Origin of the sequence: Burkholderia sp. ABCPW 111 (assembly GCF_000773065.1) — a bacterium.
Taxonomy (GTDB): Bacteria; Pseudomonadota; Gammaproteobacteria; order Burkholderiales; family Burkholderiaceae; genus Burkholderia; species Burkholderia savannae.
Genome location: NZ_JPWT01000088.1, coordinates 57,672 through 173,014, shown reverse-complemented (window position 1 = coordinate 173,014; position 115,343 = coordinate 57,672). Strand labels below are relative to the sequence as shown.

Here is a 115,343-nt window from a genome sequence, read left to right as displayed (position 1 = left end):
CATAGGCAATAGCGCGCGCCGAGCATGTGGTCGCGCCGGATGTTCGCCTGCTCGCAAAGCCGCTGGAACTGGCGCACTTCCTGCTCGAGCAGCAGGCGCAGCTGCTGGGCGCCTTCGCGCTCGAGCCTGTCCGGCATGTCCGACAACGCCCGCAGCAGCGGGCGCGCCGCTTCGAGCAGCGGATTCGCGGCGGCCTTGACCGCCGCGAGGCGGGCGGCGGGCGATTCCGCGGCCGGAGGCATCGCGGGGGACGGCGCGCGCGCGTGCTCGGCGAACGCCGTCAAGGCGGGATCGGTCGGTGGCGGACCGGGCGGGTCCGGACGTTGGACGGCTTCTGAGCTCACGGGCGTTCTCCCGGTTCGTTCGATTGATCAACGCGACCTGCATGCGCGGCGGCCCGGTCGCTTCCTGCACGCGCCGCTATCCCCGGATTCCCCACAGTTCGAGCCGCAACGACGGGAATTCGCCCGCGATGTGCAGCGCGAGCCCGCCGTGCCGCGAGACTTCGTCCCACAGCGGCCCCGTTCGCGACAGTTCGTAGTAGACGTAGCCCGCGTTGAACGGAATCTGCCGGGGCGGCACCGGCAGCGCCTGCAGCGCGATGCCGGACAGGTGGCTGCGCACCAGATCGGGCAGCCGTTCGGAAGGCCCCACCTTCGCCTGCGCGGCGAATTGCTGTTGCAGCAGATCGGGCGGCATCTGCGCGTGCACCGCGAGCACGACCGCCGTGAAGCCCTGCACGTCGGCCGGGTCCACCACGGCGTTGAGGATGCCGTGCCCCTGATCCGACAGCGCGATGCTCTGCGCGCTGCGCACGAGCACCGCGTTGAGCAGCCGGTGCGCATCGTCGACGACGGGCTTCAGGCACAGGTGCGGCGCGACGTGCTGATACGGCGGATGCGAATCGAGCGGGCGGCGCGTGTCGGTGCGCACGTAGGTCGACAACTCGCCCGCCATGCCGACGAGAAGCGCGTACAGCTCGGCGGGCGATGTGGTCGGCACCCGCTGCAGATGCTGGAGCAGCGGCTCGTAGCGGTTGAGCGTCTGCAGCAGCAGGTAATCGGATACTTCGGCTGTCGAGCCGGTCTTGCCGTCAGCGCCCGTCAGGCGCTCGGCGAGCGCGTTCGCGCGCAGGCGCGTGAGGTCGTGGATCTTCGCGAGCCAGCTCGCGAGCGTGTCGCTCGCGCCGTAACCGGTGACGGGCGGAATCAGCGTGTCGTCGAGCTCGATGCTGGCGTCGGCGCGAATCGTCTTCACGCGCGTGAGCGCAAGGCCGATCCACGCGTCCGTCAGTTCCTTCTCGGGAATCAGCCGCAGCCGCAGGTTCGACAACTGGACTGTCTTCGGCCCTTGCCCGATCGAATTGGTGTCGCGCAGGTCGGTCTCGAACACGACGTAGCGGGCGAGCGATTCGGCCGCATGGTCGAACGCGGTTTCCTCGCCGTTCGGCACGCGGATCGGCACGGCCAGATAGATCACCTGGTCCAGGTGCTCGGGCCGGATCGTGAGCGGCGCGGGCGGCGGCGTGCTGCCGGGCGCGTCGAACGGCGTGCCGTCGGCGAATACGCCGCTCGCCGACTTGACGACGATCTTGCCGAGCGCGGGCGCCTCGGTGTCGAGGCTGTAGTGGCTGAAACCGAAGAAGAACGGGGAGAGCGGCGCCGTGCGCCGGTGCGCGTAGTGCTCGAGGTAGCGCTCCTGCTGCTGGAACAGCTGCGGGCGCATGAACAGTCCCTCGCTCCAGACGACCTTGTTATGCCAGCTCATGGTGTCATTCCGACGTTCGTGTCATTTTCCGGTTTCGGTGATCCTCACCGCGTGCGTGTCGAGATCGATCGTGAGTCTCAGCTTCGGCGACGAGAAGCGATACCAGGCCGCCTCGCGCGCGGGCGGCAGCGGATACGCGGCGCGCCAGACCGAGTTCGGCAAATCGCGGTAGGCCGCGACGACGCCGAGCGCGGTCGCGGCCGGATCGATCTTGCGGCGCAGCGTCATGCGCTCGCCCGGGCGCAGCAGCAAGCGTTCGCGCGACACGAGATCGTCGGCGAGCACGGTCTTGTCCTGGTCGTCGAGCGTGAAGAAATCGGCGGCGTTGAACGCGCCGTCGGTCTTCAGCTCATAGACGCTCACCGCGATCGGCGCCGCGCGTTTCAGGTCGTCCGGATTGACCGTGGGCGCGGCGCGCACGGTCAACTCGAGACGCGTCGGTTCCTTCGGCGTCGGCGGGCCGCCCGCGCATGCGGCGAGCGCGAGCGGGAGCGCGAAGAAGGCGGCGAGCGTGGTCGGGCGCATGCGGATTCACCGTGCTGAGGGTGAGGCGATCGAAGGCGGGTGCGTGCGGCGGACGCGGGCCGCGCCCGCCGCACGCGCGCTCACGCCGCTCAGGCTTCCTTGTTGCCCTTGATGTCGAAGCTGGTCGTGACGGCGCCGCCGCTGCCGCCTTGCGCGTTCTGCACGACATACTCCTGCTTGACCTTCGCGAACGACAGCGACACGGTCTCGCGGCTGCGCTCGGTATCGGTGCGGCTGCCCGACGGCTTCACCCGCGTGACGATCACGTCGCTCATCGTGAGCTTCAGGTACTCGAGCGGATTGCCGCCCGCCTTGCGCATCACGAGCACGGCCTGATCGACGTGCTTGCCGGTCAGCGCGTACTTCATCAGATTCGGGCTCGCGCGGTCGATCGCATGCTCGAACGTGAGATCCCGGACGGTCGCCTTGCCCGCGCCGCCGCCGCTGCCGGTGTGCATCGTCGACGCCTGCTCGATCTCCCAGTCCCAGTTCAGCACTTCGATTTCGTCCTTGTGACTGTCGTCGAGCGACTCGCCGTTGATCCCGTCGATCTTCAAAAAAATATCTTGAGCCATGAACTTGCTCTCTTGCGTTGATGACAAAAAACGGCCGGTGTCGCGGTGAAGGCGCGATGCCGGCCAGCCGAGGACGCCGGCCCGCAATGGGTCAGGCGGCTTCCTTGATCGACGGCAGCTTCGCGACGAGCCGCAGCGACACGGTCAGGCCTTCGAGCTGGAAATGCGGCCGCAGGAAGAACTTCGCCTGGTAATAGCCCGGGTTGCCTTCCACTTCCTCGACGAGCACTTCGGCGGCGGCGAGCGGCCGGCGGGCCTTGGTGTCCTGCGAGGAGTTGGCGGGGTCCGCGTCGACGTAGTTCATGATCCATTCGTTCAGCCAGCGCTGCATGTCCTCGCGCTCCTTGAACGCGCCCACCTTGTCGCGCACGATGCACTTCAGGTAGTGCGCGAAGCGCGAGCACGCGAACAGGTACGGCAGGCGCGCCGACAGGTTCGCGTTGGCGGTCGCGTCGACGTCGTCGTATTCGGCCGGCTTGTGCAGCGACTGCGCGCCGATGAAGGTCGCGTGATCGGTGTTCTTGCGGTGAACGAGCGGGATGAAGCCGTTCTTCGAGAGCTCCGCCTCGCGCCTGTCGGAGATCGCGATTTCGGTCGGGCACTTCATGTCGATGCCGCCGTCGTCGGTCGGGAACGTGTGGCACGGCAGGCTCTCGACCGTGCCGCCCGATTCGACGCCGCGGATCAGCGAGCACCAGCCGTAGAGCCGGAACGAGCGGTTGATGTTCACGCCCATCGCGTACGCCGCGTTCGCCCACGCGTAATGGCGGTGATCGGCGCCGTTCGTGTTTTCCTCGAAATCGAACTCGTCGACCGGGTTGGTATGCACGCCGTACGGCAGGCGCGCGAGGAAGCGCGGCATCGCGAGGCCGATGTAGCGCGCGTCGTCCGCGCTGCGCAGCGCGTTCCACGACGCGTATTCGAGGTTCTGCGTGAAGATCTTCGTCAGGTCGCGCGGGTTGGCCAGCTCCTGCCACGATTCCATCTGCAGCACCGACGGCGACGCGCCGGAGATGAACGGCGTGTGCGCCGCCGCGGCCACTTTCGAGATCGAGCCGAGCAGGTCGACGTCGGGCGGCGTGTGGTCGAAGTAGTAATCGGCGACGAGGCAGCCGTACGGCTCGCCGCCGAGCTGGCCGTATTCCTCTTCGTAGATCTGCTTGAAGAGCGGGCTCTGATCCCACGACTGGCCCTTGTAGCGCCGCAGCGTGCGGCGCAGCTCTTCCTTCGAGATGTCCATGAAGCGGATCTTCAGGCGCTCGTCGGTTTCGGTGTTCGACACCATGTGATGCAGCCCGCGCCACGCCGACTCGAGCTTCTGGAAATCCTCGTGATGCAGGATCAGGTTGATCTGCTCGGAAAGCTTGTGATCGATCTGCGCGATGATCGCGGCGATGCTCTTGTACGCGTCGTCGCTGATCGTCGCGGCTTGCGCGAGCGCCTGCTCGGCGAGCGTGCGGACCGCGTACTCGACGGCCTCGCGGGCCTGCTCGGTCTTCGGCCGGAACTCGTGCGCGAGCAACTGCGCGAAATCCGATTGCGGTTGGGCCTGCGATTGGGCCTGCGGTTGGGTTTGCTGTTGCGTCTCGGCGCCGGCCGCCTGCGGTTGCTGTTTTTTCATGATGGTTTCCTCGGGTTGCCCTGTTCGGCCGGTCAGTCGGCGTCGCGCTCGCGCGCCGCGGCGTCGGCGCCGTTCGCCTCGCCCGCGAGCCGCGGCTTCGGCGCGGCCGCGAGCGAGCGCAGCAGCGCGTCGTCCTGCAGCAACTGGTTGACGAGCGATTCCGCGCCCGACTTGCCGTCCATGTAGGTCTGCAGGTTCGCGAGCTGCGTGCGCGCCTCGAGCAGTTGCCGCAGCGGATCGACCATCCGCGCGATCGCGGCGGGCGAGAAGTCCTCGATGCTCTCGAACGTCATGTCGACCATCAGCTGGCCGTCGCCCGTCAACGTGTTCGGCACGGCGAACGCGACGCGCGGCTTGACGGCCTTCATGCGCTCGTCGAAATTGTCGATGTCGATGTCGAGGAAGCGCCGGTCGGTGACGGACGGCAGCGGCGCGACGGGCTTGCCGGACAAGTCGGCGAGCACGCCCATGACGAACGGCAGCTCGACCTTCTTTTCCGACCCGTAGACCTCGACGTCGTACTCGATCTGCACGCGTGGCGCGCGATTGCGCGCGATGAATTTCTGGGAACTGCTGATTGCGGACATGCCTGGCTCCATGAAAGAGAGAAGAGGGCAGGGTCAGTGAGCCTGCGCGGCGGGACGCGGCGTCGCGGAGGACGTCGCAGGGTCCGCGCCGACCGGACGAAACACGAGCGCTTCCGGGGGCGGCGCGGCCGGATCTGCGACGTCGATGTCGATGCGCGCGAGGACTGCCTTCGAGGCGAACGCGTCGAGCCACAGAGCGGAGAGGCGCGGCAGCACGTGCTGCTCGATGAAGCCGATCAGCAGCCGGGCGCCGGTTTCCTGCACGAGACATCGCCCGACGATGTAGTCGACGAGCGCGTCGCGATAGGCGACGGCGATCCGATGGTGGCCGGCCATGCGCGCGGCCACGTGATCCAGGTGCAGGCGCACGATGCGCGCGAGCGCGCCGTGCTCGAGCGGCCGGTACGGCACGACGGCGACGCGGCCGAGGAACGCGGCCGGGAACGCCTTCAGGAGCTCGGGCGCGAGCGCGTCGCGCAGGCGCGCGGCGTCGGGCGCGAGCGCCGCGTCGGCGCACAGGCTCGCGCTCAGCTCGGCGCCGACGTTGCTCGTGAGCAGGATCGTCGTGTTGCGGAAATCGATGTAGCGGCCGTCGCCGTCTTCCATGTAGCCCTTGTCGAACACCTGGAAGAACACTTCGTGCACGTCGCGATGCGCTTTCTCGATCTCGTCGAGCAACACGACCGAGTAGGGGCGGCGGCGCACGGCCTCCGTCAGCACGCCGCCCTCGCCGTAGCCGACGTAGCCGGGCGGGGCGCCCTTCAGGCCCGACACGGTATGGGCTTCCTGGTACTCGCTCATGTTGATCGTGATCAGGTTCTGCTCGCCGCCGTACAGCGCCTCGGCCAGCGCGAGCGCGGTCTCGGTCTTGCCGACGCCGGACGGGCCCGCGAGCAGGAACACGCCGAGCGGCTTGTGCGGATCGCTCAGGCCCGCGCGCGCGGTCTGCACGCGTTCGCCGATCTGGCGCAGCGCGTCGGCCTGGCCGATCACGCGCGCTTCCAGCGTGGCGGGCAGCGCGCGCACGGCGGCGACTTCGTCGGTCACCATCCGGCCGACCGGAATGCCGGTCCAGTCGGCGACGATCTGCGCGACGATCGCCTCGTCGACTTCGGGGAACACGAGCGGCGCGTCGCCTTGCGCCGCCGCGAAGCCGCGCTCGAGCGCGCCGAGCGCGCTCGGCATCGCGCCGCCTTCGGGGGCCGCGTCTTCGGCGAGCGCCGCCTCGCGCGCGGCGAGCAGCGCCCGCGCCGCTTCGATCTGCGCCTGCCAGCGGGCGTCGAGCGCCGCCTCTTCGGCCGACAGCGCCGCGATCCGGCCGACGCAAGCCGCGACGGACTGCTCGGCCGCGAGACCGATGCGCGCCTCTTGCCCGAGCAGGTCGAGCTCGGTGCGCGCTGCCCGCAGGCGCCGGCGCGCGTCCTGCAGTTCGCGCGGCGCCGCGTGCTGCGAAAGCGCGACGCGCGCGCACGCGGTGTCGAGCAGGCTGATCGCCTTGTCCGGCAACTGGCGCGACGGGATGTAGCGATGCGACAGCGTCACCGCGGCGCGGATCGCCTCGTCGCGCACGAGGACGCCGTGATGCCGCGAGAACGTCCGCGCGAGGCCGCGCACCATGTCGACCGCGGCCTGCTCGTCCGGCTCCTGCACTTGCAGCACCTGGAACCGGCGGGTCAACGCGGGATCTTTCTCGATGTGCCGCTTGTATTCGGACCACGTGGTCGCGCCGATCATGCGGATCGTGCCGCGCGCGAGCGCCGGCTTGAGCAGGTTCGCCGCGTCTCCCGTGCCTGCCTGGCCGCCCGCGCCGATCAGCGTGTGCGCTTCGTCGACGAACAGGATGACCGGAGCGGGCGATTTCGCGGCGGCCTCGAGCACGCTTTTCAGGCGCGATTCGAATTCGCCCTTCACGCTCGCGCCGGCGAGCAGCGCGCCGACGTCGAGGCTCATCAGACGTGCGCCGGCGAGCTTCGGCGGCACGTCGCCCGCCGCGATCGCGAGCGCCAGGCCTTCGACGACGGCCGTCTTGCCCACGCCCGCCTCGCCCGTGAGGAGGGGATTGTTTTGCCGGCGGCGCAGCAGCACGTCGATCATCGTGCGGATTTCCAGCTCCCGACCCACGACGGGATCGATTCCACCGTCTTTCGCGCGCGCGGTGAGATCCGCGCAGTACGGCTCGATCGGCGCGCCGGTCGGCGCCGACGGGATCGCATCGGATGCGGCGCCCGCCGGGACGGGCGCGAAATCGCGGCTGTCGTAGGGCGCGTCGGCGGCTTCCGGGGAGCCGTCGATCCACGCGGGCAGCGCGTCGTCGATGCCGTCCGCGCCGAGCTTGCCGAACGCCGGAGAAATGGAGAGCAGCACGCGCCGCAACTCCGGCGTGCCCACGAGCGCCGCCACGAGCCACGCGCCGCGGATGCGCCGATCGTCGAAGCGCAGCGTCGCGAGCACCCATGCGCGCTCGATGGCCGTTTCGACGTGATGCGAGAAATCGCTGATCGAGCTGGCGCCCGCGGGCAGCGCGGCGAGCGCGCGCGCCATGTCGCGATCCAGCGCGTCGCGCTCGATGCCCGCGTGCCGGAGGATGCGGTGCAGATCCGAGTCGGTCTGCTGCAACAACTGGTGCAGCCAATGAACCAGCTCGACATACGGGTTGCCGCGCAGCTTGCAGAAGACCGTCGCCGACTCGATCCCTCTGAAGAGCGTGCCCCCGAGCTTGCCGAACAGCGCCTGACGCGAAATCGTCATGGACAGGTCCTTCCTTTTGCTTGTCTTGTTTTATTGCGGAGCCGAGCTAATCGCTCCGCACATCGTTCGATCGTCAAGGCGCGCGACTTGTTTTAGGATTTTTCTTATTCGCATTAATGCGTTCTGCTTTCGTTGGCTCGAATATTCTTTTTGAATTAAGGCTTGGTCAACTACCATAAATGGTAAGTCGGTCGAAAAATGGAGGATCGAACTTTTTTGTCAATCGAATCGGCAAATTGTCAAAAATTGCAAAGCTGTTATATTCCGTTATGGACAACGGCGAATTCCATGGCGCACACTGATTTAAAGCACGTGCCGCGTGAAATGCGGCGCGCCGGAAAATAGCGTCGCATCGAATAATTGATGTCGCCGAGGCCGATTGAATTACCGCCGGATTTCGTGTGGAATCTGTTTCCGGGTGCGAAAATCGGTGTCGAATGAAATTCTTTTTATTGAGATAACGAGAGCGGTTCGATTTAAGAACGATTTTCATCGATTTTTAAGTCAGTCGGATTTGCCATGCGAACTTTTAAACTGTTTCGCCGCAACGGGCAGGGCGCGCAATATGCCGAATCGGCATCGCGGGACGCCGGCGCTGCGTCTCGGGCCGCCGGCCGCCGCAGCGAATCGATCGTCGAGACGCTGCTGATCGGGCCGTCGGATACGGGCCAGGATGATTCGACGCATGACGGCGGCGCGGTGTTCGGCCTGATCGGGACGACGATCGCGGCGGAGGCGTTCGCATCCCGTCCGGAGCGCGCTGCAACGGATGTTGCGACGGCGGCCGGCGCGCCCGCGCCTGCCGGGGATCTCGTGCATTCGCTGTACGAGCAGTACTGCAGGGCGCTCGAGGACCCGCAGGCGCCGCTGACGAGCGATTGGGCGGCCCGGCTGGCGGTCGTGCACGCGCCGTCGCCGGAGCCGGCCGTCGCGCGGATCGAGGAAGCCGACGGCACAGGCGCGATCGACGCGCTTCTGTCCGGCGCGCGCGTCCTCGACGACGCGTTCGGCTCGCTCGGCTCGGACGGCGCGCCCGATCCGGCGGACGCGGATTCGACGCCGGAGGTCCTGCGGCTTTTCGCTCCGGCCGAATACCGCGCGGCGGCGGCGCGGCGGCCGGGCGGCCTGCCGCCCGCCCTGGCCCGGCGAGAGCACCATGCGCTCGCCATCGACAGCCCGCTGCCCGCGCCGGGCGCGGCCTCGAATCAGGACGCGCGATGACGACGCCGAACGCATCGGATGCGCGCGCCGCGGCGAAAGCCGATCTGCACGATCTGCCGATCGCGGCGCGGCTCGCTGAGATGGAACGGCGCGTCCGGGAGCAGCCCGCGAGCGCGGAGCACCGCTGGCCGCTGTTTCAGCTGCTGTGCGTGACGGAGCAGTGGGCGCGCGCGCTCGTGCAGTTGCAGGTGCATGCGCAGCTCGCGCCGCAGGATGCGCAGGCCGCGCAGGCATACCGCGATCTGATTCGCGCCGAGCACTTGCGCGCCGAGGTGGTCGCCGGCCGCGCGCGGCCCGGATTCGTGTTCGATGCGCCGCGGTGGGCCGACGATCTGCTGGAGGCGCTGCGCGCCGCGTCGATCGGCCGGCGCGACGAGGCCGACCGCGTGCGCGAGCGGGCGCTCGATCAGGCGCCGCTCGTCGCGGGGCGCGCGCCGCATTCGGCGTTCGACTGGATCGCCGACAGCGATTCGCGGTTCGGCCCCGTGTGCGAGATCGTGACTGCCGGCCATTATCGGTGGCTGCCGTTTTCGGACATTGCCGCGTGGCACGTTCCGCGTCCGGCCCGGCTGATCGATCTCGTATGGGCGCCGTGCGCGGTGACGCTCGTCGACGGCGGCGCGGTGCGGGGCTTCATGCCGGCGCGCTATCCGGCGGCGGATGACGCGAACCAAGCGAACCAAGCGAACGAGACGAACGAGACGAACGATGCGCACGAAACGAATGCGCACGCCGATCGAGGCGCGGCCGACGCGGCGCGCGAGATCGACGCGTTGCGCGTCGGCCACAGGACGACATGGCGCGAGGCCGGCCGTACCGGCGTGATCGCGCGAGGCCGGAAGACCTGGTCGACGAGCGCGGGCGACTACGGCCTGTTCGAGCTCGAGCGCTGCGCGTTCGGCGCGGCGGCGCGCGCGGCCGGGGCGGCGGATGGCGCGACGCACGATGCGGCGCACGGCGCGCCGCGCGAAGGGGACGGCGATGGACGAGCATGAGAAACGCGCGCCGGGGCCGGGCAAAGGCGGCGCGCGCCCGGGCGGCGCAGGCGTCGCGGCGCCGCGACGCGCGAACACGCATCTGCTGCCCACGCTGATCGACCGGCTGCGCGACGACGCGCCGCAGCGCCAGACCGAGGCGCCAGGCGAATACGCGGTGACGCGCATGCAGATGCGCGGCATCGTCCAGCGCGATCTCGCGTTCCTGCTCAACACGATGAACATCGACGATCGCATCGACCGCGAGCGGTATCCCGCCGCGGCCGCGTCGACCGTCAACTTCGGCGTGCCGCCGCTCGCGGGCGCGTTCATGGCGGCGTGCAAATGGGCCGACATCGAGCGGATCATCCGCCGGGCGATCGCCGATTTCGAGCCGAGGCTGATCGCGGAAACGCTCGTCGTCGCGCCGTCGAAGGACGTCGAGGCGGGCGAGCGATCGAACGTGCTGTCGTTCGAGGTGCGGGGCATGATCCGCATGGACCCTTATCCGATCGAATTCATGGTCCAGAGCGCGCTCGATCTGGAAACGAGCCAGGTGAGCATTACCGGCATGCGCGCGGTCTGACGCGCGCGCCGACGACAAGGGGGACATCCGGTGGACCCGCGACTGCTCGACTACTACAACCAGGAACTGATCTACATGCGCGAGCTCGGGGCCGAGTTCGCACACGCGCACCCGAAGATCGCGCGGCGCCTCGGCATGCAGGCGGGCGAGGTGGCCGATCCGTACGTCGAGCGGCTGATCGAGGCGTTCTGCTTCATGGCCGCGCGCATGCAGATCAAGCTCGACGCGGAGTTTCCGCGCTTCACGGGCCGGCTGCTGGAAGTGCTGTATCCGAACTACGTCGCGCCCACGCCGTCGATGGCGGTCGCGCGCCTGTATCCGAGCCGCACCGAAGGCAATCTCGCCGAAGGGTTTCGCATCGCGCGCGGCACCGCGTTTACCGCGCGCGTGCCGGCCGGCGAGAAGACCGCCTGCCAGTTCCGCAGCGGGCAGGACGTGACGCTCTATCCGCTGGAGATCGCGGAAGCGACGCTGACGGGCATCCCGCCCGACATCCCGGCGCTCGACCGCTACGTTGCGTCCGGCACGCAGGTGCGCGGCGCGTTGCGCCTGCGGCTGCGCACGACGGGCAACGTCCGCATCGCGGACCTGAAGGGGCTGGACCGGCTGCCGGTGTATCTGGCGGGCGACGAGCAGGTGGCCTCGCACCTGTTCGAACTGCTGCACGTGGCGGGCGTCGCGACGATCATCGCGGCGCCGGGCGAATTCGCGGCGCCGGGCCGGCCGCTTTACGCCGTGACGGCCGATGCGCTCGCCCACGAAGGGCTCGGCGCCGACGAAGGCCTGCTGCCGCTCACGTGGTCGAAGTTTCACGGGCACAACCTGCTGCACGAATACTTCGCGTGTCCGCAGCGGTTCTACTTCTTCGCGTTGACGGGCCTCGCCGACGGATTGCGCCGCGTGAGCGGCCGCGAGGTCGAGATCGTCGTGCTGCTCGACCAGTCGCCCGAGCGGCTCGAGAGCGTCGTCGACGCATCGCGCTTCGCGCTGTTCTGCACGCCCGTCGTCAACCTGTTCGCGCGCCACACGGACCGGATCGAGCTGTCGACGGGGCAGAGCGAATTTCACCTGGTGCCGGCGCGCCTCGCGCCGCTCGACTACGAGGTGTTTTCCGTCGAGGCGATGCACGGGCAGGTCGCGGCCACGTCCGCCGAGCTCGAGTTCCGGCCGCTTTACCAGACGCTCAACGACGACGAGCACAATCATGGACGCTATTTCTCGACACGGCGCGAGCGTCGGCTCGCATCGGACTCGGCGCGCCGCTACGGCACGCGCACGCCTTATGTCGGCACGGAGATGTTCGTATCCCTCGTCGATCAGAACGAGGCGCCTTATAGCGAGGAAATCCGCTACCTGTCGGTCGACGCGCTGCTGACGAACCGCGACCTGCCGACCCTCGTGCCGCGCGACGGCGTGCGCGACCTCACGATCGTCGAATCCGCGCCGCTCGAAAGCGTTGGCCTGATCCGCGCGCCGACCGCGCCGAAGGCGCCGTATGCGGAGCGCGAGACCGCGTGGCGGCTGATACGCCAGCTCAATTTCAACTATCTGCCGCTCGACGAGCTCGATCACCGCGCGGGCGGCCAGGGAATGCGCGATCTGCTGCGTCTGTTCGTGACGGGCGACGAGGCCGACAATCGCCGGCAGATCGAGAGCCTGATCGGCGTGAAGACGCGGCCCGTGACGAGAAAGCTGCCGGGCGCGGGCCCGCTCGTCTTCGGGCGCGGCATCGAATGCTCGCTCACCGTCGACGAGCCGGGTTTTTCCGGCGTGAGCCCGTACCTGTTCGGGCTGGTGCTCGAACACTATCTGGCGCGGCACGTGTCGATCAACGTTTTCACGCAGACCGAGCTGCATTCGGTCCAGCGCGGCCGCATCGCGCGCTGGCCGGTGCGCATGGGCGCGCGGGGAGGCGCTTGATGGAACACGCATCGCACGACGCCGCGCTCCCGCCGCGGATGCTCGAACGCCTGAAGGCCGAGCCTTGGCGCTACGGCTTTCTGACGCTGCTGCGGCGCGTCGGCGCGAATCCTCGCCTCGATCCGATCGGCACCGCGAAGCGTCCGCGCGCCGAGCCGTTCAGGCTCGGCCAGCAGCCGAGCCTCGCGTTCGCGCCGCGCGAGATCGCGAGCGTCGGCGGCGCGAACGGCCGGCTCCGGGTGCGGCTGTTCGGCCTCGGCATGCTGGGGCCGAACGGGCCGCTGCCGATCCACGTGACGGAGATCGCGCGCGATCGCGAAGAGAGCCGGCGCGACACGACGCTCGGCGATTTCCTCGACCTCTTTCACCACCGCTATCTGACGCTGCTGTATCGCGCGTGGGCGTCGGCGCAGGCGGCGGCGGGGCTCGACAGGCCGGGCGACGAACGTTTTTCCTTTTATGTCGCGAGCCTCACCGGGCAGGACGCGGCCGACATCGCCGCGCGCCCGCTGCCCGCGCACGCGCGCCTGTCGGCGTCGCCGCACCTGGTGCGCGAGGCGCGCAATCCGGATGGCCTGCGCATGACGCTCCAGCGTTACTTCGGCGTGCCGGTGACGATCGAGGAGAACGTGTTCCACTGGATTCGGGTGGACCCGGCCGAGCACAGCCGTCTCGGCCGGCCGGGCAGCGCGTCGGTCATGGCCGAAGGCGCGATGCTCGGCGAGCTGGTGCCGGACCGGCAGCACAAATTCCGCATCGTCGTCGGACCGCTCGACATCGACGCCTATCTGCGCTTCACGCCGCAGGGCGAGGATTTGCCGCGGCTCGTCGAATGGGTGCGGGCGTTCGTCGGCTACGAGTTCGAATGGGAGCTCGAGCTGCGCATCAAGCCGAACGGCGCGCCCCCCGCGGTGATGAACGGCCCGCAGCAGCTCGGCTGGTCGGGGTGGCTCGGGCGCTCGCCAGCCGAGGCGCCCGTCACCGGCATGCGTTTCGAACCCGAGCGGTATGCGGACCGGTTCCGGCGCGATGGCGGCCCGACGCCCGCCGATCGCCCGATTTGAGAGGTGAGCGATGAGCAGCAGAAAACCGGCCGGTCAATCCGCGCCCGCGCGAACGCCGAAGGCTCCGGACTGGATGGCGAGCGTCGATGCGGACGCGCCTTGCGGAGCGGACCTTGAATACGATCCCGAATTCGTCGTGCTGTCGGCGAAGGTCGCGCCCCGCTCGGACGCGCAGTACGGCGACTTCGTCGGGATGCCCGAACCCGTGAACTGGAGCGACGTCGACCGCGACTGCCGTCGGCTGATGACGCGCAGCAAGGACATGCGCGTCGCGGTTCTGTTCGCCCGGTGCCGCACCCGGCTCGCCGGCGCGGCCGGGCTGGCCGAAGGCGTCGGCCTGCTCGCCGCGTGGCTCGCCGCGTTCCCCGATGCGATTCATCCGCGGGCCGACGTCGACGCGGATCGCGACGCGGCGCTCGAGATCCGGATGAATGCGCTGCAGGCGCTGACCGATTCCGACGGCCTGCTCGCGGACGTGCGCGAGATCGTGCTGATCGGCGCGACCGCGACGCGCCTGCAGGTGCGCGACGTGGAGCGCGCGTTTGCGCAACCGCGCCCGGGCGACGCGCTCGCGCCCGAATCCGTCGCGCGCCAGCTCGCGGATCTGCGCGCGCAGCAGCCGGCCGCGCTCGCGGGCTTCGACGAAGCGCTCGCGAGCGCGGCCGCGATTCGCGCATGGAGCCGCGCGCATCTCGGCGCGTATGTGCCCGATCTGTCGGCGCTCGAAGGGCTGCTTCGACATGTCGCGGGGCGAGGCGCGCGCACGGACCACGCGGCCCCGGCGCCGGCCCCCGCCGATGCGCCGCCGGCGCAGGAGGCGGACTGCGTGCGAGCGGACCGCCCCGCGCGGGCTCAGGCGCAGGCTCACGCTCAGGTTCAGACGTCCGTCGAACGCGAGGCGGCGCCGACGGTCGAGTCGAACGAACGCGGCGCGGTCGCGACGCCGCTCGATCGCTACGCCGCGCGCGCGTTGATCCGGGAGGCGCGCGAGTGGTTCGAGCAGCACGAGCCGAGCAGTCCGATTCCGGTGCTGCTCAGGCGCGCCGAGTATTTCGTCGGCAAGCGCTATGCGGAAGTGGCGCGGGCGATTCCGGTCGAGCTGCTCGCGCAGTGGGGCGACGGCGAATCCTGATCGCGCATGGGCGCGAAGCGCGCCGATTGGCGTCGCTCGCCGATAGACGACGTTCCTGAAGGAGGGCAGTCATGCCGAATTTACCCGCCGCTCGCACCGTCGAGATCAGCGGCCCCGCGTTGCCGACGTTGCCGTCGGGCGAGCCCGCCCTTCGGCTGAGCGCGATCCGCGGCAGCGAAAAGCTGTCGGAGATCTACGCGTACGCGCTGGATTGCCTGACGCCGCCGGATTCGACGCTCGCCGACGAGCAGGCCGCGAACCTCGACTTGAAGGCGATGATCGGCAAGGCGCTGACGGTGACGGTCCAGCTCGAAGGCATGGGCTCGTTCGTGGCGGGCATGCCGGGCATGTCCGGCACCGCCCACATCGGGCAGGGCAAGCGCGAGATCAGCGGCATCGTGACCCGGGCGAGCTTCGCGGGCCCGTTGAACCGGCAGTGCCGATACCGGCTGACGATGCAGCCGTGGATCTATCTGGCCGACCAGCGTTCGGACTACCGGATCTTCCAGAACCGGAGCGTGGACGAGATCATCGACGAAGTGCTGAACGCGTACTCATATTCGTACGACAAGCGGTTGAGCGGCCGGTATCCGAAGCTCGCGTTTCAGGTGCAGTACGGCGAGACGGATTTCGCGTTCATTCAGCGGCTGATGCAGGAGCACGGCATCTACTGGTTCTTCGAGCACTCGAACAAGGTGCATCGGATGGTGCTCGTCGATCACCTCGGCGCGCACGAGCCGGTGGCGAGCGCCGCGTACCGCACGCTGAAGTATTACCCGCCCGGGCACAAGATCGATCGCGAATACATCGACGCGTTCGATACGGCGGAGTGCCTTCAGCCCGGCCGCTGGACCACGAGCGATTTCGATTTCGAGAAGCCGAACGCGCGTCTTCGCGTCGAGAACGCGCTGCCGCAGGAGACGGCGCACAACGGGCTCGAACGGTACGAATGGCCGGGCGATTTTGCGAACCCCGAGCACGGCGAGCATGTCGCGCGGGTGCGCATGGAGGAACTGCGCGCGCAGGGCGAGCGCGCGTCGGGCGGCGGCAACGTGCGCGACGTCGTGTGCGGCACCACGTTCTCGCTCGAGGGCTATCCGTGCGCGAGCGCGAATCGCGAGTATCTGGTGCTCGGCGCGTCGTTCGAGGCCGAGGAAACGGGCGGGGCGACGGGAACGGGCGACCATCGGATCAGCGCGTCGTTCGTCGTGCAGCCGGCGACCACCGTGTTCCGGCCGCCGCGCACCGTGCCCAAGCCGCGCACGCGCGGGCCGCAGACCGCGGTCGTGACCGGGCCGCCAGGGCAGGACATCTGGACCGATCAATACGGCCGGGTCAAATTGAAATTCCACTGGGATCGCTCGGCTGCGCGTGACCAGAATTCGTCGTGCTGGGTGCGCGTGTCGTATGCGTGGACGGGGAACAACTACGGGGGCGTCCACATTCCGCGGATCGGCTCGGAAGTGATCGTCGATTTCGAGAACGGCGATCCGGACCGGCCCATCGTGACGGGGCAGGTCTACAACGCGCTGCACATGCCGCCGTGGCCGCTGCCGGACCACGCGACGCAAAGCGGGATGCTGAGCCGCACGCCGGCCGGCAGCGGCGAGAACGCGAACATGCTGCGCTTCGAGGACAAGGCGGGCGAGGAGCAGGTCAAGCTGCACGCGGAGCGCAACTACGACGTATCCGTCGAGCGGGATTCGACGATCGCCGTCGGGCGCAAGCACTTGACGCTGGTGGGGCTGGAGCTGCCGCCCGTGTCGTCCACGCGCTCGCCGCTGGATCGGCTGATCGAGGTGCTGCGGCTCGGGGGCGCGCCGCGTCCCGCCGCGCCGGCGCAGCAGCCTGCGCCGCAGCAGCAACACCAACAGCAGCAACATCAGCAACATCAGCAACAGCGGCAACCACAGCCGTATCAGCAATTGAAACGGCAGCGGCAGTTCCAACGCGCGGGCGCGTTTCAGGCGCTCGCCGCGAATGTCGCGAGCGCGCTGCAGGGCATCGTGGCCGTGCTCTCGGACCCGTCGATGACCGCATCGGCGCGCACCGTGCAAGGCGCGTCGACGTCGGTCGTGTTCGGCGACACGCAGGGCGTGAACGTCGGCAACAAAGTGACGGTCACGAGCGGAGACACGCACGCGGAAGTCAATGGAACGGCTTCCGCGAAGAACGCGAACAGCGTCTCGCTGAACGGCACGAGCACGAGCGTCACCGGCTATTCCACGGGCGTGACCGGAGCGAGCGTCACCACGCTGGGATTCGGCGTCTCGACGAACGGAACAACGGTCACGACGAATGGCGCGACCATCGGTTCGACGAGGGTGGCGATCGCAACTAAAGCGAACGATTACACCTTGATCGAAGGAATCAAGATCTCCTTCTGACCGAAGCCGCCCACAAGCCTCAGGCCGTCAAATGAAAATCATCAAACCCTTCAGGATCAGCCCGCTGACCCGTCTCTACCGGATGCACGGACAAGAGCATCTCGGCGTCGCCGCGCTGATGGCCGCGACCTTGGGCGAGCATCCGCAACTGCTGACGGACTCGGCACTCTGGAATCTGGCCGGCGAAGCGCTGCGCGGCTACACGCTCGACATGGCGCTGCCGAAGCCGTGCCCGGAATTCCTCGTCTGCGGATATGCGTACGGGAAATATGCGGGCGAGCGCAGCGGCGGCGCATGCGAGGTCGGGATCGGCGTCGCCGGCGTGGAAAAGCGGCTGCGGATATCCGGCGACCGGCAATGGGCCGGCGGGCGCGTCACGCCCGCGCGGCCGTTCGAGCAGTTGCCGCTCGACTGGGAATTCGCGTACGGCGGCGCGGGCTTCGCTGACAATCCGCGAGGCCGCGGCGCGGAACCGTCGCAAGACGGCGTCCGCCCTCTGCCCAACATCGAATACGCGCACAGCCCGATGCGTTTTCCCGACGAGCTTCCCGCGCCCGCCGGCTTCTGTCCGATCGACGCGACGTGGCCGCAGCGCGCGAGCCTGTCCGGCGAATACGACCGGCAATGGCTCGAAACGGATTTTCCCGGCTTTCCGCGCACGCTCGATCCGCGCTGCTTCAACATCGCGCCCGCGGATCAGCAATTGACGGGGCTCGCCGAATTTCCGGACGGCGTCGCCTACGAACTGACGCATCTGCATCCCGATCACGCGGTATTGACGGGGCGCGTGCCGGCGCTGCGCGCGCGGTCGTTCGTCGTGCGCGCCGGCCGCGAGACGCCGGAGGAAATTCCGATGCGCTTGACGACCCTATGGTTCATTCCGCACCGCGAGCGCGTCGTGATGATCTATCACGGCGCGACGGCCGTCGCGCAGTTCGACGCGAGCGACGTGCAGGCATTGCTGCTCGGCGCCGACGCGAGCGGGCAGCCGAGGCCGCCCGAATGGTATCGGCAGGTGATCGAGTGGCGCACGCGACACGACAAGGCCGTGCTGTACGCGCTGCGCGATCGGGATCTGCTGCCCGAGCGCTATCTGCCGGCGGATTCGCCGGCTGAGCCCGCGGCCGCGACGCAGGGTGCGAGGCAGCGGCTCATGCGGGACCGGCTGAGCGCGTTTGCGGACGCGCGTCCGGTCGAGGAGCCCCGCCTCGATCAACTGGTCGAGTTCGTCGAGCGTCAGGAAGCGGCGGCCGACGAAGCGCGCGCGCGGCTCGAGGCGATGCGGCGCGATCTGCCGTCCGGGCGCGAAGCGCCGGCCGCGAAGCGGCGCGGCCCGCCGGCGCCGGCCGTTTTTCATGGCGACGGAGACGAGGCCGGGCAGGCGGCCGCCACCGACTGGTCGGGCATGCAGAAAATGCAACGCGATGCGCACGAGAGCCTTCGCAAGCTCTACCTGCAATCGGCCCAGCATCAGGACGCGCCGGACCGGCTGAGCGAGGCGGCGTCGGAATCGCGGCGCGCGTTCGTCGCCGCCGCCGTCGCGGCGGGGCGCTCGCTCGAGGGCGTCGACCTGACGGGCGCGGATCTTTCCGGCATGGATCTGCGCGGCGCGCGGCTTGCCGGCGCGATGTTCGAGAGCGCCGATCTGAGCGACGCCGATCTGTCGGGCGCGATCGTCGATCACGCCGTGCTGGTGCGCGCCGGTCTGAACCGGACGCGGTTCGTCAACGCCGATTTGACGGGCGCCAATCTCTCGCTCGCGGCGTGCGACGAGACGGACTTCTCGGGCGCGAACCTGAGCGATTGCATCGTCGAGCGCGTGCGGTTGCGAAAGTGTCGATTCGAAGGCGGCATCTTGTCGGACACCCGGTTCGGCGATTGCCGCTTCCATGAAGTCGATTTCAGCCGCGCCACGCTGCGCAATCTGATCGTCGTCGATCAATCGTTCGAGAGCGTGAACTTCTCGAACGCGACGATCCGCAAGATGCTGCTGATGAACTGCTCGCTCGCCGACGTTCGGTTTTCGGCGGCCGACATCGACGGATTCGGAATCGTCGACGCGCGCACGCAAGCGCAGCTTCGCTTCGACGCGGCGAATCTCGTGAAGGCGTGCTTCGTCCCGCGCTGCGACGTCGCGCGCGCCGATTTCTCGTTCGCGACGCTCAGTGAGGTCAATTTTCGCGAAGCGGATCTCGACGCGGCGGATTTTCACGGGGCGCGCATCGGCAACTGCGACTTCACCGACGCGCGCCTGCGGGCCGCCAATCTGCGCGGCGCGAAAAGCGAAGGCAGCCACTTCGTGCGAACCGACTTCACCGGGGCCGATCTGCGGGACACCGATCTGATCGCCGCGTACCTGCGCGGCGCGACGCTGGACGGCGCCGATCTGCGCGGGGCCAATCTGTTTCGCGCGAATCTCTCGGAAGTCCTGTCCGACGGCGATACGCAATGGGCGGGCGCGTATCTCGACCACGCGATGCGGTTCCCGGCAGCGCGAGCGCGCCAATGAGAGCGAGCCTCGAGCAATTGCGCGACGCCGTCGCCCAAGGCCATGTAATCAAGGGCGTCGTGATCGATTCGGCGAACCTCGACGGGCAGGATTGGTCGGCAGGCGTGTTCGAGCAGGTGCGGTTCGCCGGCGTCGCGATGCGGGGCGCGCGGCTCGGCGAAGCCGTCTTCAACGAATGCGAATTCCGCAGCGTCGACATGCAATGCGCGGATTTGTCGAAGTGCACGTTCCACGCGTGCCGGCTCGACGATGTGAACCTCTCGGAAAGCCGCCTCCACGGGTTCACGATGAGCTCGACGGTTGCCGCCGGCGTGGATTTTCGCCTCGCGCACGCGCACGGCTTCAACTGCCTGCAAAGCGATATCGGCGATTGCAGCTTTCAACGCGGGCGCATCGAATCGTCGGTGTTCAGCGAGACGCGGCTGGGGCGCGCCGATTTCACGGCGGCCGTCGTCCGCAAGGCGGTCTTCTTCCAGCTCGATCTGACGCAGGCGATCTTGCGCGACGCGACCTTCAGCGACGCCGTCTTCGTCGAAGCCGATCTTGCCGGCCAGTGCTTGCGCGGCCAGCGGATGCATCGCTGCCAGTTCGCCGGCGCGAATCTGACGAACGTCGATTTCACCGCCGCCAATCTCGCTTACTGCAATTTCCAGCGCGCCAGGCTGAGCGGCGCGCGGCTGGACGAAATCGACGCACCGTACGCGGTGTTCGTCGAGGCCGACGCGCAGGGCGCCGTGTGCCGTCATGCCGCGCTGGAGGGCAGCCTCTGGGTGCGGGCCGACATTCGGCAAGCCGACTTCACCGGCTCGACGCTGGAGCGGGCCGTGCTCCAGCACGCGCGATGCGGCGCGTCGCGCTTTTCGCGGGCGCGCCTCGCGGGCGCGGATTTTTCCGGCGCGGATCTGACCGGCGCCGAATTCGACGGCGCGGGTTTCGCGCGAACCCTGTTTCACGACGCGGTCGCGCCCGACATCGCATGGCACGCGCATCCCGGCGCGCTGGCGCGCGATTCGGCGTTGTCGGAGGCGCAAGCGTGGTCGCGGCGACGAGACGAAGCGCTGCGTCGCGAGCGTGAGTGAGAACGGCGCGGGCGCGATCGATCCGTTTCGAACCGAGGAGGAAACATGAATCCGACCGTGATGGAAGCACCGCGCAGCCGCGCCGCGCCTGCGATGCAAGAGAAAGCGGCGACGGTCGCGGATGCGCTGTCCGACGGCTCGTTCGTCGTCGAATGCGAAGGCGCGAGCGTTCGCTGCCGGCGCGCGTTCAGCTGTCTCGTCGAGCCGCGAGCGGGCGACCGCGTCGCGATTTGCACGGCCGATGCGCGATGCGTCTACGTGACGGCGATCCTGGAGCGCCCGAACGCGGACGCCGTGCACGTGTGCGTTCGGGGCGACCTCGTGCTGGAGGCGACGCAAAACGTCTATCTGAAGAGCGACGGCGCCCTGTGCCTGACGGGGCGGGAGCGCGTATCGGTCAGCGCGGAGCGGCTGGCCTTGTCGGCCCTCGACGCGTCGCTGTCCGCCGACAAGACGACGCTCGCCAGCGCGGAAGTTCACGGCCGGCTCGGGACGATTCGTCTGATCGGCCGGATGCTGGAGACGGTGATCGACCACGTTGCGCAATCGTGCCGAAGCAGTTTCCGCTCGGTGGAGACGGTCGAGCACTTGCGGGCGGCGCAGATCGATCACGCGGCGAGCGGCAACCTGCGCCTGCATGCGAAGAACGCGCTGCTCACGGCCGAGCGGCTGTCGAAGATCGATGCCGGGCAAATACATCTGGGTTAGGAGGGTGCTGAGATGGTGATGGTGAATTCGAGCGCGGGCGGCGAAAACATGGCGACGAGCGTCAACCTCACGCCGCCGGCGGGTGCGCCCGCTCCTTATCCGAACAGGGCTTCGCGCGCGAGCGCGATACCGAATGTCACGAACATCTTCGTGGGCGGCGGTCCCGTCCACAACGTCGCGACGATCATTCCGATGTCGAGCGGCGACAGCGCGGGGGCGATGGGCGGGGCCGCGTCCGGCACCGTGTCGAGCGTCTCGCGCAACGCCCGGGGCGCGAGCAAGACCCTGATCGCCGGCATGCCGGCCACGCGCATGACCGACCCGACGCAGCAGAACAGCGGCAATACCATCGGTGCGGGTAGTTCGCCCAGTCAGACCATCGTGTTGAATCTGAGCGGTTGAAGGATTCGCGCGCCGCTTGGAACACGGCTCGGAGACGCCGCGCGAGGCGATTTCCGGTCGATGTCGCCGGGCTTCGAACTCGGACTTCGAACCGGCACGAAAGCCGCGCTGGCGATCGGGACGCGCCATTGCCACACTGCGAGCGCATCGCCGCGCTTGCGCCGAGCCCGAGTGCATGCGAGCGGGCCGGCATCTTCCCGTTTGAAACCGGCATGCCCGGGCGTCGCGACAACGATCGAAGCCGGGGGCGCGCATGCGGTGAAATGCGAGCGGGCATATCGAAGAGCGGATCGCGTTCGGGTTGAAACAGCGCGAGCATGCGGCAGTCGACTTGAAAGGCCGACACGATGCGTTTTGAAGCGTCGCTCACGGGCGGCGCGAGCCACGAATTTCATGAGCGCTTCGTCCATGGCCGCGAGGCGTTCGCACCGGATGCGCAGGCATTCGAAGTGATGCGGCCGCGCACGGATGCGCCTGACGGCGCAGCGGGTTTCGCCGCGACCGCTTCCGGGCGGCTCGCGGCGGCGGGCGGACTGCGCGGCGATGCGGGCGGCGTGCAGTAGCCGTGCAGTGGCTGTGCAACGGACATGCGGCGGACATGCGGCGGACATGCAATGGCCGGCGATGACGGGACGTAAAAGGCGGACAGCGCCGCATCGAATCGGCGCACTTTCCGGATAGACGGCGCCGGTGGGCGCCGCCACAATCGGATGCCATGCGTTTTCCCACATTCCGAATATCGGCGGATCGATGATGGAACGACTGTATCGCGGCATGGGCCGCGCGGCGCTCGACAGGGCGTACAACAACACTCGGGCGATTGCGAATTTCCCGGCGGTATTGGCCGATTTCCGCACGCGCAGCGCCGCGCTGTACGAGCGCGTTCGCGGCCGGCGCGACTTGCGCTACGGCGATCGGCCGCGCGAGCGTTTCGACTGGCTTCCCGGCGGCCGCGCGAACGCGCCGACCTTCGTGTTCATTCACGGCGGATATTGGCAGAACTGCGCGAAAGAGGATTTCGCGTTCGTGGCGCACGGGCCGCTCGCACGCGGATTCAACGTCGTGCTGGCCGAGTACACGCTTGCGCCCGACGCGTCGATGACGCAGATCGTCGACGAAATCGGCCGCTTGATCGATCATCTGCGCGCCGATCGGGACGGCCTCGGCACCGCGGGACGGCCGCTTTGCCTGAGCGGGCATTCGGCGGGCGGACATCTGAGCGCGTTGCATCGCGGCCATGCGTTCGTGACGAGCGCGCTCGCGATCAGCCCGCTCGTCGATCTCGAACCGATCAGCCTGTCGTGGCTCAACGAGAAACTGCAGTTGAGCGAGCGCGAAATCGCGGCCTACAGCCCGTTGTGGCACGTCGGAAAGGGCGCGCCGACGGTCGTCGCGGTCGGCGCCGACGAACTGCCTGAGCTCGTGCGCCAGGCGGACGACTATACGGCTGCGTGCGCGGCGGCGGGCGAGCCGGTATGGGGCGCCCACGTGCCGGGCTGCACGCATTTTTCCGTGCTGGACGATCTGGCGCAGCCGAACGGCACGCTGATGCGTCTGCTCGACGCGGCCATTGCCGGTTCCGGGCACGGCGGCGACGAGCGGGCAGACGAAGAGCGCCGGTAGGCGCGGCGGACTTACGCGGCGGACATAGGTGGCGGACGTAGGCGGCGCAATTAGGCGGCGCAATTAGGCGGCCGACGCGCACGGCGGGCATGCGCGGCGCAGCATCGCGCATCGCGGCCGGCTCGGGCATGGAGCCTTCCCGAGTTGCGCCGCGACGGAACGCGGTTCCGGTTCGCGATCCTTATCGTTGCACCGTTTCCTGCGCTTGCGCGACCGTCCCCGTCGCGAGCGCGAGCGACGCCGCGGCCGACAGCGCGGCGCTGTAGCTGTCCGCGTAAGCGGTCCGCGCCGCAAGCAGGCCGTTCTGCGCGAGCATTGCGTCGGTGATCGATCCGACGCCGTGCCGATACGCGTCGAGCGCGGCGTCGTAGGTCGTCTGTGCGGCGTCGACGAGCGCCGCCGCCGCCGCCTCGTGCGATGCGAGGCTCGTGCGCAGCGCGTTCTGCCCGGCGAGATAGCCGCCCATCGCGGCCGCCGACAGTTGCGGCAGATACGCGGCCTTCGCGATGCCGGCTGCGAGCGCCGCGTTGCGCGCGTCGTTCCAGGCGATGCGCGTCAGCGGATTCGTCGATTCGGCGAGGTCGATCAGCTCGGGCAGCGTGTACGCATGTGCCGGATCGAGCGCCGCGGCGGGCGGCACCTCGGCGAGCGCGCCGTTCGCGGGCAGCGTGTAATCGCCGCGCGCGACGCTCGCTGCGGGCGTCGATGATCCGGGCTCGATCGCGCCGGCGACGTCCGTCTGCGGCCGCCACGGGCGATCGGGTGCGTCGGGCGCCATGTCGAGCGATGACGTCGCGCAGCCCGCGAGGCCGGCCACGGCAAGCGCGATCGACAGTGACATCGGATTAAGCGCGCGCATGAATCGTCGGCTCCTTCGATACGTCTCGTTGTCGCGCGGCCTCGGCAAGGCGGGCGAGGCGCGCGTCGATCAGGTTCAGCAGCGTGCGTCGCGGCGCGTCTGCGTCTGCGGTTTCGGTTTCGGCATTGGCTCGGGCTTCGGCTTCGGCTTCGGCTTCGGATTCGGATTCGGATTCGGCATGGCGGGTTGCGGCGTCGCTTGCGCCGAGCGCGTGCGGCGTCACGGCGGGTGCGGTGGATGCGGTGCCCGGCAGGGCAGCGTGCGTGTCGGCGGCGTGCGGCGCATCGGTTGCGGCATCGCTCGCTTTTGCATGCGTGTCATCGCCTGCATCGCCCGCATTCGCACTCGCGTCATTGCCCGCATCGCCCGCATTCGCGCTCGCGTCATTGCCTGCATCGCGCGCGTTCGCACTCGTGTCATTGCCCGCATCGCGCGCATTCGCACTCGTGCCGTCGCCCGCATCGCCTGCATTGCGCGCGACGCGGTGCAAGCGCGCATCGACGTCCGCGAGGCCATCCTCGCCCGCTGCGCGTTCGGCGAGCAGGAACAGCGGGCCTTCGAGCGCGTCCAGTTCCGCGAGCGTCCGCCGCCGGCTCGCGACCCGGTCCGGCGCCGGCCGCACCCACGACGGCGCATAGTGGATCAACCCGAGGTCCTGCCGCAGGCTCGCGTGCTGCGCGAGCGCCGCGGCGGTTTGCGTGCGGCGCGAGTCGGCGTCCTTCGCGCGCGCGATGCGCGCCCATTGCGCGACGAGCGCGGCCGCCGCGCCGATCACGGCGCTCAGCAGCCAGCGCGGGAAATACGCGCCGAACAGCACGTACGAAGGCGCGCCGCGCGAGCCGCAGCCCTCGAGCGGCGCGCATAGCGCGAGCGTCGCGGCGACGCCCGGTAGCGGAAGCGATTTTCGTTGTTTCATCGAGTTCATGCCCGAGCGTTTGACGTGACGGCGATACGCGCGGCCCGCCGGCATCCTGCGGCACCTGACCGTGCGGCTCTTCCTGCGCGCCCGGCGGGGCGCGTCGCTGCGCCGAGGGCTCGGCGGCGGTTGCGGCACTTGCTGATCTTCGTCGGCACTCCTGCGCGTCGATGCATTGCGTGCCGTGCGCGGCACGCCGCAAAAATTCTAACCCAGAGCCGGGGAGGCGCCGCGCGGCGAGCGTGGCGGACGATGTGCGGTTCGGGCCGCTCGACGGCGATTGCTCGGAGGATTGCCGGAGCGGCATCGAGGCGACGTCGATGCGACGTCGAGGCAACGTCTAGGCAGGCGGTATCGAGGCGGTATCGAGCCGACGTCAAGGCAACGTTGAGGCGACGTCGGTATCGGCGCGACGCGGGTTGTCGGCGCGATCGCGCGAATGCCGTTCGCCGCGCTGCCCGATGGGCGTCGCGGAGAGGCGAAGTGCGGAATGAAGGAGGCTGCGCGGTTCGTTCGTCATCTTTCCCGTTGCGCACTCATTGTCTTCCCATCGGGGGCGCCGCGTCGGTCTGCTGCGATTGCGCGCAATCGCGCGTCGTCCGCGTCGCTTGCTCGGCGCCGAGCGCCTCGATCGCACGCCGGTCCTGCTCGGCGTTCGCCGCGAACGCCGAGACATCTGCAATCGCGCGACGCCTGAAGCCGCGATGCGCGTCCGGGCGCTGATCGAGTCGAAGCGCGCGGTGAGCGGGCGAGCGTCTGGCCGACGGTGACAGCGCCGAGCGCGCGCGTCCGCTCGCACCGACCTCACCGACCGCACCGGCCGCACCGACCGCACCGACCTCACCGGCCGCACCGACCGCATCGACCGCACCGACCGCACCGACCGCACCGACCGCACCGACCGCACCGACCGCGCCGACCGCGCCAATCGCGTCGTCACCCGTCGCGTCCGTCGTCGCGCGTCGCCGCCCTGACGCGCGTTCGCCGCGGATAGCCCGATCGGCCGACGCGCGGGCCGCGGCGTGGACTGCACCCGAATGTTCCGGTAAAGTTGGCCGTCGCGTCGGCCCAGGCTGATTGCCCGCGCAACGTTCGTCCATTCGGGCCCGCACGGCGGTCCGGCCGTTCGCGCTTTCGCCGAACGCATGGTGCGCCGTGCCGTCGGCATCGGCCGACCGGCGTGCGACGGCACTTTCGAGAACCGCTGATGGATGAACTCCTCTCTTACTACGAACGGGAACTGGCGTTCCTGCGCCGCCATGTGCGCGATTTCGCCGAGCGCTATCCGAAGATCGCGAGCCGCATGCAGCTCGCGAGCGGCGCCGACGGCAGCAGCGAGGACCCCCAGGTCGAGCGGTTGTTCGAGTCGTTCGCGCTGACAGGCGCGCGCGCGTCGCAGCACATCGAGGACGATTACTCCGAATTCACGAAGGCGTTCGTCGAGGTGCTGTACCCGCATTATCTGCGCGCGTTTCCGTCGTGCTCGATCGCCGCCTTCGACGTCGACGCGAGCCGCGCGGCGCAGATGTCGGCGGCAGTCGTCGTGCCGCGCGGCACGCAGCTGTACAGCCGGCCCGTCAAGGGCGCGAAGATGTTCTTCCGCACTGCCTACGACGTGACGCTGTCGCCGCTGCAAGTGAGCGCGGCGCGCTTTCACGCGATGCCGCAGACGCCGATGTCGTTCCGGCTGCCGCCGAACGCGGGCGCGCAAATCTCGCTCACGTTCGCGATCCGTTCGCCGCACGCGTGCGGCGCCGACCTGAAGCTCGACACGGTTCGCCTGTACGTGCGCGGCGAGCCGCTGCTGAGCGCCGCGCTGCGCGACGCGCTGTCGTTGCACGCGGTGCACGCGTATGTCGAATCGGCGCAGAGCGGGCGCTGGGCGGCGCTCGGCCGCGTGCCGTTCTCGGCCGCCGGCGTGTCGCGCGACGACAGCCTGATTCCCTGTCCGGACACCGTGCATCCCGCGTATCCGCTGCTCACGGAGTATTTCGCTTTTCCCGAGAAGTTCGGCTTCTTCGATTGCGATCTGCGTGAGGCCGGGCGGCTCGGCGGACGGCAATTCACGCTCCATTTGCTGCTGAAGGACATCCCGGCCGATTCCGCGAAGGCGAGCGTGCTCGAATCGCTGAGCGCCGAGCACGTGCGGCTCGGATGCACGCCGGTGATCAACCTGTTCGAGACGTCCGGCAAGCTCGGCGCGCAGCCGGGCGCGGCGTCGGGCACGCACATGTATCCGCTCGTCGTCGACAAGCAGAATGCCTACGCGTACGAGGTCTATTCCGTCGACGCGGTGACGCAGGTCGAGGACACGCCGCAGGGCGAGCGGATCACGGCGTTCCGGTCGCTCCATGCGCTGTACCACGGCGGGCACGCGGCGCGGGCGTCGTCGTACTGGCGCATGCGGCGCGACGCGCTGATCGCGAGAAGCGAGCCGGGGCACGAACTGTCGCTCGGCTTCGTCGACGGCGCGCTCGACCCGGTCGCGCCGCCGCCCGGCGTCGACTTCAAGCTCACGTGCAGCAATCGCGACTTGCCGGAGCAACTGCCGCACGGCGCGCCGGGCGGCGATCTGATGATGGAGGGCGGCACGCTCGCGAGCCGGATCAGCCTGCTGCAGCGGCCCACGCGGCCGCTTCGTTTGCGCGACGACCGCGGCGCGCTGTGGCGCCTGATCTCGCAACTGTCGCTGAATTCGCTGCTGCTCGCGGGCGGCGCCGGCGCCGTGCGCGACATGCTGAAGCTTCACGACCTGCAGGAGTCGCCGGCTACCGTCCGGCAGATCGCGGGCATCGTCGACGTGTCGCAAAAACCCGTGACGGCGTGGGTATCCGAGAAGCCGTTCGCGAGCGTCGTGCGAGGGCTCGAGATTCGCATCACGGTCGACGAAGACTGCTTCGCCGGTACGGGCGTCCACACGTTCGCGCAACTGATGGATTGCCTGCTGAGCCAGTACGTCGCGCCGAACGGCTTCACGCAGCTCGTGCTCGTGTCGAGCCGGACGGGCGACGCGCTGTGCCGGTGTGCGCGCCGCTCGGGCGGCGGATTTCTGATCTAGACGCGCGACGCAGCCGCGGCGCACGCGCGGCCGGCTTCGGCGTGCTCAGGCGGCGGCTGCGAGATCCGGCCCGATCGGCTCGGGCGTGACGAGCATGACGCCGCGCGCAGCCGGATCGCCGATCGACGCCGCGAACGTCGGCTGCCGTTCTTCGTTCGCGCGCCAGCCGGCCACAGCGAGCGCGCCGAGCGCGAGTGCCGCGCCGCTTTCTCCGTTCGCGACGCCGAGATGCCGGCAACGTTCGCGGCCGTCGTCGGGCCAGGTTCGCTCGACGACGCCCGCGATTTCGGTGCGGCTGCCGCCGCGCTGGTTGGCGTCGCTCACGAGCCCGCAGCCGGACAGATCGAGCTCGGCCGATGCGGTCTGCGTGCGCGCCGCGTCGAGCAATTGCGCGAGCGTATCGGATTGCGGCTCGGCCGCCGCGTCGCCTGCGGCGCGGGAGCGAGCCGCGACGAGCCGGTGAATGCGCGGCGCGTCCGTCGCATCCGCCGACGCGGGATGCGCGAGCAGCAGCGCGCAGGCGCCTTCGCCCGGAACGCGGCCGTTCGGCCGGTTGTGTCCGTACAGGCTGCCGTTGTCGTCGAGCGCGCGCACGGTCGCGTCGCTCAGTGACGAATCGCACGCGAGCACGACATGGCGCGCATCCGACGGCTGGTGATGGAGCGACACGATCAGTTCGTCGACGATCGTCCATGCCTGCACCGGGTCCGCGATCATGCGGGTCTGCACGCGCTCGACGCCCGGCATCCAGCGTTCGCGCGCGACGTGCGCGTCGAGCCACGCGGCGAGCGTGGCCGCCACCGGCTGCCAGCGCTCGGGCAGCAGCAGATGCAGCTTGAGCGGCTCGGCAACGCGGGATGCGCCGCCCGTCGACAGCACCGCGTGGCGCTCGAGCAACTCGTCGAGCGCGTCGGCGGCGAGCATCAGCGCGCGCCAGTGCTCGTCGTTCAGCGCGGCGCCCGTGCCGGGCGGCAGCAGGCTTTCGTCGAAGTGGTCGAGCGAGACCGACGCCACGCCGCTCGCGAACACGCCCGCGCCGTCCGGGCGGCGCAGCTCGGGGTGCAGGCCGACGGCGGTTTCGTTGCGGGCGGCGTCGTCGGCTTCAGCCGTCGTCGCGCCCGTCGGAAATCTCACGCTGCTATCGAGCAGCGCGAGCGTCCACCTGCGCTGCGCCGCTTCGTCCGCGGCCGGTGCGGCATGGGCGGCGTGCGGGCCATGGGCGGACGCCGCCATGGCGACGGCCTGCGATGCGGCGGCGGGTGCTTCACGCAGCCGGCCGACGGCCTTGCGCGCCCACGCGACGCACGCGGCGAGCAGCGACGGCAGCGCGATGCCGTACACCAGCAGCTCCGTCCCGCTCGGCGGGTGATACGTCGCTTTCCAGTAAACGATCGTCGCGATCCAAACCAGAACGAATACCGCGGCCACGAGGGCCGTCTTGCTCAACCACGCGCGCTGCTTCATGCGATTCCCCGTCGATGCATTCGTCACGCCGCGTCGCCGCCCGTGTTCGACTGGCTCGCGATGAGCGCCGCGCCGCAGGCGCTCCGGTAGCCGTCGCGCGCGACGCCTTCGTTGTCGATGATCATCGTGTCGTCGCCTTCGACGATGTGGTTCGATCCGTGGATCGGACACGAGACCTTGTCGTTGCGTCGCGCGATGCCCTTGCCGTGGATCGCGGACGTCGCGGCCGCCGTCGTGACGGTGCCGCCGTGGCTGTGCTTGTCGCCGAGCACGATGAACGGGCGTGCCATGGTGTGGTCTCCTTCGGGACGCTCGGCGGGCGTGCGTCGAGCGGGTCGGTTTCCGCCCGCGCTCGGCGCGGGCGGGGCCGATTTTACCGGCTAATCGCCATTGGCGACGATATCGGAATTTGGCTGGCGGAATTAATTACCTCGGCGGCAATATTTACTGAGCGACTTTGGAAATCGTCCCGTTCGCGGCAGTACGAAACATTTTCATTTTGAGATAGCGCCCGGTTGCGCGTTTTTGCTCGGGTTTCGTATCGGTGTCCTATAGCCTAGCGCCGCCGCGTAATTTAAAATAGTGCGCGATAAATGGGGGACCTACCGTCCGGCGGCCTTGGCGGCGGGGCGCGTCCCGGTGATTCGGCAAGCCGGATCGCATCGCGCGCAATCGGGGTTTGGCTACGCTGCATTATCGCGATCGTTCGAGGGTGGTGATCGCGCTGCGCAGTGGTTTTATCCGTTGTCCCGTTTTCGTCGCAACGAGCCATATTCAAAAAATAGTCGAACTCCGAGAGAGCGGGATTCTCATGAGCGTGATCACGCAATTCACGTCGCTTTTCAGCGCTGCCAATTGTCTCTATTCCCTCGAAGGCCCGGGCGAGCTCGCGTCGCTGCAGATCGAGCGCTGGGCGGGCCGCGAGACGCTCTCCGAGAATTTCCAATGGGACGTCTACGCGCTCGCGACCGATCCCGGCCTCGACCTCGAGGCGATGCTCGGGCAGCGCGTGACGATCCGCACCGCGCTGCCGCACGGCGCGAGCGCCGTGCGCAGCGGGCTCGTCGCGCAAGCTGAGTGCATCGGCTATGACGCCGGCCTCGCACGCTATTACCTGCAGCTCGTGCCGTGGCTTGCCGCGCTCGCGCACGGGCGCGACGAGCGTACGTTCGTCCGGCAGGGCGTCGCGGACGTGCTCGGCGCGGTGTTCGCGCCGTACGGCGCGATCGCCCGCTGGCGCTTCACGGCGGACGCGAACCAGCGCGTCGCCGAACTCGGCGCGCGCGACTACCGCGTGCAATACCGCACCCATACGCATTTCGATTTCGTTCGGCACGTGCTGGCCGAAGCGGGGCTCGGCTTTTGCTTCGTCGAAGACGCGGATGCGCCGGCCGGCCACGCGATGCTGATTTTCGACGACAGCACGCAACTGCCCGAGGACGAGACGTCCGCGCGCGCGGGCGGCGTGCCGCAGCGCCTGAGCGGGACGGCGACGGAACCGGACGACGTGATCGTCGGCATCGGGCAGTCGCTGTCGCTGAGCGCGGATCGCGTCACGCTGATCAGCAGCGATTACCGCAGCAACCAGTCGACGAGCGCGACGGCGAGCCTCGGCAATCCGGCCGGATCGCGCGAGCTGTACGACGACGTCGGGCCCGAAGCGTTCGACAGCCTGCGCGAAGCCGAAGACACCGCGCGCCGGCACGCGGAGGCGATCGTTTCCGCGGCGCGCTTCTGGACGGGCTACAGCACGTTGCGCACCGCGCGCGTCGGCCGCGCGCTGCGCATCGCGGGCGCGACGTGGCGCATGCCGCGCGGCGGCGCGCAAGCGCCGGATGCGTTCGTGCTCACCCGCATCGACGAGGTCGGCGTCAACAATCTGCCCGCGACCGTGATGGAGCGCGTCGAGCGCGGCCTCGGCCCGCTGCCGCTCGCGGATCTCGACGCGCGCGTGCTCGGCCAGGCGAAGGCGGGCGGCTACGCGAACCGGTTCGACGCCGTGCCGCGCGAGCAGGCGTGGCGCCCGACACTCGACGACGGCACCGGCCAGCGGCTGAATCCGGCGCCGACGGCGCTCGGCGCGCAGACGGCGATCGTCGTCGGGCCGCAGGGCGAGCCGCGGCCGGGGGCGACGGGGCCGGTCCACACCGATGCGCAGGGCCGGCTGCGGCTGCGCTATCACTGGCAGGCGGACGGCGATTCGGGCACGTACCCGACGCGCGCGATGCAGCGCCTCGCGAGCCAGGGGCACGGGTTGCAGCAGACGCAGCGGATCGGCCACGAGGTGCTCGTGCAGTTCGTCAACGGGCTCGTGCATCGGCCGATCGTGCTCGGCGGGCTGTTCAACGGGCGCGGCGAAGGCGGCGAGGCGCCGACGCCGGGCGGCGAAGCGGGGCAGCCGCTCGACGAATCGGTGTATGCGCAGGCGGGCGATCACGCGACGAGCGCGCAAGGCAATCTCGCGGGCGGCCACAGCCCCGCGTGGCACGGCGCGGGCGGCGGCGCGAAGCGCCACCGTCACGCCGGCGCGCTGTCCGGCTTCAAGAGCCAGGGCTTCGACGGCCAGGGCCACAACCAGCTCGTCGCGGACGATACCGACCGCATGGGCCGCATGCAGATGGCGACGACGCACGCGGCGACGCAGCTCAACATCGGCCACCTGCGCCATCAGGCCGACAACTATCTCGGCAGCTTTCGCGGGCAGGGCGTCGAGCTGCGTTCGGACGCATACGGCGCGCTGCGCGGCGCGCGCGGCATGCTGATCTCCAGCTATGCGCCGACGGGGCCGTCGCAACCGGCGGGCGACGTGTCGGCGCTGCAGTCGCTGCTCGGCCAGCAGGCGACGCTCGCGAAGCTTCTCGACCAGGCGGCCGATACGCACAAGACCCTGCCGTTCGCCGCGCAGCGCGGCGCGCAGCAGGCCGGGCAATCGTCGATGAACGACGCCGCCGCGCCGCTCGACGCGCTCAAGAAGAGCCTCGCGACGACGGTCGGCGCGGACGGCTACGCGCAAGCGGCGGCCGACGCGTCGAGCCGCTCGGCGGGCGACGCGCTGCCCCATACGGGCGACGCGGTGCTCGGGATCGAAGCGAAGGGCGGCCACGGATTGCTCGCCGGCCAGTCGCTGCAGTGGGCGGCGGGCGAGACGCTGACGGTCGGCAGCGGCAACGACACGAACCTCGCGGTCGGTCGGACGCTGCGCATCCACAGCGGGCAGGGGATCGGCTGGCTTGCCGGCGCGAGCGCGGCGAGCGGCGTCGGCATGAGCGTGATCTCCGGCAAGGACGATCTGACGCTGCAGGCGCAGCATGACGCGATCGCGCTGCGCGCGCGCGACGACCTGAAAGTGGCGTCCGTCGGCGCGGACGTCGAGATCGCGGCGAGGCAGACCGTGCACCTCGCGGTCAGCGGCGGCGCGCATCTGACGATCGAAGGCGGCAACGTCACGTTCGGCTGCCCGGGCTCGCTCGTCGTGCACGCGGCGCAGCATACGTTCGTCGGCCCGGATCAACTGGATGCCGCGCTGCCGCAGTTTCCCGAGAAGGTGTGCGTCGAGTGCCTGAAGCACGCGATGCAGTCGGGCAGCGCGCTGGCCGGCAAGGCGGTTTGAGCATGACGGCCGAGATATTCGACTGGATCGATCCGTACCCGGCGGGCGCGTTGCCGCGCCTGCGGCAAGTGCTCGACGCGCCGTCGGCCGAGGGGCGCTGGTATGCGCTCGTCGACATGGGTTTCTCGCCGTCGCTGCGCGATGCGCTCGCGGCGCTGAATCCGAACGGCACGGTCGTCGCGCTTTACGAAGGCGTCTACGACGGCGAAGGTCTGGTGGAAATCTCGCCTTGCCTGATGCCGCTGCCGGACGACGCGCAGCCGCGCGAAGAAGTGTGCGCAGGCTTGCTGCGCGAGACCGACGGCCGGCCGATGTTGAGCTTGCTGCGCGCCGCGCACGGCATCGATGCGCTCGCCGCGCATTTGCGCGGGCAGATGGAGGCGCGCGCCGAAGACGACGAAGCGTTTCTCGTGCGGCTCGCGGATACGCGCTGCGTGCCCGCGTGGGCGGGCGTGCTGACGCAGGCGCAGCGCAATCGCTTTTTTGCGGGCATCGATGCGTGGTGGCTGTTCGATCGCGCGGCGTCGCTCGTCGAGCTCGATGTCGCGCCGGTTGGCGGCGAGATCGCGTCCGACGGCGGCGACGACGAGCCGTATCGCCTCGACGCCGATCAGATCGCGGCGCTCAGGCAGGCGTCGAAGATCGACACGCTGATTTTTCACGTGCGGCAGCGGCCGGAAAGCTTCGGACGGCTCACGGCGACGCCTTCGCAGGCTCATGCGTGCGTGAGCGAAGCGTGGGCGAAGGAAGGCGTGCCGCCGTCGGCCGGCGCGCGGGCGGCGCTCGATGCGCTCGAGGCGGCGGGATGGCTCGTGCCGCCGGTCGAAGCGTCGGCGTAGTCGGGGTGGGTGAATCGTGAGGCGGAGCGAGAGGTCGGGAGGGCGAGGAGCGGTGCGGTCGTTCATGCGAGCCCAGATTCGACGTGTGACATCGGTGGCGCTTGGGCGTCGGTCGATGGATGCGGTTGCCCTGTTGTTGCTCTTGCTGGCGCTGTTGGGGAGTGTCGCGGCTTGCTCGCGTGCGGGGAGCGATGCGTCGCTGGAGGCGGGAGGGAAAGGCGAGGCCGTGTCGCAGGCGGATGACGACATGATGAGCCTGAAGCTGAACGCGTTGAACTACACGGAAATCCCCATTGGTCGGTTTTATGTCGATGGCACCTGGGGAGGTAATGTTCGGTCGCGTATTGGAAGCGGTGGAAGGCGAATTATCTGTTGCGTATCGTTGCCCAACAAATGGCGTCCCGGGCTGACTGTGACTGTCGAATGGCGCAACGACGAGATGTTCGCGAAAGATCCGAATTCGATAGCGGGTCGCGTGGTGCCGGTCGAGAAGTACGAGTACTTTTCCGACGGATTCTTGTGGGTGCTGTTTTTACCGGAGGACCGGATCAAGGTGTACGCGTCGCAATGGATGCCCGGCTTTCCGGGGTTCCCGGAAGGGCTGCAAGCGCCGAACGAGGCGTGTCCGGGCCACTTCACGCTGAGGAACGATGATCCGCGCTGCCCTCATCCGGATAAGAGAATCAAGTCATGAATTTGCACTTTGGCCCGATGAAGGTTTTTATTAGATTGACCATATTCCTGATTGTGTTTCTGGCCGGCGCGGGTTGCTCGCGGGCGACAGATCGAACGTCAGTCGACGAGGGGGAGGAGGCGCTCTCACAGTCAGGGGGCGATGCGATGAGTTTGAAATTGAATGCGCTTAACTATACCGATATCCCAATAGGTACGTTTTACGTAGATGGTACGTGGGGCAGCACAGTCGCATCGCGCATAGGGAGCGGTGGGGGACGAGTTATATGCTGTGTATCTTTACCAACTAAATGGCGTCCTGGGCTGACGGTAACGGTGCAATGGCAAGATGACAATCTGTACAAAAAAGCCACAAATGCGATGGCGAGCCGGGTGATACCGGTTGAGAAATACGATTACTTCTCCGACGGATTCCTGTGGGTGCTGTTTTTTCCGAACGACAAGATCAAGGTGTATGCGTCGCAATGGATGCCCGGCTTTCCGGGGTTCCCGGAAGGGCTGCAAGCGCCGAACGAGGCGTGTCCGGGCCACTTCACGCTGAGGAACGACGACCCGCGTTGCTCTCATCCGGATAAGAGAATTAAGTCATGAATTTGCACTTTGGCCCAATGAAGACTTTTATCAGATTGACCATATTCCTGATTGTGTTTCTGGCCGGCGCGGGTTGCTCGCGCGCAACAGACAGGGCAGCCGTTCCCCTCGCTACGGAACGTGAAGATGTCACTCAGTCGGAAGACGACATGATGAGTTTGAAGTTGAATGCGCTTAACTATACCGAGATTCCAATCGGCAGATTTTATGTCGATGGGACGTGGGGAGGGAATGTCCCATCTCGAATTGGTAGTGGTGGTGGCAGAATTTTTTGTTGCGTTTCCTTGCCGAATAAATGGCGCCCTGGGCTGACTGTCACAGTCGAGTGGCGCAATGACGATATGTTTAAAAAAGATCCTAAGTCGATAGCAGGTCGTGTTGTACCTGTCGAAAAATACGAGTATTTTTCGGATGGATTTTTATGGGTATTATTTTTTCCGGGCGATAGAATTAAAGTATACGCATCACAGTGGATGCCTGGATTTTCTGGTTTCCCGGAGGGGTTACAGGCGCCAAATGAGGCTTGCCCGGGAAATTTCACGATACTGAACAGTGATCCACGTTGTCCGATTCCCGATAAAAGGATCAAGCCATGAGCATTCGTTTCGCTTCTGTCGAGCGTCCTGATGCTAATGTCGTCACGAAGGAAGAGCAGGACGCGATTCTGCGCAGACTCCAATCTGACGATGGCATGAGTTGCTGCAAGACACTGCACGTTGGGATTTTTTTTGATGGCACACGCAATAATGCGGATCGTGACAGAACCGGGCAAAAGCATAGCAATGTGGCTCGTCTGAGTGATACTTTTCCTGCCGACAGATATCACTATCGCATCTACGTTGCAGGAGTCGGTACTCCTTTTACTGACCAGATCGGCGATTACGGTGTCGGATTGCAAGCGGCGGCAGGTGCGGCAGCGGGATGGGCAGGGGAAGGGCGTATCAATTGGGCACTTTTGCAAATTCACAACGCATTACATACCTACGTTTACGGTAACTCGTTAACCGTGGCGTTAGGAAAAAAGGATAAGGAAATCGTAAAATCGATGAGCCTCGACATGAATTTCAAGGGCATCGATCTTGGCGGCACACCACCTAAACCGGGAAGCGCAGGCGACATCAAATTGCGCGCGAATTCTGGTGTGGGGGCGCTCAAGCTGATTGCTGCCGAGCAGAATGGCGTCGAATTGACTTGGGATTGGGATTCGAATTGGGCGCAGCTCAAGGACGAGTTGGATTCATCGAAGTGGAATGCAGCCGTGCAAGATTGGGACAGCAAGCGCCGCAAGGTATTGCTGGATCGTCGTACCCAGTTAAAAGAGCGCATCGGTGATCTGCTGGTCAAAGGAAAGCCGAAGCTGCAACGCATTCGGCTGTACGTATTCGGATTTTCGCGCGGCGCAGCGGAGGCGCGCACTTTTTCGAATTGGCTTGCTGACGCACTCGATCCCGATTTCAGTTTGTGCGGGGTGCCGGTTTCATACGATTTTCTCGGCATCTTTGATACGGTCGCATCGGTTGGCATCGCTCAGAGCGCCGCTGCAACCTTGTTCGACGGACATGGGGGATGGGGGCGCAAGGAATTGATGGCCGTGCCTTACTACGTGCGCCGTTGTGTGCACATGGTGGCCGCACATGAACCTCGTGGATCATTTCCACTCGATCTTATCGATTGTTCGATGGACGGCCGTGAGGAGATCGTCTACCCGGGCGTTCACTCGGACGTCGGCGGCGGCTATGGGCCAGGCGAACAGGGGCGCGGTCGGGACGATGCCGACAAACTTTCGCAAGTCCCGCTGCTTGATATGTACCGGGAAGCGCGTAAGGCAGGTGTGCCTTTGGATATCCAGGGACCAGGTATCGGCGCGGACGTCACCGCTTCATTCAAGATTTCAGCAGGACTAAAACAATCTTTCGAAGCCTACGTAAAAGCGAGCGAGAACTACTACTACGAGAAGGACCACGGCACTCCTGGCCTGATGCGCTGCCATTACGGCTTGTATCTTCGTTGGCGCAAGATGCGGCTCAAGGACATGCGCGCGCAGCCGAGCTTCAAGGCTGCGCAGGCAAGCTACCCGCAAGATGCAGCGGATTTGGACAGCGCGAATGCGGAGTTGAAGGAGGAATGGGACGATCTGCTGGAGGTCGAGAAAGCCGGCGGCCCGACGGTCACCCGATACGTGAAGAAGTTTGTTACGAAATGGGCCAGCGAGAATCCGAAAACAGCCGCTGTTGTCTCCACGTCACTACTTCCGGCCGCGGCCGCTGCTGAAGTTTTCATTCCGGGGGCCACCCCTGCGACCGTGCTATTCGGCGACAAAGTGGTCAAATTGGTGCAAGCCCAACTCAATGAGAAGTGGGAGCAGTGGCAACAAGTTCGCAGCGACTGGAACATGGACCCTCCCGAAGCGCCGATCAGCGTGCTGTACGACAACTACATGCACGATTCGCGCTCTTGGTTCAAGCCGCTGGGCGACGACGACGACGTGTGGAACCATAAGCAGATTCAGGAGATTAAGGCCAAGCAAGCCGACTTCGAACGTGCGCACGCTGCCTGGAAAAAACGTGTAGAAACGGGCATGCCCGGCCCGTGGCAGATTACGCAAGCGATGAGCGTGGGTTCCACGGGATTGGGGCCCGTCGGTGGGCTTCCGCCCGAGCCCGAGCCCCGCTCCCCCCTCACCGCGCCGCAAGCGGACCTGCTGAAGCGCTACGACGCCGCGATGCAGTCGGCCAAGCAGGCGCGCGCCGCGAAGGACCCGAGCGCGCCGACGGACAGCGCCGTGCTCACCGACCCGAAGGTGACGGGCGGCCTCGCGCTGCAAACGAGCGGCCGCGAGTTCTATTTCCTGTGGGGCTTCCTGCGCTGGCGGACCGTGTTCGTGAACGGCGTGCGCTGGGATCAGCCGCGCGTGCCGACGATGCAGGAGGAAATGGAGGGCATGCGGATGCAGATGCAACGCCAGGTCGACATGAAGGGCATCGGCGTGCTGTTCCAATGAACGAACGCATGCGAATGGTCGGCGACCGCGCGCCGGGCGAAGCCAGCGCAATGACGCGCATCGAACGCAATCGCCGAGCGCGAACGCACACGAGTACCGGGAACTGACATGGATTTAGTCGCAGCATTGACGGGCTATTCGCAAACGACTCGCCACATCCGGATCGATACCGCGATGCCGGGCGCGTTCGTCGTCGAACGCTTCCACGGGCGCGAGGGCGTCGACGAATCGTTCCGCTTCGAGATCGACGTGCTGTCGAGCGAGCCGTATCTCGACCTGACGCCGCTCATCGGCCACGCGGCGCGGCTGCGGATTGCGACGGGCGCGGGCGAGCGAAGCTGGAACGGTTACGTCACGCATGCGGCATACGCGGACAGCGACGGCGAGATCACGCGCTATCGCATCACGATGGAGTCGTGGCTCGCGCTGCTGCGCCTGCGCCGCAATTGCCTGTATTTCGTCGACGTCGATACGAAGGACATCTGCGAGCGTGTGTTCGGCGACTATCCGGAAGCGCATCGGCGCTACGAGCTGAAGGAGCCGCTGCGCAAGTTCAGCCTGCGCGGCCAGTATCGCGAGACCGACGACGCGTTCGTGCTGCGCCAGCTCGCCGAAGCGGGCCTGTCGCTGCGGATCGAGCATGCGCAGGACGCGGGCAAGGACGCGTCGGGCGACCACACGGTCGTCGTGTTCGATCGTCGCGCCGAGTTCCCGCGCGGCAGCGCGATTGCGTACCGCCATCAGGACGTCGGCGATCCGGACGGCGTGATCACGCAATTCTCCGAGCGCCATCAGATGGTGCCGGACCGTGTCGTCGCGACGAGCTGGAAGGCGGACGAATTGCTCGCGCTCGCCGGGCACGCGCAGCGGCAGCCCGATGACAAGGCGCCGGTGCTGCCCGTGCGCGAAATCTACGACGGCCAGCGCGCCGGCCGCTTCGAGACGATCGACGACGCGCAGCGCTTCGCCGAGCAGCGGCTCGACGCGCTGTGCCTGCCGAAGCTGATTCATTACGGAGCGGGATCGTCGCGCACGCTCGAGATCGGCAAGGTCCACACGCTCACCGGCTATCTGGGCAAGGCGATCACGTTCGTGCCGCTGTCGATCGAGCACGAGGCGGTCAACAATCTCGGCGCAGACATCGGCGCGCTGCTCGGGCGCGGCGAGCTCGACAAGGGGCTGTACCGCAACCGCTTCGTCGCGGTGCCGGAGGGCACGGCGATCGTGCCGCCATATCGTGAACGGCCGACCGTGCACGGCGTGCAGACGGCGATCGTCGTCGGCGAATCCGGCAGCCGCGTCAGCAGCACGCGCGATCATCAGGTGCGCGTGCAGTTTCCGTGGATGCGCGGCGCCGCGCCGCTGCCGGGCGGCCTGACCGACACCGCGAGCCGCTCGAACCCGGCGGGGCATGCGCCGGGCGACCATCGGTCGGGCGTGCTCGTGCGCGTCGCGGAATCATCGGCCGGGCCGAATTTCGGGCATGCGTTCACGCCGCGCGTCGGTGCGGAAGTCGTGATCGGTTTCGAATCGGGCAACATCGACATGCCCGTCGTGCTCGGGCAGGTCTACGGCGGACGCGTGCAGCCGCCGTTCGCGGCGGGCGAAGGCAGCGACGCGAATCATCCGGGCACGCTCACGGGCCTGCAGACGCAGACGCTCGACGGCCAGTCCGGCAGCCGCTGGGTGATGGACGACGCCGCAGGGCAACTGCGGCACGAGCTGAGCAACTCGACCGCGAACAGCCGCCTCGCGCAGGGCTATCTGATCGAGCAGCAGGGCTCGGTGCGCGGCGCGTATCGCGGCGAAGGGTTCGAGCTCGCGACGCAGGGGTGGGGCGTCGTGCGCGCGGGCGAAGGCGTGCTCGTGTCGAGCACCGCGCGGCGGCTCGCTACGTCGACGCAAATGGACGTCGCGCAAAGCGTCGGGCAATTGAAGCAGGCGGTGCAGACCGCGCAGGGCATGAGCGAAACCGCTGCCGCCGCGCACGCGCGCGAATTGGCCGCCAATGCCGCGCAAGCGGATTTCCTGAAGGCGATCGATCCCGCGCAAGACGGCAAGTACACGGGCGCGGTCAACGGGCAGAGCGCGACGAAGGCGAGCGGCTCGCAGCGCGACGGCGGCGATCCGGTCGAGCGCTTCGCTGCGCCGGCGGTGCTGATGGAGTCGCCGGAGAACATCGTGCTGACGACGCCGCACAGCGCGGCGTCGTATGCGGCGCAGCACGTGCATCTGACCGCGCAGGGCGATGCGCACGTGGCGGCCGCCGCGACGGTCGCGGCTGCGTCGGGCGATGCCGTGAGCCTCTACAGCGCCGCGGGCGGGTTGAAGGCGATCGCGAGCGACGGGCCGGTGAGCGTCGAGGCGCACACGTCGACGATGGAGATTCTCGCGGACCAGTCGGTGCGCATCGTATCGACCGACAACCGCGTCGACGTGCTCGCGAAGGATGCGATCGTGCTGCAGCAGGGGCCGAACCGGATCACGCTGAAGGGCGGCGACATCACGGTCGAGACGCCGGGGCAGTTCCTCGTGAAGTCGGGCGCGCATCCGTTTCCGGGGCCCGCGTCGGAGAGCGTGTCGCTGCCGCCGCTGCCGATTCCCGCGCCGCTCGCGCTGTTCGACGAACAGATTCGCTTCGTCAACGAAAACGGCGAGCCGCTCGGCAACGTCGCGTACAAGCTGAAGCTCGCCGATGGCTCGACCGTGTCGGGCGTCACTGACGACAACGGGAGAACCGAGCGCGTGTCGACGGACGGACCGACGTCGATTCAGTCGGCGACGCTCACGCCGACGCAGGTCGTCGACTGCTGCGGGAGAACGTCGGATGCGCCGCCGCCGTCGGTGAAGGTCGACATCAAGGGAATCGGGACCAACAACATGCTGGTGGGTAGTTCGGAGAAATCGGTCACGGTCAAGGGCGAGAGCCGGCCGCTGACCGAGGGCGAGATCGAGATGGCGAAAACCGTGTTCCAGGACAGCATCGATTACAGCGCGGTGCGCGTGCACAAGGGCAGCTATTTCTGGTTCAACTTGCAGAGCAAGCATACGGCCGTGACGCCGAACAACAACATGTATTTCCTCGAGGAGGATTTCGAGGAGGATTTTTCAGCGGTTTCTGACGAAAAGACGTACATGCAGTCGTGGTTCATGCACGAGATGACACATGTCTGGCAGCACCAGCGAGGATACGCAGTGCGTTGGCATGCGTTAACTGTCACGATTCGCGGCAATAGCGCTTATGAATACAAAGTCGAACCCGATCAGGTCTTTCACGACTACAACATGGAACAGCAGGGTAATCTCGTGAGTGACTACTACGCGCTCATTGTTCTGCGTTTGCATACGGCAGTGAGTCACCAAGGCTACGTCGGGACACCGAACGAACTTCGTCAGGTGCTTGCACCACTTTTACAGGACCCCAGGAATGAGGCGAATCTTCCGAAGTAGTGCGCTATGCGTTGTATTGTCATTGTGTGTTGCCCAGACCGCGGCGATGTCTCGAGGGGCGCTTCTTCTCGATATCAAAGAGGTGGATGGGAAACCAGCGGCCTGTATTCCAGCGAATGATGAAGAATTCGAAAATGTCGTGCAACTTGACTTTATTGGAGTTTCGCGGTCAATGGGGCCGACCACTCCAGGCATCAATTATTGGGAAGTGCAAGTTCCAACCAGTGCGAAGCCTGTTTATCTGAAACGCGGCGAGTGCATCGTATATGGTCAGTACATCGAAGGCGCGCGCGTGGATACGCCACCCAAGCCTTTGGATGCCGGCAAGACGTATTATTTCGCGATTATTCCTCGCGGTGAAGCGCCAGGTCCAGTGTACGGCGCTGGTTTTTGCGTTCTTAAACGCACGGGAGGGGGAACCCAAATTGTGCAGCCGACAAAAGACAATGATCCGTGCCCGCATCGTCGTTGATCTAATGACGTTCGCGATTGCTTGCGTTGTTGTGTTAATAAGGATTCGTGCCCGAACGGAAAATGGCGGTGTGCGCATCGGCCGGATATGCAACTCATGATATTCGAAACGTTGCATGCCCCACGCGTTCGATGCTGACTCCGCGTTGCGGGTGCGTGGATGTGGCGAGCCGTGCGCGCCGTCCCGATGAAGGCATCGAACATTTGCATGTTGAACGGACTATCGATGAATTTCCGCACCCACGTCTCTCGCTTCCTGCAGTGGCCCGCATTGCTTCGTTCGCGTGTGTCCGCACGCGCGTTCGTTCGCGGGGCAACGGCGCACGAGCGCGCCGTGGATAGCGAGCGCCGCGAACGGCGAGCAATGCGGACATCATGCGCGTCGGCAGCCGAGGAGACGAGCGCGCATACGCGCAGCGACGAACAACCCGTGCCCCGAGTCGCAAGAGCACGTGGCGTCGCGCCCCAATACATGAACCCGGCCCCGCGGATCGTCGCGCGCCCGGCCCACTGAACGGACAAGCCATGTCGATCCCAACTGACGTTCTGCAAGCACTCTTCGGCGGCTGGTCGCAGCACGACCGTTTCCTCTGGATCACGACGCCGCTCGGCGCGAACGCGCTCGTCGCGGAGAGCCTGCACGGCTGGGAAGCGCTCGATCACGGCGGCTTCCGTTTCCAGCTCACCGCGCTCGCCGAGAACCCGTCGCTGCCGCTCGCGCAATTGATCGGCGCGCCGATCCTGATCGAGTGGCAGGCGGCGCAAGGGCGCGATGCGCGCCGGCCGTTTCACGGCCACGTGATCGCCGCCGAACTGATCGGCTACAACGGCGGCCTCGCGCGCATGCGGCTCGTCGTCGAGCCGTGGCTCGCGCTGCTGCGCCAGCGCATCGACAGTTACAACTATCTGAACGCGAGCGTCGTCGAGATCAGTGAACAGGTGTTCCGCCGTTACACGCGCGGCGCGATCGCGCCTGCATGGCGGTGGGCGCTCGCCGATGCGACGAAGTACCCGAAGCGCAGCCTGACCGCGCAGGCTGGCGAATCCGATTTCGCCTTACTCGAGCGGCTCTGGGCCGAGGAAGGCATCTTCTACTGGTTCGAGCACGAGGGCGATCCGCGCGCGTCGAGCCTCGGCAAGCACACGCTCGTGCTTGCCGATTCGAACCAGCGTTTCGCGCCCGACGAACCCGAGATCGTCGGCTTCCACCAGACGAGTGACGACGATCCGCAAGGCTGCATCCAGCACTTCATGCATGCGCGGCGCTGGCGGATCGGCAGCGTCGCGCGCGCGAGCTGGGATCATCGCAGCCTGTCGACGCGGCCGACGGGCGCGCGCGCGAGCGGCGCGGTCGTGCCGGGCGAGGATCGCGACGTCGCCGGCCCGTATGCGTTCCAGACGGGCGCGATCGGCGATCGGCGCGCGCAGCAGCAACTCGACGCGCAACGCGTGGCCGCGCTACAAAGCGAAGGCCGCAGCACGCGGCGCGATCTGCGCCCGGGGCTGCGTTTCGCGATCGCGCATCATCCGACGCTCGGCGCGTCGGACGCGCTCGTCTGCCTGCGGGTCGAGCATTCGGCGCGCGCGAACGTCGATGCGACGGTGCGCAGCGCGATCGAGCAACGTCTCGGCACGATCCCTTCGATGACCGGCGCCGCGCCCGCACTGCGCGGCGCGGCGAACGCGCTGCACGCGGCGCTTGGCGTCGACACGCATCATGGCGGACAGCTGACGCTCGACGACGCCGTTTATCGCAATCGCTTCGTCGCGCTGCCCGTCGAGCAGGCATACCGGCCGCTTGCCGCATCCGGGCACGGCGCGCGCGCGCATCCCGTCGCCGTGATGCCGGGCGCTCAGACGACGATCGTCGTGGGCTCGGGCGATCCCGTTCACACCGACCGGGATCACCGGATACGGATTCAGCATCACGCGCAGCGCGGCCAGCAAGCGGCGAGCCGCGAGGACCATCCGCATGCGGCGAACGCGCCGGCGGACCGGAGCGCCGGCACGTGGACGCGCGTGCTGACGCCTGTCGGCGGCGACAACTGGGGCGGCGTGAGCGTGCCGCGCATCGGGCAGGAAGTGTGGACCGAGTGGCTCGAAGGCCAGCCCGATCGCCCGGTCGCCGTGGCCGCGCTCTACAACGGTCAGGGCAACGCCGACGCGCAGCACAACGCGCAAGCGGGCGGCCCGAGCGGGAGCACCGGCAACGCGGCCGCGTGGTTTGCGGGCAATACGCATGCGGCCGTGCTGACGGGCTTCAAGACCCAGGACATGAGCATGAGCCAGCAAGGCACGGGCGGCTACCGGCAGTTCATGCTCGATGACACCGCGGGCCAATCGAGCGCGCGCCTGTACACGACCGATCGCAATAGCGGCCTCACGCTTGGGCACATCAAGCAGACCCAGGACAACCAGCGCCAGGCCGATCGCGGCTACGGCGCGGAACTCGCGACGGATGCGGCCGGCGCGCTGCGCGGCGGCGCGGGGCTTTTGATCAGCACGGCGCCCGGCGTGAGCCAGATGGACGCGAGCGCGCCGAGCCAGGTGCTCGCGCAACATCGGCAGACATTGCAAAGCCTCGCGGAGCTTGCGCAGAAGCATGGAGCCGAGCCGGGCAACGGTACGGCAGTGCAGGCGCCGAGCGCAGCGGATACGCCGCCTGCGTCGACGGGCAACGCGGGCAACGCGGCGGGCAAGTCATTGCCGGCCGTCGAGGGCGTCGAGCGGAGCCGCGAGGCGATCGGCGTGACGCGCGAGGGCAGCGGTGGCGGCGATGCGACGGGCGGCGGGAGCGGCAGCGCAATCGCATGGAGCAAGCCGCATCTCGTCGCGCACGGCGAGGCTGGGCTCGTTGCGATGTCGGCGAAGAGCCACGTGTGGGTGTCGGGCGCCGAAACTGTGCTGAGCGCCGGACAGGACGTGCAGTTGACGGCGAAGGGCAAGACGAGCGTTGTCGCGAATCATGGCGTTTCGCTGTATACGCAAGGCGCTGCGGGCGGCGGGCGGCCGGTGGCGGGGCAAGGCATCGCGTTGCATGCGGCGACGGGCTCGGTGAGCGTCCAGGTGCAGAACGCGGGCAAGCTGAGCGCGAGCGCGCAGAAGGCCGTGACGGTCGCGAGCGCGCAGGGCAGCGCTTCCGTGCAGGCGCAGCAGCGTGTGTTGCTGACCGCGGCGAAGGCTTATCTGAAGATGGAAGGCAACGACATCGTGGTCGGCGCACCGGGACGCGCGGATTTCAAGGCGGCGGCGCATCAGTTGACGGGGCCGAAGAGTGCGAGTGCTCAGAATGCGTTGGGCAAGGGTGCGTCGAAGGACTGTCCGCAGACGATGAGCGACATGGTTTCTTCCAGTGCCGCATTCGCGGATCTATAAGTCATGGTTCGAGAACAGACGCTTTCAGAGCCGCGAGCGAGCGACGCGATTGCGGGCCGCGAATCGGCTTCGCCCGAGGACGCGCTGTTGGGGCAACTGCAGCAGCGATGCGCGGCGCAAGGCGGCGCCACGCGCATCGTGTTGCTGATCGGGCCGGCGATGCTTCAGGAAGCGGACTCCGAAGTATCGAAGGCGCTGCGCGCAGATGGTGCACATTCGACGCTCGACGTGCAACTGCGTCCGGGGCAGATTGATTCGGATTATTGGCCGTCATTGGTCGAGCTGGATTTCATGCGTCAGCATTCGATCGACGCGTGTCGCATCGCACTGCGAGCGGCCTTGGAGGATTGGCGGCCGGGTGCGCTGGCCGAGGGGCGAGGCCATCGTATCGGCGCGCTGTTGTTCGGCGATGCGTCATTGGCGGAAATCGCGCATCACATCGCGAACGTGGCGATTCAGCAGCGTTCCGATCGACCGGGGCAGAGACTGCTGGCGTTGGCCGACCCGGCGGCTTTCGAGGGCGTATGGCGGGTGTGTCGCGACGATCAACGTTGCCGCCTGCTGGGCCCCATTGCCAGATGGTGCACCGTGGATCGCTGGGGACAACTGACGGATCACGCATGCGCGATTGCGGGCGAGCGCGCTCCGGCGCGAGGCCGCTTCGTCGGGTTCGACGACGCGCAGTGGATGGCGTTGTCCGATGTCAGGCCGATCAATCGCGCGTGGATGCGCATGCGCGCGGACGGCGGTGTCGTTCGACGTGAAGACTTCGCCCGCATGCCGGACAGTTTGCTTCGTGCGCGGCGATATGGCTTGAGCGATCCGGCCGATCTGGAATTGTTCGCGTTTCACGCACTCGAGTCGGGGCCGGACTTCGATTTGCATCCTTTGATGCAGACGTTGCTGCGCGCGCGTCCGGAGGACGTCTACTACAGTCGCGCCGTCGCCGAGCTGGACGACGCGCAGTGGGACGAGATTCGCGAGGCTCGCCGAGCCGCGCCCATCAATTGATCAAGGAATGAAAAATGGCGGGAAGCGACGATCGTTGCGACGTTTGCAAGCTTCAGGGGTTGGCGGTCTACCCGTCGCGCTATGCGGTGGTGCCGAAATCGTTCGGCGCGCCGGCACTCGGTTCGTTCGACGACAAGAGCGTCACGGGTGTGGCGTTGACGCAAGGCAAGTACGGCTTGCGCCAACTGCGCGAGGGTTTCGTCTATCTGTTCTACGAACTGGGCGCTCGCGGTGCGTACTATTGGGAAGTGTATTCGGTTGCACCGGATGGCTCGTTGTGGAAGCAACTGGATACCGCGAGCGCGAAAAGAATCGATGCGCCGCAAGCATGTCGACGCACAGGGCACAGCGCGTCGCGCCTCCAATATCTCGTCATCGAAAAGCCGCATCAGTGCGGCAACGTCTGGGTCGCGTTCAGCGAATGGCCGTGGAGTCGGGACACCGTCAAACGCTACGGCGCGCGGGATGCGCAGGCGGCGAGCCTGCGCAAAAAGCGCATGCAGCTCATCGAGCCCGCGAAGTGGATATCGGCGCCGAAGACGGGAACGTATTCGGCGCCGCTGACCGAGGCCAATCTGCAACACGTCATCGAATATGCGCCTGCTGTCGCGACCACCGCAAAGGGGGAGCCCGTCGGCCTGCAAAGCACGGAGCTGCCCGAGGCCGTCAGCTTCGGCGAATTGGGAGCGTTTCGGGACGCCCGTCTGCAGACTTGCACGTCGCGTTATCCGTGGACCATGCGCAACAAGGCCGCGGCAGGCGCGAAGCTGAGCCCGGCGGCCGAGTTGGTGAAGCATGCCGAGAGCAACAGCCGGAAAGAAAAGGGCGCGGCATGCGTGCCGATGATGCTGGCGCTTTGGGATGGCGTGGGGATCACGCACGAATTGAACGGCTTCCGAAACGACGCACAGGCGCGTTTTCTGCAGTATTGCGACGAGCAGGCGCTCAGGATCAATGCGCTGCAATGGATCGATCAGGCGAAGCTCGCGGTGGAAGCCGGCGCGCGCAGAAAGGCGACATTCGACCATAGCCCCGCGACGCCCGGCAGCACGAGCTGGTATTACCCGGACGCGGTTGCGAAGCAAAAGGCGGCCGCGAAGACGCCGGCGGATCAGCAGTTCTGGAGCGACTACCAGTGGATGGGGGAAAACGGCGTGCCGCCGTCGTACGCGAGGCAGATTACGCAGTTTCGCGCGGCGCCTTCTTCGCCTGCGTATCAGGACGCGATGACTCGCGCGCGCAAGTATGTGGAGGCCAAGCCGAGGATCGAGGAAAATCGGGCCCGGAGGATCGATCAGGACACCGCTACCGGGAGCGTGCAAGATTGGTCAAAGTACCGCGAGAAGCTGGCGGACGATACATCGGGCAAACCGGGAAGCGCGAAAGGGAACGTCAAGCGTATCGACGTGTTCCGCATCCTGTATCAACGCATTCAGGACCAGAAGCAAGCGTTGCTCGCGCAGCGTACGGCGGATGTCGCGAACTGGCTGGACGCGCCGCTCTTTCTCGCCGCGCTCGAAGATTATCACGATCAGAACGGCTTCGACGGGGTGGCGTTCGAGTTCGTCATTTTCCATGCGATCGTCGGGCTGAGTGCCGATTCGAGCGGCGTTGCGGCATTGAACAAGTTGATCGACCGCCTCGACCCGACCAAGCCGGAAAGTTTGATCTGGCGGATGGTGGCCAGCAATCAGAAGGAGTCGAAGGAAGCGCTCAAGCTGGCGCTGGCGCGGGCGGAGGCGCACAAGACCACGCTGCTGGGCATGGCGGGAGAAGGCTTCAATGCATTCGCGGAGGCCTGCGAGAAGCTGAAGAAGTTCGCGGAGTTCTACGGAAAGATGGACGAGATGAGCAAGCAGGCCAAGCAGCTCAATGCCGTCGATCAGGCGATGCACGATAAGGGCGTCGACAAGGCCGCGGTTAGCGTAGGGCACCTCATCTTTCAGCGGTTCTCGTTCAAGGGATTCAACCTGCAGAATCTCGGCAACGGGGTGAGCGAGGCGATCATCAACTCCGTGTTCATGCTGAGGGTGGGCATCAAGAGCGACGAGGTGAAAGAACTCGTTCTGCTGCAAGCTAAAATCGAGCCGCAACTGCGCAGCAAGTTCCTCGGTGAATATCAGGCTCAACGCCGAATGGGGAGAAGTTCGCCGGAGGCGTTTCGAATGGCCACCTCGGCCGTCGCCGAGACCGAAGGATCGAATGTTCTTTCCAGGCGGTGGCGCGCGATCAAGGTGCGCGAGAGCGTGGGTCTCGTAGGCGTGATCGGGCTGATCGAGGTGTTTGCTCTGATCAAGCTGATCAATAAGAAGGATAAGGAAAAGCGGGATTGGGCGGAGTTGGGGGGAGCGTGTTTTTCGGTGGCGGGGGCAGCAGCGGAGGTTGCGCTTAAGCCTTTGGAGGCACTCAAGTTCGAACAGGGAGCCAAGAATCTCAAAATAATCGGTGGGTATTGCGGAGCGATTGCTGGAGGCGTCGGGATGATGCTCGATTTCATGGACGCCAGGGGGAAATGGAATAATGGCGAACGGCTGATCGGCCTTCTTTATGCTGGTAAAGGCATTTTCGGATTTGGAGCGACGGTAGCATTCGGTTTAACTGCTTTGAGTTCATCGGCACCATTTTTCGAGCGAATTGCATCGAACGTTACCGGTCGAAAGATTCGTATCGTTATTCTCGACCGTATCGGGCAAGGTATTGTCGATGCGACCATGCGCAAGGCAGCCATTGCGGCGGGTCAGGAAGTCGCAGCTGTCGCTGCCGAACGAGTTGGGGCCATGGTAATGGGTAGAGTGCTCTTGTTTATGGCTAGCTGGGAAATGCAGGTGGCTGTTATCGCTATTCAAGTCGTGATTTGGACGCTAAGCAATGATGATTTGCAGAACGCGATACTCGATTCGGTGTTCGGGAGGGAGGGGAAATATAAAATGATATCGGATATTAAGAAGCAAGATGAAGCATTCGACAAGGCATTAGTGGCTGTTGGCTTCAAAGCTGAAGAGACGGTGGAGACAGGAAAAGCGAAGCAAAACGGGTAGGAGCGCATATGGATAATGGACGAGCGGTGATTTTGCGAGGGGTCGTAAGTAATTTCAGTAAGGAGCGAGCGACGGGAGATTTTCTCCTGAGCGATGCCGATCGATCAGCTGCGGGACTTACCGCGGTCGCGGCGGCGCTGGCTGGCTCGGGAGGAGCAGTCGGATTGGCATCTCTGGCGGGGATCAAGGAAGAGGCTGATAAGGTTCAATTTGAACTTAACGGTAAGAAAATAACGGGGTGGTTGATGTGGTCGCCATTCAAAAATGGCGACGAAGTCGAAGTAGTTGCTGAATTGCTGCGGGATGGTACATATCGAAGTTTTGCCGTTCTCAAACCTGAAGATCGTACCATTGCTCTATATCCGCATTGTTCGAGAGGGAGAATTGCGCACTATAAAAATTCCCTGAAGTGGTTTTTTATGGCATTCGCTTTTATTTTCTTGGGATCGTGTGGCGTTATGGCGGGAATTTTTTTGGTTAACCATGATGACGATTGGAGGAGTTTCGTGGGATTGATGGGGGGAGGGGGGCTGATTAGTCTTGTGATTTACGCCATTATTGCCTATAGAATTTCTAGGAAATTTATGCCATTTGTTGTTATGGCTGAAGGAATATTCCAATCTTTGGGTTGGCGTGATGTGAAGAGTGTGGATTTGCCGGCTAGAAGTAAGGCGGCGAGGAAGGCCGAGAGACGGCCCGGTCTTGGGACGTTGTATTTTAGATATTGATATAAGTGTCGTATATTTTTGGTTCTGAATGGCATGTCATGTGAGAATTTTAATTTGCAGTGTCGACGAGAGAAATTGGCGACTATATGTTATCAACCTGATCGCTGTCACTCAAACCGAGAGCAACAGCCGGAAAAAAAGGGCGCGGCATGCGTGCCGATGATGCTGGCGCTTTGGGATGGCGTGGGGATCACGCACGAAGGGACTGTCAGTAATTTCGTGTTCAAGGCATATCATGCTCGCTAGGAGAACATATGCCTCGCAAACCGAAAGCCAAGCCGGCGGAGCTGCCGGCGATTCCTGCCGAGTTGCTTGAACAGTTCGGCAACGGGCCGATGACGGCTGAAGCGATCAATGCCGCGACGCTGGCCCTGAAGAAGGCCCTGATCGAGCGGGCGCTGGGTGGAGAGATGAGCCATCATCTCGGCTATACGCCCGGCGCCGTCACCAACCAGCGCAACGGCACGGGTGCCAAGACAGTCCTGACCGAGGATGGTCCGATTCGTATCGAGGTCCCGCGCGATCGCGACGGCAGCTTCGAACCGCTGCTGATTCCCAAACACGAACGACGCTTCACGGGCTTCGACGACAAGATCGTCGCCATGTATGCCCGGGGCATGACCGTGCGCGAGATTCAGGGCTTTTTGCTGGAACAATACGGCACCGGGGTCTCGCCCGATTTCATCAGCTCGGTCACCGACGAGGTCATGGCCGAAGTGACTGCCTGGCAGGCCCGGCCGCTTGAGCCGATGTATCCGGTGGTGTTCTTCGACGCGCTGCGGGTCAAGATCCGCGAAGACGCCGTGGTGCGCAACAAGGCGGTCTACCTTGCGCTGGGCATTCTGCCCGACGGTACACGCGATATCCTGGGCCTGTGGATCGAGAATACCGAAGGCGCCAAGTTCTGGACGAAGGTGTTCAACGATCTCAGGACGCGCGGCGTCAACGACATCCTGATCGCCGTGACCGACGGCCTCAAGGGAATGCCCGAGGCGCTGGCGGCAGTGTTTGCGTCGACCACGTTGCAGACCTGCATCGTTCACCTGATCCGCAACAGCCTCGATTGCGCGTGCTGGAAAGACCCCAGGGAACTGGCTGCAGTGATTCGCCCGATCTACACCGCGCCCAGCGCGGAAGCGGCCCAGGTAGAACTCGATGCGTTTGCCGACGGGCCGTGGGGGCAGAAATTCCCGACGGACAGTGCGGCATGGCGCAACGCCTGGGATCGCGTGATTCCGTTCTTCGCCTTTCCACCGGCAGTTCGCAAGGTTATATACACGACGAACGCCATCGAGAACATCAACTCGCAGTTGCGCAAGATCATCATGACCCGGGGCCACTTTCCGACCGATGAGGCCGCGGCGAAGCGCATCTGGCTGGCACTGCGCAACATCACTGCTCATTGGGGCCGCGCGGCTCATGACTGGAAGGCAGCCATGAACCAGTTCGCCATCCTCTATGAGGATCGATTCGTTCGACCATCCGTGTGAATCTCAATCCGCCTTGAACACGGAAATTCTGACTCCCCCCGGGCGGCAGATTCGTATCGTTATTCTTGATCGGATTGGCCAAGGCATCGCTGACGCAACTGCACGCAAGGTGGCAATAGCGGCCGGGGAGAGGGTCGCAACGGTCGCGGCTGAGCGTGTTGGAGCCATGGTGTTGGGTAGAGGGCTGCTGTATATGGCCAGTTGGCAAGTCCAGGTTGCTATTGTTGCGATCCAAGTTGTTATTTGGTATTTTGGGAATGATGATTTGCAGAATTCATTAAATGATTCTGTTTTTGGGGTAGGTAAAAAATATAAAAATAACGATGACTTAAAAAAACAGGATGAGGCATTCGATAAGGCTCTGGTGGCTATTGGATTCAAAGATGATGCTACTTCTGGCGCGGAAGAAGCAAAGTCGCATGGATAAGTGATCGATATATGGATACTAGTCGTGCAGTCGTGTTGCGTGGAGTACTGGAGAATTTTCATAAGGAACGGGCCACCGGAGACTTTCTATTGAGCGACTTGGAGCGCTCAGCTGCTGGGTTGACGGCCGTAGCGTCTGCGTTGGCTGGCTCGGGAGGAGCAGTCGGACTGGCATCTCTGGCGGGCACAAAAGAAGAGGCTGACAAGGTTCAATTCGAAATCGACGGAAAGCAGGTTGCCGGCTGGTTAATGTGGTCTCCATTCCAAAACGGCGATGAGGTAGAGGTGGTGGCTGAGCCATTGAGGGATGGAATGTATCGAGCATTTGCCATACTTCGACCATCTGACCGAACGATTGCGTTATATCCACACTGTTCGCGAGGGCGGTGGGCGTTTTTTAAAAATGCTGTGAAATTATTCATGCTATTTTTTATATTTATTGTGATAACGCTTGGAAGCCTTTTGTCGGCTGTGTTTTTTGTGAGAGGGTACAGTGATTGGCTGGGTGTCCTTGAGTTGATTGCAATGATATCGGGGGGGCTGTTTGTTGTATATGGAATTATTGCGGTTAATATTGCTAGAAAATTTATGCCATTTGTTAATATGGCAGAGGGGATTTTTGAGGTTTTGGGGTGGAAGGGGGTGAGTCAAATCGATCTCCCGGGAAGAAGTAAAGTCGCGCGGCGAGTGGAGGGGCGGCCTGGGTTGGGAAAGCTATATTTCAAGTATTAGTGAAAGTTTGTGAGTTTGATTGAATTCTATGTGCTCGTTCATGAGGTACAGCCGCGTTGGAGACGGAGGTTGTGTGGAGCTGTCGTGGTGAAGGGCGTGAGAGAACGAAATATGGATATCGATCGAGCTGTAGTGTTAAAGGGAAGGTTGAAGAATTTCAAAAAAAATAGAGTTGCGGTGGATTTTCTGTTAAGTGACATGGATCGATCGGCGGCGGAACTTACCGCGGTGGCGTCGGCGCTGGCCGGTTCGGGTGGAGCAATCGGCTTGGCGTCGTTGGCGGGCACCAAGGAGGAAGCGGACAAGGTTCAATTTGAGTTGGGCGGAAAATTTTTTACGGGCTGGTTGATGTGGTCGCCATTTCAAGACGACGAGGAAGTGGAAGTGGTGGCGGAACCTTTGAAAGATGGAACCTATCGTGCTTTTGCGATTCTTCGACCGTCGGACCACACGATTGCTCTGTATCCGCACTGTTCGCGTGGGAAGAGTGCGCACTTTAAGAACTCTTTCAAGTGGTTTATGCGGGGATTCCTCATTGTGTTCCTTATCTATTTTTTTGTGATGCTGGCAACATTTTGGGGAGAGGGGATCTGGCGAGAGTTTTTTATTGCACTGATCGGTGGCGGGTTGGGGGCATTTTTTGTTTATGGGGTTATCGCCTACAGCATGGCCAGAAGATTTTTGCCATTCGCCAACATGGCTGAGCAAATTTTTCATGTTTTAGGATGGCGAGACGCGGCGAAGATTGATTTGCCGGCTAGAAGCAAGATGGCAAGGAAAAAGGAAGGGAAGCCTGGGTTAGGGGTTCTGTATTTTAGATATTGATAATCGAGAAGCTTGGTTGGCGCGATATGGTGGGGGCGAGAAATTGCGCTGGATGCCGCGAGGGGCTATGCACATGGGCTGGATGCAATCGCTTCTTGTGGAACTATGGGCTCGATGCGCATAGACCGGTGAGCGAGCTGCCGCGCGAAGGACAACATAACAAGACGTGCCAGGAGCCGCAGTTCCCGCCAGAGATCGAGGCCGAATGCCAGGTTGGGCCAAACGATCCGAACGTCTGGTGTATTCCCGCGTCGATCGCCGAATTCGCGGTGACGGTTCTGGGCTTCATGGAGCGCGCACAGGAAAAGGAGGGGCTCGCGCAAATGGCCGAACGAGTAGCGCAGCGAGCGTAGTCGGAAAGAAAACCTCGCGATCGATGTGCGCGGTAGTGCCCATGGCGGTGGCAATCGTCGCCTGCGAGCGAAAAGTGCGTTGGCAAAATGTTATCTATTCATTCGAGGATGGCGTCGTCGACAGTCAATGGCGTTTCGCGTGTGTTTCCGTTGCGGCGAACAGCGTCGAAGACTAGATGACACGGCTCATGCTGAAATTGATCGAAGGTTCGAGCAAGTTTCATCGTTGACATTGGATATTCGGGAATTCTGCTTGTGCGCACGTCGAGCGGACATACCAGATCGACAAGGTTTTGTTTCCTCGAAGGTCGCGCCGACGGTTGGCCTCAAGTTCGAGGAGACGATGAAAAGAGAGGGCAATGTACATGAACTGCGATCGAGCAGTGATTCTGCATGGGACGATAGAGAAATTCAGTAAGCAGAGAACGACGGGGGATTTTCTGTTGGACGATTCCGATCGTTCGGCAGCCGGACTGACTGCAGTGGCTGCGGCGTTGGTTGGTTCTGGCGGTGCCATCGGGCTAGCAGCCCTGGCGGGGACGAAAGAAGAGGCCGACAGAATTCAGTTCGAGCTGGACGGGAAAAAGATATCGGGATGGTTGATGTGGTCCCCTTTCAATAATGGAGACGAAGTAGATGTTGTGGCGGAATTATTGCGAGATGGTACGTATCGAGCATTCGCGATGCTCAAGCCGCGTGATCGAATTATCGCTTTATATCCACATTGTTCGCGTGGCCGGATCGCACATTATATAAATACTCTGAAATGGTTTGTTTGGATTTTTGGGGGCATATTTTTGGCTTCTTGCTGCGTTATGGGTGTGATTTTCTGGGTGAATCATGACAGCGATTGGCGCGCTTTTGTTGGATTAATGGGCGGTGGTGGCATAATTAGTTTCGTGATATATGCCATTATCGCATTTAGTATTTCAAGAAAATTCATGCCGTTTGTCAATATGGCTGAGGGGATTTTTCAGGCTTTAGGATGGCGCGATGCAAAAACGATTGATTTGCCCGCTAGAAGTAGGGACGCAAGGAAGGCAGAAGGTAAACCTGGTCTGGGGATTTTGTACTTCAAGTACTGAAATGTGGGAAGGACATGGATATGGGCCGACTGGTCGTGTTGCGCGGGACGCTGAAAAATTTTCATAAGGATCGGGTGATCGGAGATTTTTTGCTGAGCAACCTGGAATGGTAGTGGGCGGAGGTCTACTGATTATGGCTAACTGGCAAATCCAAGCTGCTATTATCGAGCTTCAAGTTGTTATTTTGTATTTTGGAATGATGATCTTCGGAGTGCAATAAAAACTATGTTTTGATCGTAAAAATATAAAAATAACGGCGACTTGAAAGGTGTGAGACTTTCGATAAGGGGCTGGTGGCTGTTGGGTTTAAAGATGAGGTCAATTCTGGTGAGGAAGAGGAAAAATCTCATGGATGACTGATGATATATGGATACGAATCGTGCAGTGGTATTGCGTGGAGTATTGGAAAATTTACGAAAGGAGCGAGCGGCCGGAGATTTTCTGTTGAGTGATTTGGACCGCTCAGCCGCTGGGTTGACGGCCGTGGCGTCAGCGTTGGCCGGTTCGAGCGGCGCGGTCGGTTTGGCTTCTCTGGCGGGGACGAAAGAAGAGGCCGACAAGGTTCAATTCGAAATCGATGGAAAGCAAGTTGCAGGTTGGTTAATGTGGTTTCCGTTTCAGGATGGTGACGAGGTAGAGGCTGTGGCGGAACCATTGAGGGATGGGACGTACCGGACATTTGCCGTACTTCGACCATCGGATCGGACGATTACGTTATATCCGCATTGTTCTCGAGGACGATGGGCTTTTTTTAAAAATTCTGCGAAGCTCTTTGCGTTATTTTTTATTCTTATGGTGTGTTCGATGGGGGCGCTCATGTCGCTCATGTTTTTTAGTAAAGGATACGATGATTGGCGGGGTGTTGCCGAGTTGATTTCGATGGCGTCGGCGGGGGCGTTTGTTATATATGGGGTAATCGCAGTGAATATTTCGAGAAAATTCATGCCATTTGTTAATATGACGGAAGGGATATTTGAGGTGTTGGGTTGGGAGGGAGCGGGGCGAATTGATCTTCCGAAAAGAAGTAAAGCCGCTAGGCGAGCGGGAGGAAGGCCAGGGCTGGGGAAACTATATTTCAAATATTGATGCGAATTCGTGCATTTGGTCGAAATTGCAGCGGCTCACTCGCGGGGTGGTGGTGATCTGAAAATTGCTTGAGTGCTCAAAAAATCCTCTGGCAGTGCCGGTTGAGGATACGAGTATAGAGGCGCTCAAAGTAAAAGGCGAAAGGTCGAAAATATGGATGTCGACCAATCTTGCCGCCGCGGCATGTCAAGAGCTTCAACGGGCGGTTCCGCGATGAATGCCTGAGCGAGCACTGGTTCGTCTCAATGCGCCACGCCAAGGGGCTGATTGATGAATGGCGTACCGAGTACAACGCCGAGCGGCCTCATAGTTCGCTTGGCTATCTGACGCCTGCGCAGTTCGCCCAGGCGTACGATGAGAAGCAGCAGTTTTTAACCTCTGACTCTAACTACAGTCCGGACTAAAACCGAGGGCAGGCCGGTTTCGCATCTCGGGGCGACATCGTCGCACGTGCGTCGCGCGGCGGATGCCCGACGCGAATTCAACGCGCGTTCATTGCTTCGGATGGCGGACGATCGACGAGGGTCGGATGCGCAGTCCGGCATCGCCGCCTATCGCGCGGCCAGCAACCCGAAAGCGCGGGCGAAGCGCTTCGCACACGGGCCATTGTTTGCATTAGCGAAACGGACTGTTAAGCGTGACGGGAATGATCTATCGCGCGGAGCCGGGCATACTTTCGCGTGTCCCGTTGTTCTCAGTGTGCTCGAAGAGCGCGCCGTCAAAATTGAAACTCCGCGTTCTCAAATCGTCGTCCCTATCGATCGTGGTCAGCGCGCTGCTGCTGGCCGCATGTTCAAGCGCGTCCGACATCAGCGCAACCGAGAAGCCGAACGTCTACACCGTCGATTCGAGCTCGCGCGGCATTCTGCTGTCGTGGGCGGGTGCGCACGAGCGGGCCGTCAACGAAGCGACGAGCTACTGCGCGCAGCGCGGGATGCAAGCGAGCGTGAAGCGCGAATCCGTTGATCATGGAAGCGGGCCGCAAGGGCACGCGCAACTCGCGTTCGAGTGTCATCCGGCATTCTGAGCGACGGACGCGACCGACGGATGCAGCCGCGCATCGCGGGCGGCACGACGGCAAGCGCGCTCGCTGCTTGTTGCTCGGTTTCGTGCCGCAGCATGCCGCATGGCTGCGGCGCGGCAAGTGATACATGTTCCGTCGCATGTCGCCGCGCGTCTTCACCATGAAGCATGCTCGGCCAAGCACGATTTGCGGTCGGCGTTGCCCGGTCATTCGGGCATCGGCTTCGACGGCCGTGATTCTCGCGGTCGCACGACGGCGAGATCGTCTTTCTGCCTTCTTCGCACGCGGTTTCCGACCGCAACCGGCGAACGCGTCGGCGGCGTATCGTGTTTCGCGCGGCTGGCGCCCGGCCCCAATGAAAAAGCCCACACGGCTCGAACGAACGAGCGGTGTGGGCTTCTCGCGGCGGGAGAACGGCGGCGCTAGCGACGCGAGCAAACGTTGTCGAGCGCGGCCGCATTAAGCCGCGGTTACACGACGAATGCGGCGCGATCCTTCCCGGCGATCCACGAAGGCGGGCGGCCGCGGCCCGTCCACGTCGCGCCGGTCTTCGGGTCGCGATACTTCGGCTTGGGTTTGCCGCGGTGGCGCAACGCGCCGGCACGGCCGAACACTTCCTGCGTCGTGAGCTCGAATTCCTCGACGATTCGCTTCACTTCGGACAGCGCCGCGCTTCGTGCTTGCGTGCGCGCCGCATCCAGTTTGATCATCAGGGCTTCTCGTTCTACCAGAAGGTCGAGGTAAGTTTCCATCAAAAAAATGCTCCCTTGCCTGTCGGGATTCGATCGCGTCCCGTATCGGCCGGCAAATGTATGGGTGTGTTGGACGAATGACGACTAGCCGATTGCCCATCGGAATGAAGCGCGGCCCGATGCGGCGATCTGCGGTTGAAACGAAAAAAATGCGAACGGGTTTCGACGTCGATCGCGATGCCTTCCACGGTCAGGCGTTGGCGTTCCGCAAGCAGGCGATGCGTTTCCCGGCCTGCGTGCGGAGTGAAAAATCGATATCCGCAGGCGATGTCCGGTGTCCGTGCGAAAGCGCGTCGGCTCGACATTCGTTCGCGCGCGAAGCGCATCGGACAAGGGGCCGGATGATCGTCATTGGGATGGCGAAATTCTAATGGCCGGCATCAACGCGAACCAGCGGATCGAGCCGAGATATTCATAAATTTTCGACATACATCGGCGGCGCGAGCAGCGCGGCGAAACGATGTGCGGATGCGGTGTGCGGATGCGTCGAATGCAATCGTTTAGCTGTCGAAACGATACAGCGTGCGCGCCGAGTCGCAGAGAACGATGCGCCTGAGCGACGGATCGGGAACCCAGTCGTCGAGCGCCGAGCGCGTCGCACGGAAATCGGTTCGGTCGCGATGCTGCGTGTGCGGCCAGTCGCTGCCCCACACGAGGCGATTCGGCGCAAACGCGCCGAGCAGCTCGCGCGCCGCGCGCGTGCCGAACGCGGTGCCGTCGCCCGATTCGATGTTGCGATACGCGGCGGACAGCTTGACCCAGACTTGCCCCGTTCCGGCGATCGACAGCAGGAAGCGGAAGCCGGGATCGCGCGTGCCGAGATGCGGCGCCGGGCGCCCGAAATGGTCGACGACGACGCGGCACGACTGTTCGAGCAACGCGGGAATGATCGCGGGAAGATCCGCCGCGCGCCGATGTACTTCGACATGCCAATCGAGCGCGTTCGCCCGCGCGAGCAGCGCGCGCCACCGCGGCGCGGCGAAATCCGGAATCGGCAGGCCGACGAGATTCAGGCGGATGCCGACCACGTCGGTCGCCTCGAGCCGCGCGAATTCCTCCTCGGCCATGCACGGGTTCACGACCGCGACGCCGCGAAAGCGCTGCGGATAGCGTGCCAGCACGTCGACGAAGAAGTGATTGTCGGTGCCGAGAAAGCTCGGCTGAACGAGAACCGCGTGCGTGACGCCGGATGCGTTCAGATGCGCGACATACGATTCGAGCGTTGCGTCGTATTCCGGCGAGTGCCGCGCGCTCGGAATGCGCGGCAGGCTTCGCAGGAACACGTGCGCGTGCGAATCGACGGCTTCGATCGGCGCGATGCCGTCGCCGTACCACGCATCGACGAGCGGATCGCGCGCGTCGTGCGTGTCGCGCATGTGTCGTGCGCGCGTGGCGCAGGTGCGGCCCGTCGTTTCGACTGCCGGATCGTTGCTTGCCTGATCCATGAAAAACCCACGAAATGACGGGCGCCCGGCATGCCGGCCGGCTCCTACAGCGCCGCTTCGCGGATGCGCGGGTCGGGTTGCGGCGACTGGAAATCGCGCGCGCGCGTTTCGGGCAGGAACCAGGCGGCGATGAACACGAGCCCGTAAGCGATGCCCGCGTCGATGCCGAGCGCGAGGCCGAGCGGCATCGACGTCCCCATGTGCCCGACGAGCACGGGGAAGATCGCCGATGCGACGCGGCCGAAGTTGTAGCAGAAGCCGACGCCGCGACCGCGCACGTTCCGCGGATAGAGCTCGTTGAAGAGCGCGCCGAGCGTGGCCGGGATGCCGGCAGCGAAGAAGCCGAGCGGAAAGCCGAGCAGCAGCATCGCGAGGTTGTCGAGCGGCAGCAGCACGTACAGATTGACCGTCACGACGCAGCATGCGGAGAACAGCATCAGGTTCTTGCGGCGGCCGATGCGGTCCTGCAAGTACGCGCTCGTCATGCACCCGACGATGAACGCGACGATGATCACGGCGAGATACGCTCCCGTGCCGAGCACCGACAGATGGCGCTCGGTCTTCAGATAGGTCGGCAGCCAGGTCGTGATCGCGTGATAGCCGCCGTGCGCGCCGACGCCGATCAGGCCGCCGACGATCGTCATCCTGAGCACGGACGGATCGAAGATGCTCGTTGCCGGTTGCGCGGGCGCCGCGTCGGCGGCCGACGCGATCGTGTCGGCGCGCGGCGGCTCGGGAATGGCGCGCCGGATGTACAGCACGAGCAGGGCGGGCAGCACGCCGATCGCGAACAGCACGCGCCACGCCCATTCGGGCGGCAGCCACGAAAAGATCAGCGTATAGAGCAGCACCGCGCCGCCCCAGCCGAAGCCCCAGGCGCTCTGCACGATCCCCATTGCCTTGCCGCGGTGCCGCGCACGCATCGTCTCGCTCAGGAGCACGGCACCCGCCGTCCATTCGCCGCCGAAGCCGAGCCCTTGCAGCGCCTTCAGCACCAGCAGTTGCTCGAAGTTCTGCGCGAACGCGCTGAGGAACGTGAACAGCGAGAACCAGCACACGGTGATCTGCAGCGCGCGCACGCGGCCGAAGCGATCGGCGATCGCGCCGGCGAGCAATCCGCCGATCGCACCCGCGGCGAGCGTCGCGCCGCCGATGAGGCCCGCCTGCCCCTTGCCGATGCCCCAGGACGTCAGCAATGCGGGGATGACGAGGCTGAACATCTGCGTGTCGACGCCGTCGAGCGCCCAGCCGGAAAAACATCCTTTGAATGTACGTCTTTCAACGGGCGATATTTCTTTGTACCAGCTCACTCATGCTCTCCGGAATGATGTCGCCACAATCGATTGGAAAAAGCCCGCATCATATCGTCATATTTTATCGAGAGGTAAACGATATATGCATCACGAAGTCGAGCATTATTGATAAAAGAAAATTATGATTGCGTATTTCGCCGTGACGTCGATCGCGTGAGGCGAAATGTTGCGCGAACGTTTGCGTGGCGTCGGCGTCTGTGGATTCAGGATCGTTTTGGTACGATTGATTCGGATATTTGAAATTGTTCGTCGAATAATTCTGTTTGGTTGAATGATGATGAGATTGAAAATGCGCCGGCCGAATTCGTCTATTGAAGGCGGGCGCGGAATGAAATCGTGTATTCGCAATACGTGTCCATCGTCTCGGCGATGCGGCGGCGCGGCCGTCGGAACGCAATCTCGTGGCGCTGCGTGATTATGGAATCCAAGCATCTTCGATACTTCCTTGCGATTGCGGACACGGGCAGCCTGACTCACGCGGCGATCCGCTTGGGCGTCGCGCAGCCCGCGCTCAGTCACGCGCTGACGAAAATGGAGCGCGAGCTCGGCGTGAAGCTGTTCGAGCGTTCGAGGCGCGGCGCGGCGCTGACGACGGCGGGCGAAGCGATCGTCGACGACATTCGCCTGAGCCTCGCGCGGATGGACGCCGCCGCGCGGCGCGCGAGCGAGATCGGCGCGCAGCGGGCGGGGCGGCTGAGCGTGGGCTTCGTGTCCGCCGCGCTGTTCGATACGCTGCCTTCCGCGGTGTGCGCGTTGCGCGCGGCCACGCCGCGCGTCGATCTCGTGATGCGCGAGATGAGCAATGCGGAGCAGGTCGTCGCGCTCGAGCGCGGCGAGATCGACATCGGCATTCTGCACACGCCCGTCGCGATCGGCGGTCCCGTCAACGAGAAGCTGATCCGGCGCGATCCGCTGATCGCGGTGATTCCGAAGTCGTTTCCGCGCCAGCCGGACGGCACGATCACGCTGCGGGAGCTGTCGCGCGCCGGGCTCATCTGGTTCCCGCACGAGCAACTGCCGTCGATACGCGCGGCGATCCTCAGCGCGTTCCGGCTCGCCGGCCATCCGATCGAGATCGTCCAGGACGTGAACCGCACGCTGACCGTGATCGCGTGCGTCGCGGCGGGCTGCGGCGTGTCGCTGCTGCCGTCGTCGATCCGCACGCTGACGTTCGAGGGCGTCGAGTTCAGTCCGGTCTCGGATGGGCAGGCGCTGCCCGAATTTCCGTTGACGGCCATCTGGCCGAAGCGATCGCGCCGAACGCTCGCCGACCGGTTCGCCGAACTGCTGCCTCAGTTCCAGCCGAACTGAGCGGGCGGGCGAAATGGCCGGCCGCGGCGCGCGCGCGGCCTGTCTTCGACGGCGCGACGCGTCGCGCCCGCGCCGCTGATCGTCCGGATGTCGGAATATTCGAATTGCTCAATATACGAATTTCGGAAATTAATTCGTGATTCGAATTGATGTGCGAAATTTCGGCCTGCGAAAGTCAAGATTTAATATTTCGGTTTCCCTATCGATTGGGCGGGCGAAAATTTTGGTCTCGCCAAAATAGATGGTCTTTCGTGCGCACGGTATCTTTTGGTGATGCGAACCCGAATCGGCGGAATTCGATCTTTCCCATCGCATAAATCCAATTTCTCTTGTTTCGTTTCCGATCGTTCGATGACGCTTGCGTGCCGCGCCTAACGCGGCGTCGGTCGAGCCGATCGCGTTTCAAATGCGAGATTTGGCGCGCCAGAATGAATCTTTAAATATTGTCAAATTTACCTAAACTCGGATTATTCCGATAGTAACAATTACTCTAACCATTCATCATCCATTCAATTATATTTTCGATGGAATCGGGGCGCGGTTCCGAAATAACCGCAATCGAGTAGACCAATCGGATCGGCTTCAACCAATTAAAACCGAGCCGGCCGAATTCCAATCCGATCTTGCCTGCCGCGGCGGCGGCGCGCGATGCGCCGCCGTTGGTCCGCGCTCGTCCGAACGCATGGCGGCGCGAGCCGAGTGCCGGGCGGCGGCGCATGTATCGCGCGCAAGGCGACGGGGCCGCCGCGCGCGGCCGGCGCGCGGCGATTGGGCCATCGAAAAACAACGACGAAATCAACGGGCGATCGTGTGGAGAGCGAAATGCGCAAGCGTGTGGTGCAGACGATGGGCGGGGCGGCATTCATGCTGGCTTTCGCGACCGTCTCGGCCGGGCAACTGACCGGCGCGATGCAGGTGAATTTGCAGGTCAGTCGCGGATGCGAGGTCGCGGGCGTTGCCGGAAGCGCGGATTTGGGCCGGCTGGATTTCGGCGCGCACGGACCGCTCTGGTCCGACTACCTGACGGCCGACGGCCGCGCGACGTCGAACGGCGCGGTGCGCGTCGTGTGCAGTCCGGACGTCGACGGCTTTCTGGTCTCGATCGACAGCGGCCGCAACGGGGACCAGTCGGCCCGCTATCTGGTGACGCGCGGCGCGCACGGGCGCGTCGTCGGCCGGATTCCGTACCACGTGTACCGCGACGCGGCGCGCAGCGTGCCATACGTGCCGCTCATGCCGCAGTCGTTTCTCGTCGACGGGCGGCAGGACGACGTGACGCTGCCGCTCTTCGGCGTCGTCAACGGCATGACGCGCGCGATGCCGTCCGGGGCCTACGAGGATTTGCTCGGGATCACGCTCGACTGGTGATCCGGAGCGGGTAAGCAGCAACAGTTCTTTTTCACCACACAGAAGGAAACAAGATGAAGGCTCACTGGAAAGTCTGGGCGGCCGTCGCCTGCGTGTCGGTTTGCGCAGGCGTGCAGGCGCAAACCAGCCCGCTCACGGGGACGGTCAACTCGCAGCTCGTGCTGACGACGGGCTGCGCGGTCGATACGGGCGGCGGTTCTGTCGGCGCGACGAACTTCGGCACGCTCGACTTCGGCACGCAGCCGAGCGGCTTCACGGGCCAGCTCTCGAGCGCGGCGAAGGGCGGCGGCTCGACGTCGACGCAAGTCACGTGCTCGCCGGACGTCACGTCGATCCAGGTGACGATCGACGGCGGCCAGAACGCGTCGAAGGGCGCGGCCGTCGGCACGGGCACGCGCGCGCTCGCGAACGGCGCGAGCTTCGTGCCGTACGAAGTCTATGCGGACGCGGGCCACTCGCAGCACTACGTCGCGGGCACGCCGCAATCGGTGTCGGTGCCGACGCCGGGCGCCGCATTCGAGCTGCCGCTTTACGGTGTCGTCAACAAGACGAGCTCGTCGGCGCTCGCCGCGGGTACGTACGTCGATGTGCTGAACGTCACGCTCGGCTGGTGAGCGAGCGCATCGACTCCGTTCAGTCCGGCCTCGCGGCGCGCATACGAGCAAGCCGCGAGGCGATCCCAGATTCCGATCGTCATGTCGACCTTTGAGCGAGTGGTTTTCCTGCTGTGCGCCGCGTTGCTGCCGGCTGTTCCGGCGATTGGCCGGGCCGACACGCTGTTGCCCAGAACCCAGGCCTTCACGGTCAGCGCGCAGATTGTCGCGGGCTGCGGCGTCGCGGGCGGCGGGCCGACGAGCGGCCTGAGCTTCGGCACGCTCGATTTCGGCGCGCATCCGGCCGTCGCGACGGGGCAGGCGAGCGCGGCGGTCGGCGGCGGCGCATTGCAGATCGAATGCTCGCCCGGCTCGACGCTGAAGATGACGATCGACGGCGGCGCGAACGCGAGCGCGGGCAACACGCAGCGCAATCTGGCGAGCGGCGGCGCGCGCGTCGCGTATCAGCTGTATTCGGACGCCGGACACACGCAGGCGATCGCGATCGGGCAGGCGGTGTCGCTGCCCGTGTCCGGGACGATCACGCTGCCGATCTACGGCGCGCTGACGCTGCCGGGCGGCGGCGCGCCCGCCGGCACGTACACCGACACCGCGCAGGTCACGCTCAGTTATTAATCAATCAGGAATCCGTGATGAAAGTTTCGAGATCGCCCGGCATGCCGGCGCGAGCCGCACGCATGTTGCGCCGCGCGCTCGTCGGCGCGGCGGCCGCGGCGGCGTTGGTCGCGCCGCACGCGCATGCGGCGACGTCCGTGATGATCTGGCCGATCGATCCCGTGATCGACAGCGATCAGCGCGCGGCGGCGTTATGGCTCGAGAACCGCGATCGCCGGCCGGTGACGCTGCAGGTGCGCGTGCTCGGCTGGCGCGAAGCGAACGGCGAGGATGTCTACGACGAGAGCCAGCAGCGCATCGCGGGCAGCCCGCCGATGGCGACTGTGCCGCCCGGCAAGCGCCAGTTGATCCGGCTGACCCGCCTCGCGGACGCCGCGCCCGGCACCGAGGAGGCGTACCGTGTGCTGATCGACGAGATCCCGCAGCCGGACGACGACGCGCGGAACGCCGCGAACGAGACGGCGCTCGGCGTGAAGTTCCAGATGCATTACTCGGTGCCGCTCTTCGTGTACGGCGACGGCCTGTGGACGAAGGAGAACCCGGACGAGCGTCGCGACCCTGCGACGGCGGGGCGGCCCGCCCTCCGGTGGCGCATCGTGCACGACGGCGGCAAGCGCTGGCTCGTCGTGTCGAACCGCGGCCCCGTGCATGCGCGGATCACGCGCGCGGCGTTCGAATCGAACGGCTCGCGCGCCGATTTGGCGCGCGGCCTGCTCGGCTACGTGCTGCCCGGCGCGCAGATGCGCTGGGCGCTGCCCGAGAGCATGAAGCTCAATTCCAATTCCAAGCTGGTCGCCACCGTCAACGGCGTGGCCGATCTCGCGATCGACGTGGGCGGCGCCGCTTCGAACCGGTAATCCGCATCACGACACAAGCGACGACGTCGCGACGGGGAAATGCCTTGAAGCGGTACAACGGGTACAACGAACACAGAACGAGAAGACTGCCGCGACGGCGCGCGGCGGCGTGGGCGGTGGGGATGGCGTTCGCGGCGGCGGGGGACGTGCGCGCGAACGAGCCGATGACGCTCGCGGACAGCTTCGGCCGCGCGCTGCCGCCCGCGGGCGGCGCGGCGACGCGCGGCACGTTGTACCTCGAGCTCGTCGTCAACGAGCTGTCGACCGGGCGGATCGTGCCGATCCGCTATCGGGACGGCGTCTACTACGCGCGCGCGGGCGATCTCGCGCAGGCGTCGGTGCGCACGCACGCCGAACCCGACGCGCTCGTCGATCTGTCGACGCTCGACGGCGTGCAAGTCGAATACGAGAGCGGCGAGCAGCGCCTGAAGCTGAGCGTGCCGCCCGACTGGCTGCCGCAGCAGGCGGTCGGCTCGCGGCGGCTGTACGACCGCACGCCCGCGGCCGTGAGCTTCGGGCTCCTGTTCAATTACGACGTGTACGCGAATTCGCCGACGCTCGGCACGAGCTACACGTCCGCATGGACCGAAGCGCGGCTGTTCGACAAGTGGGGCACCGTGACGAACACGGGGGTCTATCGGCGCGATTACGGCGGCAGCGGCGGCGTCGCGAGCAACCGCTATCTGCGCTACGACACGTCCTGGCGCTACTCGGATCAGGACCGCATGCTCACGTACACGGCGGGCGACGTGATTACGGGCGCGCTGTCGTGGTCGAGCGCGGTGCGTCTGGGCGGCGTGTCGATCGAGCGCGACTTCAAGGTGCGCCCCGACATCGTCACGTATCCGCTGCCGCAGTTCTCGGGCCAGGCCGCGGTGCCGACCGCCGTCGATCTCTTCATCAACGGCAGCAAGACGACGACGGGGCAGGTGAATCCGGGGCCGTTCACACTGAACAACGTGCCGTTCATCAACGGCGCGGGCGAGGCGACCGTCGTGACGACCGACGCGCTCGGCCGCCGGGTCGCGACGACGATTCCGTTCTACGTCGCGAACACGCTGCTGCAGAAGGGGCTCTCGGACTATTCGCTGTCGGTCGGCGCGATGCGGCGCGACTATGGCATCCGCTCGTTCTCGTACGGCAAGTTCGCGGCGTCGGGCACCGCGCGCTACGGCTTCACCGATTACCTGACGATCGAAGGCCATGCGGAGGGCGGCGAACGCCTCGCGCTCGGCGGCCTCGGGTTCGACGTCGGCGTCGGCATGTTCGGCGTGCTCAACGTCGCGGCGACGCAGAGCCGTCTCGCCGGCGCGTCCGGCCGGCAGTACGCGTTCGGCTACAGCTATTCGTCGCAGCGCTTCAGCGTGGCGCTGCAACGGATTCAGCGCACCGACGGGTTTCGCGATCTGTCAGTCTACGACTTGCCTTCGGACGTCGCGTACCGGCTCGTGCGCAGCAGCACGCAGGCCACGGGCGCGCTCAATCTCGGCGCGATCGGCGGCACGCTCGGCGCCGGCTATTTCGACGTGCGCGGCGCCGACGGCGCGCGCACGCGGATCGCGAACCTGTCGTACACGCGTCCGATCTTGCGGCGCGCGACGCTCTACGCGTCGGTGAACAAGACGATCGGCGACCACGGCTTCGCCGCGCAAGTGCAACTGATCGTGCCGCTCGGCGACAAGGGCGTCGTGACGGGCTCGCTCGCGCGCGATCAGAACAACAGCGTCAGCGAGCGCGTGCAGTACAGCCGCAGCGTGCCGAGCGACGGCGGCTTCGGCTGGAACCTCGCGTACGCGGGGGGCGGTTCGCACTATCAGCAGGCGGACGCGACGTGGCGCAACCGCTACTTCCAGGTGCAGGGCGGCGCGTACGGCTACGGCGCGGGGCGCGGCTATGCGCGCTGGGGCGAGATGCAGGGCTCGGTCGTCGTGATGGACGGCGCGATGCTGCCCGCGAATCGCGTCGACGACGCGTTCGTGCTGATCGACACGCAAGGCCGCAAGGGCGTGCCCGTGCGCTACGAGAACCAGCTCGTCGGCAAGACGGACGGCGGCGGCCACCTGCTCGTGCCGTGGGCGCCGTCGTATTACGCGGGCAAGTACGAAATCGATCCGCTCGAGCTGCCGAGCAATGTGCGCGTGCCGGTCGTCGAGCAGCGCGTGGCCGTGCGCGACCGCGGCGGCGCGCTCGTCACGTTCCCGATCGAGAAGATCGTCTCCGCGCAAATCTCGCTCGTCGACGCCGCGGGCCGGCCGATCGGCATCGGCTCGCGCGTGCTGCACGAGGAGAGCGGCCAGACCGCGCTCGTCGGCTGGCAGGGCGAAACTTATTTCGAAGGCTTGTCCGCGGTCAATCATCTGCGCGTGACGACGCCGGACGGCCGCACGTGCCGAGCGACGTTCGATGCCGACGTCGACGCGGCTAGGATGAGCCGCATCGGCCCGCTCGCGTGCGGCGAATAACGACAGGATTCATCGATGAAGCCATTCTGCCAATTCCTCGTGCGCGTCGCGGCGGCGCTCGCGCTCGGTCTTTTCGCGGCGATGCACGCGCACGCGACGTGCTCGGTCGTGAGCGCGGCCCCCGCGTCGTTCGGCACGGTCACGTCGTTCGTCGCCGCGAGCCAGCCGCAGTCGACGTCGACGACGAGCAGCGGCCTGTCGTGCTCGGGCGCGCTGCTCGGCCTGTTCGTGATCGGCGACCAGATCAACGCGACGATCACGTCGGCCAACGGCGGCAAGCTCGTCGGCCCGACGGGGGACGCGGTGCCGTACGCGGCGTTCGCCGACCAGAACTATTCGATCAAGCTCGACTACAGCACGACCTACAACTGGGCGAGCGGGCAGTTGCTGAACCTGCTCGGGATCTTCGGCGGCCCCGCGAAGACGCTGCCGCTGTATTTCCGCACGATCCAGGGCAGCAATGTCGCGGCGGGCACGTACGCCGACACGCTGACGATCGCGTGGAGCTGGGACTACTGCAGCGGGATCGGCATTCTCGGCCTCTGTCTCGGCCGCGACCGGGGCTCGGGCTCGGCCGTCGTGCCGGTCACGCTCACCGTGACGAACGATTGCGTGATCGTCGCGCCCGACGTGAACTTCGGTTCCGCGCCGACGGTCGCGAGCTTCGCGCCGGTGACGGGCAGCGTGTCGCTCACCTGCACGAAGGGGATGGTCTACACGGTCGGCCTCACCAGCGGCGCGAATCCGCACGCGAGCGGGCGCCGGCAGATGGCGAACGGCGCGAACCGGCTGCAGTACGACATCTTCGGCTCGGGCGGCGGCGCGGTGTGGGGGCAGTCGACGAACCGCGCGGGCAGCGGCGCGGCGGCCGACGGCCGATCGGCGCAGCAGTTTCCGTACACCGCGCGGATCTACTCGGATCAGCAGACGCCCGCCGTCGGCACGTATACGGACAGTGTGGTGATCGACGTGCGCTATTAGCCGAAAATCGGCGTTTTCTGAAAATCGTTTCGGACATGCGAATCGAGTCGGACGGGGGGATATGGAGGTGAGCGGAAAAGCCGGAACAGTTTTTTTCGTTTTCGAACGAAGCGTAGATTTGACGATGTGCGAAGCCCGAAACGGCCAATTCGGGCGCGAGAATATCGCCCTGCGCATGCGTTGATCGCCGACTTTCGCGTGTCGGCCGTCCCATTTTCGTTCCGGGCCGGCCGCGGGCGGACGCCGCCGCTCTGCGCTGCGCGCCATCGAATCGAGGAATCGGAGAAAGCGCACGTGCGATGGGATAAACGACCCTACCCATAAATGGAACGGCGACAAGAAAAAGGAGGTGCGAGTTTTTTCCGGAAACGGAAGAGATGCGTATTCTGACGAGGTTCCATATGGGATAAAGGTATGAAAAGCGACGGCTTTTGCGGAGGCAAATTCTGTCGACGCATACTGGTGTGCATCTCCGCAGCAGCGCTCGCGTTCTTGACGCTGCCGCAGGCTTCCGCGCGGGTGCAGGACAGCATGCTGATCGCGGCGACGCCCTGCAAGTGGACGCATCTGTACCCGTTGCTTTGGGGAGGCAGCCACGTGCTCGTCGCGCTGCTGAGCTACGGATGGGCGCACCGCGATCTGAAGCGCCTGCAGGCGGCGCTGCGCGCGAGCCGGGGCTCGCTCGCGACCGCGAGCCACGAGCTGCGCGCGCCCGTCAACGGCATGCTCGCGCTCGTCGAGCTGCTGAAGAAGGGGCTGCTCGCGCCGGAGCAGCAGCGGCTGCTGAGTCTCGTGCAGGACTCGGGGCAGTCGCTCGCGCGCGTGCTGAACGACATTCTCGATCACGCGAGCATCGAGGCGGGGCAGTTCGCGATCGAGAAGACGCGCGTGGACGTGCGCGAGCTCGTCGACAGCGTGACCGCGATGCTCGCGGTGCAGGCGCAGCGCAAAGGCTTGCGAATCAGGCTATACGTCGACGCTGACGTGCCGGCCGCCGTGCTGACGGACGGCAATCGGCTGCGGCAGATTCTCGTCAACCTGATCGGCAACGGCATCAAGTACACGGAGCGCGGCAGCGTGTCGGTGCGCGTGCGCGCGGCGCACGAGGCCGACGGCTCGGTCGAGATCGTCGCGACGATCGTCGATACGGGAATCGGTATCGCCGCCGACGAGCTGCGGCGGCTCTTCACGCCGTTCGTGCGCGCGGCGCGCGGCGCGCGGCGCACGGAATCGGGAACGGGGCTCGGGCTTGCGATCGCGCGCAAGCTCGCGAGATTGCTGGGAGGAGACGTGACGCTGTCAAGCGAGGAAGGCAGGGGAACGACGGCGACGGCGCGCATCCGCTGCGCGGTCGCGGCGCGCGGCTACGCGCCGGATGCGCTCGCCGGGCGCGTGGTGTCGATCGACGTCGGCGATCCGGCGGCCGCGGCGACGCTCGCCGCCTACGCGCGCGCCGCGGGCGTGCGGCTCGCCGCGCGCGGCGCGACGGACGTCGACGCGGTGGTGTGCGACGAGGCGCGCGTCGACGCGGCGCGGCCGCAGATCGGCTGGGTCGGCGTGACCGACGCGGCGCAGCCCGCCGGCTGGCTCGACGACGGCACGCACGTGCGGCTGAGCAGCAACCCGCTCGGCTGGCGCGCGTTCACCGAGAGCCTGCGCGCCGCGCTCGACGCGCGGGATGCGGCGTGCGCACGCGCGGCGACGGGAAGCGAGCCGCGCGCGTACCGCGTGCTCGTCGTCGACGATCAGGAAATGAACCGCGTCGTGATCGGCTACCAGCTCGACGCGCTCGGCCATCGCGCGCGCCTCTGCGGCGGCGGCGAAGAAGCGTTGCGCGCGCTCGAGGCGGGCGCGTTCGACGTCGTGCTCACCGACTGCCGAATGCCGGGCATGGACGGCGTCGCGCTGACGGCGGCGATCCGCGCGCATCCGGATGCGCGCGTGCGCGCGACGCCCGTCGTCGGCGTGACGGCGCTCGTGTCGGACGCCGAATACGCGCGCTGCGTCGCGGCCGGCATGACGTTGTGCATCGGCAAGCCGACGACGCTCGACGCGCTCGAGCGCGCGCTCGTCGATGCGATCGAGCCCGCGCCCGCGCTGCGCTTCGATCCGTCGCGCATCGACGCGACGCGCCTGCTCGCGGGATTCGGCGCGTCGTCCGCGCACGGCGCGGCGCGCGACGCGATCCTGCTTGCGTGCCGCCGCGCGCTCGAGCGCGACCGGGATGCGCTGACGCGCCATTTGCGCGACGGCCTGTCCGAGCGCGAGCTGCGCGCGTGGTGCCACACGGCGCGCGGCACGTACGGCCTGTTCGGCCAGGCGCACGTCGATGCGCTGCTCGACGAATTCCACCATCTGCTCGCGGCGGGCGACGCCCGCGCGATCCGCGGCGCGGTCCGGGACACGCTCGCGATGGTGAACCATCTGCTGCGCTGCGTTGCGCATCCGGCGCAATCGCGCGATCGCGGCGATCCAAAAGGAGGAAGGTAAATGAGCGTTCAAGTGTTGATCGCGGACGACCATCCGCTCGTGCTGTTGGGCGTGCGTCACATGCTGGCGGACATGGCCGACGTGTCGATCGTCGGCGAGGCGCACGATCCGGCGGGGCTGCTCGCGCGGCTCGCGGCCACGCCGTGCGACATCGTCATCACCGATTTCGCGATGCCCGACCAGCCGGCCGCGGACGGCCTCGCGATGCTGACCGCGATCCGCGACGGCCATCCTTCGGTGCGCGTGATCGTTCTGACGATGCTCGACAACCCGGTGCTGATGCGCACGATGCGCCAGGCGGGCGCGCTCGCGGTGCTGAGCAAGCGGGGCGACCTCGACGAGCTGCCGCGCGCGCTCGCCGCCGTGTGCCAGGGGCGGACATTCGTCGGCACGCACGCGGGCGCGGCGAGCGGGCTCGCGATGCGCGCGACGGACGCGCCGCCGCAGCTGAGCCCGCGCGAGATCGAGGTCGTGCGCCTCTGCGCGACCGGCATGACAATGACCGACATCGCGCACCGCTATGGCCGCAGCATCAAGACGGTCAGCACGCACAAGCACAATGCGATGGGCAAGCTCGGGCTGAAGTCCGACGTCGATCTGTTCATGTACGCGTCGGAGAACGGGCTCGTGTGACGGGCGCGCAGGGACGCAGGCATCGCATCGCGCGATGCCGATGCCGGGGGCGCCGGGCCTGGCGCCGTGCGAAGAGGCGGCTGCCCGATGCGCGAATCAGTCGATCAGATTCGCCATCCGCACGTTCGGGTCGACGTGCGCGTCGTAATCGACGCCGTCGATCTCGAAGCCGAACAGACGCAGGAATTCGGTCTTGTAGCCGGCGAAATCGGCGAGCGTGTACAGATTGTCGTCCGTCACCTGGTCCCACAGCTCGAGCACGCGCGCCTGCACGGCGGGATCGAGCTCGCGCCCGTCGGCGCGCAGCCGGCCTTCGGCGTCGACATGCGGATGCGCGCCGTAGAGACTGTCGCGGAACAGGCCGTCGACCTGCTCGATGCAGCCTTCGTGCGTGCCGCGCGCCTTCATCACCTTGAAGAGCAGCGACAGGTACAGCGGCATCATCGGAATCGCGGAGCTCGCCTGCGTGACGACGGCCTTCAGCACCGACACGCGCGCGTCGCCGCCGCGCGAGGCGAGCTTGTCGCGGATCGCGAGCACGGTGCGGTCGAGGTCCTTCTTCGCCTCGCCGATCGAGCCGTTCCAGTAGATGTCGTGCGTGACCTTCTCGCCGAGATACGTGAACGCGGTCGTCTTCGCGCCGTCGGCGAGCACGCCCGCCGCGTCGAGCGCGTCGATCCACATCCGCCAGTCCTCGCCGCCCATCACGGCGACCGTGCCGGCGATCTCGTCGGGCGTCGCCGGCTGAAGCAGCGTTTCCTTGATCGCCTCGTTGTCCGTATCGATCCCGCGCAGCCGCACCGCGCGGCCGATCGGCTTGAGCGTCGACTGGAACGTCTCGCCCGTCTTCGGATGCGTCCTGCGCGGCGCGGCGACGCTGTAGACGACGAGGTCGACCTGGCCGAGATCGCGCCTGATCGCGTCGATCGTCTTTTGCTTGATCTCGTCGGAGAACGCGTCGCCGTTGATGCTCGCCGCATACAGGCCGCGCGCGGCCGCCTCTTCATGGAAGGCGGCGCTGTTGTACCAGCCCGCGGTGCCGGGCTTCGCGTCGCCCGGCGCGCGCTCGAAGAACACGCCGAGCGTGGCGGCCGCCGATCCGAACGCGGCCGCGATGCGCGCGGCGAGCCCGTAGCCCGTCGACGCGCCGATCACGAGCACCTTCTTCGGCCCGTGCCCGATCGGGCCGCCGCGCTCGACGTAGGCGATCTGCTCGCGCACGCTCGCCGCACAGCCGGCCGGATGGGTGGTGACGCAGATGAAGCCGCGTACGCGCGGTTTGATGATCATGGCGGTCTCGCTTGGATGGCAGGGACGGTCGGAAAGGGAGCGTGCATTCTAAACGAGGCGCGCGGCGGGCCATGCGTTCGCGAGGGCGGACGGCGCGCGCGGCGGCGGCCGGAATGCGCGGCAGGCGGAGCGGATGGTGCGGGATCGGCGCCGGATCGGCGCGGATCGATGCAGATCGGCACCGGAGTGCCGCGGGGGTGCCGCACGCGATGAATCGGGCGGCGGACATCGCGGCGCGCGGCATCGCATGCGAGCGTCCCGCGCGCGCCGGGCCGCACGCGTGCGAATGCTTGCATCCGATCGGATGCGGCGCGCCGAGTGCGCCGCGCGCGGGCCGAAAAAAAAAAAGGGCGGCCGAAGCCGCCCAATGAAGCGATGTCGCGTCGTCGTGATCCGGTAGCGCGCTCAGTTGCCCGTCGACAGCGTGAGCGCGTTCGTCAGGTCGCCCATCGGCTTGAGGCCGTTCGCGACGAGCGCGTCGTCGCGCTGTTTGAGGCCCGCGAGCTTCGGCAGCGAGAAGCGGCGCGTGATGAAGCGCAGGATCGACGCGGTGTCGTATTGCGTATGGTCGACGAAGCCTTGCTTTGCGAACGGCGAGATGACGAACGCCGGAATGCGCGTGCCCGGGCCCCAGCGGTCGCCCTTCGGCGGCGCGACGTGATCCCAGAAGCCGCCGTTCTCGTCGTACGTGACGATCACGACCATGTTGTTCCACTGAGGGCTCTTCTGCAGGTGCGAGATCACGTCGGCGATGTGCTGGTCGCCCGACGCGACGTCGGTGTAGCCCGGGTGCTCGTTCAGGTTGCCCTGCGGCTTGTAGAACGTGACCTGCGGCAGCTTGCCCGCGTCGATCGCCTGGATGAGCGTGGTGCCGTTCGAGCCGGCGTCGAGCAGGTGCTGCGCGCGGCTCGCGCTGCCGGGCGCCTGGTTCGCGTAATAGTTGAACGGCTGGTGATGCGGCTGGAAGTTCGGCGAGGTCATGTTCGGCCCGTAGATCACGCCCGACGTGTTGCTTTGCGCGGCCTGCAGCGCCGCGCCCCACGCGCCGCCGTACCAGGCCCACGAGATGCCCGAGTTCGTCAGCAGGTCGCCGATGTTCTGCTGCGTCTGCGGCGGCAGCGTCGACGGGTTCGACGGATCGGCGAGGTTCGGATCGCCGCCCGACGCGGCCGCGTTGCCGCTCGGCTGATACGGCGGCTGCATCGTGTTGACCGCGTAGAAATCCGGCGTGAGGCCGCCCGATTTGACGAACTTCGGCGGGCCCGACAGCGCGGAAGCGGGCGAATTCGCGGCCGTCGTGAGCGTCACGCCGTCCGGGTTGACCACCGAGATCTGGCTCGCGGCCGGGCTCTTGTCGGCGTTCGGGTAATACGGCGCGCACGCGCAGATCAGGTACTGGTGATTCAGGAACGAGCCGCCGAACGCGCCCATGAAGAAGTTGTCGGCGAGCGTGTATTGCTGCGCGAGCTTCCAGAGCGGCAGCTTCGACGGATCGGCCGTGTAGTGGCCCATCACGAGGCCGCCCGCGTCGGACCACGCGGCGTACTTGTCGTTCTTGCCGCCGTCGATCTGCATCTGGTTCTCGTAGAAGCGGTGAACGAGGTCGCGCGTCGTCACGCTCATCGGCGTGTTGAAGCCGTTCGGATCGTCGATGGCGAACGGCGAGTTCGGCAGGTTCGCCGTCATCGCCTCCGTCACCGCGGGCGACACGCCCGCCGCCGTCAGGCCGTTCCAGATCTTCGGCAGCGTCGCGAGCGGCGTGCCGTCGCGGTCGGCCTGCTGCGCGCTCGCGGCCGTCGCGTTCTGCAGGCCGTTCGCGCCGGGGAAGTTGCCGTACAGGTTGTCGAAGCTGCGGTTTTCCGCATAGATCACGACGACGTTCTTCACTGCCGACAGGCCGGGCGACGTGACGTCGTCCCCGCCGCACGCGGTGAGGCCGAAGGCGGCCGCCAGCGCGATCGGCGTCACGCGAATCCAATGCTTGTTCATCCGTTATCTCTCTTGTCGCACGAGGGGTGTGGGTATCGAGGGGCCGGCCGGCGCGCGTCGCGCGAAGCGGCGTGCGGCATGAATGTGCTTTGACAGCCGGCTGCGCGGATTGTGTAAGGAGCGTTTGACAGCAACATGTTGTAATGCTTTCGTTCAGCTGTCGATTTACCGTCATCGATTTGTCATTCTCGTGACATACGCTCGCGCCTTTCCCACTCGACACCGCCGAATCGATGATGCGCCGCCCGCTGCGACACGCCACCCGGAATCGTTCGACCTTCGCCGCGCTGCGCACGCTCGCGGCGGCGACCGCGCTCGCGGCAAGCGTCGCCGCCTGCGATGCGAACGGCCCCGCCGAGACGCGCGCTTCGGCGCCCGCTGCGGTATCCGCTTCGGCGCCCGCCGCGCAGGCGGGTGCGCCCGCCGTCGTCGAGCGCCGGCCGCAGACGCGCGCGCAGGTGTACGAAGCTGTGAAGCAGATGACGGCGCTCGGCCGGCAGCTGTTCTTCGATCCGTCGCTGTCGGGCAGCGGTAAGCTCGCGTGCGCGTCGTGTCACAGCCCGCAGCACGCGTTCGGGCCGCCGAACGCGCTGCCCGCGCAATTCGGCGGCGACGATCTGCGCCAGCAGGGCTTTCGCGCGGTGCCGACGCTCAAGTACCTGCAGAAGGTGCCCGCGTTCAGCGAGCACTATCACGAGTCGGACGACGAGGGCGACGAGAGCGTCGACGCCGGTCCGACGGGCGGCCTCACGTGGGACGGCCGCGTCGACAGCGGCGCGGAGCAGGCGCGCGTGCCGCTCACGTCGCCGTTCGAGATGAACGGCACGCCCGCGAAGGTCGCGCGCGCGGTGCGGGCCGCGCCGTACGCGGACGCGTTTCGCCGCGCGTTCGGCTCGCGCGTGCTCGACGACGACCGCGCGACGTTCGACGCGGTGCTGCAGGCGCTCGGCACGTTCGAGCAGACGCCCGACGTGTTCTATCCGTACTCGAGCAAGTACGACGCCTATCTGGCGGGCCGCGCGCAGCTCACGAGCGCCGAGCTGCACGGGCTGCAGGTCTTCAACGACGAGAAGAAGGGCAGCTGCGCGAGCTGCCACGTGAGCCGGCGCGGACTCGACGGCACGCCGCCGCAGTTCAGCGATTTCGGTCTGATCGCGCTCGGCGTGCCGCGCAATCGCGAGCTCGCCGTGAACCGGAATCCGGCGTTCCACGATCTCGGCGCATGCGGGCCCGAACGCCGGGACCTGAAGGGGCGCGACGAGTTCTGCGGGCTGTTCCGCACGCCGACGCTGCGCAACGTCGCGCTGAAGAAGACGTTCTTCCACAACGGCATCTATCACTCGCTCGAGGACGTGATGCGCTTCTACGCGCAACGCGACACGCATCCCGAGAAGTTCTATCCGGTGAAGAACGGCGTCGTCCAGAAGTTCGACGACTTGCCCAAGCGCTACTGGAAGAACCTGAACGACGAGCCGCCGTTCGACCGCAAGCGCGGCGATCCGCCCGCGATGACCGACGCGGAGATCAAGGACGTGATCGCGTTCCTCGGCACGCTCACCGACGGCTACGACGCGCAAGCGAAGCCGGCGCTCGGCAATCGCTGAGACGCGCGCAACGGGCGGGCTGCGCGACGCCACCGCCCGGCGTCACTCGCGCAGCGCGTCTTCGACGCACGCGGCGCGCGCCGCCGCATGATTCTCGTGCGTCGTATCCGTAAGGCAATCCGCATACGACGCGACGTAACGCTCGAACATTTCGCGCGCTTCATCGGGCGGCGCGCCGACCATCTGCGCGACGAGCGCGCGCGAGCCCACTTCGAAGTGCTGATAGTCGATCGGGTCGTCCCAATAGCCGCCCCAGCGCAGGAAGCCGTTGTTCGCGAACACGTCGACGGCGCGTTCGGCCATGCCGGGCCTCGGCGGCTTGCCGGGCCGTTCGTCGAGCCGGTTCATCGACGCCTTCGCGGCGGACTCGGGCAGCACGCGCGCGCCGCCGTCGCCGCCGAACGACACGTACGGGTTGCGCAAAGGATTGACGTCGATCGCGACGCCGTACGCGTGCATCGACCACTCGTCGCTGCCCGTTTTGGGCCGCGAGTTGAACGCCGACGTGTTGTCGTCGTTCATCGACGCGACGTCGTCGCCGCGATAGCGCTCGATCGGCACGGCCTTGTTCAGCGGGAAGCGCATCCGGCGGAGCGTGTCGAAGATCGTCTGCACGCGCTCGGCAACCGCATCGAGCACGACGACTTCGCCTTTTTGCGTTTGGCCGTCGAAATTCACGTAATCGAACGACACGTTTCTCAATCGTCCGCATTGAACCGGCGAACGATCGCTCATTACGCGTTCGGCATGCATATTCGCGCATTGCGCGGCCGTGATTCGGTTGATATCGGCAATCGCATTGGTCGTGCCGAAAACCGAAAGCAGCGTGAAAAGGGCCGTGCTATGCTGCGCGCACTGCCGAATCGGCGCGAATGTTCGCGGCAGAAGTCGCATGTCGATCACTGATTTGACGAATTCGATGCATGCGAATTCAGAGTGAATGGATATGCATGAAGTTCCGGAGTACCGATGAACCGAAAGCCGAAGGGAATTCCGGATCACGAATCAAATGACGTAAGTGCCGCGAATGCGCGCGGCAAGGACTCGGTGAAAATGCGCAAGAAAAGCTTGGTTCATTTCCCCGTCGCGCTGGCGGTGACGGCGGCGCTCGGCGCCTGCTCGTCGGGCGACGACGACGCGACGATCGAATCACGCGCGGACGCGATCGTCGAGCGCATGTCGACCCGGCAGAAGGTCGGCCAGAAGATCATGATGGCGTTCCGGTACTGGTGCCCGGACGGGCAGCCGGCCTGCACGAGCGGCATGACCGAATTCCCCGACGCCGCGCGCGACGCGTTGCGTGAGAACGGCATCGGCGGCGTGATCCTGTTCTCGAACAACCTGACGGGCATCGAGCAGACGCGCCGGCTGATCGACGGAATCCGCGCGGCGCCCGCGGCCGACAGCCCGGTCGGCCTGATGGTCGGCATCGACGAGGAGGGCGGCAACGTGTTCCGCCTGCCGCGCGTGGAGGCGACGGCGTTCGCCGGCAACATGGCGCTCGGCGCGGCCTACGAGGCGACGAAGGACGACCGGCTCGCATACGACATGGGCCGCGTGCTCGCGGCGGAGATCGCGGCGGTCGGCTTCAACGTGAACTTCGCGCCGGATGTCGACGTGAACAGCAATCCGCTCAACCCCGTCATCAACGTGCGCTCGTTCGGCGACGATCCGGCGACGATCGGCCTGCTCGGCCGGCGCATGGTGCAGGGAATGAAGAGCGAGCGCGTGATCGGCACGTTCAAGCATTTCCCGGGGCACGGCGACACGGACACCGATTCGCACTACGGGCTGCCCGTCGTGATCAAGTCGCGCGCCGACGCGTACGCGATCGATCTCGCGCCGTACCGGCAGGCGATCGACTCGGGCGAGGCGCCCGACATGATCATGACCGCGCACATCCAGTATCCGTCGCTCGACGACACGCGCGTCGCGACGCGCACGGGCGAGCAGATGATCGCGCCCGCGACGATGTCGCGACGCATCCAGCATGACATCCTGCGCGGCGAATTCGGCTATCAGGGCGTGACGATCACCGACGCGCTCGACATGAAGGGCATCGCCGATTTCTTCGACGAGGACGATGCGGTCGTCAAGGTGTTCCAGGCGGACGTCGACATCGCGCTGATGCCCGTCGAGTTTCGCACCGCGGCCGACGCCGGCCGGCTGACGGCGCTGGTCGATCGCGTCGCGGCAGCCGTCGATGCGGGCCGGATCGACTGCGCCGAATTCGATCGCTCGGTGCGCCGGATCGTGCTGACCAAGCTGCGCAACGGCATCGTCGCGGCGGACCGCGGCAGGCCGATCGACGAACTGGCGTCGATCGGCGGGCCCGCGCATCGCGCGGTCGAGCGCGACATCGCGCGCAAGTCGATCACGCTGCTGCGCAACGAGAACGGCACGCTGCCGCTGCAGGCGCAGGGCCGGCGCATCTTCATCCTGACGCCGTGGGGCGAGCAGGCGGAGGCGATGCGGCGCCGTTTCGCCGAGCTCGGCCATCCGCTCGTGACGGGCGCGAAGCTGAGCGCGATCACGTGGCCCGAGCAGCAGCAGGCGATCGACGCGGCGGATGTCGTGATCGTCGGCACGCTGTCGACGGGCGTCACGCCCGTCGAGCACAACGGCGATCCGAGCGCGCGCATCGTGCCGCCCGCGCCCGCGCTGATGCGGCAGACGGCGCCCGCGAACGGCGAGGAGGCGGGCTCGGTGATCTTCGATCACGTCGACGCGGGCGCGGGGGCGGGCGCGGATGTCCGCGCGCGCCGCAGCGTGCTCGCCGTCGCGGTGCCGAACGAGGCGCAGCAGATGCGCGACGCGATGGATTACGCGAAGGCGCGGCGCAAGACCGTGATTCACGTGACGATGCGTGCGCCGTACGACGTGATCAGCTACGACGACGTCGCGGACGCGGCGCTCGCGACGTACGCGTACTACGGCTACGAAGGCGGGCTGCGCGGCCCGTCGCTGTTCGCCGCCGTCGACGCGATGCTGGGCGTCGAGCGGCCGGTCGGCAAGCTGCCGGTCGCGGTGCATGCGCTGAACGCGGACGGATCGACGGGGCCGCTGCGCTATTCGCGCGGCTTCGGCTTGCAGTACTGAGGAGCCGAGCGCCGGCCGCGACGCGGCGCTGCGCGCGGCCGGCGGCGCGACCGATCGCCGCGCGCCGCCCGAAGCGGTTTCGCCGTCGATTTTCTGAGGCGCGGCCCACGCGAGGCCGCGTCGTGCCGCCGGATCGGTTTCAAATACCGTTCGTTGCAGTTATCCTTGAGCGCTCTTGCGGCGCGCGGCCGAAGCCGCGCGCCGGACGTTCGATCGCTTCCAAAGGAGAACAACATGACGATGCGAGCCCGTGTCTCGATCCTGTCGCGCGCGCTGGCGGGCGCCGCGTGCGCGGCGGCCGCGCTTGCCGCGCACGCGCAGAACAACCTGAACTTCCTGAACGACACGCCGATCAGCTATTTCAGCAAGGCGGACACCGCGTCGCTCGCGAAGGCCGTGCAGAAGGTTCGCGACGAAGGCAAGGACGGCGAAACCGTCGACTGGATGAACGAAGGCCGCGGCACGAAGCTCGCGGCGAAGCTGACGCCGAGCACGACCGAGCAGGAAGGCCGCACGTGCCGCGAGATCAAGACGGAAATCGAGGCGAAGGGGCAGTCGATGACGCTGCGGCCGCTCTATTGCAAGACCGAGGCCGGCAAGTGGCAGTTGCAGAGGCGCTGACGCGGGCCTGACGCGCGGATGAGCGCGATGAAGCCGCGCGGCCGGCCGCGCACGGTGTCCTGCGGGATCGTGCTGCTCGATTCCGCCGGCCGCGTGCTGCTCGCGCACGCGACCGACACGGCGCACTGGGACATCCCGAAGGGCCAGGACGAGCCGGGCGAGACCGCGCAGCAGGCGGCGCTGCGCGAGCTGGTCGAGGAGACGGGCATCGTGCTCGATCCCGCGCGCCTGACCGATCTCGGCTTGTTCGCTTACCGGCACGACAAGGATCTGCACCTGTTCGCCGCGCGAGCCGCCGCGCACGAGACGGACCTGTCGCGTTGCACGTGCACGTCGATGTTCCCGAGCCGCCGCGACGGGACGATGATTCCGGAGATGGACGCGTTTCGCTGGACCGAGCCGGGCGAAGTGGAGGCGTACGCGAGCCGCAGCCTCGCGCGGCTTTTCGCGACGACGCTGTCGCTCGCGCAATTGCATCGGACGCTGCCGGGGTAAGCGCCGCGCGTGCGCGACAGCCAGCGTGCGCGACAGCCTTGCCGCCCGTCGCCGATGACGAACGTCGCATGACACGCCTCGGCGCGCGATCCCCCGCGTGCGACGCCCGGCGTGCGACGCCCGGCCGATTCGTCCGCGCGAGGTTCGGTGTCACGCGCGCCTGCGCGCCGGACGCCGCACGCGCCGCGGCAATCCGGACCGGTCGGCGGGCCGAAAGCCGACTCGGCTGCCATCCCGGCTCGGACATCAAACGAAAATGCCCGGCCTGAGCCGGGCATTTCATTTTTTGCGCGGCGCGAGTAACGGAGCGCGCCGAAGCGGCCGTCAGGCCGGCTTGCCCCAGCTGTCGCGCAGGCCGACGATCCGGTTGAACACCGGCTGGCCGGGTTTCGAATCGACACGGTCCGCGACGAAGTAGCCGTGGCGCTCGAACTGATAGCGCGCCTCCGGCGTCGCGTCGCGCGCGCCGGGCTCGAGGTAGGCCTGGACGACCTTCTTCGAATCCGGATTCAGCGCCTCGAGGAAGTTGCGGCCGCCCGCGTCCGGGTGCGGCTCCTTGAACAGGCGATCGTAGATCCGCACTTCGGCCGGGCACGCGTGCGGCGCGCTCACCCAGTGGATGTTGCCCTTCACCTTGTAGTTGTTCGCGCCTTCGGTGCCCGACTTGCTGTCCGGATAGTAGTTGCAGTGCACGGCGATCACGTTGCCGTTTTCGTCCTTGTCGGCGCCCGTGCATTCGATCACGTAGCCGTAGCGCAGCCGCACCTTGTTGCCCGGGAACAGTCGGAAATAGCCCTTCGGCGGGCTCTCGTTGAAGTCCTCGCGCTCGATCCACAGCTCGCGCGAGATCGGGAACGTGCGCTGCCCGCGCTCCGGATGGTGCGGGTGCACGGGCGCCGTGCATTCCTCGGTCTGGCCTTCCGGATAGTTGTCGATGACGAGCTTGAGCGGATCAAGCACGGCGACCGTGCGCGGCGCCTTGTCGTCGAGGTCGTCGCGCAGCGCGCCTTCGAACACGCTCATGTCGATCCACGAATCGACCTTCGTCACGCCGATCCGCTCGCAGAAGAGCTGGATGCTCTGCGGCGTGAAGCCGCGGCGGCGCACGCCGACGATGGTCGGCATCCGCGGGTCGTCCCAGCCGTCGACGTGGCCTTCCGTCACGAGCTGCAGCAGCTTGCGCTTGCTCGTGATCGCGTACGTGAGATTCAGGCGCGAGAACTCGATTTGCTGCGGCAGCGGCCGCGCGAACACGCCGGCGTCGGCGAGCTCGTTGAGCACCCAGTCGTAGAGCGGGCGGTGATCCTCGAATTCGAGCGTGCAGAGCGAGTGCGTGATGTTCTCGATCGCGTCCGAGATGCAGTGCGTGTAGTCGTACATCGGGTACACGCACCACGCGTCGCCCGTGCGGTAGTGGTGCGCGTAGCGGATGCGATAGATCACCGGGTCGCGCATGTTCATGTTCGGCGAACCCATGTCGATCTTCGCGCGCAGCACGTGCTCGCCTTCCTTGAACTCGCCCGCCTTCATCCGGCGGAACAGGTCGAGGTTCTCCTCGGGCGAGCGGTCGCGGAACGGCGACGGCGTGCCCGGCTCGGTCAGCGAGCCGCGGTTCGTGCGCATCTCGTCGGCGCTCTGGCTGTCGACGTACGCCTTGCCGCGCTGGATCAGCAGCTCGGCGAATTCGTAGAGCTTGTCGTAATAGTCGCTCGCGAAGTACTGGTGGTCGACGCTGTCTTTCTGCCAGTCGAAGCCGAGCCAGCGCACCGCGTCGATGATCGAATTCACGTATTCGACGCTTTCCTTTTCCGGATTCGTGTCGTCGAAGCGCAGGTGGCACACGCCGCCGTAGTCGCGGGCGACGCCGAAGTTCAGGCAGATGCTCTTTGCATGGCCGATGTGCAGATACCCGTTCGGCTCGGGCGGGAAGCGCGTTTCGACGCGGCCGCTCCATTTGCTCGCGCGGTTGTCGTCGTCGATGATGTTGCGGATGAAATTGGAAGGCGCGGTGGCGTCGTTGCGTTCGGTGCTCATGCGGAACAGGGAAGAAAAAGGGGGAGGGCGCGTGCCGCGCCGCTCGAATTCGTCAATTCTACCTGACGGACGACCGTCCTGAGGAGCGGCGCACCTTGCGGCGGGCGGCGCGGCGCGTTTTTCCGGCATTTGTGCGGCATGTGTTGCCGCTGTAACGGGAGGTAAATCGCCTTGCCGGCCGGATCGCGCTTTTTTAAGATGCGCTCACCCAGGTTTCATGCCGCCGCGCCGTGCCTTGCGCGGCAACGTTTCGAAGGCAGCATCATGATGAAGAAGACCAGCTTTCTCGTTCGCGCCACCGTCATCGCCGTGGCGCTCGCCAGCTTGAGCGCGTGCGCGATGAACCGCACGCAGCGCAACGCCGGCATCGGCGCGGCCGCGGGCGGCGCGCTCGGCTACCTGATCACGGGCGGCCCGATCGGCACCGTCGCGGGCGCGGCGGCGGGCGGCCTCGTCGGCGCGGGCGTGCGCTAAAGGGCGCAGAAGGGCATTAAAGGGCATTCGACGCGGCGGCCGAGCGGTGGACGGGGCCGCCACGGCGCTCCTGGCGAGCAGGTGGCGCGGGCGAATGCCGGGGGCGGTGCCGGATCGTAGATCCGGGGCGTCGAATTAGCCGGTTTCGCGCCCTTCGTCAGCTTCGTTGCACGAATGCATGTGTCAGCCCGTCGCAAGCCGGGCAGCAGGGCGCGCCATAGGCGCGCCCGTTTTGTTGGCGGGCACGATTTCGTCGGGTTTTGGGGCCCTTCGACGAGGGCTCGCGATCGGCATCTTCGCCGGCTGGTTTGTTCGGGGGCACCGTTTCGGGTGTCGGCGGCCGAAGCGACGCGCTCGTGTTCGCGGTTTTTCGGTCGACGTCGGGCGTTGATCATTCCTGTCGCTATCCCGCTTTCCCGCTAGAGGAGAAACTTGCGACGCGACGACATGCGGGACCTCCGCAGGGAAAACGTGGAAGCCCGCTTTGTACCGTTCGGTCGTGACGAGGCGATGTCCGGGTGCGCTTGCCGGGTGCCGCGTGCGGTGAACGGGGCGGGCCGCGCGTCGAGATCCCGGGTTGCGGCGCGCGGACATTTCGGGCTTTCGAGGGGGGCAAGTTCCGGCGCGCGAAATGCGGAGTTCGAAGCTCGGGCTCGAAGCTCGAAGCTCGAAGCTCGAAGCTCGAAGCTCGAAGCTCGAAGCTCGAAGCTCGAAGCTCGAAGCTCGAAGCTCAACGCTCAACGCTCAACGCTCAACGCTCAACGCAAAAGTTCAACCGTCGATGCTCAACGTCCGAAGCCGAAGCCCGAAGCCTTGAAGCTATAGAAGTTCGCGAGTTTGAATCGGCAAACCGGCAAACCGGCAAACCGGCAAACCGGCAAACCGGCGAAACGGCGAAACGGCGAGCGGGCGACTGGGCGAAGAACCAACACTCGAGAGAAAGAACGCGGGCGCACAATCGAAGCCGCGCGCCCGCCCGCCATCGCACCCATGCGCCGCGCTCACACGACGCGCTTGTCCCTGAGCGCCGCGATCGCCGCGTCGCCGTAGCCGAGCATGTCGCGCAACACCGCGTCCGTGTGCTCGCCGAGGAGAGGCGGCGCGCTGCGCGCGTCGGGCGGCGTCTCGCTCATCCGGATCGGGTTGCGCACGAGCTTCACGGTCGCGCCGCTCGGATGAGGCAGCTCGACCTGCATGCCGCGCGCGCGCACTTGCTCGTCGTCGAACACTTCATCGAGATCGTTGATCGGCCCGCACGGCACGCCGAGTGCCTCGAGCGCGTCGAGCCATTCGCGTTTCGTGCGCGTCTTCGTCATCTCCGCGATGATTGGCACGAGCGTGTCGCGATGGCGCACGCGCGCCGGGTTCGTCGCGAAGCGCTCGTCGTCGGCGAGCGCCGCGCGGCCGCCCGCCTCGACGAACTTGCGGAACTGCCCGTCGTTGCCGACCGCGACGATGATCCAGCCGTCGCTCGTCTCGAACGTCTGGTAAGGCACGATGTTCGGATGCGCGTTGCCCCAGCGCACGGGCGGCTTGCCGCTCGCGAGGAAGTTCGTGTTCATGTTCGCGAGGAGCGCGACCTGCACGTCGAGGAGCGCCATGTCGATGTGCTGGCCGCAGCCCGTGCGGTCGCGGTGCGCGAGCGCGGCGAGGATCGCGATCGTCGAGTAGAGGCCCGTCGCGAGATCGGCGATCGCGACGCCCGCCTTCTGCGGGCCGCCGCCCGGCAGGCCGTCGCGCTCGCCCGTGATGCTCATGAAGCCGCCCATTCCCTGGATGATGAAGTCGTAGCCCGCGCGGTGCGCATACGGGCCCGTCTGGCCGAAGCCCGTCACCGAGCAGTAGACGAGATCGGGCTTCACGGCTTTCAGCGATTCGAAGTCGAGCCCGTATTTCGCGAGCTGGCCGACCTTGTAGTTCTCGAGCACGACGTCGCATTGCGCGGCGAGCTCGCGGACGATCCGCTGGCCCTCCGGCGTCGCGATGTCGACCGTCACCGAGCGCTTGTTGCGGTTCGCGGCGAGGTAGTACGCGGCTTCGCGGGTGTCGGCGCCGTCGGGCGTTTTCAGGTACGGCGGGCCCCAGTGCCGGGTGTCGTCGCCGCTCTCCGGGCGCTCGACCTTGATCACGTCGGCGCCGAGATCGGCAAGCGTCTGCGCGCACCACGGGCCCGCGAGCACGCGGCTCAGGTCCAGGACGCGGATATGGCTGAGGGCTCCCATCGTCGTTCAGTCTCCTCTGTTGGTGGTGCTATCGATCGGCGCGCGGCCCAGGGGCGTCGCGCCGATCGGGGCGCGGCCGCGCGGGCGCGTGTCCGGTTGGTCGTCTCCCGCCGCATCTTAAAGCGATTCGGGTGCGGCTGTCGCGAAGGCGGGCGGCGCGAGGGCGGCGGCGGGGCCGGATGCAGGCGCGCGCCGCCGCCGCGAGCGCCCGCGGCGCGGTTGTGACCGCTCGCCGCGTGGCGCTGCTTCGGCGGAGCGGATTGGGGGCGAGGTTCCGGCGCGGCTTGGGTGCGGCCCCGATGCGGCTTCGATGCGGCTTCGATGCGGCTTCGATGCGCTCGGTCGAAAGCCGACGAGATGCCGATGTGAACGTGTTGCGACGTCGAGCGAGAGCCGGCGGGGCGCTCGAGCACGGCGCTCGAGCGCTCGGCAACGGCTTCGAACGGTGCAATGGCCTGCTCATGGCCGGGAAGCCGGCAACGGCCTCGAAAAATGGCTCCGAATGGCTCCGAACGGTCGGTAATGGCGCGGCGGCCGGGCGTCTTTCGGGGGTGGCCGCGGCATGATTGTCGGCGTGTCGGGCGTATCGTCCACATTGGGTTCGACGCGTCGCCATGCGGCCGTCGCGGCGCGCTCGTATCGCGCGCGATCGTTCGGCTCGACCGGACTCGCCGGTTCTGGTCCCGGTCACGGCCGAGTTCAGCTCGCCGCGGCTCGACTCGGCCTGGCCGATTGGCCCAACCCGTCGCCCCAAACCCGTCGCCCCAAACCCGTCGCCCCAAACCCGTCGTTCGAGCCCGGCCGCGTGTTTCCGGCGTGGATTTCGCGTGCTTTGCCGACCGTCCTCGACTAGCGCGTCGGACGTTTCCGGACCGCGACGATCTTACGCCGAGTCGGCCGCGTCGCCCGCTGCCGACCTCGACGCCGTCCACGGAACGTTCGCCCAACGCCCACCCCAACGCCCACGGGCCGCGAGCGGGGATCTATCCCGTATAATTGATCGTTTCAGAATCCAGCCGCCGTCCGCCGAGTCGAAGCGGCCGGCGCTCAACCCAGTTTTGGCCTGACCCCGTCCCCGCACGCTATGAAAGCCGCCGAAATCCGCGAGAAATTCCTCAAGTTCTTCGAATCGAAGGGCCACACGATCGTCCGCTCGTCGAGCCTCGTCCCGGGCAACGACCCCACGCTGCTCTTCACCAATTCGGGGATGGTGCAATTCAAGGACGTGTTCCTCGGCGCCGAGACGCGCCCGTACTCCCGCGCGACCACCTCGCAGCGCAGCGTGCGCGCGGGCGGCAAGCACAACGACCTCGAGAACGTCGGCTACACCGCGCGCCACCACACGTTCTTCGAGATGCTCGGCAACTTCTCGTTCGGCGACTACTTCAAGCGCGATGCGATCCATTACGCGTGGGAACTGCTGACGACCGTCTACGCGCTGCCCGCCGACAAGCTCTGGGTCACCGTCTACCACGACGACGACGAGGCGTACGACATCTGGGCGAAGGAAGTCGGCGTGCCGGCCGAGCGGATCATCCGCATCGGCGACAACAAGGGCGCGCGCTACGCGTCGGACAATTTCTGGCAGATGGGCGACACGGGCCCGTGCGGCCCGTGCTCGGAAATCTTCTACGACCACGGCCCGGACGTGTGGGGCGGCCCGCCGGGGTCCCCCGAGGAAGACGGCGACCGCTACATCGAGATCTGGAACCTCGTGTTCATGCAGTTCAACCGCGACGCGCAGGGCAACATGACGCGCCTGCCGAAGCCGTGCGTCGACACCGGCATGGGCCTCGAGCGGATCGCGGCCGTGCTGCAGCACGTGCACAGCAACTACGAGATCGACCTGTTCCAGAACCTGATCAAGGCGTCGGCGCGCGAAACGGGCGTGGCCGACCTCGCGAACAATTCGCTGAAGGTGATCGCCGATCACATCCGCGCGTGCTCGTTCCTGATCGTCGACGGCGTGATCCCCGGCAACGAAGGCCGCGGCTACGTGCTGCGCCGGATCGTGCGCCGCGCGATTCGCCACGGCTACAAGCTCGGCCGCAAGGGGGCGTTCTTCCACAAGCTCGTGGCGGATCTCGTCGCCGAGATGGGCGTGGCCTACCCGGAGCTGAAGGAAGCCGAGCAGCGCGTGACCGACGTGCTGCGCCAGGAGGAAGAGCGCTTCTTCGAGACGATCGAGCACGGGATGTCGATCCTCGACGCCGCGCTCGGCGAACTCGACGCCGCGGGTGGCAAGACGCTCGACGGCGAACTCGCGTTCAAGCTGCACGACACGTACGGCTTCCCGCTCGATCTGACGGCCGACGTGTGCCGCGAGCGCGGCGTGACGGTCGACGAGCCTGCGTTCGACGACGCGATGGCGCGCCAGCGCGAGCAGGCGCGCGCGGCGGGCAAGTTCAAGGCGGCGCAGGGCCTCGACTACTCGGGCGCGAAGACGGCCTTCCACGGCTACGAGGAAATCGCGTTCGACGACGCGAAGGTCGTCGCGCTGTACGTCGACGGCGCGTCGGTCGACGCCGTGAAGGCGGGCGAGAGCGCGGTCGTCGTGCTCGACCACACGCCGTTCTACGCGGAATCGGGCGGCCAGGTCGGCGATCAGGGCGTGCTCGCGAACGCGGCCACGCGCTTCGCGGTCGCCGACACGCTGAAGGTCCAGGCCGACGTGATCGGCCACCACGGCACGCTCGAGCAGGGCACGCTGAAGATCGGCGACGTCGTTCGCGCGGAGATCGACGCCGAGCGCCGCGCGCGCACCGCGCGCAATCACTCGGCGACCCACCTGATGCACAAGGCGCTGCGCGACGTGCTCGGCTCGCACGTGCAGCAGAAGGGCTCGCTCGTCGACGCGGACAAGACCCGCTTCGACTTCGCGCACAACGCGCCGCTGACCGACGACGAAATCCGCCGCGTCGAGGCCATCGTCAACGAGCAGGTGCTCGCGAACGCGCCCGGCATCGTGCGCGTGATGCCGTACGACGACGCGGTGAAGGGCGGCGCGATGGCGCTCTTCGGCGAGAAGTACGGCGACGAAGTGCGCGTGCTCGATCTCGGTTTCTCGCGCGAGCTCTGCGGCGGCACGCACGTGCATCGCACGGGCGACATCGGCCTCTTCAAGATCGTCGCGGAAGGCGGCGTCGCGGCGGGCATTCGGCGCGTCGAGGCGATCACGGGCGACAACGCGGTGCGCTACGTGCAGGCGCTCGACGCGCGCGTGAACGCGGCGGCGGCGGCGCTGAAGGCGCAGCCGTCCGAGCTGATCCAGCGGATCGGCCAGGTGCAGGATCAGGTGAAATCGCTCGAGAGGGAACTCGCCGCGCTGAAGTCGAAGCTCGCGTCGAGCCAGGGCGACGAGCTCGCGCAGCAGGCGGTCGAAATCGGCGGCGTGCACGTGCTCGCCGCGACGCTCGACGGCGCCGACGCGAAGACGCTGCGCGAGACCGTCGACAAGCTGAAGGACAAGCTGAAGAGCGCGGCGATCGTGCTCGCGGCCGTCGACGGCGGCAAGGTGAGCCTGATCGCGGGCGTCACGGCGGACGCGAGCAAGAAGGTGAAGGCGGGCGAGCTCGTCAACTTCGTCGCGCAGCAAGTGGGCGGCAAGGGCGGCGGCCGGCCGGACATGGCGCAGGCGGGCGGCACCGAGCCGGCGAATCTGCCGGCGGCGCTCGCGGGCGTCAAGGGCTGGGTCGAAGCGCGGCTGTGACGCGGCCGGGCGGCGCGACGAGATTCGGCGCGCCGTTCTCGTCGCGACGGCGGCCGCACGGCGGCGGCGGGTGACGCGATTTCGGGGGCGTATCGGCGCGGTGCGCGGTGCGCCCGCGCGGCGGAACGCGGGCTTGGACGATGAGCTTGCGGCGATGCCGGCGCGCTTCGCTTCTTCGACTTCCGCGAGCGTCGCGGCAAAAATCGGATGATCGAACGACCGAAACGGTCCAATCGGCTTGCGCCGGCTGGGCCGTTTTGCTTTCGGGTTCGATGACGGGCGCGGCGGTGCGCGGTGCGCGCATGGCGTCGGCGCGCGTCATGTCACGTTGCCTCGCCTCGCGTTGCGTGACGCAGCGCCGCCGCACGGCGAGCCGGCTATGCACGCGCGCATCGCGCACGTCAGACGGCCAGCGTTTCGTCCGCCGTGCCGCGCCGCGTGCGCCCGCGCGTGGCCTTCGCCGTTTCGTTCGTCGCGATGTCGGTTGCGTTCGCCGCCGCGGCCGCATCGCGCAACGCGTCGCGCAACGCGGCGAGCGCCGCCGAGAAATGCCCCTGACGCCAGACCAGCATCGTGTCGATCGGCGCGATGTCGTCGATCGGATGCACGCCGAGGCTGTCGGGCTCGCGCTGGACGGTGAGCACCGAGCGCGGCGCGACCGCGACGCCCGCGCCCGCCGCGACGCACGCGACGATCGCGTGATACGAACCGAGCTCGAGCACGCGCCCGGGCTTGAGCCCGTATGCGGCATACCAGCGCTCGACGCAACCGCGGTACGCGCAGCCGCGCTCGAACGCGACGAGCGTCGGCAGCAGCACGTCCCGCGGCGTGCGCACGCGCGGATGGCCGCGCGGCGTCAGCAGCACGAGTTCCTCGGTGAAGGCGGGCGCGGTCTCGAACGGCTCGCCGAGCGCCTCGGAGCCGGCCGGTGTCGCAACGAGCGCGGCGTCGAGCTCGAATTCGCGCACCAGGCTGATCAGCTCGCTGGTCGTGCCGGTGACGAGCTCGAGCGTGACGTCGGGCCACGCCTGATGGTAGCGCGCGAGAAAAGCGGGCAGACGGCTCGCCGCGGTGCTTTCCATCGCGCCGAGCCGCAGCCGGCCGCGAGGGCGGTTCTCGCGGACCGCGTGGCGCGCCTCGTCGGCGAGCGCGAGCAGGCGCTCCGCGTACGGCAGCAGCGTTTCGCCCGCGGGCGTCAGCACGAGCCGGCGGCCGTCGCGCACGAAAAGCGGTGCGCCGAGCTGTTCCTCCAGCTGCTTGATGCGGGTCGTGACGTTCGACTGCACGCGATTGAGCTTCGCGGCCGCGCGCGTCACGCCGTTCTCGCGCACGACCGCGCGAAAGATCGCCAGCGCCGCCAGATCCATGATTCTCTCCATGGGATGGATCGAATCTCAATTATTCATTTTTCGAGAACGGTTGGTCAAGCTAGCATCGATTCGATTTTGGCTAATCCGCGACGCTTCCGACCCCTCGAATCGGCCGCGTCGCCCTCGAAACGATGCGCTCCCTTTCTCCTTCACGCGGCGCGGCCGGCGCGCCCGACTATCCATTCTCCGGCGAGCGCGCGGCGCGCGACGCGGCGCTCGCCTGTGCGGCGGCGCTCGCGGTCGCGCTCGGCGTCGGGCGCTTCGCGTTCACGCCGCTGTTGCCGCTGATGCTCGCGGGCGGCGAGCTCGACATCCGGCACGGCGGCTGGCTCGCGTCCGCGAACTACGCGGGCTATTTCGTCGGCGCGATGACCTGCGCGCGCATCGCCGTCGATCCGGCGCGGATGGTGCGCGCCGGGCTCGCGGCGACGGTCGCGCTGACGCTCGCGATGGGAGTCGCGAGCCCGTTCTGGGTGTGGGCGCTCGTGCGCTTCGCGAGCGGCGCGGTCAGCGCGTGGACGTTCGTGTTCGCGTCGCAGTGGGGCCTGAGGCGCGTGGCCGAGCGCGGCGCGCCTGCGTGGGGCGGCGTGATCTATACCGGGCCGGGGATCGGGATCGTCGTGACGGGGCTGATCGGCTCCGCGTTGGCGGGGCAGCGTGCGGCGTTCGGCTGGATCGGGTTCGCGGCGGCGTCGGCGGTGCTGTCGGCGATCGTGTGGCGCGCGTTCGGGGCGACGGGGCGCGACCCGATGCGCGATGCGGACGGCGGGCGTCTTCGTCGCGGGGCGGAAACCGCGGGCGATGGGGGCGGCTTGGCAGAGGCGGGCGGTCGGGCCGAGACGAGGTGCGCGGTCGAGCCGGCCGGATCGGCCGACGCCATTCGAGTGGGTTCGGCGTACGGCGTGCCCGATGCGCGTGACGTATCCAACGCGCCCGATGCGTCCAACGCGTCCAACGCGTCCAACGCGTCCAACGCGTCCAACGCGTCCAACGCGTCGACAGCGGCGGCCGCAAAGGATTTCGCGTCCGCGCAAATTCCCGGCAAGCGCGGCGCGCTCGCCGCATCGGCCGCAAGCGCGCCGCACGCGTGCACCGCCGCCCGGCGCGATGCGTTCTGGCTCGTCTTGCTCTACGGCCTGCCCGGCTTCGGCTACATCATCACCGCGACCTTCCTGCCGGTGATCGCCCGCGCCGCGTTGCCCGCGCACTCGCCGTGGCCCGATCTGTTCTGGCCGACGTTCGGCGCGGCGCTGATCGTCGGCGCGCTGGTCGGCGCGCGGCTGCCGAGCCGCTGGGACAATCGCCTGCTGCTCGCGGTCTGCTGCGCGGTGCAGGCGGCCGGCGTCGCGCTCGGCATCGTCTGGCCGACGGCGCCCGGATTCGCGTTCGGCAGCGCGCTCGTCGGCTTGCCGTTCACCGCGATCACGCTGTTCGCGATGCGCGAAGCGCGCCGCTTGCGCGGCGAGCGCGCGGCGGGCCTGATGGGGTATGCGACCGCGTCGTATGGCGTCGGACAGATTGCCGGGCCGCTGGCGGCCGCGCCGCTCGCCGCGCGCGCGGGAACCTTTTCGCCGGCGCTCTGGCTCGCGTCGGCGGTGCTGCTCGTCGGGGCGGCGGGGTTTGCAGCGGTAGCGGCGAGTTCGCGCGCGACGACGCACGGCCGCGACGTCGCATGAGCGCGCGACTGGCGATGGCGCGATGAAGCGGTTGCGGGCGTTCGAGCACGCCTGCTGCATCGACGCGCTCGACGTGCTCGACGTGCATCGTGCGTTGCGTCGTTGGGAGCGCGCGCCGCGTGCATTGCCGAGCGTCGCCTTTCCCGCGTCGAATGCGCGGCCTCCGCCTCTGCCGCCTCTGCCGCCTCCTCCGTCTCCTCCGTCTCCGCCGCCTCCGCCGCCTCCGCCGCCTCCGCCGCCTTCGCCGCCTCCGCCGCCGCGTCGCCGCGCCGCGGTGCTGCACGATTTTTTGTCGAGCCGCGTCGCGACGGTCCGTGTTGAGGCATCGCCGCTTGCCGCTTGCCGCTTGCCGCTTGCCGCTTGCCGCGCATGGCGCGCGCATCCTGCGCATCGACCGGAGCGCGCCGCGCGCGCCGAATGACCGCCGCAATCGATCGTCATCGAGCTTGCGCGCCCACGCGGCGCGTTCCGCCGCTTCCACTTTTCTCGATGCGCTCGCCGCGCATCCAACGAGCATCCGACGCGCATCCGACGAACGTGCGTCGCAGGCCGCGGCGAATTGCGAATATCGTGAAAGCACGGACTGCCGGCCGTCGGCCGCTATGCAATAATCAATTCACCAGTGCGTGCTAGTCCTTTGCGCGCCGCGCAACGGGCCCCTGGCATAACGACTGCCTTGGAGGTGCACTGTGTCTCGTCAAACGCTTGGCCGCGCCCTGATTCACGCTGCAGCGATCGGGGCGGTGCTTGCGGGCTTTGCCTGCCTGCAGCCGACGGAGATCGCAGCGGGCACGTTGCCGCAAACCCTGAAGGCGAAGCGGATCGCGCAGACGGGCCCTGCGGGGCCGATCGATTTCCCCACGCTCGTCGAGCGTTACGGGCCCGCCGTCGTGAACGTGAGCGTGCCGGCGCAGGAGCCGCAGATGTCGGCGTCCGGCCTCGAGGCGCTCGACCCCGACGATCCGTTCTTCGCGTACTTCAAGCTCTCCGCGATGCAGCCGCCGACGTCCCAGGACAACGCGCCGCGCGCGATGGCGGGCGCGGGGTCCGGTTTCATCGTCAGCCCGGACGGCGTCATCCTCACGACCGCCTACGTGGTCGGGCAGGCGACCGAGGTGACGGTCCGCCTCGTCGATCGGCGCGAGTTCAAGGCGCGCGTGGTGGCGCTCGACGACCAGAGCGACGTGGCCGTGCTGCAGATCGATGCGACGAAGCTGCCGACGGTGCGGCTCGGCGATTCGTCGCGGGTGCGCGTCGGCGAGCCGGTGCTGACGATCGGCGCGCCGGACGGCGCCGCGAACACGGTGACGACGGGCATCGTCAGCGCGACGTCGCGCACGCTGCCGGACGGCGGCAGCTTCCCGTTCTTTCAGACCGACGTGACCGGCAATCTCGACAATTCGGGCGGCCCGGTGTTCAACCGCGCCGGCGAGGTGATCGGCATCGATGTGCAGATCTACGGGAGCGGCGACCGCAATCCGGGCGTGACGTTTGCGATTCCGATCAGTCTGGCGGTGAAGGTGCGCACGCAGGCGATGCAGGCGCAACAACAGGCTCAGCTGCAGGCGCGGCAACAGGCCCAACAGCAAGCCCAACAGCAGGCCCAGCAGCCGCAGTACGCGGCGCAGCAGAACGGGCTCGGCGTCGACGTGCAGGACGTCGGCCCGGGGCTCGCGGCGGCGTTCGGTTTGCCGCGGTCGGCGGGCGCGCTCGTCAACGCGGTCGAGCCGGGGTCGCCCGGGGCGGCGATCGGTTTGAAGCCGGGCGACGTGATCGTGCAGGTTGGCGACAGGCCGGTCGGCCGTTCGTCCGAGTTCGCCGGCGACGTGGCGGCGCTGCCGCCCGGCGCAAGCACGCCGATCAGGCTGGTGCGCAACCGCGCGCCGATGACACTGAGGCTCGGATCGGGCCCGGCGGCGGGCGCGGCGGCCGCCGGTTCGTCGGGCAGCGCGAGCGCCGGCCGAAGCGAAGCGGGCGGCGCGGATCGCCTCGGCCTGACGATGCATCCGCTGACGGACGACGAGCGCCGCTCGACGGGGTTGCCGGTCGGGATGGTGGTCGACGCGGTGCGCGGACCGGCGGCGAACGCGGGCATCCAGCCGGGCGACGTCGTGCTGGAGTTCAACGACACGCTGATCGAGACGCCGGACATGGTGCCTGCGTTGGAGGCGAAGGCGGGAAAGGTGGTCGCGGTGCTGATACAGCGCGGCGGCGAGCGCAAATTCGTGTCGGTCAAGGCGAGGTAGCGCCGATGCGGGGAGTGCGTGCCGCGCCAGGCGCGTCTCGATCGTCCAAACTCGCTAGAATTGGGCCTTCCCGACCCAAAAAAACGGCAGGACTCGCGCGCCGCGCCCGACGTATCCGAGCGAGCGGGCAAAGCCGCCGGCCGATTCCCGACAAATGACCACCGCAGACTACCGATTCTGTCCTCGCTGCGCGCGAGCGCTCACCGAGCGCGTCGATTCCATCGAGGAGGGCGGCCGCGTGCGCCGCGCGTGTCCCGACGAAACCTGCGGCTATGTCCATTGGAACAATCCGGTGCCCGTCGTCGCGGCGATCGTCGAATACGAAGGCAAGATTCTGCTCGCGCGCAACGCCGCGTGGCCCGAAGGCGTGTTCGCGCTCATCACCGGCTTCCTCGAGCGCGGCGAAACGCCCGAGGCGGGCATCGCCCGCGAAGTGCGCGAGGAGACGTCGCTCGACGCGGAATCGGTGAAGCTCGTCGGCGTTTATGAGTTCATTCGCAAGAACGAATTGATCATCGCGTATCACGTGCGCGCGAACGGGACGATTCGCCTGTCGCCGGAGTTGCTCGAATACCGGCTCGTCGATCCGCCGATGCTGCGGCCGTGGCGCGCCGGCACCGGCCAGGCGCTCGCCGACTGGATGCGCGCGCGCGGCCTCGACTTCGAAATCGTCGAGTTCCCCGGCCAGTAACGAAGCACGGAAACGGATTGGGCGCCGCGGCGGGCAAGCGGGGGCAGGCGACGAACAAGCCACGGACAAGCGGGGAACAAGCCACGAACAAGCCACGAACAAGCGGGCCGCGCCGGCGCGGCCCGCCGCCCCGGGCGGTCGGCGTCAGCCGGCGCGCGCCGCCTGCACCGCCGTGCCGTAGCACAGCACCTCGGTCACGCCCGACGCGATCTCGGTCGCGTCGTAGCGCATCCCGATGATCGCGTTGCCGCCCATCTGCCGCGCTTCTTCGACCATCCGCTCGTAGGCCTCCCGCCGCGCGCGCTCGCACAGCGACGTGTAGAGCGAGATGTTGCCGCCGAACAGCGTTTGAATCGACGCGCCGAACGTGCCGACGATCGAGCGCGAGCGCACGACGATGCCGCGCGCGACGCCGAGCGAGCGTTCGATCCGGTAGCCCGGAATGTCGAAAGCGGTCGTGATGAGCTGCGGATCTGCCATGATGTTTCCTCTTCGATGTGAAAATAACCTTGCGCCGCGCCTCTTGGAATTTGCCGCAATCTATGCTTTTCTGTGCGGCACGCCCCGCGTGCGCCGCGCCCGGCGTCGCATGTTCGCCCGGACGAAGGCCGCTTGTCCAGCGCCGGGCGGCGCATCGGCCGCGCGCGAACGTGCCGCCCGGCGATTCGAACGAGCGCGACCGAAGGAGACTTCCCGTGGCCTACATCTATTACCTGACGCACATTCATCTCGGCGACGACGCGCTCGCGATGCTCAAGGCCGAATGCGCGCGAAGCGGCATCGCGCGCCCGCTCGTCGTGACGGACAAGGGCGTCGCGGCGGCGGGGCTCGTCGATCGCGCGCTGGACGCGCTCGGGGCGGGCGCGCTGCCCGTGTTCGACGATACTCCGTCGAATCCGACCGAAGCCGCCGTGCTCGCCGCCGCGGCGCGCTACCGCGACGAAGGCTGCGACGGGCTCGTCGCGGTCGGCGGCGGCTCGGCGATCGATCTCGCGAAAGGCGTCGCGATCGCGGCGACGCATCCGCTGCCGCTCGCGCGATACGCGACGATCGAAGGCGGCAGCGAGCGGATCACCGCGGCCGTCGCGCCCCTCGTCGCGGTGCCGACGACCTCGGGCACGGGCAGCGAGGTCGCGCGCGGCGCGATCCTGATCCTCACCGACGGCCGCAAGCTCGGTTTCCATTCGTGGCACCTGCTGCCGAAGGCGGCGATCTGCGATCCGTCGCTGACGCTCGGCCTGCCGCCCGGCCTCACGGCCGCGACCGGCATGGACGCGATCGCGCACTGCATCGAAACGTTCCTCGCGCCGGCGTTCAACCCGCCCGCCGACGGCATCGCGCTCGACGGCCTCGAGCGCGCGTGGGCGCACATCGAGCGCGCGACGCACGACGGCGGCGACCGCGCCGCGCGTCTTGCGATGATGAGCGCGTCGATGCAGGGCGCGATGGCGTTCCAGAAGGGGCTCGGCTGCGTGCATTCGCTGTCGCATCCGTTGGGCGGCGTGAAGGTGAACGGCAAGACGTCGCTGCATCACGGCACGCTGAACGCGGTCGTGCTGCCCGCGGTGCTGCGTTTCAACGAAAGCGCGGCGAGCGTGGTCGCCGAGCGCCGCTATGCGCGGATGCGCCGCGTGATGAATCTGCCCGAGCGCGCGGATCTGCCGCAGGCGCTACACGACATGACCGCGCGCCTCGGCCTGCCGACGGGACTCCGGCAAATGGGCGTCGACGAGCGCGTGTTCGAGCACGTGATCGAAGGCGCGCTCGTCGATCATTGCCACAAGACGAATCCGCGCGTCGCGACGGCGGACGACTACCGGCGCATGCTCGTCGAATCGCTGTGACGGCGCCGCGCGCGGTTTCGCCGGCATCTTCTGCGGCGTGTCCGCGGTTGCGTTCGTCAGCGCGTTCGTCAGCGCGTTCACCGGCGATTCCGGGCGACGCGGCGACGCCGCCCGATCGCGCAGCCGCCGCCTCGCCGTCGCGCCGCCTCGCCGCCTCGCCGTCGCGCCGCCGTGCGGCCATCCTCAACCCATCGTCAAGCAACCGTCCTTTCGCATCGCGCCGACATGTCCTCAGCCAAACCCGTTCCGCTGCCGCGCAGCGCCTACCGCCATTTCCTGCCGATCACGACGCGCTGGATGGACAACGACGTCTACGGGCACGTGAACAACGTCGTCTACTACAGCTACTTCGACACGGTCGTCAACGAATACCTGATCCGCCGCGGCGTGCTTGACGTCGAGCACGGCGAGACGATCGGCCTCGTGGTCGAGACGCAGTGCAACTACTTCGCGCCGCTCGTGTTTCCGCAGCGCGTCGAAGCGGGGCTGCGGGTCGCGCGGCTCGGCTCGTCGAGCGTGCGCTACGAGGTCGGCCTGTTCGCCGACGGCGACGCGTCGGCCGCCGCGCAAGGGCATTTCGTGCACGTGTACGTCGATCGCGCGACGCGCCGTCCGGTGCCGCTGCCCGAGCCGTTGCGCGCCGCGCTCGCGCCGCTCGCCGCGCCGCAGGCGGCCTGACACGGTGCAGTCGATCGTCGTCAATCTGCTGAACGGCCTGAGCTACGGGCTGTTGCTGTTCATGCTGTGCGCGGGGCTCACGCTGATCTTCAGCATGCTGGGCGTGCTGAACTTCGCGCATGCGAGCTTCTACATGCTCGGCGCGTATGCCGGCTACGCGATTGCCGCGCGCACGAGTTTCTGGGTCGCGCTCGTCGCCGCGCCGCTCGTCGTCGGCGCGCTCGGCGCGTTGTGCGAACGCGCGCTGCTGCGGCGGGTGAGGGCGAGCGGCCATCTCGACGAATTGCTGCTCACGTTCGGGCTCGCGTATCTGATCGCCGAGGGCGTGAAGCTCGTCTGGGGGCTCGCGCCGCTCGCCGCGCCCGTGCCCGCCGCGCTCGACGGCGCCGCGTTCACCGTCGACGGCGCGGTGTTTCCGCGCTATCGCGTGTTCATGATGATCGTGTCGGTCGCGATGCTCGGCGCGTCGTGGGCGATGCTGCGCGTGTCGCAGACGGGGCTCGTCGTGCGCGCGGCGCTCACGCATCGTGCGGCGGTCGAGGCGCTCGGCCACGACGTGCCGCGCGTGATGACGCTCGTGTTCGGCGCGGGCACGGCGCTCGCCGCGCTCGCGGGCGTGATCGGCGCGCCGCTCGCGGTGATCGAGCCCGCGATGGCGCAGACGCTCGGCTCGGTCGTGTTCGCGGTGATCGTGATCGGCGGGCTCGGCTCGCTCGCGGGCGCGCTCGTCGCGTCGCTCGCGGTCGGTTGCGCGCAGACGTTCGCGACGGCGAGCCGAGCGTCGCTCGGCGACGCGGGCGAATGGGCGGGCATCGCGTTGCCCGACGCGTGGCGCGCGCTGACGCTCGCGCAGCTCGCGCCGCTGATTCCGTATCTGCTGCTCGTCGCGGTGCTCGCGTGCCGCGCGCGCGGCCTGCTCGGCGAGCGCGACGATGTCTAGCGCGGCCGTGCGAAGCCGTCTGGCCGTCGCGCTGCCGTGGCTCGCGCTCGTCGCGCTGCTCGCCGCGCCCGCGCTCGCGTGGCCGCGCGGCTGGGTGCTCGGCTATCTCGCGCAGACGGCCGCGATGATCGTGCTCGCGCTGTCTTACAACCTGCTGCTCGGCACGACGGGACTGCTGTCGTTCGGGCATGCGGCGTTCGCCGGGCTCGGCGCGTTCGCCGCCGCGCACGGGTTCAATCGCTACGGCCTGCCGCTGCCGCTCGTGCCGCTCGCCGGCGGCGTCGCGGGCGCGGGCTTCGGCGCGCTGTTCGGCTTCATCGCGACGCGGCGCGCGGGCACCGCGTTCGCGATGATCACGCTCGGGCTCGGCGAGCTCGTCGCGGCCGCCGCGTGGAGCGTGCCTGACTGGTTCGGCGGCGCGGGCGGCGTGTCGATCGACCGGGCGAGCGGCCCCGCGCTCGGCGCGTGGGATTTCGGCAAGCCGGCGCAGGCGTATGCGCTGATCGCGATCTGGTGCGTCGTCGCGGCGGCCGCGATGCGCGCGCTCGTGCGCACGCCGCTCGCGCGGCTCGCGAACGCGGTGCGCGACAACCCGGCGCGCGTCGCCGCGCTCGGCACCGATCCGCGCCGCGTACGCTACGCGATGGCGATCGCGGCGGCGTTTTTCGCGGGCGTGTCGGGCGCGCTGACGCTGATCGACGTCGAGGTCGCCACGTCGGAGAGCGTCGGCATGCTGCGCTCGGGCGCGGTGCTGTTCGCGGCCGTGATCGGCGGTGCGACGAGCTTCTTCGGGCCCGCCGTCGGCGCGGTGCTGCTGACGTTCTTCAGCGTGTTCGTCGCGAGCGTGTCGCGCGCGTGGCTGCTGTATCTGGGGCTGCTGTTCGTCGCGGTCGTGCTGGCGGCGCCGGGCGGCGCGAGCGGCTGGCCGCGCGCGCGGCGCGAGGCGCGGCGGCGCGGCGGCGCGCGCTTCGACTGGCGGCGCGAGCTGCTCGGCGCGCTCGCGGCGCTCGCGGGCGGCGTCGCGATCGTGTTCGTCGTCGAGCTCGCGTATGCGCTGCGGTTCGCGCAAGACGACGCACGGCGCGCCGTCATCGGGCTCTGGCGGTTCGATGCAGGCGCGCCGCTCGGCTGGGCGATCGCGGCGGCCGCGGCGGCGATCGGCGCGGGGTTCGCGCAGGCGGCGCGGCGGCGCGGCGCGAATCGTGCTCGTGCGGATCTCGCGGATCGCGTGATTCGCGCGAATGCCTCGGATGATTCGAATGCTCGGGACATCGATGCGGCCGGCGCGCCCGGCATGCCGTACGCGAGCGGCGCAGCCGGCGCAGGCGGCAAGGCGAGCGCGCTTGCGCCCCGTGCGGCGGTTGCCTCCGACGACGCAGCCGCGCTCGCAGCCCGCGCCTCGGCCGCCGCGGCCGATCCCGAGCGCGCGAGCGCCCACGCGGCGACCGCGCCTGCCGCGTTGCGCCTGACGAACGTCGGCAAGTCGTTCGGCGCGACGCCGGTTCTCGTCGGCGTCGATCTGACGATCCGCGCCGGCGAGCGCCATGCGTTGATCGGCCCGAACGGCGCCGGCAAGTCGACGCTCTTCAACCTGATCGCGGGCGCGCTCGCGCCGACGCATGGCCGCATCGAGCTGAACGGCACCGATCTCGGGCGGCGCGGCCCGCATGCGGTCGCGCGCCTCGGGCTCGCGCGCAGCTTCCAGCAGACGAGCGTGTTCACGCGGATGAGCGTCTACGACAACCTGCGCTGCGCGGCGCTCCACGCGCCGCGGCAGCGCCGCCGCTGGCGCAACCGGCTCGCGGGCGCCGCCGAGATCGATCGCGCCGCCGACGCCGCGCTCGCGTCGATCGGCCTCGCCGCGCATCGCGACGCGCTCGCGGGCAGCCTGAGCTACGCGGAGCAGCGCGCGCTCGACGTGGGCCTCGCGCTCGCGAGCGGCGCGTCGGTGTTCCTGTTCGACGAGCCGACGGCCGGCATGAGCCGCGAGCAGGCGCGGCGCACGATCGCGCTGATCCGGCGCGCGACGGCGGGCAGGACGGTGCTGATGATCGAGCACGACATGGACGCGGTGTTCGGCTTCGCCGATCGCGTATCGGTGCTCGTGCGCGGCGAGCTCGTCGCGACCGGCGCGCCCGCGGCGATTCGCGCGAACGCGGCCGTGCGCGCCGCGTATCTCGGCGAGGCGTTCGGGCGATGAGCGCGTTGCTCGAACTGCGCGGCGTGCGTGCCGGATACGGCGCGCTGCCGGTGCTCGACGGCGTCGACCTGCGGATCGCGGCGGGCGAGGCCGTCGCGCTCGTCGGCCGCAACGGCTCGGGCCGCTCGACGCTCGCGAAGGCGGTCATCGGAATCGTGCGGGCGGCGGGGACGGTGCGCGTCGACGGCGTCGACGTCGCGGGCGCGCCGCCGTTCGAGATCGCGCGGCGCGGCGTCGGCTACGTCGCCGAGAGCCGCGACGTGTTTGCGTTGCTGAGCGTCGAGGACAATCTGCGGCTCGGCTTGCGCGGCATGTCCGGCGCGGCTGCGCGCGCGGCGCTCGCCGACGCGCGCCGGCGCTATCCGATGCTCGCCGAGCGCTGGCGGACGAAGGCGGGCGTGCTGTCGGGCGGCGAGCAGCAGATGCTCGCGCTCGCGCGCGCGCTGATCGGCGCGCCGCGCGTGCTGATCGTCGACGAGCCGGCCGAAGGGCTCGCGCCGCTCGCGGTCGAGCAGGTGCGCGCGTGTCTTGCCGACGCGAAGGCGCAAGGCGTCGCGCTGCTCCTGATCGAGCAGCGGATGCAGCTCGCGCCCGCGCTCGCGGCGCGCGTCGCGGTGATGGGGCGGGGGAGAATCGTCTACGACGGCGCGGCGAATGCGCTCGATGCGGGAATCGTCGAGCGTTGGCTGAGCGTCGGTTGACGGGCGGCGGGGCGGACGGCCGCGTCGAACTCGCGAGCGGTGCGCCGATCTTGCGGCGCGGGCGGCGATCGCGCGCCGGCTGGCCGCCAAATGGTCGCTGATTGGTCGCCGATTGGTCGCCGATTGGTCGCCGGCCGGCCACCGAATGTCCACCGAATGGCCGCCCGGCAGCCGCCGCGGTTTCGCCGTTACCGCCCGCCGCTCAGCAGCCACTCGTGCGCCGGATCGTTCTTGAAGTGCCACACGCGGCTCGGCCCGGCCATCACGTTCAGGTAGTACGACTCGTACCCGTATGGCACGACGACCGGGTGATAGCCGCGCGGCACCAGCACGACGTCGTGATCGCAGACGGCCATCGATTCGTCGATGTCGCGCGAATCGGTGTACACGCGCTGGAACACGAAGCCCTGCGGCGGATGCACGCGGTGGTAGTACGTCTCTTCGAGCGCGCTTTCGGCGGGCGCGTTGTCGGTGTCGTGCTTGTGCGGCGGATAGCTCGACGAATGCCCGGACGGCGTGCGCACCTCGACGACGAGGAGCGACTCGGCGGGCTCGGTCTGCGGCAGGATATCGCAGACGTAGCGCGTGTTCGCGCCGCTGCCGCGCACCGAGCGCCGCATCTGCGACGGCTTGATGAGCCGCGCCGGATAGCGTCCGGCCGCGGGCGCGCTCGCGACGCCGAGCTCCGCGTCGCGCGACGCGCGCACGGCGACGGATCGCATCGGCGGCAGGTACAGCGCGTACGGCGCGACGCCGTCGAACACGCTGTCGCGCGAGCCGAGCCCGGTCCAGCGGGTGCCGTCGTCCGCCTCGACGTCGACGGTGCCCGTCAGCACGACGATGCACATCTCGCGCGCGGCCTCGGCGAGCGCGAGCGCCTCGCCCGCCTTCAGCCGATACGCGGCGAAGCCGACGTGCTTCCAGTGCGCCGATTCCGGCGTGACGCGCGCGATCGACGCGCCGTCGGCCGCGCCCTTCACGAGCAGACTCATTTAAGCGGCCTCCTGGTCGACGGGATCGACGGGATCGACGGGATCGACGGGATCGACGGGCGGGAGCGGCGCGTCCACGAGCGCGCGCAGCGTCCGATAGCCCTTTTGCGCGTACGCGTAGCTCGGCGCGACGGCCGGGTCCTGCTCGGCCTCGACGACGAGCCAGCCGCGATAGCCGTGGCGCTTCAGCATGCCGACGATCGTCGGGAAATCGATCGCGCCGTCGCCCGGCACCGTGAACGCGCCGGCGATCACCGCGTCGAGGAAGCTCCAGTCGCGGTTGCGCGCGAGCCTGATCACGGCCGGGCGCACGTCCTTGCAATGGACGTGGCACACGCGGCCGATGTGCTTCGCGAGCTCGGCGACCGGATCGCCGCCGCCGAACGTCATGTGCCCGGCGTCGAACAGGAGGCCCACCGCGTCGCTCGTGCTCGCCATCAGCCGGTCGACGTCGGCCGGGGATTCGACGTATGCGCCCATGTGATGGTGATAGCCGAGCCGCACGCCCTGCGAGCGCGTGTAGCGCGCGAACGCGTCGACGCGCTCGGCGTACGCGTCCCAGCGCGCGTCGTCGACGAAGCGCGGGCGCTGGTAGAGCGGCGCGGGCGAGCCCTGGATCGTGCCCGCCACTTCGCCGTAGACCATCACGCTCGCGCCGTTTTTCGCGAGCAGCTCCAGGTGCGGGCCGACCGCGTCGATCTCTTCCTGCACGCCGCGCTCGGCGAGCCGGCCCGAATGCCAGCCGGACACGAGCGACAGATCGTATTGCGCGAGCAGCGCCTTCAGCGCCTGCGGCTCGCGCGGAAACTTGTTGCCGAGCTCGAAGCCTTCATAGCCGATCTCGCGGCCCTCGGTCAGCGCGACGGACAGCGGCGTCTCGCCGCCGAGCGACGGCAGGTCGTCGTTCATCCACGACAGCGGATTGATGCCGATACGGATCTCGGGTGTGCTCATGTCGATGATTCCGGGGTAGAGGTCGAAGGCGAAGCGGGGGCCACGCCGGCGCGCGCGGCGAGCCGCCGCTCGTAGTTCGCGCGCGCGTCGCGCACCGCGTCGCGCGGCGACACTTCGGGCACCGCGACTTCCCACCACCAGCCGCCGTCGGGCGTCGTGCGGGCGGGGTCGGTGTCGATGCAGATCACGTATGTGCGATCGGACGCGCGGGCGCGCGCCATCGCCGCTTCGAGCGCGGCGACGTCCGCGACGTGCTCCGCGTGCGCGCCCAACGCGCGCGCGTGCGCGGCGAAATCGATGCGCGGCGCGCCGAGCGGGCCCTGCACGCAGTCGTCGAACAGGTTGTTGAACGGCGCGCCGCCGCACGCCTGCTGCAGCCGGTTGATGCAGCCGTAGCCGCGGTTGTCGAGCACGACGACGACGAGCTTCGCGCCGAGCATCACCGACGTCGCGATCTCGCTGTTCATCATCAGATAGCTGCCGTCGCCGACCATCACGATCACTTCGCGCGCGGGTCTGGCGAGCTTCGCGCCGAGGCCGCCCGCGATCTCGTAACCCATGCACGAATAGCCGTATTCGACGTGATAGCCGCCCGGCGCCGCCGCGCGCCAGAGCTTGTGCAGCTCGGCGGGCAGCGTGCCCGCGGCGCACACGGCGATGTCGCGCACGGCCGAGTCGGGCGCCGAGCGCTGCACCGCGCCGATCACGTCGGCGTCGTACGGCAGCGCGCCCGCGCGCTGCGGCGTGTGCGTGAGCGCGTTCACCGCGTCGCGCCATTCGCTCGCGAGCGTGCGCGCGCGGGCCGTCCACGCGGCGTCGGCGCGCCAGCCTTCGAGGCGCGCGCCGAGCGCGTCGAGCGCGAGCCGCGCGTCGGCCTGCACGATCGACGCGCGGTGTTTCAGCGCATCGAATGCGTTCGCGTTGATGCCGACGACGCGCGCCTGCGCGAACAGCGTGTTCGAGCCCGTCGTGAAATCCTGCAGCCGCGTGCCGAGCGCGATCACGCAGTCGGCGTCGTTCGCGAGCGCGTTCGCGGCGGGCGAGCCCGTCACGCCGACGGCGCCCGCGTTCAGCGGATGATCCCACGGCAGCGCGCTCTTGCCGGCCTGCGTCTCGCCCACCGGAATGCCGTGCCGGTCGGCGAACGCGGCGAGCGCGGCCGCGCCGCCCTCGCTGTACAGCGCGCCGCCGCCCGCGACGATGAACGGGCGCTTCGCCGCGCGCAATTGCGCGAGCGTCGCGTCGAGCTCCGCTTCGACGGGCGCGGGCGCATGGAACGTGACGACGCGCGGCGCGAAGAACTCGGCCGGATAGTCGTACGCCATCGCCTGCACGTCCTGCGGCAACGCGAGCGTGACCGGGCCGCAGAGCGCCGCGTCGGTCAGCACGCGCAGCGCGCGCGGCAGCGCGCTCAGCAACTGGGCCGGGTGCACGATCCGGTCGAAATAGCGCGACACGGCCTTGAACGCGTCGTTCGCCGAAAGCCCGCCGTCGTGGAAATCCTCGATCTGCTGCAGCACCGGGTCCGGCGCGCGCGACACGAACACGTCGCCCGGCAGCAGCAGCACCGGCAGCCGGTTCACGTGCGCGAGCGCCGCCGCTGTGACGAGGTTCGTCGCGCCGGGGCCGATCGACGTCGTCACGGCCATCATCCGGCGGCGCAAGTGCGCCTTCGCGTAGGCGATCGCGCTGTGCGCCATCGCCTGCTCGTTGTGCGCGCGGTAGGTCGGCAACGCGTCGCGGTGCTGATGGAGCGCCTCGCCGAGGCCGGCGACGTTGCCGTGCCCGAAGATCGCGAACACGCCGCCGAAGAGGGGCGCGCCGCCGTCGGCCCGGCCGCCGCCGTCGCCGTCGTCGTTCGCCGCGACGCGCTGCGCGGCCAGATACCGCACGAGCGCCTGCGCGGCGGTCAGCCGGATCGTGCCGCACGCGTTCGCGGCCGGATCGTCGTTGATGTCGTTCACGCTGGAATCCCGTCGGGTTTCGTCATCCGTTGCTCTGCGATTCATGCGCAGGCTCCTAGGCGGCCGCGCGCCGCGCGGCCGCGTGCCCGTCGCGCGCGCCGCTTTGCGCGCGCGCCGCGCGCCACGCGCCGATCAGCGTCTCGAACGTCCGCCGCACGCGCGCGATCAGCTCGGCGTCGCCGATCTCGCCGGCGAGCCACGCGCGGCTCGGCTCGTGGAAGATCGTGCGGCCGACCGTGAAGCCGCGGCACGTGGCGGACGCGGCCGCCGCCTTGAAGCCGTCGACGAGCTCGTCGACGGGCGCGGACAGGCCGAGCAGCACGACGCCGCGGCAGTGCGGATCGCGCTCGGCGATCAGCGCGTCGATCGCCTGCCATTGCGCGGCGTCGAGCGGCGCGAGCTTCCACCATTCCGGCTGGATGCCGAGGTTGTACAGGCGCTTGAGCGCGCGGTGCACGGTGTCGGCCGCCTGCGGCAGGTCCGCGCGGCGCGGCGGGATCACTTCGAGCAGCAGCTCGTGGCCGCTCGCCTGCACCGCGTCGTACAGCGCGCGCAGCTGCGTTTCCTGCTCGATCCGCTGCTCGGCGGTTTCGTCCGGATGGTATTGAACGAGGCACTTCGCGACGTGCTCCTGCGGCCACGACACGAGCGTCGTGCCGATCGAGCGGCCGTGATCGAATTCGAGCGGCAGCGATCCGGGCAGCTCGACCGGGCGGCCGATCCACCAGCCGCGGCCCGTCGCGTCGTTGAGCGCGTCCTGGCCGTAGCGGTCGTCGATCAGCACGCCGATCCGGCCGGCGAGCCCGAGCTGCGCCTGCGTCTGCGCGACCGCCTCGACGAACAGGCGCTTGAGCGCTTCGATGCGCGCGACGCTCGCGCCCGTTTGCCGCGCGAGCTCGAAGAACTGATTGCGATGATCGAACGCGAAGCCGAGCACCTCGTCGCGCGGCGTGCGCGCGGGCGTCACGCGGTGCAGCCGCGCGAGCGTCGGATCGAGGTCGGGGCGGCGCATCCGCGCCGGATCGCGCTTCGCCTCGCCGAGGAAATGCGCGAGCTCGGCGGGCGTCGGCATCGCGGGCGAGCAGCCGTGCCGGGACACGACGAGCGCGCCGCACGCGTTCGCCGCGCGCGCCGCCTCGGCGAACGGCCGCCCGCGCAGCCATTGCGACAGGAAGCCCGACGCGAACGCGTCGCCCGCGCCGAGCACGTTCATCACCTCGACTTCGACGCCGCGGATGATCGGCAGCGCGTCGAGCGTCGCGGGCACGTCGCCGTCGACGATCGAGCAGCCGAGCGGCCCGCGCTTGACGACGAGCGCAGCGCACGTCACCGCGCGCACCATCGCGAGCGCGTCGAGCAGCGCGTCCTTGCCGCCCGCGATGCGGAATTCCTCCTCGGTGCCGATCACGACGTCGAACAGCGGCAAGATCCGCTGCAGGTGCGCGGTCACGCCTTCGTTCGCGACGAAGCGCGTCTCGCCGTCGGCCTTGTCCGTCAGGCCCCACAGCACGGGGCGATAGTCGATGTCGAGCACCGTGCGCACCTGGTTGCGGCGCGCGTAGTCGAGCGCGCGGCGGCTCGCGCGCATCACCCGCTCGGTCGAGAAGTGCGTACCGGTGATGAGAAGCGCCTTCGACGACGCGATGAACGCCTCGTCGAAGTCGCTTTCGTCGAGCGCCATGTCCGCGCAGTTCTCGCGATGGAAAATGAGCGGAAACGTGTCGCGATCTTTCAGGCCGAGCAGCACGAGCGCGGTGAGGCGCTCGGGATCGGTGCGCAGGCGGCTCGTGTCGCAGCCTTCGCGCGCGAGCGTCTCGAGCACGAAACGGCCCATGTGATCGTGGCCCACGCGCGAGAGCATCGCCGATTTGAGGCCGAGCCGCGCGCAGCCGAACGCGATGTTGCCCGACGAGCCGCCGAGATATTTCGCGAAGCTCGACGCATCCTCGAGCCGAGCGCCGATCTGCTGCGCGTAGAGATCGACGGCGACGCGGCCGATGCAGATCACGTCGAGCGGGCGATTCTGCGAAAGGGGGAGAGTAGGGAAAGTCATCGCGAGTCCTGGATCAAATGGTCGCGCCGTCGAGTTCGGCGATCATCTTCTGCATCTCGGCGCCGCCCGCCATCATGTCGAGCACCTCGTTCTTGCTGATCGTGTCCTTCGTGAACGTGCCGAGCGAGCGGCCGCGGTTGAGCAGCGTGAACGAATCGCCGATCGGGTACGCGTGATGCACGTTGTGCGTGATGAAGATCACCGAGATCCCTTTCGCGCGCGCGGTGTGGATCAGCTTCAGCACGTTGAAGCTCTGCTTGACGCCGAGCGCGGCGGTCGGCTCGTCGAGGATCAGCACGCGCGCGCCGAAGTGGATCGCACGCGCGATCGCGAGACACTGCCGCTCGCCGCCCGACATCGTGCCGATCGGCTGATGCGCGTCGCGCACGTTGATGCCCATTTCGGCGAGCTTCGCGCGGGCGATCTGCGCGCTCGCATCGAGATCCATCACGTTGACGAAGCCGAACAGCTTCTTCCGCAGCTCGCGGCCCATGAAGAAGTTGCGCGCGACCGACAGCAGCGGCACGAGCGCGAGATCCTGATAGACGGTCGCGATGCCGAGATCGAGCGCGTCCTTCGGCGATGCGAAGCGCACCGGCTCGCCGTCGACGAGGTACTGCCCGTCGGACGGCTGGTGCACGCCCGCGAGCGTCTTGATGAGCGTCGACTTGCCGGCGCCGTTGTCGCCGAGCAGGCAATGCACCTCGCCGCGCTTCAAGCGCAGCGTGACGCCCGACAGCGCGATCACCTTGCCGAAATACTTGCTGACGTTCTCGAGCGAGAGAATCGTATCGTTGGATGCTGAGGTGGACATGCTTGAACTCCGTTACGATTGCGACACGCGGCGGCGCACGTAGTGGTTGAACAGCACGGCGACGAGCAGCATCACGCCGAGGAACACGCGGAACCAGTCCGAGCTGATGTTCGTGTAGGTGATGCCGATCTGCACGACGCCGAAGATGAGCGCGCCGAACGCCGCGCCGATCACCGATCCGTAGCCGCCCGTGAGCAGCGTGCCGCCGATCACCGCGGCGATGATCGCCTCGAACTCCTTCTGCAGCCCGCGGTCGGCCGCGGCCGAACCGATGTCGGCCACCTGCAGCACCGCGAACAGGCACGCGCAGAACGCGGTGAGCACGAACAGCGAGATCTTCACGCGGCGCACCGGCACGCCGACGTTCTTCGCCGCGTGCGCGTCGCCGCCCGACGCGAGTATCCAGTTGCCGTAGCGCGTCTTCGCGAGCACGAACGCGCCGATCGCGGTGACGGCGAACCACCACAGCAGCACCTTCGGCACGCCGGGCACGAGCGGCTCGCCGTTGTCGAGCACCTGGCCGACGCCTGCGTGCGCGAGCCAGCGGAACAGGTCGTGGAACGCGACGCCCTGGAACATCAGGTGCACGACGGGGTCCGCATGCGCGTAGTCGCCGAGGCCCGAGACGATCGTGCGGTCGGCGAACATGATCGAGAGCGCGAGCGTCAAGCCGCGCAGGATGAACAGGAACGCGAGCGTGACGATGAACGAAGGCAGCTTCGTGCGCATCACGAGATAGCCGTTCAGCGCGCCGAGCGCCATCGAGCCCGCGAACGCGAACAGCACCGCGAGCCAGATCGGCCAGTGGAAGTAGACGGTCGGAATCGCGACCATCATCCCGGCGAAGCCGATCATCGAGCCGATCGACAGGTCGAACTCGCCCGCGACCATCAGCAGGCACGCGCCGACGGCGAGAATGCCGAGGTAGGCCGCGACCTGCGACCAGTTCATGATGCCGTCGAGATTGAACATCCCGGAGCCGCCCGCGCCGAACGCGAACACCGCGAACACGAGCGCGGCGCCGGAAATCGCGGCGAACTCGGGGCGATTGAGAAAGCGCTGGAACCACGCCTCGCCGCGCAGCCGCTCGTCGGACGCGGCGCCCGGCTGCGGCTTCTCGTGTGCATGCGCTGACATGTGCTTGCCGACTACACCCATGATGTCTCCTTGATGCCCGGCGCTCGGCGCGTTCGGCCCCGCTTCGCCGGTAAAGCGCGCGGGCGAGCGCCGCGCGTCGTACGACTCGATGCGATGGACGTTAGCGGTACTGGCCCGCGTACTTGAGCACCTTGTCGATGTTTTCCTTCGTGATGAAGCCCGGGCCCGAGCGGATGTTCTTCGGCCCGTACGACGGCTGCAGCCCGTAAGTCGAAAGCCGCGCCTGGAACTTCGGGTTCGCCTCGAGGATCTGGCGGATCTTCGCGGGATCGGCCGTCTTGTTCTGCTTGGCGATCGCGAGCACGGCGACCGGGATGTAGCCCTGCAGGTACGGCTGCTGGTCGATCGCGAACTTGATCGCGCCGCTCTGGATCGCCTTCGCGATGTCGTCGGAGAAATCGAACGTCGCGAAGAACAGCTTGTTCGCGAGGCCCATCTGCTGGACCGCCTTCAGCGTCGCCGCGGCGGGCACCGGGCCGAGCGTGAGGATCGCCTGCGTGTCCGGATGGTTGCGCAGATAGGCGCTCACCTTCGACTGGATTTCGGTCGGGTCCTGGCCGGAGTCGATCGTCGAGCGCTTGTAGTCGGCGCCGATCGCGTCCGCGAAGCCGCGGCAGCGGTCGAACGACACGCTGTTGGTCGCGATGTGGTTCACGCAGACGAAGCGCTTCACGCCCGCGGCCTTCGCCTTTTCGCCCGCCGCGCGGCCCGCGACGTACTCGGGCTGGCCGACGTGCATGATCGCGCCCAGTTGCGCGCTCTGCTCCTCGGTGCCGGAGTTGATCGTCACGAGCGGGATCTTCTTCGCGGCGACCTTCTTGATCGAGTTCTTCAGCACGTCGTAGTCGGCGATCGTCGTGATCACGCCGTCGTAGTCGCGCGCGGCCGATTGTTCGACCAGGCGCGCCATGTCGGCGATGTCGCCGTTCGGCGGATTGCGGTAGTCGGTCGTGACGTTGAAGTCCTCGTCCGCCTGCTTGATCGCGTTCTTGATCGTGTTCCACCACGAATCGGAATCCGGCGCGTGGCTGATCAGCACGAACCGGGCGTCCGCCGCGTGGGCGGCCGGGGCCGCGGCGAGCGCGCCCGCCGCGACGGCGATCGCGGCGACGCACGCGCGCAGGACGGCCTTGCCGGTGCAAAGTCTCATGTCTCCACCTTTCTCTGTGTGTCGTTATCGGGCGAACGCCGCTCGGGCCGCGTTCACGAGCAAGGTTAGGTCAACTCGCGGCCGATTGCAAAGAAAAGTTTATTAATTTGCTTGATGGAAAATTTGTTCCATTTTGCATCCGAAGTGCCTATACTCGGTTCACGACAAGACAAGGCGCCGGCTGCCTGTCGCGCCGCGCGCGATGCGCGGCGCGGAGCAGCGCCCGCCGGCCGGAACGGACATGGACGACACGACACAACCGGAGACGCCCGCCGTCGACGAGCTCCTGCAGCGGATCGCCGACGCGTACGACGCGCTGCCGCGCCAGCTGAAGAGCATCGCCTCGTATATCGACGAGCACCGCTCGAGCGTGATGATGGATCGCACGGGCGACATCGCCGAGCGCTGCGGCGTGCATCCGTCCGCCGTCGTGCGCTTCGCGCAGCGCTTCGGCTTCTCCGGCTTCTCCGATCTGCAGGCCGTGTTCAAGGACGCGTACACGGGCCAGAACCCGAGCGTGCAGAGCTACCAGCAGCGAATCCGCAACCTGATCGACGGCAAGGCGGGCCCGATGACGGGCGGCGCGGTCGCGCGGCAGTTCATCGACGCGTCGCGCGCGGGGCTCGACGAGCTCGCGGCGGGCCTCGACGACGACCAGTTCGACGCGGCCGTCACGATGCTCGAGCGCGCCGAGAACATTTACGTGGTCGGCGTGCGCCGGTCGTTCCCGGTCGCGAGCTACATCGTGTATGCGCTGCAGCACACGGCCAAGCGCGTGCACCTCGTGTCCGGCCTCGGCGGCATGTACCGCGAGCAGATCCGCAGCGTGAAGAAGGGCGACGTCGTGATCGCGATCAGCTTCGCGCCGTACGGCAAGGAAACGCAGTACTGCCTGCGCGCCGCGCGCCACAACCATGCGCAGACGCTCGTCATCACCGACAGCCGCCTGTCGCCGCTCGCGCGCGACGCGAGCGCCCATTTGCTCGTGAAGGAGGGCAGCGCGTTCGCGTTCCGCTCGCTGACAAGCACGATCTGCCTGTGCCAGGCGCTTTTCATCGCGCTCGCGTACCGGCTGGAATTGAACGTCGAGGAAGTCAAGGACACTGGAGGATACGATGACTAATGCAGCACGGACGATCGCAGCGCCGACGATCGACGTCGCCGTGTTCGGCGCGGGGCGGATCGGCCGCATCCACGCGGGCAATCTCGCGCGCCGGCCCGGCGTGCGCCTGAAGTACGTGGTCGACGTGAACCGCGACGCGGCGGCCGCGCTCGCCGCGCAGCACGGCGCGCGGGTTGCCGACGTCGACGGCGCGCTTGGCGACGCGTCGGTCGGCGCAACGGTGATCTGCTCGAGCACCGACACGCACGCCGACCTGATCGCGGGCTCCGCGCGCGCGGGCAAGCACGTGTTCTGCGAGAAGCCCGTGGACCTGACGCTCGCGCGGGCGCGCGCGTGCGAGGCGGCCGTCGCGCACGCGAACGTCGTCTGCATGATCGGCTTCCAGCGCCGCTTCGATCCGACCTTCGAGGCGGCGAAGCGCCGCATCGACGCGGGCGAGATCGGCACGCCGGAGATGCTCGTCGTGACGAGCCGCGATCCGGGCGCGCCGGGCGTCGATTACATCAGGCGCTCGGGCGGGATCTTCAAGGACATGCTGATCCACGATTTCGACATCTTCCGCTGGATCTTGGGCGACGACGCCGACACGCTGCACGCGACGGGCAGCTGCCTGACCGATCCGGCGATCGCCGACGCGGGCGACATCGATTCGACCGCGGTCACGATCCGCACGAAGCGCGGCCGGCTTTGCCAGATCAACACGTCGCGCCGCGCCGCGTACGGCTACGACCAGCGCTTCGAGGTGCTCGGCAGCGACGGGATGCTGCAGGCGGGCAACCTGCGGCCGACCGAGGTGACGGGCTATTCGGCGAAGGCGGTGTCGACCGATCTGCCCGAGGCGTTCTTCCTCGAACGCTACCGCGCCGCGTACGCGCGCGAGATCGAGCATTTCTTCGCGGCGGTGACGAACGGCGAGCCCGTGCGCACGACGGTCGCCGACGGCGTGAAGGCGCTCGAGCTCGCCGAGGCGGCGACGCTGTCGTGGCGCGAAGGGCGCGCCGTGAAGCTCGGCGAAACGGCGGCCTGAAGGAGCGGCGCGATGACAGTCAGCCGCAGCGCCGCGCGCGTGCGCATCGGCATCGCGGGGCTCGGCCGGCTCGGCCGGCGCCATGCGGAGAACCTCGCGCGCCGCGTCGCGGGCGCTGAGCTCGCGGCCGCGTGCAGCCCTATCGCCGACGAATGCGCGTGGGCGCGCGACGCGCTCGGCGTGCCGCGCGTCTACGAGGATTTCGACGCGCTCGCGGCCGATCCGGGGCTCGATGCGCTGTGGCTCGTCACGCCGTCGGCGTTGCACGCGGACCAGATCGTCGCGGCGCTCGCCGCGGGCAAGCACGTGTTCTGCGAGAAGCCGCTGTCGCTCGATCTCGCCGAGTGCGAACGGGTGCTCGCCGAGGCGCGCGCGCGGCCGCATCTCGTCGCGACGATCGGCTTCATGCGCCGCTTCGATCCGAGCTATCGCGACGCGTACGCGCGCGTCGCGGCGGGCGCGATCGGCCGGCCGTTCCTCGTGCGCTCGCAGACCTGCGACCGGAACGATCCGGAAGGCTTCTTCGTGCGCTTCGCGCCGACCTCGGGCGGCATCTTCCTCGACTGCACGGTGCACGACATCGACGTCGCGCGGTGGCTGCTCGGCGCGCCGCGCGCGACGCGCGCGTACGCGGCGGGCGCGGTGGCGCTGCACGAGGGGCTGCGCGCGTGCGGCGACGTCGACAACGGCGTGGCGATCTGCGAGTTCGAAGGCGGCCGGCTCGCGATGTTCTACGCGTCGCGCACGATGGCGCACGGCAACGACACGCATTCGGAGGTGATCGGCACGGCGGGCGCGCTCGCGATCGGCCGCAACCCGCGCGCGAACCGCGTCGAGATCTACGACGCGGCGGGCATCCGCAACACCTGCACGCCGACATTCTTCGACCGTTTCGAAGAAGCGTTCCTGATCGAGGCGCAGGCGTTCGTCGCCGCGGTGCGGGGCGAGGGCGGCTCGGGCGGCGCGACGCTCGCGGATGCGCTCGAGGCGACGCGAATCGGCCATGCGTTGCGCGAGTCGCTGCAGACCGGGCGGGCGATCGAGCTGTAGCCCGGCGCGCGCGCCGCCGCCGTGCGCCGCGCGCATAGTCGTTCGCTCGTTCGCTCGCGCGCGGATGCGGACGGGGGCGCATGCGGTAGAATCTGTCGTTCCGACAGCGCCGCGACGGCGCGCCATTCGAAGGTCGAAAGCCGATGCTCATTCACAAGGAAGTGGACGCGCGCGGGCTCAATTGCCCGCTGCCGATCCTGCGCGCGAAGAAAGCGCTCGCCGATATGGAAAGCGGCCAAATTCTGAAGGTGCTCGCCACCGATCCCGGCTCGCAGCGCGACTTCGCCGCGTTCGCGAAACAGACGGGCAACGAGATCGTCGAATCGTCGACGACGCAGGACAAGACGTTCGTTTTCCTGATGCGCCGCCGCTGACGCGCGCGGCCGCGACGCCATGTCGTTCCGATGCCGCGCGGGCGTGCCCGGCGCGGCATTTTTCTTCGCGCTTCGTCGCATGTCGTCGCACGTCGTCGCACGTCGTCGCATGTCGTCGCATGTCGTCGCGCGCCGGCCGAGCGAGCGCGGCTGGCGGCCGCCGGCGGGCCTCGGGCGGCGCATCCGTCTAACAATCCTTAAACCAAGTTTCGCCGCGCGGTGCCTATACTGCGCTGTCGAGTCTCGTCTGCGGAATCGTGCCGTGCGATACGGCGGCCGCGGCCGGGACGCATCGCGAAGGACATGCCCCGTGCGTGTCGTTGCGGCAAACAGGGGGAGGTCATGCTGTTCAGATCGGGAACGATTCGGATACCGTTCGAGCCGAACGGCAGGGCACGCGAGCGGGG

General features: G+C 67.2%; 94 protein-coding genes and 2 pseudogenes (2 of these 96 cut by a window edge). 65 read left to right on the top strand and 31 right to left on the bottom strand.

Annotated elements, in window-relative coordinates; genetic code table 11:
- The 7 genes from tssL to tssH all read right to left on the bottom strand — a co-directional run.
- Positions 1-344: the start of a type VI secretion system protein TssL, long form gene (gene tssL / locus X946_RS20935; protein ID WP_038751411.1), read on the bottom strand. The gene continues 946 nt to the left of window position 1, outside the view; only the first 344 of its 1,290 coding nucleotides appear in the window; its start codon is at positions 342-344; its stop codon lies off the left edge, out of view.
- Between the two features lie 76 nt (positions 345-420).
- Positions 421-1,767 carry a type VI secretion system baseplate subunit TssK gene (gene tssK, locus X946_RS20930; protein ID WP_038751408.1) on the bottom strand — a complete coding sequence of 449 codons (1,347 nt, stop codon included), beginning with the start codon at positions 1,765-1,767 and terminating at the stop codon, positions 421-423.
- A 21-nt stretch (positions 1,768-1,788) separates the two neighbouring features.
- On the bottom strand, positions 1,789-2,292 hold the full coding sequence (tssJ, locus tag X946_RS20925; protein WP_038751405.1) for a type VI secretion system lipoprotein TssJ: 504 nt from the start codon (positions 2,290-2,292) through the stop codon (positions 1,789-1,791).
- A gap of 89 nt (positions 2,293-2,381) precedes the next feature.
- The gene (locus X946_RS20920; RefSeq protein WP_038751403.1) at positions 2,382-2,867 is read right to left on the bottom strand and encodes an Hcp family type VI secretion system effector; all 486 of its coding nucleotides are present in this window, start codon (positions 2,865-2,867) and stop codon (positions 2,382-2,384) included.
- Positions 2,868-2,958: 91 nt separating this feature from the next.
- The gene (gene tssC / locus X946_RS20915; RefSeq protein WP_038751400.1) at positions 2,959-4,488 is read right to left on the bottom strand and encodes a type VI secretion system contractile sheath large subunit; all 1,530 of its coding nucleotides are present in this window, start codon (positions 4,486-4,488) and stop codon (positions 2,959-2,961) included.
- Positions 4,489-4,520: 32 nt separating this feature from the next.
- Positions 4,521-5,075 (bottom strand): type VI secretion system contractile sheath small subunit, encoded by a 555-nt coding sequence (gene tssB / locus X946_RS20910; RefSeq protein ID WP_038751399.1) that lies wholly within the window; start codon positions 5,073-5,075, stop codon positions 4,521-4,523.
- A gap of 33 nt (positions 5,076-5,108) precedes the next feature.
- Positions 5,109-7,823 carry a type VI secretion system ATPase TssH gene (gene tssH, locus X946_RS20905; RefSeq protein ID WP_038751397.1) on the bottom strand — a complete coding sequence of 905 codons (2,715 nt, stop codon included), beginning with the start codon at positions 7,821-7,823 and terminating at the stop codon, positions 5,109-5,111.
- Between the two features lie 519 nt (positions 7,824-8,342).
- On the opposite strand from tssH, the gene X946_RS20900 reads away from it, so the two are divergent.
- The 13 genes and pseudogenes from X946_RS20900 to X946_RS20840 all read left to right on the top strand — a co-directional run bounded on the left by X946_RS20900 (position 8,343) and on the right by X946_RS20840 (position 23,428).
- The gene (locus X946_RS20900) at positions 8,343-9,044 is read left to right on the top strand and encodes a TagK domain-containing protein (RefSeq protein ID WP_038751395.1); all 702 of its coding nucleotides are present in this window, start codon (positions 8,343-8,345) and stop codon (positions 9,042-9,044) included.
- Positions 9,041-10,039, top strand: a complete 999-nt coding sequence (locus X946_RS20895; protein ID WP_038751392.1) for a type VI secretion system accessory protein TagJ — start codon at positions 9,041-9,043, stop codon at positions 10,037-10,039. Before X946_RS20900 ends, X946_RS20895 begins: the two co-directional genes overlap by 4 nt.
- Positions 10,026-10,604: a type VI secretion system baseplate subunit TssE gene (gene tssE / locus X946_RS20890; RefSeq protein ID WP_038751442.1), complete on the top strand. Its 579-nt coding sequence runs from the start codon at positions 10,026-10,028 to the stop codon at positions 10,602-10,604. Before X946_RS20895 ends, tssE begins: the two co-directional genes overlap by 14 nt.
- Before the next feature lie 30 nt (positions 10,605-10,634).
- On the top strand, positions 10,635-12,524 hold the full coding sequence (tssF, locus tag X946_RS20885; RefSeq protein ID WP_038751390.1) for a type VI secretion system baseplate subunit TssF: 1,890 nt from the start codon (positions 10,635-10,637) through the stop codon (positions 12,522-12,524).
- Positions 12,524-13,602, top strand: a pseudogene (gene tssG / locus X946_RS20880) (type VI secretion system baseplate subunit TssG). Before tssF (X946_RS20885) ends, tssG begins: the two are co-directional and overlap by 1 nt.
- A gap of 59 nt (positions 13,603-13,661) precedes the next feature.
- Entirely contained in the window at positions 13,662-14,720 is a 1,059-nt protein-coding gene (locus X946_RS20875) for a type VI secretion system protein TssA (protein WP_038751385.1), read from the top strand.
- A gap of 71 nt (positions 14,721-14,791) precedes the next feature.
- Positions 14,792-17,107 carry a type VI secretion system Vgr family protein gene (locus X946_RS20870; protein ID WP_038751384.1) on the top strand — a complete coding sequence of 772 codons (2,316 nt, stop codon included), beginning with the start codon at positions 14,792-14,794 and terminating at the stop codon, positions 17,105-17,107.
- Positions 17,108-17,138: 31 nt separating this feature from the next.
- Positions 17,139-19,616: a DUF2169 family type VI secretion system accessory protein gene (locus tag X946_RS20865; protein WP_038751383.1), complete on the top strand. Its 2,478-nt coding sequence runs from the start codon at positions 17,139-17,141 to the stop codon at positions 19,614-19,616.
- On the top strand, positions 19,613-20,695 hold the full coding sequence (locus X946_RS20860) for a pentapeptide repeat-containing protein (RefSeq protein ID WP_038751381.1): 1,083 nt from the start codon (positions 19,613-19,615) through the stop codon (positions 20,693-20,695). The genes X946_RS20865 and X946_RS20860 overlap by 4 nt, the downstream gene beginning before the upstream one ends.
- 45 nt (positions 20,696-20,740) lie before the next feature.
- Positions 20,741-21,403 (top strand): DUF3540 domain-containing protein, encoded by a 663-nt coding sequence (locus tag X946_RS20855; protein ID WP_038751380.1) that lies wholly within the window; start codon positions 20,741-20,743, stop codon positions 21,401-21,403.
- 12 nt (positions 21,404-21,415) lie between these two features.
- Positions 21,416-21,805: a PAAR-like domain-containing protein gene (locus X946_RS20850; RefSeq protein WP_038751379.1), complete on the top strand. Its 390-nt coding sequence runs from the start codon at positions 21,416-21,418 to the stop codon at positions 21,803-21,805.
- Positions 21,806-22,152: 347 nt separating this feature from the next.
- Complete coding sequence (locus tag X946_RS29585) at positions 22,153-22,368, top strand: hypothetical protein (RefSeq protein WP_052145137.1); 216 nt, start codon at positions 22,153-22,155, stop codon at positions 22,366-22,368.
- A 190-nt stretch (positions 22,369-22,558) separates the two neighbouring features.
- Positions 22,559-23,428 carry an alpha/beta hydrolase gene (locus X946_RS20840; protein WP_052145136.1) on the top strand — a complete coding sequence of 290 codons (870 nt, stop codon included), beginning with the start codon at positions 22,559-22,561 and terminating at the stop codon, positions 23,426-23,428.
- A 181-nt stretch (positions 23,429-23,609) separates the two neighbouring features.
- Here the strand turns inward: X946_RS20840 and X946_RS36905 are convergent, their stop codons facing one another.
- The 3 genes from X946_RS36905 to X946_RS34230 all read right to left on the bottom strand — a co-directional run bounded on the left by X946_RS36905 (position 23,610) and on the right by X946_RS34230 (position 26,303).
- A complete protein-coding gene (locus tag X946_RS36905) occupies positions 23,610-24,287 on the bottom strand; it encodes a hypothetical protein (RefSeq protein WP_052145135.1) in 678 nt (225 codons plus the stop codon).
- On the bottom strand, positions 24,274-25,203 hold the full coding sequence (locus tag X946_RS35505; RefSeq protein ID WP_152611761.1) for a hypothetical protein: 930 nt from the start codon (positions 25,201-25,203) through the stop codon (positions 24,274-24,276). The genes X946_RS36905 and X946_RS35505 overlap by 14 nt, the downstream gene beginning before the upstream one ends.
- Positions 25,204-25,739: 536 nt before the next feature.
- Entirely contained in the window at positions 25,740-26,303 is a 564-nt protein-coding gene (locus tag X946_RS34230; RefSeq protein ID WP_152611760.1) for a hypothetical protein, read from the bottom strand.
- A gap of 107 nt (positions 26,304-26,410) precedes the next feature.
- Here X946_RS34230 and tssF (X946_RS20825) point away from each other — a divergent pair, with 107 nt between their 5' ends.
- Positions 26,411-28,261: a type VI secretion system baseplate subunit TssF gene (tssF, locus tag X946_RS20825; protein WP_038751375.1), complete on the top strand. Its 1,851-nt coding sequence runs from the start codon at positions 26,411-26,413 to the stop codon at positions 28,259-28,261.
- A 45-nt stretch (positions 28,262-28,306) separates the two neighbouring features.
- On the opposite strand, the gene X946_RS20820 is transcribed toward tssF (X946_RS20825), so the two are convergent.
- Both X946_RS20820 and X946_RS20815 read right to left on the bottom strand, forming a co-directional pair.
- Positions 28,307-29,725, bottom strand: coding sequence for a hypothetical protein (locus tag X946_RS20820; protein ID WP_038751373.1), 1,419 nt, complete (start codon positions 29,723-29,725; stop codon positions 28,307-28,309).
- A 23-nt stretch (positions 29,726-29,748) separates the two neighbouring features.
- Positions 29,749-30,015: a PAAR domain-containing protein gene (locus X946_RS20815; RefSeq protein WP_038751371.1), complete on the bottom strand. Its 267-nt coding sequence runs from the start codon at positions 30,013-30,015 to the stop codon at positions 29,749-29,751.
- Positions 30,016-30,536: 521 nt separating this feature from the next.
- Between X946_RS20815 and X946_RS20810 the strand changes: the two genes are divergently transcribed.
- The 21 genes and pseudogenes from X946_RS20810 (at position 30,537) to X946_RS20740 (ending at position 57,556) form a co-directional block, all read left to right on the top strand.
- The gene (locus X946_RS20810) at positions 30,537-33,335 is read left to right on the top strand and encodes a type VI secretion system Vgr family protein (RefSeq protein ID WP_038751370.1); all 2,799 of its coding nucleotides are present in this window, start codon (positions 30,537-30,539) and stop codon (positions 33,333-33,335) included.
- Between the two features lie 2 nt (positions 33,336-33,337).
- Positions 33,338-34,174 (top strand): DUF4123 domain-containing protein, encoded by an 837-nt coding sequence (locus tag X946_RS20805; RefSeq protein WP_038751369.1) that lies wholly within the window; start codon positions 33,338-33,340, stop codon positions 34,172-34,174.
- Between the two features lie 115 nt (positions 34,175-34,289).
- Positions 34,290-34,868 carry a DUF3304 domain-containing protein gene (locus X946_RS20800; RefSeq protein WP_038751367.1) on the top strand — a complete coding sequence of 193 codons (579 nt, stop codon included), beginning with the start codon at positions 34,290-34,292 and terminating at the stop codon, positions 34,866-34,868.
- Positions 34,865-35,458 carry a DUF3304 domain-containing protein gene (locus tag X946_RS31860; RefSeq protein WP_059582978.1) on the top strand — a complete coding sequence of 198 codons (594 nt, stop codon included), beginning with the start codon at positions 34,865-34,867 and terminating at the stop codon, positions 35,456-35,458. The genes X946_RS20800 and X946_RS31860 overlap by 4 nt, the downstream gene beginning before the upstream one ends.
- Positions 35,455-36,054 carry a DUF3304 domain-containing protein gene (locus X946_RS31855; RefSeq protein ID WP_081989889.1) on the top strand — a complete coding sequence of 200 codons (600 nt, stop codon included), beginning with the start codon at positions 35,455-35,457 and terminating at the stop codon, positions 36,052-36,054. The genes X946_RS31860 and X946_RS31855 overlap by 4 nt, the downstream gene beginning before the upstream one ends.
- Positions 36,051-38,459 (top strand): T6SS phospholipase effector Tle1-like catalytic domain-containing protein, encoded by a 2,409-nt coding sequence (locus tag X946_RS20795; protein WP_038751365.1) that lies wholly within the window; start codon positions 36,051-36,053, stop codon positions 38,457-38,459. The genes X946_RS31855 and X946_RS20795 overlap by 4 nt, the downstream gene beginning before the upstream one ends.
- A 108-nt stretch (positions 38,460-38,567) precedes the next feature.
- Positions 38,568-41,909: a type VI secretion system Vgr family protein gene (locus X946_RS20790; protein WP_038751364.1), complete on the top strand. Its 3,342-nt coding sequence runs from the start codon at positions 38,568-38,570 to the stop codon at positions 41,907-41,909.
- Positions 41,887-42,381 (top strand): hypothetical protein, encoded by a 495-nt coding sequence (locus tag X946_RS20785; protein ID WP_038751363.1) that lies wholly within the window; start codon positions 41,887-41,889, stop codon positions 42,379-42,381. Before X946_RS20790 ends, X946_RS20785 begins: the two co-directional genes overlap by 23 nt.
- Positions 42,382-42,905: 524 nt before the next feature.
- Positions 42,906-45,755 (top strand): type VI secretion system Vgr family protein, encoded by a 2,850-nt coding sequence (locus tag X946_RS20775; protein ID WP_038751362.1) that lies wholly within the window; start codon positions 42,906-42,908, stop codon positions 45,753-45,755.
- 3 nt (positions 45,756-45,758) lie between these two features.
- Positions 45,759-46,766, top strand: a complete 1,008-nt coding sequence (locus X946_RS20770) for a hypothetical protein (RefSeq protein WP_235364046.1) — start codon at positions 45,759-45,761, stop codon at positions 46,764-46,766.
- Positions 46,767-46,780: 14 nt separating this feature from the next.
- Entirely contained in the window at positions 46,781-49,804 is a 3,024-nt protein-coding gene (locus X946_RS20765; RefSeq protein ID WP_038751361.1) for a T6SS effector BTH_I2691 family protein, read from the top strand.
- 8 nt (positions 49,805-49,812) lie between these two features.
- Positions 49,813-50,532 carry a putative type VI secretion system effector gene (locus X946_RS31845; protein WP_081989887.1) on the top strand — a complete coding sequence of 240 codons (720 nt, stop codon included), beginning with the start codon at positions 49,813-49,815 and terminating at the stop codon, positions 50,530-50,532.
- A gap of 254 nt (positions 50,533-50,786) precedes the next feature.
- On the top strand, positions 50,787-52,022 hold the full coding sequence (locus tag X946_RS20760; protein ID WP_038751359.1) for an IS256 family transposase: 1,236 nt from the start codon (positions 50,787-50,789) through the stop codon (positions 52,020-52,022).
- A gap of 13 nt (positions 52,023-52,035) precedes the next feature.
- Positions 52,036-52,449, top strand: coding sequence for a hypothetical protein (locus X946_RS36360; protein ID WP_226377127.1), 414 nt, complete (start codon positions 52,036-52,038; stop codon positions 52,447-52,449).
- Between the two features lie 89 nt (positions 52,450-52,538).
- On the top strand, positions 52,539-53,180 hold the full coding sequence (locus X946_RS35215) for a putative type VI secretion system effector (protein WP_161788680.1): 642 nt from the start codon (positions 52,539-52,541) through the stop codon (positions 53,178-53,180).
- An 84-nt stretch (positions 53,181-53,264) separates the two neighbouring features.
- Positions 53,265-54,005: a putative type VI secretion system effector gene (locus X946_RS31830; protein ID WP_235364045.1), complete on the top strand. Its 741-nt coding sequence runs from the start codon at positions 53,265-53,267 to the stop codon at positions 54,003-54,005.
- Between the two features lie 128 nt (positions 54,006-54,133).
- Entirely contained in the window at positions 54,134-54,358 is a 225-nt protein-coding gene (locus tag X946_RS20750; protein WP_226383135.1) for a hypothetical protein, read from the top strand.
- Positions 54,359-54,717: 359 nt separating this feature from the next.
- A complete protein-coding gene (locus X946_RS31825) occupies positions 54,718-55,443 on the top strand; it encodes a putative type VI secretion system effector (RefSeq protein WP_226383050.1) in 726 nt (241 codons plus the stop codon).
- Between the two features lie 366 nt (positions 55,444-55,809).
- Entirely contained in the window at positions 55,810-56,529 is a 720-nt protein-coding gene (locus tag X946_RS35210) for a putative type VI secretion system effector (RefSeq protein ID WP_161788679.1), read from the top strand.
- 185 nt (positions 56,530-56,714) lie between these two features.
- Positions 56,715-56,933: pseudogene (locus X946_RS20745) on the top strand (integrase core domain-containing protein); the annotation flags it as partial.
- A gap of 359 nt (positions 56,934-57,292) precedes the next feature.
- Entirely contained in the window at positions 57,293-57,556 is a 264-nt protein-coding gene (locus X946_RS20740; RefSeq protein WP_038751355.1) for a hypothetical protein, read from the top strand.
- Between the two features lie 467 nt (positions 57,557-58,023).
- Here X946_RS20740 and X946_RS20735 read toward each other — a convergent pair whose 3' ends face one another.
- Positions 58,024-58,305 carry an H-NS histone family protein gene (locus X946_RS20735; RefSeq protein WP_038751354.1) on the bottom strand — a complete coding sequence of 94 codons (282 nt, stop codon included), beginning with the start codon at positions 58,303-58,305 and terminating at the stop codon, positions 58,024-58,026.
- Between the two features lie 104 nt (positions 58,306-58,409).
- On the opposite strand from X946_RS20735, the gene X946_RS31810 reads away from it, so the two are divergent.
- Positions 58,410-58,676 carry a hypothetical protein gene (locus X946_RS31810; protein WP_186448532.1) on the top strand — a complete coding sequence of 89 codons (267 nt, stop codon included), beginning with the start codon at positions 58,410-58,412 and terminating at the stop codon, positions 58,674-58,676.
- 129 nt (positions 58,677-58,805) lie between these two features.
- On the opposite strand, the gene X946_RS20730 is transcribed toward X946_RS31810, so the two are convergent.
- Positions 58,806-59,750, bottom strand: coding sequence for an amidohydrolase family protein (locus X946_RS20730; protein WP_038751353.1), 945 nt, complete (start codon positions 59,748-59,750; stop codon positions 58,806-58,808).
- Between the two features lie 44 nt (positions 59,751-59,794).
- A complete protein-coding gene (locus X946_RS20725) occupies positions 59,795-61,060 on the bottom strand; it encodes an MFS transporter (RefSeq protein ID WP_038751352.1) in 1,266 nt (421 codons plus the stop codon).
- A gap of 420 nt (positions 61,061-61,480) precedes the next feature.
- Here X946_RS20725 and X946_RS20720 point away from each other — a divergent pair, with 420 nt between their 5' ends.
- Positions 61,481-62,374, top strand: coding sequence for a LysR family transcriptional regulator (locus X946_RS20720; protein ID WP_038751435.1), 894 nt, complete (start codon positions 61,481-61,483; stop codon positions 62,372-62,374).
- Between the two features lie 490 nt (positions 62,375-62,864).
- Here the strand turns inward: X946_RS20720 and X946_RS31800 are convergent, their stop codons facing one another.
- Positions 62,865-63,173 (bottom strand): hypothetical protein, encoded by a 309-nt coding sequence (locus tag X946_RS31800; RefSeq protein ID WP_226377123.1) that lies wholly within the window; start codon positions 63,171-63,173, stop codon positions 62,865-62,867.
- A 23-nt stretch (positions 63,174-63,196) separates the two neighbouring features.
- On the opposite strand from X946_RS31800, the gene X946_RS20710 reads away from it, so the two are divergent.
- From X946_RS20710 to X946_RS20675, 8 genes are all read left to right on the top strand, one after another.
- A complete protein-coding gene (locus X946_RS20710) occupies positions 63,197-63,742 on the top strand; it encodes a Csu type fimbrial protein (protein ID WP_038751433.1) in 546 nt (181 codons plus the stop codon).
- Positions 63,743-63,795: 53 nt separating this feature from the next.
- A complete protein-coding gene (locus tag X946_RS20705; protein ID WP_038751350.1) occupies positions 63,796-64,356 on the top strand; it encodes a Csu type fimbrial protein in 561 nt (186 codons plus the stop codon).
- 81 nt (positions 64,357-64,437) lie between these two features.
- Positions 64,438-64,971: a Csu type fimbrial protein gene (locus X946_RS20700; RefSeq protein ID WP_038751349.1), complete on the top strand. Its 534-nt coding sequence runs from the start codon at positions 64,438-64,440 to the stop codon at positions 64,969-64,971.
- Positions 64,972-64,988: 17 nt separating this feature from the next.
- A complete protein-coding gene (locus tag X946_RS20695; protein WP_038751348.1) occupies positions 64,989-65,828 on the top strand; it encodes a fimbrial biogenesis chaperone in 840 nt (279 codons plus the stop codon).
- 122 nt (positions 65,829-65,950) lie between these two features.
- A complete protein-coding gene (locus tag X946_RS20690) occupies positions 65,951-68,290 on the top strand; it encodes a fimbria/pilus outer membrane usher protein (RefSeq protein WP_442854594.1) in 2,340 nt (779 codons plus the stop codon).
- Positions 68,291-68,305: 15 nt separating this feature from the next.
- Positions 68,306-69,271, top strand: a complete 966-nt coding sequence (locus X946_RS20685; RefSeq protein WP_038751346.1) for a Csu type fimbrial protein — start codon at positions 68,306-68,308, stop codon at positions 69,269-69,271.
- A 414-nt stretch (positions 69,272-69,685) separates the two neighbouring features.
- Complete coding sequence (locus X946_RS20680; RefSeq protein ID WP_038751345.1) at positions 69,686-71,761, top strand: ATP-binding protein; 2,076 nt, start codon at positions 69,686-69,688, stop codon at positions 71,759-71,761.
- A complete protein-coding gene (locus tag X946_RS20675; protein WP_038751344.1) occupies positions 71,762-72,394 on the top strand; it encodes a response regulator transcription factor in 633 nt (210 codons plus the stop codon).
- Positions 72,395-72,490: 96 nt separating this feature from the next.
- Here the strand turns inward: X946_RS20675 and fabV are convergent, their stop codons facing one another.
- Complete coding sequence (fabV, locus tag X946_RS20670; protein WP_038751343.1) at positions 72,491-73,684, bottom strand: enoyl-ACP reductase FabV; 1,194 nt, start codon at positions 73,682-73,684, stop codon at positions 72,491-72,493.
- Between the two features lie 405 nt (positions 73,685-74,089).
- Positions 74,090-75,673: an acid phosphatase gene (locus X946_RS20665; protein ID WP_038751342.1), complete on the bottom strand. Its 1,584-nt coding sequence runs from the start codon at positions 75,671-75,673 to the stop codon at positions 74,090-74,092.
- A gap of 233 nt (positions 75,674-75,906) precedes the next feature.
- Here X946_RS20665 and X946_RS20660 point away from each other — a divergent pair, with 233 nt between their 5' ends.
- Complete coding sequence (locus tag X946_RS20660; RefSeq protein ID WP_038751341.1) at positions 75,907-77,277, top strand: cytochrome-c peroxidase; 1,371 nt, start codon at positions 75,907-75,909, stop codon at positions 77,275-77,277.
- A gap of 42 nt (positions 77,278-77,319) precedes the next feature.
- Here the strand turns inward: X946_RS20660 and X946_RS20655 are convergent, their stop codons facing one another.
- Positions 77,320-78,012: a M15 family metallopeptidase gene (locus X946_RS20655; RefSeq protein WP_226383048.1), complete on the bottom strand. Its 693-nt coding sequence runs from the start codon at positions 78,010-78,012 to the stop codon at positions 77,320-77,322.
- A 12-nt stretch (positions 78,013-78,024) separates the two neighbouring features.
- Between X946_RS20655 and X946_RS36355 the strand changes: the two genes are divergently transcribed.
- The 4 genes from X946_RS36355 (at position 78,025) to X946_RS20640 (ending at position 81,492) form a co-directional block, all read left to right on the top strand.
- Positions 78,025-78,183 (top strand): hypothetical protein, encoded by a 159-nt coding sequence (locus tag X946_RS36355; protein WP_226383047.1) that lies wholly within the window; start codon positions 78,025-78,027, stop codon positions 78,181-78,183.
- 147 nt (positions 78,184-78,330) lie between these two features.
- Positions 78,331-80,376, top strand: coding sequence for a glycoside hydrolase family 3 protein (locus X946_RS20650; RefSeq protein WP_038751430.1), 2,046 nt, complete (start codon positions 78,331-78,333; stop codon positions 80,374-80,376).
- 234 nt (positions 80,377-80,610) lie between these two features.
- Complete coding sequence (locus X946_RS20645; RefSeq protein WP_038751339.1) at positions 80,611-80,997, top strand: RT0821/Lpp0805 family surface protein; 387 nt, start codon at positions 80,611-80,613, stop codon at positions 80,995-80,997.
- Between the two features lie 18 nt (positions 80,998-81,015).
- Positions 81,016-81,492: an NUDIX hydrolase gene (locus X946_RS20640; RefSeq protein WP_038751338.1), complete on the top strand. Its 477-nt coding sequence runs from the start codon at positions 81,016-81,018 to the stop codon at positions 81,490-81,492.
- 324 nt (positions 81,493-81,816) lie between these two features.
- Here the strand turns inward: X946_RS20640 and X946_RS20635 are convergent, their stop codons facing one another.
- On the bottom strand, positions 81,817-83,526 hold the full coding sequence (locus X946_RS20635) for a glutamine--tRNA ligase/YqeY domain fusion protein (protein ID WP_038751337.1): 1,710 nt from the start codon (positions 83,524-83,526) through the stop codon (positions 81,817-81,819).
- 264 nt (positions 83,527-83,790) lie between these two features.
- On the opposite strand from X946_RS20635, the gene X946_RS35205 reads away from it, so the two are divergent.
- Positions 83,791-84,000, top strand: a complete 210-nt coding sequence (locus tag X946_RS35205; RefSeq protein WP_038751336.1) for an ornithine acetyltransferase — start codon at positions 83,791-83,793, stop codon at positions 83,998-84,000.
- Between the two features lie 1,001 nt (positions 84,001-85,001).
- Here X946_RS35205 and X946_RS20625 read toward each other — a convergent pair.
- Positions 85,002-86,222 (bottom strand): CaiB/BaiF CoA transferase family protein, encoded by a 1,221-nt coding sequence (locus X946_RS20625; protein WP_038751335.1) that lies wholly within the window; start codon positions 86,220-86,222, stop codon positions 85,002-85,004.
- A gap of 1,084 nt (positions 86,223-87,306) precedes the next feature.
- Between X946_RS20625 and alaS the strand changes: the two genes are divergently transcribed.
- Positions 87,307-89,931, top strand: coding sequence for an alanine--tRNA ligase (alaS, locus tag X946_RS20620; protein ID WP_038751334.1), 2,625 nt, complete (start codon positions 87,307-87,309; stop codon positions 89,929-89,931).
- Here the strand turns inward: alaS and X946_RS20615 are convergent.
- Positions 89,903-90,253, bottom strand: a complete 351-nt coding sequence (locus X946_RS20615) for a hypothetical protein (RefSeq protein ID WP_152611759.1) — start codon at positions 90,251-90,253, stop codon at positions 89,903-89,905. The two genes, alaS and X946_RS20615, sit on opposite strands and share 29 nt — an antisense overlap.
- A gap of 79 nt (positions 90,254-90,332) precedes the next feature.
- A complete protein-coding gene (locus tag X946_RS20610) occupies positions 90,333-91,298 on the bottom strand; it encodes a LysR substrate-binding domain-containing protein (protein ID WP_038751332.1) in 966 nt (321 codons plus the stop codon).
- A 134-nt stretch (positions 91,299-91,432) separates the two neighbouring features.
- Here X946_RS20610 and X946_RS20605 point away from each other — a divergent pair, with 134 nt between their 5' ends.
- The 3 genes from X946_RS20605 (at position 91,433) to X946_RS20590 (ending at position 95,914) form a co-directional block, all read left to right on the top strand.
- Positions 91,433-92,977, top strand: a complete 1,545-nt coding sequence (locus X946_RS20605) for a YbfB/YjiJ family MFS transporter (protein WP_038751331.1) — start codon at positions 91,433-91,435, stop codon at positions 92,975-92,977.
- A gap of 689 nt (positions 92,978-93,666) precedes the next feature.
- The gene (locus X946_RS20595) at positions 93,667-95,223 is read left to right on the top strand and encodes a trypsin-like peptidase domain-containing protein (RefSeq protein WP_038751329.1); all 1,557 of its coding nucleotides are present in this window, start codon (positions 93,667-93,669) and stop codon (positions 95,221-95,223) included.
- Between the two features lie 154 nt (positions 95,224-95,377).
- On the top strand, positions 95,378-95,914 hold the full coding sequence (locus X946_RS20590) for an NUDIX domain-containing protein (protein WP_038751328.1): 537 nt from the start codon (positions 95,378-95,380) through the stop codon (positions 95,912-95,914).
- 144 nt (positions 95,915-96,058) lie between these two features.
- On the opposite strand, the gene X946_RS20585 is transcribed toward X946_RS20590, so the two are convergent.
- Complete coding sequence (locus X946_RS20585) at positions 96,059-96,394, bottom strand: YbjQ family protein (RefSeq protein WP_038751326.1); 336 nt, start codon at positions 96,392-96,394, stop codon at positions 96,059-96,061.
- A 215-nt stretch (positions 96,395-96,609) separates the two neighbouring features.
- Here X946_RS20585 and X946_RS20580 point away from each other — a divergent pair, with 215 nt between their 5' ends.
- From X946_RS20580 to X946_RS20560, 5 genes are all read left to right on the top strand, one after another.
- Positions 96,610-97,758: an iron-containing alcohol dehydrogenase gene (locus X946_RS20580; protein ID WP_038751325.1), complete on the top strand. Its 1,149-nt coding sequence runs from the start codon at positions 96,610-96,612 to the stop codon at positions 97,756-97,758.
- A gap of 225 nt (positions 97,759-97,983) precedes the next feature.
- Positions 97,984-98,436 (top strand): acyl-CoA thioesterase, encoded by a 453-nt coding sequence (locus X946_RS20575; protein ID WP_038751323.1) that lies wholly within the window; start codon positions 97,984-97,986, stop codon positions 98,434-98,436.
- A 4-nt stretch (positions 98,437-98,440) separates the two neighbouring features.
- On the top strand, positions 98,441-99,376 hold the full coding sequence (locus tag X946_RS20570; protein ID WP_038751321.1) for a branched-chain amino acid ABC transporter permease: 936 nt from the start codon (positions 98,441-98,443) through the stop codon (positions 99,374-99,376).
- Entirely contained in the window at positions 99,369-101,576 is a 2,208-nt protein-coding gene (locus X946_RS20565; RefSeq protein WP_038751319.1) for a branched-chain amino acid ABC transporter ATP-binding protein/permease, read from the top strand. Before X946_RS20570 ends, X946_RS20565 begins: the two co-directional genes overlap by 8 nt.
- Entirely contained in the window at positions 101,573-102,277 is a 705-nt protein-coding gene (locus X946_RS20560; RefSeq protein WP_038751317.1) for an ABC transporter ATP-binding protein, read from the top strand. The genes X946_RS20565 and X946_RS20560 overlap by 4 nt, the downstream gene beginning before the upstream one ends.
- 188 nt (positions 102,278-102,465) lie before the next feature.
- Here X946_RS20560 and iolB read toward each other — a convergent pair whose 3' ends face one another.
- The 7 genes from iolB to X946_RS20525 all read right to left on the bottom strand — a co-directional run bounded on the left by iolB (position 102,466) and on the right by X946_RS20525 (position 111,362).
- Positions 102,466-103,269, bottom strand: coding sequence for a 5-deoxy-glucuronate isomerase (gene iolB / locus X946_RS20555; RefSeq protein WP_038751315.1), 804 nt, complete (start codon positions 103,267-103,269; stop codon positions 102,466-102,468).
- Positions 103,270-104,223 (bottom strand): myo-inosose-2 dehydratase, encoded by a 954-nt coding sequence (iolE, locus tag X946_RS20550; protein ID WP_052145134.1) that lies wholly within the window; start codon positions 104,221-104,223, stop codon positions 103,270-103,272.
- Positions 104,220-106,232, bottom strand: coding sequence for a 3D-(3,5/4)-trihydroxycyclohexane-1,2-dione acylhydrolase (decyclizing) (gene iolD / locus X946_RS20545; protein ID WP_052145133.1), 2,013 nt, complete (start codon positions 106,230-106,232; stop codon positions 104,220-104,222). Before iolD ends, iolE begins: the two co-directional genes overlap by 4 nt.
- A 10-nt stretch (positions 106,233-106,242) precedes the next feature.
- Positions 106,243-108,240, bottom strand: coding sequence for a bifunctional 5-dehydro-2-deoxygluconokinase/5-dehydro-2-deoxyphosphogluconate aldolase (locus tag X946_RS20540; RefSeq protein WP_038751311.1), 1,998 nt, complete (start codon positions 108,238-108,240; stop codon positions 106,243-106,245).
- Between the two features lie 13 nt (positions 108,241-108,253).
- Positions 108,254-109,054 carry an ATP-binding cassette domain-containing protein gene (locus X946_RS20535; RefSeq protein ID WP_038751310.1) on the bottom strand — a complete coding sequence of 267 codons (801 nt, stop codon included), beginning with the start codon at positions 109,052-109,054 and terminating at the stop codon, positions 108,254-108,256.
- A 12-nt stretch (positions 109,055-109,066) separates the two neighbouring features.
- On the bottom strand, positions 109,067-110,212 hold the full coding sequence (locus X946_RS20530; protein WP_038751308.1) for an ABC transporter permease: 1,146 nt from the start codon (positions 110,210-110,212) through the stop codon (positions 109,067-109,069).
- A 100-nt stretch (positions 110,213-110,312) separates the two neighbouring features.
- A complete protein-coding gene (locus X946_RS20525) occupies positions 110,313-111,362 on the bottom strand; it encodes a sugar ABC transporter substrate-binding protein (RefSeq protein ID WP_038751306.1) in 1,050 nt (349 codons plus the stop codon).
- A gap of 241 nt (positions 111,363-111,603) precedes the next feature.
- Between X946_RS20525 and X946_RS20520 the strand changes: the two genes are divergently transcribed.
- The 5 genes from X946_RS20520 to X946_RS20500 all read left to right on the top strand — a co-directional run.
- Positions 111,604-112,485, top strand: a complete 882-nt coding sequence (locus X946_RS20520; RefSeq protein WP_038751425.1) for a MurR/RpiR family transcriptional regulator — start codon at positions 111,604-111,606, stop codon at positions 112,483-112,485.
- Entirely contained in the window at positions 112,478-113,512 is a 1,035-nt protein-coding gene (gene iolG, locus X946_RS20515) for an inositol 2-dehydrogenase (RefSeq protein ID WP_038751304.1), read from the top strand. Before X946_RS20520 ends, iolG begins: the two co-directional genes overlap by 8 nt.
- A gap of 12 nt (positions 113,513-113,524) precedes the next feature.
- Positions 113,525-114,562, top strand: coding sequence for a Gfo/Idh/MocA family oxidoreductase (locus tag X946_RS20510; RefSeq protein WP_038751302.1), 1,038 nt, complete (start codon positions 113,525-113,527; stop codon positions 114,560-114,562).
- 143 nt (positions 114,563-114,705) lie between these two features.
- The gene (locus tag X946_RS20505) at positions 114,706-114,936 is read left to right on the top strand and encodes a sulfurtransferase TusA family protein (RefSeq protein WP_004193727.1); all 231 of its coding nucleotides are present in this window, start codon (positions 114,706-114,708) and stop codon (positions 114,934-114,936) included.
- Between the two features lie 342 nt (positions 114,937-115,278).
- Positions 115,279-115,343, top strand: partial view of a hypothetical protein gene (locus X946_RS20500; RefSeq protein ID WP_038751300.1) — the start only. It continues 322 nt past the right edge of the window; 65 of the gene's 387 nt are visible here — the first part of the coding sequence; its start codon is at positions 115,279-115,281; its stop codon lies off the right edge, out of view.

Excerpts from the sequence above, each read along its gene's own strand:
- tssK (WP_038751408.1), bottom strand. The coding sequence starts at position 1,767 with ATGAGCTGGCATAACAAGGTCGTCTGGAGCGAGGGACTGTTCATGCGC.
- tssJ (WP_038751405.1), bottom strand. The coding sequence starts at position 2,292 with ATGCGCCCGACCACGCTCGCCGCCTTCTTCGCGCTCCCGCTCGCGCTC.
- X946_RS20920 (WP_038751403.1), bottom strand. The coding sequence starts at position 2,867 with ATGGCTCAAGATATTTTTTTGAAGATCGACGGGATCAACGGCGAGTCG.
- tssC (WP_038751400.1), bottom strand. The coding sequence starts at position 4,488 with ATGAAAAAACAGCAACCGCAGGCGGCCGGCGCCGAGACGCAACAGCAA.
- tssB (WP_038751399.1), bottom strand. The coding sequence starts at position 5,075 with ATGTCCGCAATCAGCAGTTCCCAGAAATTCATCGCGCGCAATCGCGCG.
- tssH (WP_038751397.1), bottom strand. The coding sequence starts at position 7,823 with ATGACGATTTCGCGTCAGGCGCTGTTCGGCAAGCTCGGGGGCACGCTC.
- X946_RS20900 (WP_038751395.1), top strand. The coding sequence starts at position 8,343 with ATGCGAACTTTTAAACTGTTTCGCCGCAACGGGCAGGGCGCGCAATAT.
- X946_RS20895 (WP_038751392.1), top strand. The coding sequence starts at position 9,041 with ATGACGACGCCGAACGCATCGGATGCGCGCGCCGCGGCGAAAGCCGAT.
- tssE (WP_038751442.1), top strand. The coding sequence starts at position 10,026 with ATGGACGAGCATGAGAAACGCGCGCCGGGGCCGGGCAAAGGCGGCGCG.
- X946_RS20875 (WP_038751385.1), top strand. The coding sequence starts at position 13,662 with ATGGCGAGCGTCGATGCGGACGCGCCTTGCGGAGCGGACCTTGAATAC.
- X946_RS20870 (WP_038751384.1), top strand. The coding sequence starts at position 14,792 with ATGCCGAATTTACCCGCCGCTCGCACCGTCGAGATCAGCGGCCCCGCG.
- X946_RS20865 (WP_038751383.1), top strand. The coding sequence starts at position 17,139 with ATGAAAATCATCAAACCCTTCAGGATCAGCCCGCTGACCCGTCTCTAC.
- X946_RS20860 (WP_038751381.1), top strand. The coding sequence starts at position 19,613 with ATGAGAGCGAGCCTCGAGCAATTGCGCGACGCCGTCGCCCAAGGCCAT.
- X946_RS20855 (WP_038751380.1), top strand. The coding sequence starts at position 20,741 with ATGAATCCGACCGTGATGGAAGCACCGCGCAGCCGCGCCGCGCCTGCG.
- X946_RS20850 (WP_038751379.1), top strand. The coding sequence starts at position 21,416 with ATGGTGATGGTGAATTCGAGCGCGGGCGGCGAAAACATGGCGACGAGC.
- X946_RS29585 (WP_052145137.1), top strand. The coding sequence starts at position 22,153 with ATGCGTTTTGAAGCGTCGCTCACGGGCGGCGCGAGCCACGAATTTCAT.
- X946_RS20840 (WP_052145136.1), top strand. The coding sequence starts at position 22,559 with ATGGAACGACTGTATCGCGGCATGGGCCGCGCGGCGCTCGACAGGGCG.
- X946_RS36905 (WP_052145135.1), bottom strand. The coding sequence starts at position 24,287 with ATGCGCGCGCTTAATCCGATGTCACTGTCGATCGCGCTTGCCGTGGCC.
- X946_RS35505 (WP_152611761.1), bottom strand. The coding sequence starts at position 25,203 with ATGAAACAACGAAAATCGCTTCCGCTACCGGGCGTCGCCGCGACGCTC.
- X946_RS34230 (WP_152611760.1), bottom strand. The coding sequence starts at position 26,303 with ATGGACGAACGTTGCGCGGGCAATCAGCCTGGGCCGACGCGACGGCCA.
- tssF (WP_038751375.1), top strand. The coding sequence starts at position 26,411 with ATGGATGAACTCCTCTCTTACTACGAACGGGAACTGGCGTTCCTGCGC.
- X946_RS20820 (WP_038751373.1), bottom strand. The coding sequence starts at position 29,725 with ATGAAGCAGCGCGCGTGGTTGAGCAAGACGGCCCTCGTGGCCGCGGTA.
- X946_RS20815 (WP_038751371.1), bottom strand. The coding sequence starts at position 30,015 with ATGGCACGCCCGTTCATCGTGCTCGGCGACAAGCACAGCCACGGCGGC.
- X946_RS20810 (WP_038751370.1), top strand. The coding sequence starts at position 30,537 with ATGAGCGTGATCACGCAATTCACGTCGCTTTTCAGCGCTGCCAATTGT.
- X946_RS20805 (WP_038751369.1), top strand. The coding sequence starts at position 33,338 with ATGACGGCCGAGATATTCGACTGGATCGATCCGTACCCGGCGGGCGCG.
- X946_RS20800 (WP_038751367.1), top strand. The coding sequence starts at position 34,290 with ATGGATGCGGTTGCCCTGTTGTTGCTCTTGCTGGCGCTGTTGGGGAGT.
- X946_RS31860 (WP_059582978.1), top strand. The coding sequence starts at position 34,865 with ATGAATTTGCACTTTGGCCCGATGAAGGTTTTTATTAGATTGACCATA.
- X946_RS31855 (WP_081989889.1), top strand. The coding sequence starts at position 35,455 with ATGAATTTGCACTTTGGCCCAATGAAGACTTTTATCAGATTGACCATA.
- X946_RS20795 (WP_038751365.1), top strand. The coding sequence starts at position 36,051 with ATGAGCATTCGTTTCGCTTCTGTCGAGCGTCCTGATGCTAATGTCGTC.
- X946_RS20790 (WP_038751364.1), top strand. The coding sequence starts at position 38,568 with ATGGATTTAGTCGCAGCATTGACGGGCTATTCGCAAACGACTCGCCAC.
- X946_RS20785 (WP_038751363.1), top strand. The coding sequence starts at position 41,887 with ATGAGGCGAATCTTCCGAAGTAGTGCGCTATGCGTTGTATTGTCATTG.
- X946_RS20775 (WP_038751362.1), top strand. The coding sequence starts at position 42,906 with ATGTCGATCCCAACTGACGTTCTGCAAGCACTCTTCGGCGGCTGGTCG.
- X946_RS20770 (WP_235364046.1), top strand. The coding sequence starts at position 45,759 with ATGGTTCGAGAACAGACGCTTTCAGAGCCGCGAGCGAGCGACGCGATT.
- X946_RS20765 (WP_038751361.1), top strand. The coding sequence starts at position 46,781 with ATGGCGGGAAGCGACGATCGTTGCGACGTTTGCAAGCTTCAGGGGTTG.
- X946_RS31845 (WP_081989887.1), top strand. The coding sequence starts at position 49,813 with ATGGATAATGGACGAGCGGTGATTTTGCGAGGGGTCGTAAGTAATTTC.
- X946_RS20760 (WP_038751359.1), top strand. The coding sequence starts at position 50,787 with ATGCCTCGCAAACCGAAAGCCAAGCCGGCGGAGCTGCCGGCGATTCCT.
- X946_RS31825 (WP_226383050.1), top strand. The coding sequence starts at position 54,718 with ATGTACATGAACTGCGATCGAGCAGTGATTCTGCATGGGACGATAGAG.
- X946_RS35210 (WP_161788679.1), top strand. The coding sequence starts at position 55,810 with ATGGATACGAATCGTGCAGTGGTATTGCGTGGAGTATTGGAAAATTTA.
- X946_RS20735 (WP_038751354.1), bottom strand. The coding sequence starts at position 58,305 with ATGGAAACTTACCTCGACCTTCTGGTAGAACGAGAAGCCCTGATGATC.
- X946_RS31810 (WP_186448532.1), top strand. The coding sequence starts at position 58,410 with ATGAAGCGCGGCCCGATGCGGCGATCTGCGGTTGAAACGAAAAAAATG.
- X946_RS20730 (WP_038751353.1), bottom strand. The coding sequence starts at position 59,750 with ATGGATCAGGCAAGCAACGATCCGGCAGTCGAAACGACGGGCCGCACC.
- X946_RS20720 (WP_038751435.1), top strand. The coding sequence starts at position 61,481 with ATGGAATCCAAGCATCTTCGATACTTCCTTGCGATTGCGGACACGGGC.
- X946_RS20710 (WP_038751433.1), top strand. The coding sequence starts at position 63,197 with ATGCGCAAGCGTGTGGTGCAGACGATGGGCGGGGCGGCATTCATGCTG.
- X946_RS20705 (WP_038751350.1), top strand. The coding sequence starts at position 63,796 with ATGAAGGCTCACTGGAAAGTCTGGGCGGCCGTCGCCTGCGTGTCGGTT.
- X946_RS20700 (WP_038751349.1), top strand. The coding sequence starts at position 64,438 with ATGTCGACCTTTGAGCGAGTGGTTTTCCTGCTGTGCGCCGCGTTGCTG.
- X946_RS20695 (WP_038751348.1), top strand. The coding sequence starts at position 64,989 with ATGAAAGTTTCGAGATCGCCCGGCATGCCGGCGCGAGCCGCACGCATG.
- X946_RS20690 (WP_442854594.1), top strand. The coding sequence starts at position 65,951 with ATGGCGTTCGCGGCGGCGGGGGACGTGCGCGCGAACGAGCCGATGACG.
- X946_RS20685 (WP_038751346.1), top strand. The coding sequence starts at position 68,306 with ATGAAGCCATTCTGCCAATTCCTCGTGCGCGTCGCGGCGGCGCTCGCG.
- X946_RS20680 (WP_038751345.1), top strand. The coding sequence starts at position 69,686 with ATGAAAAGCGACGGCTTTTGCGGAGGCAAATTCTGTCGACGCATACTG.
- X946_RS20675 (WP_038751344.1), top strand. The coding sequence starts at position 71,762 with ATGAGCGTTCAAGTGTTGATCGCGGACGACCATCCGCTCGTGCTGTTG.
- fabV (WP_038751343.1), bottom strand. The coding sequence starts at position 73,684 with ATGATCATCAAACCGCGCGTACGCGGCTTCATCTGCGTCACCACCCAT.
- X946_RS20665 (WP_038751342.1), bottom strand. The coding sequence starts at position 75,673 with ATGAACAAGCATTGGATTCGCGTGACGCCGATCGCGCTGGCGGCCGCC.
- X946_RS20660 (WP_038751341.1), top strand. The coding sequence starts at position 75,907 with ATGATGCGCCGCCCGCTGCGACACGCCACCCGGAATCGTTCGACCTTC.
- X946_RS20655 (WP_226383048.1), bottom strand. The coding sequence starts at position 78,012 with ATGAGCGATCGTTCGCCGGTTCAATGCGGACGATTGAGAAACGTGTCG.
- X946_RS36355 (WP_226383047.1), top strand. The coding sequence starts at position 78,025 with ATGCATATTCGCGCATTGCGCGGCCGTGATTCGGTTGATATCGGCAAT.
- X946_RS20650 (WP_038751430.1), top strand. The coding sequence starts at position 78,331 with ATGCGCAAGAAAAGCTTGGTTCATTTCCCCGTCGCGCTGGCGGTGACG.
- X946_RS20645 (WP_038751339.1), top strand. The coding sequence starts at position 80,611 with ATGACGATGCGAGCCCGTGTCTCGATCCTGTCGCGCGCGCTGGCGGGC.
- X946_RS20640 (WP_038751338.1), top strand. The coding sequence starts at position 81,016 with ATGAGCGCGATGAAGCCGCGCGGCCGGCCGCGCACGGTGTCCTGCGGG.
- X946_RS20635 (WP_038751337.1), bottom strand. The coding sequence starts at position 83,526 with ATGAGCACCGAACGCAACGACGCCACCGCGCCTTCCAATTTCATCCGC.
- X946_RS35205 (WP_038751336.1), top strand. The coding sequence starts at position 83,791 with ATGATGAAGAAGACCAGCTTTCTCGTTCGCGCCACCGTCATCGCCGTG.
- X946_RS20625 (WP_038751335.1), bottom strand. The coding sequence starts at position 86,222 with ATGGGAGCCCTCAGCCATATCCGCGTCCTGGACCTGAGCCGCGTGCTC.
- alaS (WP_038751334.1), top strand. The coding sequence starts at position 87,307 with ATGAAAGCCGCCGAAATCCGCGAGAAATTCCTCAAGTTCTTCGAATCG.
- X946_RS20615 (WP_152611759.1), bottom strand. The coding sequence starts at position 90,253 with ATGACGCGCGCCGACGCCATGCGCGCACCGCGCACCGCCGCGCCCGTC.
- X946_RS20610 (WP_038751332.1), bottom strand. The coding sequence starts at position 91,298 with ATGGATCTGGCGGCGCTGGCGATCTTTCGCGCGGTCGTGCGCGAGAAC.
- X946_RS20605 (WP_038751331.1), top strand. The coding sequence starts at position 91,433 with ATGCGCTCCCTTTCTCCTTCACGCGGCGCGGCCGGCGCGCCCGACTAT.
- X946_RS20590 (WP_038751328.1), top strand. The coding sequence starts at position 95,378 with ATGACCACCGCAGACTACCGATTCTGTCCTCGCTGCGCGCGAGCGCTC.
- X946_RS20585 (WP_038751326.1), bottom strand. The coding sequence starts at position 96,394 with ATGGCAGATCCGCAGCTCATCACGACCGCTTTCGACATTCCGGGCTAC.
- X946_RS20575 (WP_038751323.1), top strand. The coding sequence starts at position 97,984 with ATGTCCTCAGCCAAACCCGTTCCGCTGCCGCGCAGCGCCTACCGCCAT.
- X946_RS20565 (WP_038751319.1), top strand. The coding sequence starts at position 99,369 with ATGTCTAGCGCGGCCGTGCGAAGCCGTCTGGCCGTCGCGCTGCCGTGG.
- X946_RS20560 (WP_038751317.1), top strand. The coding sequence starts at position 101,573 with ATGAGCGCGTTGCTCGAACTGCGCGGCGTGCGTGCCGGATACGGCGCG.
- iolB (WP_038751315.1), bottom strand. The coding sequence starts at position 103,269 with ATGAGTCTGCTCGTGAAGGGCGCGGCCGACGGCGCGTCGATCGCGCGC.
- iolE (WP_052145134.1), bottom strand. The coding sequence starts at position 104,223 with ATGAGCACACCCGAGATCCGTATCGGCATCAATCCGCTGTCGTGGATG.
- iolD (WP_052145133.1), bottom strand. The coding sequence starts at position 106,232 with ATGAATCGCAGAGCAACGGATGACGAAACCCGACGGGATTCCAGCGTG.
- X946_RS20540 (WP_038751311.1), bottom strand. The coding sequence starts at position 108,240 with ATGACTTTCCCTACTCTCCCCCTTTCGCAGAATCGCCCGCTCGACGTG.
- X946_RS20535 (WP_038751310.1), bottom strand. The coding sequence starts at position 109,054 with ATGTCCACCTCAGCATCCAACGATACGATTCTCTCGCTCGAGAACGTC.
- X946_RS20530 (WP_038751308.1), bottom strand. The coding sequence starts at position 110,212 with ATGGGTGTAGTCGGCAAGCACATGTCAGCGCATGCACACGAGAAGCCG.
- X946_RS20525 (WP_038751306.1), bottom strand. The coding sequence starts at position 111,362 with ATGAGACTTTGCACCGGCAAGGCCGTCCTGCGCGCGTGCGTCGCCGCG.
- X946_RS20520 (WP_038751425.1), top strand. The coding sequence starts at position 111,604 with ATGGACGACACGACACAACCGGAGACGCCCGCCGTCGACGAGCTCCTG.
- iolG (WP_038751304.1), top strand. The coding sequence starts at position 112,478 with ATGACTAATGCAGCACGGACGATCGCAGCGCCGACGATCGACGTCGCC.
- X946_RS20510 (WP_038751302.1), top strand. The coding sequence starts at position 113,525 with ATGACAGTCAGCCGCAGCGCCGCGCGCGTGCGCATCGGCATCGCGGGG.
- X946_RS20505 (WP_004193727.1), top strand. The coding sequence starts at position 114,706 with ATGCTCATTCACAAGGAAGTGGACGCGCGCGGGCTCAATTGCCCGCTG.